This window comes from Exiguobacterium sp. s57 (genome assembly GCF_018617685.1).
GTDB classification, from domain to species: Bacteria; Bacillota; Bacilli; order Exiguobacteriales; family Exiguobacteriaceae; genus Exiguobacterium; species Exiguobacterium marinum.
Genome location: NZ_JACSKR010000001.1, coordinates 979390 through 1093047, shown reverse-complemented (window position 1 = coordinate 1093047; position 113658 = coordinate 979390). Strand labels below are relative to the sequence as shown.

123 protein-coding genes and 1 pseudogene (1 of these 124 only partly in view) are annotated in these 113658 nt (G+C 48.4%); 95 read left to right on the top strand and 29 right to left on the bottom strand.

The features are described 5' to 3' along the window. Positions 1-188: 188 nt before the first annotated feature. The 5 genes from KNO98_RS05600 to KNO98_RS05580 all read left to right on the top strand — a co-directional run bounded on the left by KNO98_RS05600 (position 189) and on the right by KNO98_RS05580 (position 3452). Positions 189-1319, top strand: coding sequence for a DNA alkylation repair protein (locus KNO98_RS05600; RefSeq protein WP_214699664.1), 1131 nt, complete (start codon positions 189-191; stop codon positions 1317-1319). Beyond that, on the top strand, positions 1316-1720 hold the full coding sequence (locus tag KNO98_RS05595; protein ID WP_214699662.1) for an ester cyclase: 405 nt from the start codon (positions 1316-1318) through the stop codon (positions 1718-1720). Before KNO98_RS05600 ends, KNO98_RS05595 begins: the two co-directional genes overlap by 4 nt. Before the next feature lie 126 nt (positions 1721-1846). Continuing rightward, positions 1847-2383 (top strand): GNAT family N-acetyltransferase, encoded by a 537-nt coding sequence (locus KNO98_RS05590; RefSeq protein ID WP_214699660.1) that lies wholly within the window; start codon positions 1847-1849, stop codon positions 2381-2383. Positions 2384-2393: 10 nt separating this feature from the next. Then, positions 2394-3011: a hypothetical protein gene (locus tag KNO98_RS05585; protein ID WP_214699658.1), complete on the top strand. Its 618-nt coding sequence runs from the start codon at positions 2394-2396 to the stop codon at positions 3009-3011. Beyond that, positions 3012-3452, top strand: a complete 441-nt coding sequence (locus tag KNO98_RS05580) for a hypothetical protein (RefSeq protein ID WP_214699656.1) — start codon at positions 3012-3014, stop codon at positions 3450-3452. Here KNO98_RS05580 and KNO98_RS05575 read toward each other — a convergent pair. Together KNO98_RS05575 and KNO98_RS05570 are read right to left on the bottom strand one after the other, a co-directional pair. After that, positions 3444-3971, bottom strand: coding sequence for an AAA family ATPase (locus KNO98_RS05575; protein WP_214699654.1), 528 nt, complete (start codon positions 3969-3971; stop codon positions 3444-3446). The genes KNO98_RS05580 and KNO98_RS05575 overlap by 9 nt on opposite strands. A 103-nt stretch (positions 3972-4074) precedes the next feature. Then, on the bottom strand, positions 4075-5019 hold the full coding sequence (locus KNO98_RS05570) for a DUF5692 family protein (RefSeq protein WP_214699652.1): 945 nt from the start codon (positions 5017-5019) through the stop codon (positions 4075-4077). 201 nt (positions 5020-5220) lie between these two features. Here KNO98_RS05570 and KNO98_RS05565 point away from each other — a divergent pair, with 201 nt between their 5' ends. The 13 genes from KNO98_RS05565 to KNO98_RS05505 all read left to right on the top strand — a co-directional run bounded on the left by KNO98_RS05565 (position 5221) and on the right by KNO98_RS05505 (position 13650). Next, positions 5221-5835: a TetR/AcrR family transcriptional regulator gene (locus KNO98_RS05565; protein WP_214699650.1), complete on the top strand. Its 615-nt coding sequence runs from the start codon at positions 5221-5223 to the stop codon at positions 5833-5835. A gap of 84 nt (positions 5836-5919) precedes the next feature. Further along, on the top strand, positions 5920-6927 hold the full coding sequence (locus KNO98_RS05560) for a tRNA dihydrouridine synthase (protein WP_371742757.1): 1008 nt from the start codon (positions 5920-5922) through the stop codon (positions 6925-6927). A gap of 139 nt (positions 6928-7066) precedes the next feature. After that, a complete protein-coding gene (locus KNO98_RS05555) occupies positions 7067-7237 on the top strand; it encodes a hypothetical protein (RefSeq protein WP_214699646.1) in 171 nt (56 codons plus the stop codon). 382 nt (positions 7238-7619) lie between these two features. Next, complete coding sequence (locus KNO98_RS05550) at positions 7620-7943, top strand: PadR family transcriptional regulator (RefSeq protein ID WP_026825347.1); 324 nt, start codon at positions 7620-7622, stop codon at positions 7941-7943. Further along, positions 7940-8476, top strand: a complete 537-nt coding sequence (locus tag KNO98_RS05545; protein ID WP_214699644.1) for a DUF2812 domain-containing protein — start codon at positions 7940-7942, stop codon at positions 8474-8476. The genes KNO98_RS05550 and KNO98_RS05545 overlap by 4 nt, the downstream gene beginning before the upstream one ends. A gap of 23 nt (positions 8477-8499) precedes the next feature. Next, complete coding sequence (locus KNO98_RS05540; RefSeq protein ID WP_214699642.1) at positions 8500-8670, top strand: hypothetical protein; 171 nt, start codon at positions 8500-8502, stop codon at positions 8668-8670. Between the two features lie 90 nt (positions 8671-8760). Further along, complete coding sequence (locus tag KNO98_RS05535) at positions 8761-9411, top strand: SIMPL domain-containing protein (RefSeq protein WP_214699640.1); 651 nt, start codon at positions 8761-8763, stop codon at positions 9409-9411. After that, positions 9408-9848, top strand: a complete 441-nt coding sequence (locus tag KNO98_RS05530; RefSeq protein WP_214699638.1) for a hypothetical protein — start codon at positions 9408-9410, stop codon at positions 9846-9848. Before KNO98_RS05535 ends, KNO98_RS05530 begins: the two co-directional genes overlap by 4 nt. 56 nt (positions 9849-9904) lie before the next feature. Next, positions 9905-10372 (top strand): flavodoxin family protein, encoded by a 468-nt coding sequence (locus KNO98_RS05525; protein ID WP_214699636.1) that lies wholly within the window; start codon positions 9905-9907, stop codon positions 10370-10372. A gap of 114 nt (positions 10373-10486) precedes the next feature. Continuing rightward, positions 10487-10885: a hypothetical protein gene (locus tag KNO98_RS05520; RefSeq protein WP_214699634.1), complete on the top strand. Its 399-nt coding sequence runs from the start codon at positions 10487-10489 to the stop codon at positions 10883-10885. 86 nt (positions 10886-10971) lie between these two features. Continuing rightward, positions 10972-12084, top strand: coding sequence for a M14 family metallopeptidase (locus tag KNO98_RS05515; RefSeq protein ID WP_214699632.1), 1113 nt, complete (start codon positions 10972-10974; stop codon positions 12082-12084). A 77-nt stretch (positions 12085-12161) separates the two neighbouring features. Continuing rightward, entirely contained in the window at positions 12162-12965 is an 804-nt protein-coding gene (locus KNO98_RS05510; protein WP_214699630.1) for an alpha/beta fold hydrolase, read from the top strand. Positions 12966-13221: 256 nt separating this feature from the next. Beyond that, the gene (locus tag KNO98_RS05505; protein WP_012727014.1) at positions 13222-13650 is read left to right on the top strand and encodes a CBS domain-containing protein; all 429 of its coding nucleotides are present in this window, start codon (positions 13222-13224) and stop codon (positions 13648-13650) included. A gap of 37 nt (positions 13651-13687) precedes the next feature. Here KNO98_RS05505 and KNO98_RS05500 read toward each other — a convergent pair whose 3' ends face one another. The 3 genes from KNO98_RS05500 to KNO98_RS05490 form a co-directional block, all read right to left on the bottom strand. Next, on the bottom strand, positions 13688-14797 hold the full coding sequence (locus tag KNO98_RS05500; protein WP_214699628.1) for a low temperature requirement protein A: 1110 nt from the start codon (positions 14795-14797) through the stop codon (positions 13688-13690). Positions 14798-14883: 86 nt separating this feature from the next. After that, positions 14884-15831 carry an LLM class oxidoreductase gene (locus KNO98_RS05495; RefSeq protein WP_214699626.1) on the bottom strand — a complete coding sequence of 316 codons (948 nt, stop codon included), beginning with the start codon at positions 15829-15831 and terminating at the stop codon, positions 14884-14886. Between the two features lie 10 nt (positions 15832-15841). Next, positions 15842-17044 carry an MFS transporter gene (locus tag KNO98_RS05490; protein WP_214699624.1) on the bottom strand — a complete coding sequence of 401 codons (1203 nt, stop codon included), beginning with the start codon at positions 17042-17044 and terminating at the stop codon, positions 15842-15844. A 263-nt stretch (positions 17045-17307) separates the two neighbouring features. Here KNO98_RS05490 and KNO98_RS05485 point away from each other — a divergent pair, with 263 nt between their 5' ends. The 4 genes from KNO98_RS05485 to KNO98_RS05470 all read left to right on the top strand — a co-directional run bounded on the left by KNO98_RS05485 (position 17308) and on the right by KNO98_RS05470 (position 20311). After that, complete coding sequence (locus KNO98_RS05485; RefSeq protein WP_214699623.1) at positions 17308-17634, top strand: winged helix-turn-helix transcriptional regulator; 327 nt, start codon at positions 17308-17310, stop codon at positions 17632-17634. A gap of 81 nt (positions 17635-17715) precedes the next feature. After that, entirely contained in the window at positions 17716-18219 is a 504-nt protein-coding gene (locus KNO98_RS05480) for a cupin domain-containing protein (RefSeq protein ID WP_214699621.1), read from the top strand. Further along, positions 18216-19109 (top strand): aldo/keto reductase, encoded by an 894-nt coding sequence (locus KNO98_RS05475; protein ID WP_305798370.1) that lies wholly within the window; start codon positions 18216-18218, stop codon positions 19107-19109. Before KNO98_RS05480 ends, KNO98_RS05475 begins: the two co-directional genes overlap by 4 nt. Positions 19110-19243: 134 nt before the next feature. After that, positions 19244-20311, top strand: a complete 1068-nt coding sequence (locus KNO98_RS05470) for a DUF389 domain-containing protein (RefSeq protein WP_214699619.1) — start codon at positions 19244-19246, stop codon at positions 20309-20311. A gap of 33 nt (positions 20312-20344) precedes the next feature. Here KNO98_RS05470 and KNO98_RS05465 read toward each other — a convergent pair whose 3' ends face one another. Then, the gene (locus KNO98_RS05465) at positions 20345-22039 is read right to left on the bottom strand and encodes a M3 family oligoendopeptidase (RefSeq protein ID WP_214699617.1); all 1695 of its coding nucleotides are present in this window, start codon (positions 22037-22039) and stop codon (positions 20345-20347) included. A gap of 208 nt (positions 22040-22247) precedes the next feature. Between KNO98_RS05465 and KNO98_RS05460 the strand changes: the two genes are divergently transcribed. Together KNO98_RS05460 and KNO98_RS05455 are read left to right on the top strand one after the other, a co-directional pair. Next, positions 22248-22748, top strand: coding sequence for a PTS sugar transporter subunit IIA (locus KNO98_RS05460; protein ID WP_026825358.1), 501 nt, complete (start codon positions 22248-22250; stop codon positions 22746-22748). Positions 22749-22839: 91 nt separating this feature from the next. Then, complete coding sequence (locus KNO98_RS05455) at positions 22840-23439, top strand: helix-turn-helix domain-containing protein (RefSeq protein WP_026825359.1); 600 nt, start codon at positions 22840-22842, stop codon at positions 23437-23439. Positions 23440-23508: 69 nt separating this feature from the next. Here the strand turns inward: KNO98_RS05455 and KNO98_RS05450 are convergent, their stop codons facing one another. From KNO98_RS05450 to KNO98_RS05440, 3 genes are all read right to left on the bottom strand, one after another. Continuing rightward, positions 23509-23934, bottom strand: coding sequence for a hypothetical protein (locus KNO98_RS05450; protein ID WP_026825360.1), 426 nt, complete (start codon positions 23932-23934; stop codon positions 23509-23511). A gap of 64 nt (positions 23935-23998) precedes the next feature. Further along, positions 23999-25192: an ABC transporter permease gene (locus KNO98_RS05445; protein WP_214699615.1), complete on the bottom strand. Its 1194-nt coding sequence runs from the start codon at positions 25190-25192 to the stop codon at positions 23999-24001. After that, complete coding sequence (locus KNO98_RS05440; RefSeq protein ID WP_214699613.1) at positions 25182-26072, bottom strand: ABC transporter ATP-binding protein; 891 nt, start codon at positions 26070-26072, stop codon at positions 25182-25184. Before KNO98_RS05440 ends, KNO98_RS05445 begins: the two co-directional genes overlap by 11 nt. 117 nt (positions 26073-26189) lie before the next feature. Between KNO98_RS05440 and KNO98_RS05435 the strand changes: the two genes are divergently transcribed. Continuing rightward, the gene (locus tag KNO98_RS05435; RefSeq protein ID WP_214699611.1) at positions 26190-27134 is read left to right on the top strand and encodes a VOC family protein; all 945 of its coding nucleotides are present in this window, start codon (positions 26190-26192) and stop codon (positions 27132-27134) included. Continuing rightward, positions 27131-27730 (top strand): alpha/beta hydrolase, encoded by a 600-nt coding sequence (locus KNO98_RS05430; RefSeq protein WP_026825364.1) that lies wholly within the window; start codon positions 27131-27133, stop codon positions 27728-27730. The genes KNO98_RS05435 and KNO98_RS05430 overlap by 4 nt, the downstream gene beginning before the upstream one ends. 5 nt (positions 27731-27735) lie before the next feature. Here the strand turns inward: KNO98_RS05430 and KNO98_RS05425 are convergent, their stop codons facing one another. Then, on the bottom strand, positions 27736-28224 hold the full coding sequence (locus KNO98_RS05425; RefSeq protein WP_214699609.1) for a hypothetical protein: 489 nt from the start codon (positions 28222-28224) through the stop codon (positions 27736-27738). A gap of 444 nt (positions 28225-28668) precedes the next feature. On the opposite strand from KNO98_RS05425, the gene KNO98_RS05420 reads away from it, so the two are divergent. The 6 genes from KNO98_RS05420 (at position 28669) to KNO98_RS05395 (ending at position 33184) form a co-directional block, all read left to right on the top strand. After that, complete coding sequence (locus tag KNO98_RS05420; RefSeq protein WP_214699607.1) at positions 28669-29031, top strand: hypothetical protein; 363 nt, start codon at positions 28669-28671, stop codon at positions 29029-29031. Between the two features lie 18 nt (positions 29032-29049). Further along, positions 29050-30105, top strand: a complete 1056-nt coding sequence (locus KNO98_RS05415; protein WP_214699605.1) for an acyltransferase family protein — start codon at positions 29050-29052, stop codon at positions 30103-30105. A gap of 75 nt (positions 30106-30180) precedes the next feature. After that, on the top strand, positions 30181-30516 hold the full coding sequence (locus KNO98_RS05410; protein ID WP_026825368.1) for an Asp23/Gls24 family envelope stress response protein: 336 nt from the start codon (positions 30181-30183) through the stop codon (positions 30514-30516). Between the two features lie 200 nt (positions 30517-30716). Then, positions 30717-31382 (top strand): beta-phosphoglucomutase, encoded by a 666-nt coding sequence (gene pgmB, locus KNO98_RS05405; protein WP_214699603.1) that lies wholly within the window; start codon positions 30717-30719, stop codon positions 31380-31382. A gap of 218 nt (positions 31383-31600) precedes the next feature. Beyond that, positions 31601-32008 (top strand): Rok-like winged helix domain-containing protein, encoded by a 408-nt coding sequence (locus KNO98_RS05400; RefSeq protein WP_026825370.1) that lies wholly within the window; start codon positions 31601-31603, stop codon positions 32006-32008. Positions 32009-32131: 123 nt separating this feature from the next. Then, positions 32132-33184 carry a glycosyltransferase family 4 protein gene (locus KNO98_RS05395; protein WP_214699601.1) on the top strand — a complete coding sequence of 351 codons (1053 nt, stop codon included), beginning with the start codon at positions 32132-32134 and terminating at the stop codon, positions 33182-33184. Positions 33185-33225: 41 nt separating this feature from the next. Here the strand turns inward: KNO98_RS05395 and KNO98_RS05390 are convergent, their stop codons facing one another. Continuing rightward, a complete protein-coding gene (locus KNO98_RS05390; RefSeq protein ID WP_214699599.1) occupies positions 33226-34233 on the bottom strand; it encodes an LCP family protein in 1008 nt (335 codons plus the stop codon). A 41-nt stretch (positions 34234-34274) separates the two neighbouring features. Then, the gene (locus KNO98_RS05385; protein ID WP_026825373.1) at positions 34275-34916 is read right to left on the bottom strand and encodes a YigZ family protein; all 642 of its coding nucleotides are present in this window, start codon (positions 34914-34916) and stop codon (positions 34275-34277) included. Between the two features lie 178 nt (positions 34917-35094). Between KNO98_RS05385 and KNO98_RS14810 the strand changes: the two genes are divergently transcribed. The 17 genes from KNO98_RS14810 (at position 35095) to KNO98_RS05300 (ending at position 49958) form a co-directional block, all read left to right on the top strand. Continuing rightward, complete coding sequence (locus KNO98_RS14810; protein ID WP_214699597.1) at positions 35095-36219, top strand: sensor histidine kinase; 1125 nt, start codon at positions 35095-35097, stop codon at positions 36217-36219. A gap of 22 nt (positions 36220-36241) precedes the next feature. Further along, on the top strand, positions 36242-36934 hold the full coding sequence (locus KNO98_RS05375) for a response regulator transcription factor (protein ID WP_305798369.1): 693 nt from the start codon (positions 36242-36244) through the stop codon (positions 36932-36934). A 95-nt stretch (positions 36935-37029) separates the two neighbouring features. Further along, positions 37030-37878, top strand: a complete 849-nt coding sequence (locus KNO98_RS05370) for a DegV family protein (protein ID WP_214699595.1) — start codon at positions 37030-37032, stop codon at positions 37876-37878. Between the two features lie 45 nt (positions 37879-37923). After that, positions 37924-38634: a trehalose operon repressor gene (gene treR / locus KNO98_RS05365; protein WP_026825377.1), complete on the top strand. Its 711-nt coding sequence runs from the start codon at positions 37924-37926 to the stop codon at positions 38632-38634. A 201-nt stretch (positions 38635-38835) separates the two neighbouring features. Beyond that, complete coding sequence (gene treP / locus KNO98_RS05360) at positions 38836-40284, top strand: PTS system trehalose-specific EIIBC component (RefSeq protein WP_214699593.1); 1449 nt, start codon at positions 38836-38838, stop codon at positions 40282-40284. A gap of 81 nt (positions 40285-40365) precedes the next feature. After that, entirely contained in the window at positions 40366-42000 is a 1635-nt protein-coding gene (treC, locus tag KNO98_RS05355; protein WP_214699591.1) for an alpha,alpha-phosphotrehalase, read from the top strand. 121 nt (positions 42001-42121) lie between these two features. Beyond that, positions 42122-43279: a helicase-related protein gene (locus tag KNO98_RS05350; RefSeq protein WP_214699590.1), complete on the top strand. Its 1158-nt coding sequence runs from the start codon at positions 42122-42124 to the stop codon at positions 43277-43279. After that, positions 43276-43944 carry a ComFC family protein gene (locus tag KNO98_RS05345; protein ID WP_214699588.1) on the top strand — a complete coding sequence of 223 codons (669 nt, stop codon included), beginning with the start codon at positions 43276-43278 and terminating at the stop codon, positions 43942-43944. The genes KNO98_RS05350 and KNO98_RS05345 overlap by 4 nt, the downstream gene beginning before the upstream one ends. 18 nt (positions 43945-43962) lie before the next feature. Next, positions 43963-44349 carry a flagellar protein gene (locus tag KNO98_RS05340; RefSeq protein ID WP_214699586.1) on the top strand — a complete coding sequence of 129 codons (387 nt, stop codon included), beginning with the start codon at positions 43963-43965 and terminating at the stop codon, positions 44347-44349. Between the two features lie 23 nt (positions 44350-44372). Beyond that, entirely contained in the window at positions 44373-44624 is a 252-nt protein-coding gene (locus KNO98_RS05335; RefSeq protein WP_214699584.1) for a flagellar biosynthesis anti-sigma factor FlgM, read from the top strand. A gap of 114 nt (positions 44625-44738) precedes the next feature. Next, complete coding sequence (flgN, locus tag KNO98_RS05330; protein WP_214699582.1) at positions 44739-45095, top strand: flagellar export chaperone FlgN; 357 nt, start codon at positions 44739-44741, stop codon at positions 45093-45095. 12 nt (positions 45096-45107) lie between these two features. Beyond that, a complete protein-coding gene (gene flgK / locus KNO98_RS05325) occupies positions 45108-46598 on the top strand; it encodes a flagellar hook-associated protein FlgK (RefSeq protein WP_214699580.1) in 1491 nt (496 codons plus the stop codon). 6 nt (positions 46599-46604) lie between these two features. After that, positions 46605-47546, top strand: coding sequence for a flagellar hook-associated protein FlgL (flgL, locus tag KNO98_RS05320; RefSeq protein ID WP_026825385.1), 942 nt, complete (start codon positions 46605-46607; stop codon positions 47544-47546). A 6-nt stretch (positions 47547-47552) separates the two neighbouring features. Then, on the top strand, positions 47553-48128 hold the full coding sequence (locus KNO98_RS05315) for a DUF6470 family protein (protein ID WP_026825386.1): 576 nt from the start codon (positions 47553-47555) through the stop codon (positions 48126-48128). A 15-nt stretch (positions 48129-48143) separates the two neighbouring features. Then, entirely contained in the window at positions 48144-48581 is a 438-nt protein-coding gene (gene fliW / locus KNO98_RS05310; protein WP_026825387.1) for a flagellar assembly protein FliW, read from the top strand. Then, entirely contained in the window at positions 48581-48808 is a 228-nt protein-coding gene (gene csrA, locus KNO98_RS05305; RefSeq protein ID WP_214699578.1) for a carbon storage regulator CsrA, read from the top strand. The genes fliW and csrA overlap by 1 nt, the downstream gene beginning before the upstream one ends. 94 nt (positions 48809-48902) lie before the next feature. Next, positions 48903-49958, top strand: a complete 1056-nt coding sequence (locus tag KNO98_RS05300; protein ID WP_214699576.1) for a GGDEF domain-containing protein — start codon at positions 48903-48905, stop codon at positions 49956-49958. Positions 49959-50014: 56 nt separating this feature from the next. Here the strand turns inward: KNO98_RS05300 and KNO98_RS05295 are convergent, their stop codons facing one another. After that, positions 50015-50929, bottom strand: coding sequence for a YitT family protein (locus tag KNO98_RS05295; protein WP_214699574.1), 915 nt, complete (start codon positions 50927-50929; stop codon positions 50015-50017). Between the two features lie 124 nt (positions 50930-51053). Between KNO98_RS05295 and KNO98_RS05290 the strand changes: the two genes are divergently transcribed. Further along, positions 51054-51341 carry a putative quinol monooxygenase gene (locus KNO98_RS05290; RefSeq protein ID WP_026825391.1) on the top strand — a complete coding sequence of 96 codons (288 nt, stop codon included), beginning with the start codon at positions 51054-51056 and terminating at the stop codon, positions 51339-51341. A 119-nt stretch (positions 51342-51460) separates the two neighbouring features. Here KNO98_RS05290 and KNO98_RS05285 read toward each other — a convergent pair whose 3' ends face one another. Continuing rightward, positions 51461-51958, bottom strand: a complete 498-nt coding sequence (locus tag KNO98_RS05285; protein WP_026825392.1) for a hypothetical protein — start codon at positions 51956-51958, stop codon at positions 51461-51463. Between the two features lie 156 nt (positions 51959-52114). Here KNO98_RS05285 and KNO98_RS05280 point away from each other — a divergent pair, with 156 nt between their 5' ends. From KNO98_RS05280 to fliT, 15 genes are all read left to right on the top strand, one after another. Then, positions 52115-52600 carry a hypothetical protein gene (locus KNO98_RS05280; RefSeq protein ID WP_214699572.1) on the top strand — a complete coding sequence of 162 codons (486 nt, stop codon included), beginning with the start codon at positions 52115-52117 and terminating at the stop codon, positions 52598-52600. Positions 52601-52855: 255 nt separating this feature from the next. Next, positions 52856-53683: a GNAT family N-acetyltransferase gene (locus tag KNO98_RS05275; RefSeq protein WP_214699570.1), complete on the top strand. Its 828-nt coding sequence runs from the start codon at positions 52856-52858 to the stop codon at positions 53681-53683. A gap of 10 nt (positions 53684-53693) precedes the next feature. After that, the gene (locus tag KNO98_RS05270; protein ID WP_214699568.1) at positions 53694-54017 is read left to right on the top strand and encodes a hypothetical protein; all 324 of its coding nucleotides are present in this window, start codon (positions 53694-53696) and stop codon (positions 54015-54017) included. Between the two features lie 122 nt (positions 54018-54139). Beyond that, the gene (locus KNO98_RS05265; RefSeq protein ID WP_214699567.1) at positions 54140-55432 is read left to right on the top strand and encodes a methyl-accepting chemotaxis protein; all 1293 of its coding nucleotides are present in this window, start codon (positions 54140-54142) and stop codon (positions 55430-55432) included. Positions 55433-55668: 236 nt separating this feature from the next. After that, positions 55669-56493: a flagellin N-terminal helical domain-containing protein gene (locus KNO98_RS05260; RefSeq protein ID WP_214699565.1), complete on the top strand. Its 825-nt coding sequence runs from the start codon at positions 55669-55671 to the stop codon at positions 56491-56493. Positions 56494-56637: 144 nt separating this feature from the next. Next, entirely contained in the window at positions 56638-58539 is a 1902-nt protein-coding gene (locus KNO98_RS05255; RefSeq protein ID WP_214699554.1) for a motility associated factor glycosyltransferase family protein, read from the top strand. Positions 58540-58598: 59 nt separating this feature from the next. Then, a complete protein-coding gene (pseB, locus tag KNO98_RS05250) occupies positions 58599-59564 on the top strand; it encodes a UDP-N-acetylglucosamine 4,6-dehydratase (inverting) (protein ID WP_214699553.1) in 966 nt (321 codons plus the stop codon). A gap of 41 nt (positions 59565-59605) precedes the next feature. Next, complete coding sequence (pseC, locus tag KNO98_RS05245) at positions 59606-60778, top strand: UDP-4-amino-4,6-dideoxy-N-acetyl-beta-L-altrosamine transaminase (RefSeq protein WP_214699546.1); 1173 nt, start codon at positions 59606-59608, stop codon at positions 60776-60778. Between the two features lie 3 nt (positions 60779-60781). Continuing rightward, positions 60782-61525 carry a cytidylyltransferase domain-containing protein gene (locus tag KNO98_RS05240; protein ID WP_251129953.1) on the top strand — a complete coding sequence of 248 codons (744 nt, stop codon included), beginning with the start codon at positions 60782-60784 and terminating at the stop codon, positions 61523-61525. A 12-nt stretch (positions 61526-61537) separates the two neighbouring features. Continuing rightward, positions 61538-62971, top strand: a complete 1434-nt coding sequence (locus KNO98_RS05235) for a bifunctional UDP-2,4-diacetamido-2,4,6-trideoxy-beta-L-altropyranose hydrolase/GNAT family N-acetyltransferase (RefSeq protein ID WP_214699544.1) — start codon at positions 61538-61540, stop codon at positions 62969-62971. Positions 62972-62983: 12 nt separating this feature from the next. Further along, complete coding sequence (gene pseI / locus KNO98_RS05230; RefSeq protein WP_214699542.1) at positions 62984-64003, top strand: pseudaminic acid synthase; 1020 nt, start codon at positions 62984-62986, stop codon at positions 64001-64003. Positions 64004-64131: 128 nt separating this feature from the next. Beyond that, complete coding sequence (locus KNO98_RS05225) at positions 64132-64488, top strand: flagellar protein FlaG (protein WP_214699540.1); 357 nt, start codon at positions 64132-64134, stop codon at positions 64486-64488. Positions 64489-64504: 16 nt separating this feature from the next. Beyond that, positions 64505-66154 (top strand): flagellar filament capping protein FliD, encoded by a 1650-nt coding sequence (gene fliD, locus KNO98_RS05220; protein ID WP_214699538.1) that lies wholly within the window; start codon positions 64505-64507, stop codon positions 66152-66154. A 14-nt stretch (positions 66155-66168) separates the two neighbouring features. Further along, positions 66169-66543, top strand: a complete 375-nt coding sequence (gene fliS, locus KNO98_RS05215) for a flagellar export chaperone FliS (RefSeq protein WP_214699536.1) — start codon at positions 66169-66171, stop codon at positions 66541-66543. Next, positions 66543-66893 (top strand): flagellar protein FliT, encoded by a 351-nt coding sequence (gene fliT / locus KNO98_RS05210; protein ID WP_251129951.1) that lies wholly within the window; start codon positions 66543-66545, stop codon positions 66891-66893. Before fliS ends, fliT begins: the two co-directional genes overlap by 1 nt. Positions 66894-66928: 35 nt before the next feature. Here fliT and KNO98_RS05205 read toward each other — a convergent pair whose 3' ends face one another. Next, complete coding sequence (locus KNO98_RS05205; protein WP_214699534.1) at positions 66929-67306, bottom strand: DUF3021 family protein; 378 nt, start codon at positions 67304-67306, stop codon at positions 66929-66931. 159 nt (positions 67307-67465) lie between these two features. Between KNO98_RS05205 and KNO98_RS05200 the strand changes: the two genes are divergently transcribed. Beyond that, positions 67466-67651, top strand: coding sequence for a hypothetical protein (locus tag KNO98_RS05200; protein ID WP_026825399.1), 186 nt, complete (start codon positions 67466-67468; stop codon positions 67649-67651). A gap of 187 nt (positions 67652-67838) precedes the next feature. Further along, a pseudogene (locus KNO98_RS05195) lies at positions 67839-68774 on the top strand (RNA-guided endonuclease TnpB family protein); the annotation flags it as partial. Positions 68775-68867: 93 nt separating this feature from the next. Here the strand turns inward: KNO98_RS05195 and KNO98_RS05190 are convergent. The 9 genes from KNO98_RS05190 to KNO98_RS05150 all read right to left on the bottom strand — a co-directional run bounded on the left by KNO98_RS05190 (position 68868) and on the right by KNO98_RS05150 (position 75886). Beyond that, entirely contained in the window at positions 68868-69368 is a 501-nt protein-coding gene (locus tag KNO98_RS05190) for a DUF1572 family protein (RefSeq protein ID WP_214699532.1), read from the bottom strand. Positions 69369-69426: 58 nt separating this feature from the next. After that, a complete protein-coding gene (locus KNO98_RS05185) occupies positions 69427-70746 on the bottom strand; it encodes an Ig-like domain-containing protein (RefSeq protein WP_214699530.1) in 1320 nt (439 codons plus the stop codon). A gap of 144 nt (positions 70747-70890) precedes the next feature. Further along, positions 70891-71556, bottom strand: coding sequence for a DUF2225 domain-containing protein (locus tag KNO98_RS05180; RefSeq protein ID WP_214699527.1), 666 nt, complete (start codon positions 71554-71556; stop codon positions 70891-70893). A 9-nt stretch (positions 71557-71565) separates the two neighbouring features. After that, positions 71566-72009, bottom strand: coding sequence for a YaaR family protein (locus tag KNO98_RS05175; protein ID WP_026825404.1), 444 nt, complete (start codon positions 72007-72009; stop codon positions 71566-71568). 24 nt (positions 72010-72033) lie between these two features. Then, positions 72034-72936, bottom strand: a complete 903-nt coding sequence (locus tag KNO98_RS05170) for a flagellin N-terminal helical domain-containing protein (RefSeq protein ID WP_214699525.1) — start codon at positions 72934-72936, stop codon at positions 72034-72036. Continuing rightward, a complete protein-coding gene (locus KNO98_RS05165; RefSeq protein ID WP_026825406.1) occupies positions 72920-73300 on the bottom strand; it encodes a flagellar protein FliS in 381 nt (126 codons plus the stop codon). The genes KNO98_RS05170 and KNO98_RS05165 overlap by 17 nt, the downstream gene beginning before the upstream one ends. After that, positions 73297-73587, bottom strand: a complete 291-nt coding sequence (locus tag KNO98_RS05160) for an EscU/YscU/HrcU family type III secretion system export apparatus switch protein (RefSeq protein WP_026825407.1) — start codon at positions 73585-73587, stop codon at positions 73297-73299. The genes KNO98_RS05165 and KNO98_RS05160 overlap by 4 nt, the downstream gene beginning before the upstream one ends. A gap of 9 nt (positions 73588-73596) precedes the next feature. Then, complete coding sequence (locus KNO98_RS05155) at positions 73597-75318, bottom strand: hypothetical protein (RefSeq protein ID WP_214699522.1); 1722 nt, start codon at positions 75316-75318, stop codon at positions 73597-73599. A gap of 73 nt (positions 75319-75391) precedes the next feature. After that, positions 75392-75886 carry a competence protein ComK gene (locus KNO98_RS05150; protein ID WP_026825409.1) on the bottom strand — a complete coding sequence of 165 codons (495 nt, stop codon included), beginning with the start codon at positions 75884-75886 and terminating at the stop codon, positions 75392-75394. A gap of 271 nt (positions 75887-76157) precedes the next feature. Here KNO98_RS05150 and cspD point away from each other — a divergent pair, with 271 nt between their 5' ends. The 13 genes from cspD (at position 76158) to KNO98_RS05085 (ending at position 91492) form a co-directional block, all read left to right on the top strand. Next, the gene (gene cspD, locus KNO98_RS05145) at positions 76158-76355 is read left to right on the top strand and encodes a cold-shock protein CspD (protein ID WP_026825410.1); all 198 of its coding nucleotides are present in this window, start codon (positions 76158-76160) and stop codon (positions 76353-76355) included. Positions 76356-76659: 304 nt separating this feature from the next. Beyond that, the gene (hpf, locus tag KNO98_RS05140; RefSeq protein ID WP_214699520.1) at positions 76660-77223 is read left to right on the top strand and encodes a ribosome hibernation-promoting factor, HPF/YfiA family; all 564 of its coding nucleotides are present in this window, start codon (positions 76660-76662) and stop codon (positions 77221-77223) included. A 139-nt stretch (positions 77224-77362) separates the two neighbouring features. Beyond that, positions 77363-79885 carry a preprotein translocase subunit SecA gene (gene secA, locus KNO98_RS05135; protein ID WP_026825412.1) on the top strand — a complete coding sequence of 841 codons (2523 nt, stop codon included), beginning with the start codon at positions 77363-77365 and terminating at the stop codon, positions 79883-79885. Positions 79886-79939: 54 nt separating this feature from the next. Then, complete coding sequence (gene prfB / locus KNO98_RS05130; RefSeq protein WP_026825413.1) at positions 79940-81040, top strand: peptide chain release factor 2; 1101 nt, start codon at positions 79940-79942, stop codon at positions 81038-81040. Positions 81041-81101: 61 nt separating this feature from the next. Then, positions 81102-81959, top strand: a complete 858-nt coding sequence (locus KNO98_RS05125; RefSeq protein WP_214699517.1) for a YitT family protein — start codon at positions 81102-81104, stop codon at positions 81957-81959. 108 nt (positions 81960-82067) lie between these two features. Continuing rightward, on the top strand, positions 82068-82403 hold the full coding sequence (cccB, locus tag KNO98_RS05120; RefSeq protein ID WP_026825415.1) for a cytochrome c551: 336 nt from the start codon (positions 82068-82070) through the stop codon (positions 82401-82403). Positions 82404-82517: 114 nt separating this feature from the next. Next, on the top strand, positions 82518-84122 hold the full coding sequence (locus KNO98_RS05115; RefSeq protein WP_214699514.1) for a BCCT family transporter: 1605 nt from the start codon (positions 82518-82520) through the stop codon (positions 84120-84122). A 196-nt stretch (positions 84123-84318) separates the two neighbouring features. After that, complete coding sequence (gene tnpB, locus KNO98_RS05110; RefSeq protein ID WP_214699512.1) at positions 84319-85491, top strand: IS200/IS605 family element RNA-guided endonuclease TnpB; 1173 nt, start codon at positions 84319-84321, stop codon at positions 85489-85491. Between the two features lie 379 nt (positions 85492-85870). Beyond that, positions 85871-86557: a cell division ATP-binding protein FtsE gene (gene ftsE, locus KNO98_RS05105; RefSeq protein ID WP_214699510.1), complete on the top strand. Its 687-nt coding sequence runs from the start codon at positions 85871-85873 to the stop codon at positions 86555-86557. Further along, entirely contained in the window at positions 86547-87449 is a 903-nt protein-coding gene (gene ftsX / locus KNO98_RS05100; RefSeq protein ID WP_026825418.1) for a permease-like cell division protein FtsX, read from the top strand. Before ftsE ends, ftsX begins: the two co-directional genes overlap by 11 nt. A gap of 23 nt (positions 87450-87472) precedes the next feature. Next, a complete protein-coding gene (locus tag KNO98_RS05095) occupies positions 87473-88804 on the top strand; it encodes a murein hydrolase activator EnvC family protein (RefSeq protein ID WP_214699507.1) in 1332 nt (443 codons plus the stop codon). Between the two features lie 101 nt (positions 88805-88905). Beyond that, positions 88906-90309: a S41 family peptidase gene (locus KNO98_RS05090; protein WP_214699505.1), complete on the top strand. Its 1404-nt coding sequence runs from the start codon at positions 88906-88908 to the stop codon at positions 90307-90309. 43 nt (positions 90310-90352) lie between these two features. Next, a complete protein-coding gene (locus KNO98_RS05085; RefSeq protein ID WP_214699502.1) occupies positions 90353-91492 on the top strand; it encodes a PDZ domain-containing protein in 1140 nt (379 codons plus the stop codon). A 65-nt stretch (positions 91493-91557) separates the two neighbouring features. On the opposite strand, the gene glpK is transcribed toward KNO98_RS05085, so the two are convergent. Both glpK and KNO98_RS05075 read right to left on the bottom strand, forming a co-directional pair. Then, a complete protein-coding gene (gene glpK / locus KNO98_RS05080; RefSeq protein ID WP_026825422.1) occupies positions 91558-93075 on the bottom strand; it encodes a glycerol kinase GlpK in 1518 nt (505 codons plus the stop codon). A 28-nt stretch (positions 93076-93103) separates the two neighbouring features. Continuing rightward, entirely contained in the window at positions 93104-93811 is a 708-nt protein-coding gene (locus KNO98_RS05075) for an MIP/aquaporin family protein (RefSeq protein ID WP_026825423.1), read from the bottom strand. A gap of 462 nt (positions 93812-94273) precedes the next feature. Between KNO98_RS05075 and uvrB the strand changes: the two genes are divergently transcribed. From uvrB to KNO98_RS05060, 3 genes are all read left to right on the top strand, one after another. After that, positions 94274-96244, top strand: coding sequence for an excinuclease ABC subunit UvrB (gene uvrB, locus KNO98_RS05070; RefSeq protein ID WP_214699499.1), 1971 nt, complete (start codon positions 94274-94276; stop codon positions 96242-96244). Beyond that, entirely contained in the window at positions 96245-99118 is a 2874-nt protein-coding gene (gene uvrA, locus KNO98_RS05065; RefSeq protein WP_214699497.1) for an excinuclease ABC subunit UvrA, read from the top strand. It begins immediately after the preceding gene. A gap of 65 nt (positions 99119-99183) precedes the next feature. Then, complete coding sequence (locus KNO98_RS05060) at positions 99184-100353, top strand: DUF4097 family beta strand repeat-containing protein (protein ID WP_026825426.1); 1170 nt, start codon at positions 99184-99186, stop codon at positions 100351-100353. 37 nt (positions 100354-100390) lie between these two features. Here the strand turns inward: KNO98_RS05060 and KNO98_RS05055 are convergent, their stop codons facing one another. Next, positions 100391-100747 (bottom strand): hypothetical protein, encoded by a 357-nt coding sequence (locus KNO98_RS05055; RefSeq protein WP_214699480.1) that lies wholly within the window; start codon positions 100745-100747, stop codon positions 100391-100393. Between the two features lie 147 nt (positions 100748-100894). On the opposite strand from KNO98_RS05055, the gene hprK reads away from it, so the two are divergent. From hprK to KNO98_RS04995, 12 genes are all read left to right on the top strand, one after another. Then, a complete protein-coding gene (gene hprK, locus KNO98_RS05050; RefSeq protein ID WP_026825428.1) occupies positions 100895-101830 on the top strand; it encodes an HPr(Ser) kinase/phosphatase in 936 nt (311 codons plus the stop codon). A 2-nt stretch (positions 101831-101832) separates the two neighbouring features. Next, positions 101833-102651, top strand: coding sequence for a prolipoprotein diacylglyceryl transferase (lgt, locus tag KNO98_RS05045; protein WP_214699473.1), 819 nt, complete (start codon positions 101833-101835; stop codon positions 102649-102651). Continuing rightward, positions 102651-103301, top strand: a complete 651-nt coding sequence (gene ppaX / locus KNO98_RS05040; RefSeq protein WP_214699470.1) for a pyrophosphatase PpaX — start codon at positions 102651-102653, stop codon at positions 103299-103301. The genes lgt and ppaX overlap by 1 nt, the downstream gene beginning before the upstream one ends. Then, a complete protein-coding gene (locus tag KNO98_RS05035; RefSeq protein ID WP_026825431.1) occupies positions 103294-103776 on the top strand; it encodes an acyltransferase in 483 nt (160 codons plus the stop codon). Before ppaX ends, KNO98_RS05035 begins: the two co-directional genes overlap by 8 nt. Positions 103777-104070: 294 nt before the next feature. Beyond that, positions 104071-105543: a tetratricopeptide repeat protein gene (locus tag KNO98_RS05030; protein WP_214699468.1), complete on the top strand. Its 1473-nt coding sequence runs from the start codon at positions 104071-104073 to the stop codon at positions 105541-105543. A gap of 68 nt (positions 105544-105611) precedes the next feature. Next, positions 105612-106565 (top strand): thioredoxin-disulfide reductase, encoded by a 954-nt coding sequence (trxB, locus tag KNO98_RS05025; RefSeq protein WP_026825433.1) that lies wholly within the window; start codon positions 105612-105614, stop codon positions 106563-106565. A gap of 120 nt (positions 106566-106685) precedes the next feature. Further along, positions 106686-107558, top strand: coding sequence for an RNase adapter RapZ (rapZ, locus tag KNO98_RS05020; protein WP_214699466.1), 873 nt, complete (start codon positions 106686-106688; stop codon positions 107556-107558). Between the two features lies 1 nt (position 107559). Then, positions 107560-108555, top strand: coding sequence for a gluconeogenesis factor YvcK family protein (locus KNO98_RS05015; protein WP_214699464.1), 996 nt, complete (start codon positions 107560-107562; stop codon positions 108553-108555). 34 nt (positions 108556-108589) lie between these two features. After that, on the top strand, positions 108590-109543 hold the full coding sequence (whiA, locus tag KNO98_RS05010) for a DNA-binding protein WhiA (protein WP_026825436.1): 954 nt from the start codon (positions 108590-108592) through the stop codon (positions 109541-109543). A gap of 86 nt (positions 109544-109629) precedes the next feature. After that, positions 109630-109866 (top strand): hypothetical protein, encoded by a 237-nt coding sequence (locus KNO98_RS05005; RefSeq protein WP_012726920.1) that lies wholly within the window; start codon positions 109630-109632, stop codon positions 109864-109866. A gap of 92 nt (positions 109867-109958) precedes the next feature. After that, on the top strand, positions 109959-110483 hold the full coding sequence (locus KNO98_RS05000; protein WP_026825437.1) for a DUF2179 domain-containing protein: 525 nt from the start codon (positions 109959-109961) through the stop codon (positions 110481-110483). Positions 110484-110572: 89 nt separating this feature from the next. Then, positions 110573-111016 (top strand): hypothetical protein, encoded by a 444-nt coding sequence (locus KNO98_RS04995; RefSeq protein WP_353047774.1) that lies wholly within the window; start codon positions 110573-110575, stop codon positions 111014-111016. A 56-nt stretch (positions 111017-111072) separates the two neighbouring features. Here the strand turns inward: KNO98_RS04995 and clpP are convergent, their stop codons facing one another. Both clpP and KNO98_RS04985 read right to left on the bottom strand, forming a co-directional pair. Further along, a complete protein-coding gene (clpP, locus tag KNO98_RS04990; protein WP_012726916.1) occupies positions 111073-111648 on the bottom strand; it encodes an ATP-dependent Clp endopeptidase proteolytic subunit ClpP in 576 nt (191 codons plus the stop codon). Positions 111649-111775: 127 nt separating this feature from the next. Then, on the bottom strand, positions 111776-113658 hold the 3' portion of the coding sequence (locus KNO98_RS04985; RefSeq protein WP_214699454.1) for a DEAD/DEAH box helicase. It continues 13 nt past the right edge of the window; 1883 of the gene's 1896 nt are visible here — the last part of the coding sequence; its start codon lies off the right edge, out of view; its stop codon occupies positions 111776-111778.

Here is a 113658-nt window from a genome sequence, read left to right as displayed (position 1 = left end):
TGGACGAACTTGTGTCACAACGAAACATCCCAGTGTCGTAAGAGGATGACAGAGAAAAATTTCCTTGGCAATATGAAATCGTGTAAAGAATACATGCGAAATCAATCAGTCTTTGGGGAATAGATTATATAGAAGATTTTGTGCTGTGATTCGAGATGAAGTGTCACGATAGTGAAGGAGAGGTCGTCATGGGTGACGCAGAAACGGGGTTCAAGCGATTCTACGATGCTCGATGTGCGTATGCCATAGCCGAAATGGTTGATCCGATTTATCCAATCGATGCAGATGACTATGCAGCAGAAGTACAACGTTTGGTCGGTCCCTTAGAACTAAAAGATCGCGTGTTTGTGCTTGCAGATGGTTTGCGAAAACGATTACCGGATGATTATCCATCAGCCATTCAAATCATCGTCCAATCGCTTAAACCAGAGATAGGTGAAGACGAAGGGATGTTCAACGCAGGGTGGTATTTGATGCCGATTGCGCGATTTGTTGAAGAGTTTGGTCTTGAATATCCAGGGTTGTCCTTAGATGCGCTAGAAGAAATCATAAAACGTCATACAGCGGAGTTTGCGATTCGCCCCTTCATCGAAAATCATTATGCGTTGACGATGGAAAAACTTCGGGAATGGGCAAAAAGTCCGAATGCTCATCTCAGACGTGCGGCATCAGAGTGCACACGTACTCGTTTGCCGTGGGGAACTAAGTTGACCATATTCATTGAAAACCCAAAACCGGTGCTGTCCATTCTTGAGCACTTGCGGTCTGATCCAAGTGATTATGTACGGAAGTCGGTCGGGAATAACTTAAACGATCTGTCGAAAGATTGGCCAGATGTCGTGATGGATGAAATCGAAAAGTGGCTATCGGAAAGTCCGACGATTGAAACGAAGGAAATCGCGAAACGGGCTTTGCGCAGTTTGCTCAAGAAGGGACATCAACGGGCCTTCACGTTAATCGGTGCGACAGGAGGAAACGTGATTGAAGTACTATCGTTTCAAATTTCACCTGAACAGATTCAAGTAGGAGAATCAATCAAGATGAACTTGGAATTGTTCAATCCGGATGACTTCATGCATCGTTTGACGATTGACTACGTGATTCATCACGTACGAAGTAAAGGACAAACAATTCCAAAAGTATTTCGGTTCACATCGATTCAATTAAATCCAAAAGAAGAACGGCTTTTTTCAAAAAATCACCGTGTTAAAGAAGTGACCGTTCGCGCGTATTATGCAGGACCACATCGCGTGGATGTTGTGGTGAATGGGATAGTAAAGGCATCCTCGTCATTTGACCTAAAGGGAGTGGACGTATGAATCGAGAAGAACAGATTCGTTTTGCGGCTCATCAAGTGATGGAGCTCGGAAAGGTGGAAGTCGTCCCCGAAGTGTTCGCTACAGAATATGTCGCGCACGCAGGGGAACGGACGTATAAAGGCCATGCATTCATTCGACGTTTTTCAAAACAGATGAAGACGGCGATTCCTGACGTCAAGGTGAAGCAGGTCGAGGTACTCGTTCAGACAGAAGATATCCTCACGTGGCAGCGTACGCTTGTCGGGACACATCAAGAAAACATGATGGGCATCCCTGCGAGCGGGAAACAGGTCAAATGGGTGGACATGGTCGTCTCCCGTTTTCAGGATGGATTGATTGTTGAGGAGTGGGTCGTCTCTGAACTGATGGGTGAGTTATTGGTGAAGCAATCTAAAAAATGATGACGTAGTGGGAAAGTACTTATGACACGACGAGCATAAGTGCTTTTTTGGTAGTTACTAAAGAAACAAAGAGTATGTCTGATATGATGAATGTATGATCGAAAAACATATAGTCGGGGGAATGACATGAATATTCAACAGATGATGGAGTTCGAGATCGGGGAGGCACTCGACAAACAGTTGACCGAGTTGCTCATGAAGTCTTTTGAGCCACTTTATCATGAACGAAGCTACTTCAAGCAGTTGCCGCATCTTCGATTGATTGCATGTGATGAGCAACAGCACGTCATCGGACAAGTCGGTTTAGACTTTCGTGTGATGAATATGAACGGGGAACCGATTCGCGTGCTCGGCATCATCGATTTATGTGTCCGGGAAGAAGTGCGGGGACGTGGGGTCGGACGAGCGCTGATGGAAGAAGTCATTGCCCTCGGGGAAGCGTACCCGATCGATTTTCTTCTTCTATTTGCTGATCGACCAGACCTCTACAAACGCATTGGATTTCACACGGTATCTAACGCATGCACGTGGCTTAAAATCAATGACGAGAATCAGACGACACGCGGGATTGGTGAGGCGTCGTTTGAAGAATTGATGATTCGTCAGGTGGGAAACAAACGATGGACCGAAGGAACACTCGATTTACTCGGATACTTATACTAGGGGGATAACAATGAATCTTGAACAAGTGACAGAAACGTATGAGACGTATGCACAAAAAATCGGAGACCGAAAACAAGTGTATGAAACGATTGCTGATACTTTTGACGTGAAGCGGGCGCTCTATCCGGGGAGTCACGTCGACGTCGCCCCTTCCCTCGTCATCCCTCACGTTATCTATGTCGACAGTTTCAAAGGGACGATCCGGTTCTTCAAGAAACTCGAAACGGTACAGGAGCTGATGGATCAACGAAAGGAATATGATGAGCCGTGTACGATTGAATTCTATGGTCAGGACTATACGTTCCCGCTCGACATCGAACCGGTCGATTTGATCATCTCGCAATATGCGGGGTTTGTCGGTCAGGCGACGAAACATTATTTGAAGCCGGGTGGCATCTTGCTCTGTAACGATAGTCATGGAGACGCGACATTAGCGCGATTCGATCAGACGTTCGAGCTGATTGGGGTCATGGGAAGTACAAATGAACTCATTCAGACGGGGCTCGACGATTATTTCCGATTGCGGAAAGGGAAAGACATGGATATCGCAGAAGTGAAGAAGTCGATGAAAGGTCCTAAGTATACGAAACAAGAGGAGAATTATGTGTTTCGGAAAAGGAGGGATTGAATGAAACAATATACGATTCGAACTCGTAACGTCCCCCTCTCCTTACATGATGCGGTCATCACAGAAGCGGCAGTGACCGGTTCGATGATACGTCTCGTATTTGCGGATGGAATCCGTGATTTGTTCAAGAAAGAACCTGTGTGGACAGGCCGCGCTACCGTGACGATTTCGAACGTGAATCGGGATTCTTCGTCACTTACACGCTTTGGTGAAACGACCTATTTGATGTGTCCAATCGAGCAACTCAGTCAGTTCGTTAAAAATGGACGTTTCGAGATTGTCGATGAGTTATATGGTTATCGCCAACTGTTGTTCCGGTGTATGTGGTTGACCGATACGACATGTGAGACGGTGGAGCTGAGTCTATTCCATTCAAGTGAGCTCGTCATCCGATGGGAAGACGAGCCGGTCGAAGCGATGTATGAATCTGAATCATTTTGAGGAAAGTGTGAGACCGACGCGATCGGCGACCGCTCGCGCAACATCCTGTTTTGATCGATGATCCGTTATAATTTTTTCTGCACGGATGTTAGATTCGAATGCGGATTGGCAGCGGTCGATCTGCGCTTTTCCCCAAGAATTGAACCATTCGAAGCGTTTATTCAGTCGCTTCACGAGCGTCTGTCGATTCGCTTCAAGGATGAGGTGACGTACGTCGACACCGTCTCGCTGAAGTCGACCGATGATTTCATCTACATACGTTGCGTCCACCAGTGTCATGGGAACGAGGATGACCCCATCGAAGGACGTGGCAATCTTCGACAGCATCCGATAGTTGAACTCACGCCATTCCGGATGGTGCTGAAAATCGGACTGTTGAAGACTTTTCGGCAATTGGTCCCGAATGAAAAAGCCGACCTGTTCCGGGTCATAGAGAAACGCGTTCGGCAACTGTTTCTCAAGTATCTTGGCACAGGTCGTCTTGCCCGAACCGAATGCGCCGTTAATCCACAAAATCATTGTCATCATCCTTTCGTGTTTATATTCTCTATGACTACAATGGAGTCCTACAAAAAACACCCCATAGCAGTGGAAACTAAATTCCACTTGCTATGGGGTGTTGTCATGCTGTCTTTGGATTAGGTGATTCTGTTTCGCGCAATGCATCGACTTGTTTATATTCTTCGGTATCGGTCCACATCTCATCTTTCAACGGATTGAGACGTCGTTTGACGATGCGTGACACCTGCATGACGGCGAGGACGACGTTTAGGGCGAGACTGATGATTGCGAGCGTCCAGTTCGCTGCCGGGTTATAGGAGACGCTGACGTTAAACGTACTACCGACCGCAAAGAAGTAAGGGAACGTCATGACCCACATCATCCAAATTGTGAGTGTCTGGGCTCTGTTTTGCATCCACGTCCCTTTCGCCCAAAGAAGGGCCGGAATCGTTGCGGCGATATTCAACGCGAATCCGGAATAGAACGCGTTGCCGGGTGCGCAAGAGTAAACATAGGAGATGTTCCAAATCCCGTATGCGATGATCCACAACTTCGTCTGGTCCGGCCAAATCATGTCCACTTTCTTACCGGACGTCGCAAAGATGCCGAACCATCCACAGATCAGGAGGACGTTCAAAATACCGGCGACGGCGTTCACGTAGTTCCAACCACCGGAGATATAGTACATGCCATCGACGACCCCTTCAAATCCCATGAATCCGACTTGAAATTCCCGGATGACCGCCTCGATGATATTGATAGCGAGAATGGCTGGAACGAGTACTAAATACCAAGGGTGCTTCTTATGGTAGTTCGTGAAGCGGATGACCATGTAGATGAGCGCGCCGGCGAGTGCCGAATACACCTTCACCCAATGGAACCACGACGTGATTTCGGAATCGACGACAAACAACCAGATTGGAGTCAGTGCGATCGGTAACGCCATGAACATAAGTTGACTTGTCCGTTTACCGGAACGGACGAACTCGTTCAACCCCATCAACAGTCCAAGAACGACGAACCACATGACGACGTTATACGAAGGTATCGATTCGAAGAAAAACATAATCTGACACTCCTTTCGAAAATGAGATGATCAGAAATAAATGCAATGGCTAAACATACCGAACGTTCGTTATGTTTATGTGAAAAGTGTAACAAATCGTTGTTAACGCTTTCAATAGAGGGCGTGAGCTCACATGGAAGTGTCGAAAGTTCGCCACATCATTATGGTATAATGAGCGATGAAAACAGAGGAGGGTGCGAGATGATGATGAACGAAGGAAGGTTGAAAATCTTACAAGCCGCGCGTGAAATCATCGTCGAACAGGGCATCAAAGGCACGACGCTCCGAGGGATTGCGGAGCGGGCCGGATTCAGTACGGGTGCGATTTATCATTACTACACGTCCAAAGAGGCGATTCTTTATGACGTGATGGACAAGGGACTTGGAGAAGTCAAACGCATCGAGACTGTCTCCCATGACGATCAAAAAGAAGCGGCGGTGATCATCCAGGAAATCTATGAAGGTATGCAGGAACGCCTTCAAAAAGATGCGGAGAGCCGACTTCAATTTTATCTCGCTCATGAAGCGATGATTGGAAATGAAGACATTCAACAGAAGTTCAAAGTGAAGTATGAAGATTGGATCACACGGATTGAGGCCATTTTTGTACGGGCTTACGGTATCGATCAAGGACCGATGACCCGGGCGGTCGCCACGTGGACGATGGCCGGGATCGATGGGATGGTCCTCCAGACCCTACTTCGGACGGGAACGATTGAACCGGAATATACGAATCGTGTGCTTCATTATTTATTGACCGAAGGGTTCCCGCACTTTTTTCAACTCATTCGTTCGAAAGAAACGGATTATGAGTAATGTCAGTTGATACAATCCGACGGACATAATAGAATAGATAAGTGATTTTGTTGGACTGTATGGATGAAAGGAACTGATTTTACGATGAAAGAAAACTTTTGGCGCGACCTTCCGCGTCCATTCTTTATACTTGCCCCGATGGAAGATGTGACCGATGTCGTCTTCCGCCACGTCGTCGCCCATGCCGGACGCCCGGACGTCTTCTTTACGGAATTCGCGAACTCGGACAGCTATTGCCATCCTGAAGGGAAAGGCAGCCTCCGTGGCCGTTTGACGTTCACCGAGGACGAGCAGCCGATGGTCGCCCACATTTGGGGAGACAATCCGGAATACTTCCGTCAAATGAGTATCGGGATGGCTGAGATGGGCTATAAAGGACTAGATATCAACATGGGTTGCCCGGTACCGAACGTCGCGAAACGCGGAAAAGGGAGCGGCCTCATTCTCCGTCCGGAAGTGGCAGCCGAACTCATTCAAGCAGCGAAAGCCGGTGGACTCCCGGTCAGCGTCAAGACGCGACTCGGCTACTCGAAGCTCGATGAGTGGCGTGACTGGTTGACGCATATCTTGAAACAAGACATCGCCAACTTGTCCATTCACTTACGGACACGCTCCGAGATGAGTAAAGTCGACGCGCACTGGGAAATAATCCCGGACATCGTGAAGCTACGAGACGAGATCGCACCGGATACGCTCATCACGATCAACGGGGACATCCTCGACCGTCAAATGGGACTCGAGCTCGTTGAAAAATACGGGGTCGATGGCGTCATGATCGGTCGCGGGATCTTCAAGAACCCGTTCGCATTCGAGAAAGAGCCACGCGAGCACTCGATGGAAGAACATCTCGATCTGTTGCGTCTGCAACTGGACCTTCAAGATAAATTCCAAGAAGACGTGCCACGTTCGATTTCGAACTTGCACCGTTTCTTCAAGATTTATGTCAAAGGATTCCGTGGGGCGAGCGAACTTCGCCATAACTTGATGGAAACGAAATCGACGGATGAGGTACGGGCGCTACTTGATGCCTTTGTCGAGAAATATCATGAAGAAGAGGCAGCGCTCACCGAGAAGGTCTCGACAGTCGAATAATTTTTGAGGGGATTCAGTTGTGCTGAACCCCTTTCTTGTGTGCAAAAAAGAAAAAGTAGGAAGGAATAGGGTGGGAAAAATGAAACGTTTAATGCGATCGATTCGTATGAAATGAATGGAAGGAAGAGGAGGGGTGAACATGAACGAATGGCGTGAATCAGCAGTCGGGCTTGGCCTTGTGTTTGGAACGGCTGGCGGGATAATCATCTCTTTGTTAGTCGATTTTCCGTTTATGTATGGCATTGTCATCGGTTCAATCATCGGATATGGGGTTGGTCTTTTCATCTCCATTCGTACGATGAAATCATAAAGCATAAGATAATCAAAGGTCAGGAGGTTTATATATGAGTGAATTCCAATTTATGACGAACAATCGGAGTGACCTCAAGTCTCAAAAAAAATTAGAACAACGTTATGCCAGAACGGGTCGATTGAAACAAGAAAATAATGAAGTAGGTCATTCAATGTTTGTGGGAAACAATGAAGTGCAGCACAGGGGGTCAGTACATACTGGGTCCTTGTTTTTCATGTTCCATCAGATGAGACACGATTCCCCGGGTTGTACAAATGATTGGACTAGATATAGAGAATGAATATATTTTGTCATGACTCTTGCCTTATAACCAGAAATAGGATATTTTTGATATATCGGATGGCGATATAACGAATAACGATACAAAGGAGCAGGATACGTGACGCAACAGTCAAGTACAGGCGCATTAACCGAGGCAGTCTATTATATATTACTCTCCCTGCAAGTCCCGAGGCACGGGTACGGCATAATGCAATTTGTCCAGGAACTGAGTCATGGGCGAGTTCAGCTCGCACCCGGTACATTATATGGGGCTCTTAGTAGTTTAGTCGAAAGAGGCTGGATTGAGGCACTCGAAGGAACAGGGAGGAAGAAAGAGTATGAGATCACGGAAACTGGTCGAGAGGCACTTCGGTCAGAATTAAGACGGCTAGAAGAACTAGTGCAACACGGACATGAATGGACGAAGGAGTTGGATACATGAAGACGAAAACGGTCTATCGCATATTTGTTGATTATGAGAAGGAAGAGAAGTGGCTCAATGAGATGGCTCAAACCGGATGGGCGCTCGAATCCTTTCGTTTGATGCGATATGTGTTCAAACAAGTTGAACCTGGGACGTTCACCTACCGAATCGAATTGTTGTCCAACTTACCTTCTCACCCCGAGTCGAAGGCGTATATGGCATTCTTAGATGAAGTTGGAGTCGAAGTGGTCGATACGTCGTATCGGTGGATCTTTTTACGAAAACGAACGAGTGACGGACCGTTCCAATTGTATTCGGATTTTGATTCGATGATTCAGCGAGAAAAACGAATCATCCAACTGTATGGCGCTGTGCTAGCCGCCAACTTTGTTGCTGTTGTAGCGAATCTTTCGAATCCGTTTGCACAATGGATCATCTTATTGAATGTAGTCGTCGTGGCGATGTTGGCCTATGCCGTCCAGCATCATACACGGAAAATGAGGACTCTAAAAGGTCTCAAAGCAATTGGAGAGATGAAGTCGTCAGATTGAGCGCATAGGTAAGGAGGAGCAAGATGGATTCACGAGAATGGAAAGACTGTATCATTTGTTTTGGATTGATTGCGGGGACGACGCTCGGTGTGATCCTCTCGTTCTTCTTCGGTGTTCAGTTGACGTACGGGATCGCGAGCGGAGCGATGCTAGGATATGTCGGAGGGATTGCTACATCGAGTTGGAAAAAATGACTATTTTGTAAAAAGGGAAATCTGAAGTGTGTACCGAATTGAAGTGTGTACCGAATTTCTGTATAACAAACGACAGAGGAGCGGATCAATATGGAACGAAAGATTACCGTAAAAGGGACGGGGAACGTCTCATCTCGACCGGATTTGATTGTGATTCACATGGATCTCGTCTCGAAAGCGCCACGATACGAAGATACGATGACCGAGGCAGCAAGTGCGGTGTCCCATCTTCAAAAAGCCATCACGCGTGCTGGTTTTGACAATACGGACCTCAAAACGAGTGACTTTTCGATCGATACGGAATACGAGAGCTATCGTGATCGGGATGAGAATTATCGGTCGCGGTTTGTCGGATATGTCTGTAAACAGAAGACGAAGCTCGAATTTGCGCTCGACACGTCTAAACTATCGGACGTCATCGAACAAATCAGTCAATCTCACGCAAATCCGACACTCTCCATTCGCTTCACGATGAAAGACCCGAATGCGATCGAGGATCAGCTATTGGTGAGTGCCGCGGAGAATGCGAGGAAACGAGCAGAGCTTCTTGCGAAAGGAGCAGGCGCCGAACTCGGAGACTTGCTTCAAATTGACTACACATGGGGAGAGATTCATCTGTTCTCGCCTACAAACGTCCTCTATAGTCAGGACGTCGTCTATTCGGAATCACGAATGCCTGAACTTGAGCCAGATGACATTGATGTCAGTGATTCGGCCACATTCGTTTGGAATCTCAAATGAGGCGACTGACTTTCTTGATTCTCGTTTCACTCTCGATTGCGCTGCCCGTATCCGCTCTCTCTTGGGCCTATACGTTTGTCGTGTTCGACCGAAACGCATATGAAGTGCTCGACACAACAATCGAAGTGGATGCGCTCGGTGACGTGATTGGTGAAGTGGAAACAACGGTCAACGACGAGACGGGACGATACTACGGGAATGCCTCGAACGGATATCCGATCGGGACAGCGTATCGTGAAGTCGACGGGGAGTCCGTGGAGGACGTCATCGCGGTCGAAGACGGTTCGGAATGGAAACGGGCGGAGTATCGATTCGAAGCACCGTACCATTCACGTGATTTTATCAAATTCTTCGGTTACGGCCTACTTGGGATGGGCATCATCATGATAAGTGCGACGCTCTTCAAGCGAAGTTCGCTGTACAAAAAAGAAGAATGAACGAACGTGGAAATGGGAAGGGTGATAAAGAGAAGTTCGGTAAAGGGGGATTCACCATGAACATTTTGATTATTTTTGACTCACTATATGGTCATACAGAGAAGATTGCCCATGCGATGCAGGAAGAACTGTCAAAGGGGCATGAAGCACGTATGGAACACATATTGAATATCGGATTGGGTGATCTCGCGCACATTGATCTCGTTGTGATCGGTTCACCGACGCATGGAGGGTATGAAACCGAGGACATTAAAGTGTTTTTAGACGGAATCTCAGACAATGCCCTACGAGGGAAGCAGACGGCTGCGTTTGATACGAGTGTCGTCAAAGAAAAACAAAATCCGATTCTCGGTAAAATCATCGACTGGTTCGGTCATGCGGTAAACCGCGTCGAAGGGGAAATGATTGAAAAAGGCGCAACGAACGTTCAAAAAGAATCGTTCTTGGTTGATGGGGAGACGGAGATGTTGAAAGAAGGCGAACTCGAACGCGCGAAAGCGTGGGCGCGAGAGTTGGTGAATTAATTAGTGATGCGCATTCCATTATCGGGATGCGTTTTTTTGATGGAATCGGACAAAAGATTTTAGAAAGCGGGTAAATATTAAGTATCTAAACCTACCGAAAAGGAGTTGGTTGTGATGAGAAAAATGGAACGTGATGTATTCGTCGGTTGGATTGTCGTCTTGTTAGTCATTTTGGTGCATTTCCTCATCACCATCTCTCTCGGAAATTCGTACTTTGCCGAGAATTCTTTGAATCGAATGATGTGGCTCTCGAGTTTTCCAGCATTTTTGATTACCTTCGTTGCAGCTTTTTTTCAAAAAACGAACACGATGATGTTGGCGGTTCGTCGGGGATTGCTATGGACCATTGAGTTGATTGTCGCTTTTACCGTTCTCGCTTGGGTGTTCCGTTCATTTGAAGGATTGTATGCGTATGCCGGTCTGTATTGGTTGTTCGGTGCCGTCCTGATTGCTCCTATTTTCTATCTGATGGCATTCCGCCGCCAACATTCGAAACGGATCCGCACACCTTGACAGTAGCGCTTCCTTCTGAAGGAAGCGTTTTTAGATTGCCGTAGGATGGGAATGGGTGTAGAGAGTATAGATTGGAGGAGAGTGTGATGAGCCAATATTTTTCATCATCCTATGAAGAATCACGAGAGAAATTTATGAATTTACTGTCAGAGGTGAAACGATTTTATCCGAAGGCAGAGCTGTTGACGCATTCGATTGGGGACGAAAGTATCGACGTCATTTTAGGGGAGCCGAAACGGGATCGTAAAACAATGCTCCTCATGACGATTGGAGAACATGGGATTGAAGGATATGCGGGTGCTGCGGTGACTCACCAATTCGTTCGGACGCAACTCTCACATGTACGACATGAGACGACCGGCATTTGTCTCATCCATGCCGTCAATCCGTGGGGAATGAAACACTTTCGGCGGGTCAATGAGCACAATGTTGACTTGAATCGAAATTACGTCATCGACCGTGAATCGATTCCGTACAACGTCAATCGTGAATATGAACTGATGCGCCATTTATTCGTTCCGGATGGGGTGATTGACGACTACCATGAAGCAAGGGAACAGATTTATTCATTCCTCGGTTCTGGAATCAAACTCGACGGATTCAAAGCGATGAGTGGGGCGAAAGGAATGGGGCAGTACCAATTCCCGAAAGGTGTCTATTATGGAGGAGATAAAGACGAGTCGTCAGCCACCTTCTTGAAAGGAATTCAACATGATTTGCTTGAACGCTACGGGAAAGTGGTGCATATGGACTGGCATACGGCACTCGGACCAACGAATGAGGTCACGATGGTCATCAGTAGGCGAGACGGACGAACTGAAAAAGAACTGAAACAGGCGTACGGTATCGACAACGTCAACGTGTATGATCCGGATAAGGTACTCGGAGACTCGACCAATCATTTTTACTATGTACGCGACACGGAATATCCGGACAAACAGCTCGTCTCGGCATTGTTTGAATTCGGTACGTTCGGGACTTCAACGAAAGCCTCCATTCGTGAATTTCTCACGATTATCTTAGAAAACCGGCTGTACTTTGAAGGGACGAAAGACCCTGAAGCACGTAACGGGATTCAAAATGAGTTCATGGCAATGTTTTATCCGGATGATCCGATCTGGCGGGAAGCCGTGTTGCGGGAAGGTGCGACAGCTATCGAAGGCTGTTTAAAAGGAGAGTCACTTTGGCGTGACGCATAGTAGGGTTTTTTGGAGTCGGAAACGGGAACAAGAAGGTTGTGAGTGTTTACGCTTAACATTGAAATAGTGGAGGGTTGATGATGGGATACATTACAGCACACGATGGCACGAATTTATATGTCGAAGACGTCGGTTCTGGGGAACCGATTGTTTTCTTACACGGTTGGCCAGCGAACAACAACATGTTCGAGTATCAGAAAAATGCACTCGTGGAGGCAGGATATCGCTATATCGGGATTGACTTCAGAGGATACGGGAAGTCCGATGCCCCGGCAACGGGATATGATTATGAAACGATGGCGTCGGATGTGCACATGGTTGTTTACGGACTTGGCCTGAAAGATTTCACGCTCGTCGGGTTCTCGATGGGCGGGGCGATTGCGGTCCGATATGCGGCAGATTATAAAGAGGACGGTCTCAAAAAGTTAGTATTAGCTGGAGCCGCGGCGCCAATTTTCACACAACGTTCAGACTATCCATATGGAATGACGACCGATGAAGTCGATGCCTTGATTGAGGATACTCGAGCGGACCGACCGAAGATGCTTGAAGGATTCGGGGAAATCTTCTTCGAGAAAGAACATTCGAAACCGATGCAAAACTGGTTCCACCACCTTGCGCTCGTCGCGTCGAGCCATGGTACGATCGCCTCGGCACAGGCGTTACGTGACGAAGATCTACGCGATGCCCTGCCGAAGATTGATGTCGAAACGTTGATTATCCATGGGGTACATGACAAAATCTGTCCGTTCGCGTTCGCTGAACAGATGGAACAAGGCATTCCGAACGCACGAATCGAACGTTTCGAAGAGAGCGGACATGGTACCGTGCTCGACGAACGAGAGAAATTTAACGATACGCTACTACAGTTTGTTCAATAATTTTTGGCCTCCTAATGGGGGCCTTTTGTATGTTTCGATGGATAAGAAGCAACTAAAAAGGGTATAAATCAATTGGAGTTCCTTTCCAATTTTCTCAAATCATCTGAACATTGCTGTGACAAGAATCACGATGATTTTTTGTGTCGTTATGGAGAAAGGGGGATAAAAATACGACGGGATTGTTCGATTAGTTCAACCTGTCCTACCATTCATGGTACAATAACGGGGTGGATTAACAGATTGAGGAGAGATTTAAATGAACATCGCTTTCTTTTTATATCCGAAAGAAGACGTCAAATATTTGGACCCCGAATCAACGGTACGACAAGCGCTTGAAAAGATGAAACATCATCGATTCACGTCTGTCCCACTCGTTTCGGAGAACGGTTTTTATGCCGGGACGATGACAGAGGGGGATTTACTTTGGGCACTTGCAGAACAACTTCGCGGGGAAGAAGACTATGAAAAAGTGCTCCGGACACGTCTAAAAGATATCAAACAACGCGTTCGTTATAAGCCGGTCTCGATTACGGCGCAAATTGAAGAACTCGTCGATGCGATCACGGACCAAAACTTCGTGCCTGTCGTCGATGACGGAAAATATTTCATCGGCATCATCCGACGCCGTGACATCATCGAGTATTACTCGACAAAGTTGAAACAACTCGAGAATGAAGTCCGATAATGAACAAGCCAGAACCGACTCGCGGTTCTGGCTTGTTTTACGTTTCTTCCCGCTTTGTTTTTAAGAAAGGGAGTGGGGCGATGATTGAAATGTAGTAAATAAACGTAATGACGAGCAAGAGTATGACTGCCGGTAAATATGGTGCGATGAGTGGGATGACGAGCAGGACTGCAAGAAACGCGAGTCGCTTCCAAGATAGATTGAAAAATAGCCGATTGAAGTAAATGACACCATATCCAAACAGGACGATGGCGACATACAGCGTGATCCGATGTGCCAAATCGAGTGTCTGCATCGGATCGTGTATGATTGCAATCTTCACGACGGCGAGTAAAATGATGCCGAGAAACATCGAGAGGTGTGACCAATAGAATCCGGCCTTAGCTGTCTGATCTCGTTTATCCGTGTGCATGTTATAGAATCGATTTTCACGTTTTTCATCGTCTTTCACATAGGAGTACCAGAGTAGAACGGTTAGGGTGAGTGCTATAATCATCGTCAAGACGACATCGGACGTTAAATCCTCATCAATCGCGGCTCGACCGGTCGAAGCAATTGTTTCACCAAGGGCAATGACCAAGATGAGATAATGACGCTCAAGGAAGTGCCAGGATGACACTTCGAATTGACCTCTGTTTTTTTGTACGAGGGGTCCCAATACCGCCACAATCGCGACAATTCCCCATACAATCAGGCGCACATTGCCCTCGAACAGCGAAGCGACAAGGATGATGATGCTAAACGAGATATTATATGGAACGATGGCGAGCATAGCCTTTTTCGTATCGTCATTACTGTGAAGCAAGAACAATGTTGAATGTACTGCGACAATCACTAAAAAACCAAGTCCAAAAATAAATCCATCTTGATTGTATGCATTTGGGATCGCGACGGAAATCAACATGAAGCCAATCATTCCGAGCGTTATGAAGATTTGATGATTTCTTCTGGTCAGTTTGGTCGTATTCGTCAACCAAATATACCCTTCAAAGATATACCAAATGAGAGCCATGAGAACGAGAACCTCTAAAAACGTATGAATAGTGAGATGACGTTCAAGTTTTAAGGTGAGTTGTATGAACGTAAAAACAAAAACTAAATCAAAAAACAGTTCGATTTTTTCTACCTTTTCATGATGAGGGGGCATAGGAGAACTCCTTTTTCATAGATTCATTGTTATTTACCCGTCTGCTTCCCGAAAACACCCTTCATTTTGAAAAGGAAGGGCAAACATCAATCAAGTGGTGGAAAATGGGGCAACACATATTCTCCTAATTCATCCATCACTTCTTCAGCCGGGCGTTCTCCGTCGAAGAGGGCGAAGAAGAGGTGATTCACGCCGATGGCACGATACGCCTCGAGCAACTTGATCAAATGATTGCGGCCGAGTCGGAAACCGAGACGAATCGGTGTCGGTGGCTCGTCTGGGTCATGCGACAAATCAAGATGCATCGGCATCGAGAAAGGACGAAAGGCACGACCGTGTGTCTCACCACTTTCACGCCAAGCGTCAAGCACTTGTTTTTGTGCGAAAGGTGCCTGTGGGTAATACATCCACCCGTCTCCGTTCGCTCCGAGCCAGTCCATGTCTTGTTGTGCGAATCCAGTGATCATCGTCGGGATTCGTTTCTTCGGACGCGGCACGAGTGTAGCCTGTTTGACTTCCCCATAAGGTGAGTCGATTGTTGGGTAATTGTTATAAAGCGCCTGCTCCATGACACGAAGCGATTCTTTGAATTGGTCGCCGCGTGACTGGTGATCGACCCCGAGTCCTTTAAAGTCGGTACGACGGTCGCCTGACGAGATTCCGAGAATCAACCGTTCTGGGAACAACGCTTCGATCGTCGCGACTTCCTTCGCCGAACGAAGAGGATGGCGGAGCGGTAAGACGAGCGCGGACGTACCGAGCGCGATGTTTTTCGTTTGACCGAGTAAATGTGTCCCGTAGATCAACATGTCATAAATCTGACCGACGGCAGGGTCTAAGAAGTTCGGGTCTTTGAGTAGAACATCCCGTAACCAGAGCGCCGTGAAGCCGTAGTCGTCTGCCTTTTGAGCGAGTTCGACTTGACGTTCGAGTGTCGGGGTACGCATTTTGAAATTTTCTAAAGGGATGTGGAGGCCGAGCGTGAGCTCGCCCTCCCGATACATCCGGTTGTAGCTTTTATGGTTGTTGAACATAAGGTCCTCCTTAGTTTGCTTCCAAACGACGAGAGATGGCTGTCAAGATGACGGCGATGATGACCATGATGCCACCGACCCAAGGGGTATGCACAAGTCCGATTGAATCTGCGACGAGTCCACCGATTGTTGCGCCGAGGGCGATCCCGATGTTGAAGGCAGCGATGTTGAGCGCTGACGCGACATCGACAGCGGCAGGAACATATTTTTCAGCCAATTGTACGATATACAATTGAAGTCCAGGCACGTTCATGAAAGCGAGGAGACCCATCAAGACGATCGCGATGAGACCTGCCACTTTGAACGGAATCATGAACGACATGATGATCATGACGGCTGCGTGAACGATGAACATATAGAACAACGCTTTCGCCGGATTATCGTTTGCGAGCTTTCCGCCGACCGCGTTCCCGATGGCGACCGCGATTCCGTAAACGAGTAAGACGACACTGATCAAGCTCGGGCTAATTTTTGTCACGTCTTGCATGATGGGTGTCAAATACGTGAAGGCGACGAACGTTCCGCCGTAACCGAGTGCTGTGATCAAGAATCCGAGCATGAGACGACCGTTCGTGAGCAATTTCTTCATATCTGAGAACTTCGCTTGTGGTGACTGTTTCAAATCTTTTGGAATCAAGAAGAAGCTAGCGATGATCGAAACGACACCGAGTGCTGCGACGGCGAAGAAGGTGGCACGCCATCCGAACGCTTGACCGATGAAGGTACCGAGTGGGACACCTGTAACGGTCGCGACGGTTAAACCGGTGAACATGAGTGCGATGGCACTCGCTTTTTTATGTGGTGGTACGAGCTGTACAGCAATCGTTGCCCCGATTGAAAAGAAGACACCATGCGAGAATGCGGTGATAAATCGGGCGACGATCAAGAGTTCAAAGCTGGTCGAAATGGCTGAGACCAAGTTTCCGCCGATGAAGACGACCATGAGTGCCATGAGTAACGTTTTGCGGTTCATTCGGTTCGTGAGTGCTGTTAAAATCGGTGCACCGAGGGCGACGCCGATAGCGTATCCCGAGATAATGAGACCTGCGAGTGTGATGCCGATGTTTAAGTCACTTGCGATTGAGGCGAGCAGACCGACCGGGACGAACTCGGTCGTCCCGATGCCGAAGGCGCTGATTGCGAGGGCGAGTAACGCCAATCCCCCATTTTTAGGTGCCTGTTCTTCAACAGGTTGCGTGTACGGTTGATTCATGAGTAGTTCCTCCTAGTTGATGAAAAATGATGTGGAAGACGAGGGCCCTTCGTCTCCGGATAGCAAAGACATCTCACTTCCCTCTATTGTTCAGTACGGTCGAAAAAGTACCTTACCGTCTCAAAAGGAAGATACAAGCGAAATGAACTTGTATAGATTTGCTATAGTTGCTATCATAAGTGCATGAAAACAGTTTGAGAAGTACGTACTTTTTAGTGCGGTAGGCACCAAAAAGTGCCTATGGGAGAAATGGAGGGAATGATATGCCATATAATATTCCGGTCGAAGCGACACTTGACGTCATCGGTGGTAAATGGAAAGTCGTCATTATGTGTCATTTGATCAAGGATGAGCGTCGGACGAGTGAACTTCGTAAGCTCATGCCGAACATCACCCAAAAGATGCTCACCCAACAGTTGCGTGAGCTCGAAGCGGATGGGGTCGTCGTACGTACGGTATACGAGCAGGTCCCACCGAAAGTCATCTACTCGTTATCAGAGTACGGATGGTCACTCAAACCCATTTTAGACGCCATGTGCGCCTGGGGTGAGTGTCATATCGATCAGTCCGGAGAAGAGGTCATCTCATAACCTTTACGGTCGTCCATGATGGGCGACCGTTTTTTGTATAGTAAAGTCGGGTACAGGGACAGAGACAAGGAGGGAGTTAGGATGGACTTAGTGACCTTTATGTTTACAGATGACGGTTCCATTCCGAATCATCCGGATTATCCGGCGCTCTTGTATCGCGGTGTCTTTGATGACCCGAGCGGCATGCGAGAGACGTTCGCCCATAACGAATGGACGAACAGTTGGGTAAACGGGGTGTTCGACTATCATCACTATCACAGCAACTCGCATGAAGTGCTAGGCGTGGTACACGGTGAAGCGACCCTTCAACTCGGAGGAACGAACGGGGACCTCGTCCGCGTCAGTACGGGTGATGTCCTCATCTTGCCAGCAGGGACGGGACACCGCCGAATCGAGGCGAGCACAGACTTCCAAGTCGTCGGGGCATATCCGGACGGTCGCGACTATGACACGCTGACCGGGAAGACGGAAGAACGACCGGACAGCTTGAAGCGAATCGAACGAGTTGAGAAACCGACATTTGACCCTGTCTTCGGGACGACGGGTCCGTTACATGAAGCGTGGACAAAGGAGGAAATATCATGAATCAACGACTTCCACACTCTTTATTACTTGCAGCATTGAAACAGAATGTCGTCGAATTGAAAGACGGACGGGAGATGCGTACACTTGGACAAGGCACGTGGCGTATGGGGGAAGAGGCATCGAAGCACGACGCTGAGGTCGAAGCGCTCCGAACGGGGCTCGACTGTGGGCTCCATGTCATCGACACGGCAGAAATGTACGGAGAAGGGGAATCCGAGAAGTTAGTCGGTGAAGCCATTCAAGACCGACGCGAGGACGTCTTCCTCGTCTCGAAGGTGTATCCGTACAATGCGTATGGCGATAAACTCGTCAAAGCATGCGATGCGTCACTCGAACGACTCGGGACGGATTATCTCGATCTCTACTTACTTCACTGGCGAGGCGACGCCCCGCTTGAGGAAACGATTGCCGGGATGGAGCAGCTCAAGGCAGAGGGCAAGATTCGGGCGTGGGGTGTCTCGAACTTCGACGTCGAGGATATGAAAGAGCTTCTCGCATTGCCGAACGGTGACCATTGTGCGGTCAACCAAGTACTCTATCATCTCGGCAGCAGAGGGATTGAATATGACCTGCTTCCTTACATGAAGGAACAAGGCATCCCGGTCATGGCGTACGCCCCGCTCGCTGAAGGAAGTGACGTGAAAAAAGACGTCTTCGAAAATGAGGCGGTCAATCGAATCGCGGAGGCGTATAGTGCCTCGGTCGCGCAAATTTTACTTGCCTGGACGATTCGGAGCGGACATGTGATTGCGATCCCGAAAGCGGGACAGGCCAAGCACGTCGAGGAGAATGCCGCAGCGCTCTTGCTCGATTTGAATGAGGAAGATTTTGCGGCGTTCGATGAAGCTTTCCCACCACCGACGACAAAACAACCGTTAGATGTTATTTGACGATGTGAACTGGACCGATCAATGGTCCAGTTTTTCTTTTGTCGAAATCGATTGTCACGCACATGTTGCGGGTAAATAAAGGAAGGACTTGCTTGTGTAGAGGAGACTGATACGACAAGGGAGCTGAAAACAGAATGGAACAGACGTTTACCGCGGAAGAGTTCAAAGAGAAGATGTACTCGAATTTGAAAGTGCGGCCGAGTGATTCGGTTATTTTGATGTGCTCGATTTTTATCGCGTCTATCGGATTAAACATGAATTCGATCCCCATCATTATCGGGGCGATGTTGATTTCACCTCTCATGACGCCGATTTTAAGTATCGGTCTTGCCCTCTCACTTTATGATATGAAACTGCTACGGGCAGGGATACGTCTGCTTCTCGTTCAAGTCGCGGTCAGTCTGACGGTCGCTACAATCTATTTCGCGATTTCTCCCATCACGTATGCGAGTAATGAAATCATCGCACGGACCGAACCGACGATTTGGGATGTCATCATCGCATTTGCCGGAGGGACTGCAGGGATTATCGGGGCGCAAAAGAAAATGAGCAACAATATCGTCCCGGGTGTCGCCATTGCGACAGCGCTTATGCCCCCGCTTTGTACGGTCGGGTATTCGATTGCGACACGTAACCTTGATTATTTAATTGGTTCGAGCTATCTCTTTATCATCAACTGTTCGTTTATCGCGATCGCCACGTTCATCGGGGTCAAGTTCATGGGCATTTCACAGGAATTGACCAAGCAGGATGTAAACCATAAAAAGGTTAATCGTCTTTTGATCGGACTGTCCGTTCTAATCGTCCTGCCGAGTATTGCTTCCGCGACCACACTCGTACAGGACAGCATCATCCGGACCGGGATCAACAATTTTGTCGAGAACGAGTTCTCAGACGCCATTATCATCAGTCAGGACTACCAGGAAGATGATGATTTGCTTCTCGTGACGACGACCGGGGAGAGGTTAACCCAGGAAGAATTGGCGGATATCGAGTCGAGGTTACCTGACTATGGACTGCATGCGATTGAACTCTCGGTGACACAAGTGCCAGATTTGAACGGGTTGTCCGGAGAGAAGGTGGCCGAGCTGCTTCAAAAATATTTAGAAAGCCGCCTGCAACAGTTCAACTTGTTTGACAGTCGTCAAATCGATTTGGAAGACTTGCCGTTCGAACTGCAGAACGAAGTCAACCCAAACTAAAAGACCATCGATTGTTTTCGATGGTCTGACTCGTTAGTTCGCGAGCGGATGTTTCAAGAGATAGTCTTCGATTTGATCGATCGTTTCTTTCAACACGCCGTCTGAGAACGGAGACTTGAGACCAGCCAGTTCGACGAGCTCGAGGAACGAACGGCTGCCGCCTGCCTGACAAAGTGTGAGGTAATCGCTCCAAGCCGCTTCGCGGTCTTCATGCATGCGTACCCAGAACTGGAACGCACACACTTGCGCGAGCGTGTAGTCGATATAATAGAACGGGCTCTGGAAGATGTGACCTTGTTGGTGCCACCATGCGCCCGACTCGAGATAGTCGTTCGTCTCATAATCGCGGTGCGGGAGATAGACCTTCTCCAAATCGCGCCATGCTTGACGACGTTCGGCTGCTGTCATCTCCGGGTTGCGGTAAACGACGTGTTGGAACTCATCGACGAGCACGCCGTATGGAAGGAACGTCATGCTGCCGGCCAAGTGGTTAAACTTGTACTTGTCGACTTGGTCGCCGAAGAAGAGCTCCATCCATGGCCAACAGAAGAACTCCATCGACATCGAATGGATCTCACACGCCTCGTACGTCGGAAAGGCGTATTCTGGAGTCGTCAAATGACGGCTCTCATACACTTGGAAGGCGTGACCGACTTCATGCGTGAGGACGTCGATATCCCCGGCAGTTCCATTAAAGTTTGAGAAGATGAACGGAAGTCCTTCAGACGGTAAGTACGTGCAATAGCCACCGCCAGATTTACCTGGTTTCGCCGTCAAATCGAGGGCGCCGCGTTCCTGCATGTATTGGAAGAACTCGTCTGTCTCATTTGAGAGCTCACGGTACATCTTGTTCCCACCTTCGATGATGAACGACTCGTCCCCTTGCGGTGTCGCGTTACCGTCCGGGAAGACGAACGACTCATCGTAGTAATAGAGGTGGTCGACGCCGATTCGTTTCGCCTGTTTTTCTTTCAAAGCGGAAGCGAGCGGTACGATGACGTCACGAACTTGCTTGCGGAAGTTGTCGACCATCGACTCGTCATAGCCGACACGCTGCATCCGTGCATAGCCGAGCTCAACGAACGACGGGAAGCCAAGCGCGTGAGCGATTTCTGTACGCACACGTACGAGTTCGCCGTAAATGCGGTCGAGCTCGTCGCCGTTGTCTGAGAGATATGTATAGCGAGCGACGGATGCTGCTTTTCGGACATCGCGGTCTGGTGACTGGAGATACGGACCGAACTGTGACAGGTTGAGCGTCTTGCCGTCAAATTCGATTTGTGCCGCTGACATGACTTTTTGATAGGTCGTCGCGAGACGGTTCTCTTCTTGCAGTTTCGGGATGAGCGACTCCTCGAACGTCTCGAGCGCACGCTCGGCGAGAGAAAATAATTGACTACCCCATTCGGCTTCGAGTTCAGTGCGAAGCTCGTGGTTCGTCAAGACACGGTAGTACACTTGGATTTCTTTCTCGTAGACGGGAAGTGCATCGTCAAAGAAAGATTGTTCTTCCTCATAAAAAGTATCGCGTGTATCGACCGAGTGTCGGATCGCGACGAGTTGACTTTGTGTTTCAAAGTCATTACGTTCCTTGTTGATTTGGCGAATGAGTTCGTTCGCTTCTTCGAGTGTACTCGCTTGCTGTAATTCGGCAGAATAGTCCGACAATCTGCTGTTCAGAGCGTCCAAGTCGGGTCGTTCATATGACAATTTTGTGAAAGTCGTCATTGTAAGCGCCTCCATCGTGTGAAATTTTTACAAAGTGTAAAAAGGGCTTGCAAAAGCGATTGCACACTCGTATTCTTACGATGTGTAAAACGATTTCGCACTACCTTATTACCACTATACCGTTTATAAGGTAGGGATTGAAGTTTTAGCTTTTCGGGTATAAAAGGTAAGACTTCGATTCAATAGAACATGTTGGAGGGATTAAGCTATGGGATTCTTTAAAAAACTATTTGGTGGTAAAGAAGAACAACTCAACGCGGTTTCACCGCTTACAGGAAAGGTCATCGACATCACGAACGTACCGGACCAAGTATTCTCGCAAAAAATGATGGGTGACGGAATCGCAATCGAGCCGACAGAAGGTAAAGTCGTCTCACCGGTCAGCGGAACAATCGCAACAGTATTTCCGACGAAACACGCAATCGGTATCAATGCGGACAACGGTGCGGAGTACTTGATTCACATCGGTCTTGATACGGTAAACCTTAAAGGCGAAGGCTTCGAGACGCACGTCACAGAAGGACAATCTGTCAAAGCAGGTGACCCGCTCGTCACGTTCGACCTCGACTTCATCAAAGCGAACGCTCCATCAACAATTACTCCGGTCATCATCACGAACCATGACAGCTTCGGCGTGAACAAACTTGTCGCAGAAGGCGATACAGTGACAGCTGGATCTTCAGAAGTCGTAGAATTGACGAAGAAATAAGAAAACGATTGATCACTCGGGAGCTCATGCTTCCGAGTATTTTTTTGTGAATACGGGAATTATAATAAAAGAGAGGAAAGGGGGAAATGAGATGGATGGAAAAAATGCACCGTACCGAGGATATGGGGACCGGATTCGAATATTGCGAGAGCGGGCCGGGTTGTCGATTGAAACGCTTGCGGAACGAATCGGCGTGGCACCTTACTTTATTCGTCGCACTGAACTGAGTGAAGTGTATCCGACCATGCCTTACATAGAGGCGCTCGCAGAGACTTTACAGATTGATTCGAATTATTTGGCTCGTCACATTTGGACGGGCGAGTCGCTCAAAGTGTTAATGCGGGGAAAAGTGCCGGAACTTGAACAGATGAAGCTCGCCTATGAAGAGGCGATGCACGGCAAGTCCGTCGAAGAGATGCAACGGCAGCTCGAGGAGCGGATGCGCATCTTTGACTTGATGCATGAAGAAGAGTTGCAGCGGCTCTTCGAAGAAGACGAAGAGCCGACGTCTCACCATGCGCTTGAGGCACTAGTTGATGCGGTACTCGACCTTGGACGTTCTCATGATTCGATGCGCCACATCGTCCCATTCGCCAGATATGTAGAGCGACTCGTTCCCGAACAATTCTCGGACAACTCGTTCCAATACGCAGAGTACGGTGTCGTGGACAAATCCTATAAATTGCAATGATCGTAGGACATCTACAATTTTTGTGGCAACTAAAAAAGTGACCAGGACATTCCTGGTCACTTTTATGCATCAACGCATCGGACGCGCTTCGTAGCGTACTTTCGGACGTGTGCCGGCTAGTAAGAAACCGAGCACGATATTCAAGATTGTGAGCACCCATCCGACGTAACCGAATGTGTAGGCAAGACTCGCCAGCATCGTCTGCCAGTCGAGTAATGCTGCTGCGTCCCCGCGGAATGTGAAGCGGATGACGGTGAAGCCAATGAGTGTCGTTGCAGTAATCATGATGCCGATCCATGCGCCACCGAAGCGGGACGTCTGTGAACGTCTGCTGACCGGATACCAAAACGCGAGCGTTCCGATGAACGTACTGCCTGCATACGCAAGCAGGATTTGCCATAACGCATCCGCGTCTAAGAAAACGGTGTAACAGATGAACGTCGTGAGCGTCGTCATAAACGTAAAGATTAAGGCTGCGAGTAATCGTGATCGCATAGTTCGTTTTCCTCCTCATTTTGCACATTCTTTAGAGTAAACGAAAACGAATTTGCTGTAAACGTTATTGACGGTTTTGTAATATTTGTCGCCATTGTTTAATGGCGTTCGTACCGTAGAACAAGACACCGCCACGATAGAATTTCGAGCCGATCCACAATGTGACGCCGATTGTTCCAACCAGTAATCCGATGGAAAGCGCCACTTCCCAAACCGCCACATCGACGAGCATGACCCGAAGGAACATGAGCATCGGTGTGAAGAATGGGACGAACGAGAGGATTGTCACGATGGTCGCATCCGGGTTGTTCAACCCGAACATTGCGACGAGGAATGCCGCGACGAGGAGCATGATGACCGGCATGACCATCTGTTGTGACTCTTCGACTCGACTGACGAGTGAACCGAGGACGGCGAAAAGCGATGCGTATAACAAGTACCCGAGCAAGAAGAAGACGAGTAAATAGATGACGGCCCGTGCGTTCCCGGCGTTCTCGATGACGGTTGATGCCAGCTCACTGCCACTCGCACTCACATAACCGAATCCGAGGAAGATCCCGATTTGGATGAGGGCGAGCGTCCCGATGGCCGTCACTTTCGCAAGCATATGGGTGACCGGATGGGTCGTCGAGATGATGAGCTCCATGACACGTGACGACTTTTCTGTCGTCACCTCTGTCGCAATCATCGATCCATACGTGATGATGGAAATATAAAGGAGCATCAACATGACGTAGACGAGTGCAGAGGAAGAAAGAAGTTCGTCGGAGTTCTCACCACCGCGTCCGAGGTACGACTCGTCGAGTTGGATCGGTTCGCTGAGGGAAGCGATGACCGCGGGATCGACATCGGATGACTCAATTAGCTCCGCATTTCGCAACTGTTGCAACGACGTTTGCAAGAGGGCGGTGAATTCCTGCTCCGGACGTTCAGAGATGACGCGGGCATCATATCCGTCAACAAAGGCGACGACACCGTATTCTCCGTCATTAATACCGGCACGAGCCTCTTCCTCGGTGATGTCACTCGTGGCAACATCTTCATAACCGAGGGACTGCATCGTATCGACGAGTTCCGTGTTCTCCGAAACGACGAGAGCGCTCGCCTGCTCGGAGTCCTCAAACGTAGACATGATGCGGTCGATGTTCGTGAACGCGAAAATGAACAGGATCGTCAACGCCGTCGAGATGAGGAATGCCTTCGAACGGACTCTAGATTTGAGTGTGAACGCATAGAGCGGTCCAAAATTATGAAACATGCTGTCCGACCTCCTTAATAAAGATGTCATTGAGCGATACGGGCTGACGCATGAACGTCTTCACATTCGCTTGATGGCGGACGAGTGTCGATAGGACGGCGTCGCTGTCTTCGAATGAATGCAGACGAACTAAGTGACCGGACTTGTATGGTTCGATCGCTTCGACGACAGGAAGCGATTCAAGTACTCGAATCTGGTCTGTCTCGATGAAAAGGGCCGGCTCAGCGTAGCGCGACTTGATGGTCGGAACGTCGCCACTCACGACGGCACGTCCGCCTTTTAAGATGCCGACATGTTGACACAGTTCTTCGACATGCTCCATTCGATGGCTCGAGAAGACGATGGTCGTCCCGGCGTCACGCAATGCGAGCACCTCACGTTTCAGTATCTCGACGTTGACCGGGTCAAGTCCGCTGAACGGTTCGTCTAAGATGACGAGTTCAGGGTTATGGAGCAGGGCGGCCACGAGCTGAATCTTCTGCTGATTCCCTTTTGAGAGTTGTTCAACGCGCATCGTCTCATACTGGGGAATCTCGAGGCGTTCAAGCCACGACTTGACCGCACGTTTAGCCTCACTTCCACGCATGCCTTTTAAGCTAGCGAGAAAGACGAGCTGTTCGCGCACCTGTGACTTCGGATATAATCCTCGTTCTTCGGGCAAATAGCCGACGATGCGGTGGTCGACCGCTTTGCCGTTCCACGTGATATTTCCATCGGTAGGCTTCAAGATGTCGAGAATCATGCGGAACGTCGTCGTCTTGCCGGCACCGTTCGCACCAAGCAATCCAAACATTTCACCTTGTGGGACACGAAAGGTGAGACCGTCGACTGCTGTATAGTCACCGAACTCTTTCGTGACTCGTTCGATATGTAATGCCATGTTCATCTACCTCCTTAAGATGTCTCTTCTCTTATCGTACGCCACTATGAGCAAAAAGTTTCACTTTTTCTGGTCAATGATTTATCTTGAAATCAAGATAATAAAAGGAGGATGACAATGAACACGCAGTCTACAGGGATCCATCACATCTCATTGATGGTACAAGACCCGCAACGCACGCTTGATTTTTATGGAGAAGTCCTCGGTCTCCGCTTCGTGAAACAGACCGTCAACTTTGATGATCCAGGCACGTATCATCTCTATTTTGGGGATGAGGTCGGCACGCCCGGTACGGTCATCACGTTCTTCCCAATCTCAGGGTTAGGGAAAGGGCAGGTCGGGAGCGGACAGATCGGTGTGACGGCCTATCTCGTGCCGGCAGGAAGTTTACCGTTCTGGGAAGAAAGACTACAACAACACGGGATTGCGACCGTCGCCACAGAACGGTTTGATGAGGCGTCTCTGTTGTTCGAGGACCCGGATGGACTCGTCGTCGAGCTCGTCGCGAGACCAAGCTCGAAACAGACACGTTGGGTCGTCGAAGGAATCACAAAGGATGAGGCGATCGTCGGATTCGCCGGCGCGACGTTATTGTCAAAGGATCCGGACGAGACCGTTCGTCTGTTGATCGAACTGTTAGGTTTTGAACGGGTCGCAGAAGATGAGGAATGGGTCCGTCTGATCGGGTCAGCCGATTACGCGAACGTCATCGATGTGAAGAAGACGATTTTATCGAACGGGGTCCCAGGCACGGGAACGGTTCATCACATCGCTTGGCGTGTTGCGAACGGTGAACAGTATCCGACATGGCAAGATGCGATCTTTGACCTTGGGCTAAGACCGACCGAGGTGAAGGAACGTAACTATTTCCGCTCCGTCTATTTCCATGATGCCGGACGCATCCTGCACGAACTTGCGACGGACGTACCTGGATTCACTGTGGACGAGTCGATTGATTCACTCGGTGAGACGCTTCGTTTGCCATCATGGCTAGAAGAAAAACGGGACCACATCTCTCGTACATTGCCAACCATTAAACTACCGAAAGGAGAACGAATATGATTCATCAATTCATTCAAGGAACGAAAGAGACGACGCTCGTCTTGTTGCACGGAACAGGAGGAAGCGAGCAAGATTTGATCCCACTCGCGAAAGAATTGTCGACCGAGGCGAACATCTTGACGCTTCGAGGAGATGTCATTGAAAACGGGATGTCCCGTTTCTTCCGTCGTCACGCAGAAGGGGTGCTCGACTTAGAAGATTTAAAGAAGCAAACAGAGCGCTTCTTAAGCTTTTTGGACGAGGCAGCGACAAAATATGGGATTGACCGGGACAAGATGATTCCAATCGGCTATTCAAATGGAGCGAACTTGATTGGCTCGGCACTTTACCGAGCCCCGGCGTTTACCGCATCTCTTTTGTTCCATCCGATGGTATCGGACCGCTCGTTGACGCTCCCCGACTTGACAGGGAGGAACGTATTCATCTCAGCGGGAGAGCGTGACCCGATTTGTCCGAAGGCAGAAACAGAAGAGCTGACAACGACGCTCCGTAGCGCGGGAGCAGACGTCGAGCTCTTCTATCACTCGGGTGGACATGAACTTCGCATGGAAGAAGTCGAGGCGGCACGGACGTGGATTGCCACTTACCTCGACTAAGTCGTTCAAGCCATTTTTTTCGGTTTGTTCGGACGAGAGTAGACGACGAGGACACCTCGGTCAATCAAATAGGCGGCGAATAAACGTTTCGCTTCCTCAGCACGTACGGTTCGGTCGATTTGGATATACAATCGGCCGAGCTTTTTTTGTGAGGTGCGCGTGAGTAGCCAAATCGAATCGAGCGTATACTGCCAGCTTTGCAACGTGTCACCGCCGATGTATAAGTAGCGGTTTTGAGTGCGCTCGAGCAAATAATTGAGCCACCAGACGTCACGGACCAATTTGGCACAGACGCCGAGCACGAACGTGAGCCCGAGGAAAGCCATGCTAGACAATACAGGATGAATGGCAGAGAACCCATTACGGACCGATTCAAAGGCGACAATGAGTAAGCCGACGGAAAAGATGCTGACGAACCACCAGAACCCGAAATTAGAGAATGAACGTTTCGGATCGTGTACCATATGATGTCGATTCCGGATGATTGAAGCCATTCTCTCCACCTCCTTTATTAGAATATTCTGAATATTTAGTAACACCACTATACTATACTGTACCCAATCCCGTCTATTTGAATACGCATACAACATGTTGAATCTTGAGGATTTTTTGACGTTTCGGCTTGCATTCAGCGAATTGTGGGAATGATGACAGTGAAGACAAGAAAATTTTGTTGAAACGTAATTTCACTCTGCGTGGGAATCGATTATGATAGGTAAGGGAAATTTTGATGAGGTGATATGAAGTGAAGAAGATGAAGGTCGGAGAACTGAGAAATGAGTTGAAATCATTTACTCAAGAGGAACTGATTGAACTCGTCGTCAGTCTTTATAAACAACATGCCGAGGTGAAGACGACGTTGAATGGTTATTTCATTGAAGAATTTGAAGGGGATGTCATGAATCAGCTCAGACGTGACATCGTAAGTTTAGGAGAACGTGCCTCATACGGTTCAAACAATTTGCCACTCCTTAAAGAAAGGGGCTGCCATCGTCAAACAGGCAGAATATTTCAAGGAACCAGCCTTCACGGAAGGCGTACGGATTTTCTATTTGACTTATTTTAGCCCATACGTTGAACAGATGGGTGAGTTGCTAGAGGTGAGTGCCCCGAAAGAGCTCGAAGTCTATTTCAAAGAGTTTGATAAGCTACTTAAGCGAATGAAGGAAGATCCTTATACGCTCTATTTAATAAAAGATCAAGTTGACGAGTTGCTCAATGAGATCCCGATTCATGAACGTGAACAAATCCTTGTATTTTGGGAGCGTCAAAAAGCATGGACAAAAGAAAATATCGATTAGAGAACTAGAGGGAATGTTATGAGAAATTATTGGTATGACAATATTAAAGGTGTGCTCGTCCTGCTCGTCGTGTTCGGCCACTTATTGACCGATGTTCGCGGTGTTTACGATGACATCCTTCCAAAGTGGGTATATCTGTTCTTATATACGTTCCACATGCCGCTATTCATCATGCTCAGCGGTTACTTTTATCGAGAGAACCGTTATTTGCGTGTGATCCAGTTGTTTGTCGTCTATGTCATTTGGCAAGTCATTCTAGGGTCATGGTTCGCCTTCACAGAAGGGATTTCCATATTCTCGCTCGAGAATCCAGGACTGAATCTCTTGAAACCGTACTGGGCGCTCTGGTATTTGATGGCAATTATCTTCTGGTACATTATTACTCCGTACGTTACACAATTGAAAGGATACGTGTTGTACGCACTCTTGTTTGCGCTTCTTTTCGGGTTTCAAGCCGAGGCGACGGGCTACTTCGCATTAAGGAAAGTCATCATGTTCTATCCGTTCTTTTTAATCGGCAACTGGATGTCCGAACGAAATACGCTCAACTTCTTTGAATTGCCGAAACGGGCAGAGCAACGGAACCGTTACCGGATTGGTGGGGCAATCATATTTTTCACGCTTACGGTCGGGCTCTTGATCTCAATGCGTGTCCAACAATCCGATACGTTCTATCATATCGGGAATTTGTTCAAGTTCCGTTTCGCTTATGACACGGCCGTGCCTGAAGCGATGTGGGGTGGACCGTTCGCCTTTTTGATCGTCTACACGGTATCGTTACTCATGTCAATCAGTTTCGCACTCATCATTCCTGGTCGAAGACTCCCGATTTTCTCGCGTGCTGGACGATATAGCTTGTACGTGTATCTCGTTCACGTGTTCTTTGTTGTCGCTTGGAAAGCGTTCGTACCGGCAGGATTCATGCCGACATCTTGGCAACAATTACTCGTCTTGTTTGGAGTCGCTTTCGTGATGGTCCTTGTAATTATCAGTCCGCCGATGGTCCGTCTCTTGCGTCCCCTCGTCGAAATCGACGTGAAGCGGATACAGAATACGAAAGGTGTAAAAGGGTAAAGTCTTTTCTAAATGCTTCATTTCCGCTACACTTTATAGAGAAGAAACGAAATTAGAGTTAAGGAAGTGACCCTTATGCCGTATGAAAATGGAATGCACAGCACAGAAGGCGACGTGAACGTATCGCGTCACGTCGTTGAAATGATTGCCGCAGTCGCAGTTAAAGAAACGAAACACGTATCTTTCACACAAGAAGATACGAAGTTGTCAGAGCGTTCGCTCATGAAGCATGTGAAAGTGGACGAGTCAGAAGAAGGTATCACCATCAACTTGTCGCTTTATATCGCCTACGGGCAATCGATCATTAAGACGGTGACATCGGTTCAAGAGCGCATCACACAGGACATGGACACGATGCTTGCGATGACACCACGTTCCGTCAACGTGAAAGTCGTCGGGATTCAGCTGTAATCAGGAGAGGGGAGCCTTGAAGCTCTCCTCTTTTTTGATTTTTGCGAAATCGGTTGCATCAAGATAACGTTTTCATTTATAATAGAAATCGAACAAGTGCAACCGTTTGCATCATTGACCAAACGTGCAACGGGTACTTGTCAAGTTCCCTAAATGTAGTCTGACGACACAAGCATTTGAAGGAAAGGCGGAAAGCAAGTATGTCAACGATTGAAGCAGTTATTTTCGATTTAGATGGTGTCATTACTGACACGGCAGAGTACCATTACCTCGCTTGGAAGCAACTCGGAGAAGAACTCGGAATTCCTTTTGACCGCGAATTCAACGAAACACTCAAAGGAGTGAGTCGGACCGAGTCGCTTGAGCGGATTCTTACGCTCGGCGGGAAACAGGACGATTTTACACCGGAAGAGAAAGACGGACTCGCACAAAAGAAAAACGAGCATTACGTTGAACTCATTCAACATATCTCATCAGACGATCTTCTTCCTGGCATTGTTTCATTCCTCGATGAAATTAAAGAGGCGGGACTTAAAATCGGAATGGCTTCAGCTTCAAAGAATGCATTTGCGGTCGTTGACGCACTAGGTGTCCGTCATTACTTCGATCATATTGTCGATGCAGCAACTGTCGCCCAGTCGAAACCACACCCCGAAGTGTTTTTGAAGGCCGCTTCTGCCCTTGGCGTGAAACCCGAACTCGCCATTGGCGTTGAAGATGCGGCTGCCGGCGTAACTGCAATCAAAGCGGCAAATATGTTTGCTGTCGCCGTTGGAGAAGAATCGATGCTTGGTCATGCAGACCTCATCGTTACCTCTACTGACGAACTTTCACTCGAACGAATTCTCGAACGTGTTCGCGTGTAAATGACTACAATCATCTTCCGTGAGACGGCGACTGCCCCGAACAGTCGCCGTCTTTTTTTGAGTCAAAAGTCCTAAATAGACAATTTCGCCCAAAAAGTGATGACAAACACATTACAAATCCGTTACACTTTTATAGAAGATATAGAGGGATTATTAGGAATTATTGATTTAAAATAGGGAATTTCTCATTATAATTGGATGTAGAAGGGGATTTGTGTATGGAATCTACGAATGTCAACGAGCATATTTATCGAGAATTGATGGAAATCGAAGAATCATATCGTCAGTTACAGCGACGTGCTGAATATTTGATTGCAGAATTGAGTCGAGAACGAGAAGAAAAAGACTCAACGTCTGATGCGTCTAAACGCCTACGACCAAGACGTGTCAATCAACGATATCCTCTTGAAGTATATGTTCATCAAGTAACCGACCTTTTAAAGGAACGTCAAACGATGAGCGTGCGTGATATTCAGATGGAGCTTGAACTTCGCTACCGTCATCACATCAGCAATATTTACCAATTGATGGTGAAAATTGAAGGCGTGAATCCAGAGATCAAAAAGATCGGGCGCGGTCTTTATACATACGAACCAAAAGAAGAAGTTGCCGCGACACTTTCATAATGTACAGCCGATGGGGCACGCCCCATCGGCTTTTGTTGTAAACGGACTGATATCAAACCATCGATTCAAAATATGATATAATTCGCCAGAGTCTTATTTTTTTGAGAGAGGAACTGTCGGCCCATGTTATGGATTGCCATGTTGGTCAGTTTTGTGATGGCCATCTTGATTACACCGCTCGTTCGCCGATTCGCATTTTTTATAGGTGCGGTCGATCATCCGAACGCACGAAAAGTACATTTACGGACGATGCCACGTATCGGTGGTCTCGCGATTTTTATCGCATTCTTCATCGGCTATGCCTTGTTACTTCCGACAAGCCGCTATAACGACGCCATCTTGATCGGGGCCGTTGTCATTCTCCTTACAGGACTGATTGATGACCGGTTCCAGTTGTCGGCTCGCGTGAAGCTGATGGGGCAAATGATTGCGACGGTCATCGTCTTGAACTCGGGGATGCGCATCGAACTCGTCAATCTTCCGTTTGATCAGCAACTATATCTCGGGTCATGGAGTATTCCGGTCACGGTCCTTTGGTTGATTGGGATCACCAATGCGATCAACTTGATCGATGGGCTCGATGGGCTCGCCGCAGGTGTGTCGAGCATCGCCCTCGGAACGATTGCTGTATTGGCAATCATTCAAGGGAACGTCTACTTGACGATGATGGCATTGCTGCTACTTGCAAGTACGCTCGGTTTTCTCGTCCACAACTTTTATCCTGCTAAAATTTTTATGGGAGATACGGGAGCCTTATTTCTCGGATATATGCTCGCCGTCTTCTCACTCATCGGTTTTAAGAATGTAACCTTGTTCTCACTCGTCGTCCCGGTCTTGTTACTTGGGTTACCCATCTCGGATACGATTTTTGCGATTGTACGTCGACTCGTCCAAGGTCGACCGCCGATGTCACCGGATAAATCACATATGCACCACCAGTTGATCGACATGGGCTTCACGACACGTCAAGCTGTCTTGCTCATGTACGGAATGACCTTATTCTTTGGAATCTCGTCAATCTTGTTTGCCAAGACAACGATGCTTGGCGCCGTCATCACATTTATCGTAGTCTTGATTGTCATCGAATTGATTGTTGAATCGACAGAATTAATTCATCCCAATTATAAACCGATTATCCGCACGTCACGGCGACTACTTGGTCGCCCGAGAACATAAAACAACCATGAGTGGTCGCTTAGCGATACTCATGGTTGTTTTTAGTACGTCGTTGTCTCGGTCATGGAGTCGTCTGTTTCATCTGTTTCCGGTTCGTCTGCGGTGACAGGCATCCCCAGTTCGGTTTGGAGGAGGGCTTGTGCATCACGAAGGTCGGTGGGGTCGAGTTCATAATAATAGACACCGTTCAACGTCAAGTCGGTCCCTTCAAGCGTTTCACGATTGAAAGACTTGAGAGATTTTACATAAGGTTGGAGTTGCGAGGCTTCCGATAATGACATATTCGTTCGGATGTTCTCGCCGACTGCGTTCATGATCCGGTTCAACTTCGTGAAAGAGTTGATTGTCGTCGCCTCGTTGATGATGGCCTCAATCACTTGTTGCTGTCGACCGGCTCGGCCGATGTCACCGGCAGGATCTTGTTTTCGCATACGAGCGTATGCGAGTGCCTCTTTTCCGTTTAGGACTTGGACGCCCGGTTCTAACTCGACGTTTCCGGTCGCTTGTCCTGAAATCGGTATGAGTACGTCGATTTCAACACCGCCGACCGCATCGACCAAATCTTCGATGCCATCGAAGTTGATGGTCGCATAGTAGTCGATTGGGATGTCGAGCAAGTTCTCGACGGTCGAAATCGTCGCGTCGATACCACCGTAAGCGTAAGCGTGGTTAATCTTGTCTTTAAAAGGGCCATTGTCGTCGATGATGATATCGACGTACGAGTCACGAGGGATACTGACGAGCGTCACTTGGCGCGACTCTTTGTTGAACGTCGCCACCATCAAGGAGTCACTTCGTCCTTCCTCGAGCGAGGCGCCGCCATCGACCCCTGCTAGTAGGACGGAGAAGTGGTCTTTCGTCAAGTCAATGGTTTCTTCACGACGCTCTGACTTGTCGCCGCGCTCCAACTCCTTGTTCGTATTTTCGGCGGTTTCATTCGCTTTGAAGACAAAATACCCGAAAGCGGAACCACCGATTAGCAATACGACACCCAACACGATGAGGACGACTTTCCAAGGTGATTTTTTCTTGCGTGGGGGTGTGTCCATGTTGTTTCCTCATTTCAGTTGTTTCTTTTAGTATAGGTGTTTCAACGTTTGAAATCACGTTCGATGATGCGTTTATCGTTGGTTTGTAGCTTACCTTGACCATTTGTTATATCCGTCATCCAAGCGAGCGCCTTATCTGTCTCTTCCACGGGTACTGAGACATGAAACGTGACCAGGTCGGCGTAGACGATGTCATCGAGCAAGTATGTGGACTGTCTCAACTCATGTTCGACTTTGCCGATCCATGTATAGTCGACAGTGAGTGTCAATTGTTGCATCTGCAAGCGCTCGACGATTCCGATCACGTCTAACCCTTCGCTAACGGTCCCGCCATACGCCCGAATGAGACCGCCACCGCCTAACTTTATTCCGCCAAAGTATCGCGTGACGACGACGACTGTGTCTTTTAGATGTCGTTTACGCAATACTTCGAGCATCGGCAAGCCCGCTGTACCGCTCGGTTCACCATCGTCATTTGCTTTTTGATGCTCGTTCCTTTCACCGATGATGTAAGCTGAACAATTGTGGTTCGCATTCCAATGCTCTTTTTTGATGCTTTGAATGAACGCTTGGGCCTCTTCTTCGGATTCGACACGTTTGAAGTGAGCGATAAATTTTGATTTTTGGATAAGGACTTCGTATGTTCCACTTTGTTTTATAGTATAATTTGACTCAGTAGACATTTCTGAAAATTCTCCTTTCTATTTTTAAATATTTTTTTTAGAATTCAAGTAGGCACATACGCTTTACATAGCGAATGGGTTTATAGAAGATCTATCATTACCGCTGTAAACCTGATTTCAAACGACGATATATAAGGATAGATGAGGATTAACTACCGAACTATTAGGGGATGGCATCGTGAATCATATTACCGATCGGACAGCTTTAGAACATATCATAACAAATATGATTGAAACGGTGACGGAAAGTAAAGAGGAAATCGTCCGTATAACCGAAAGTTCAGCAACTGAATATTCAGCAATTCAAAATGAGTTGAAAGAATTGACGGATAAAATCGAGTTCTACATCGAGGAGTCCGATCGACTCGATAGACTCGTAAAAGCTGCAAAGTCAAAGCTCGTTCAAGTCAGCAAGAAGTTTCATATACATAGTGAGCAAGAAATACGCGATGCGTACGAACGAGCGAATCAAATGCAACTTGAACGGTTTCTCGTTCAAAAAGAAGAAATGGCGGCCCAGCAGCGTCGTAACGATTTAGAGCGCCGTTTACTCATCTTAGAGGACACGATTGAACGTGCCGAAAAATTGATCGGTCGTGTTAGCGTCGTCTTGAACTTTTTACGAGACGACCTGCAGCAAGAGTATTCGGACATGATGAAAAAACAAGAGATGGCCCTCGGTGTATTCGAAGCAGCCGAGCGCGAACGGCGCCATCTTGCCCGCGAGATGCACGACGGTCCAGCGCAATCGCTTGCCCATATTTTGATTCGTGCCGATTTGATCGAAAAGACGTTTGACAAACGAGGGAAAGACGAGGCATTTGCCGAATTACATGAACTGAAAAAGTTGATTCGTGGCGCACTCGTCGATGTCCGTCGCTTGATTTATGATTTACGTCCGATGTCACTTGATGATTTAGGCTTTTTGCCGACGCTCGAGCGCTATCTCCATCAAACAGAGGAGTATACGGCCATTAAGACGCGTCTCAACTATCGTGGGTCACGCGCACGTTTGCCTGAGAAGCTAGAAATCAACGTATTCCGTCTCGTGCAAGAAGCGGTACAAAATGCGATTAAGCATGCTAAGACGTCAGAGATTATCGTCAATGTCGAACAGGGGAACGATGTGATCCATCTTCATGTCCGTGACTATGGTATCGGGTTTGAACCGAGCACGATTGGCGAAGAATCATTTGGGATTGTCGGGATGCGCGAACGAATTGAATTGGTGAACGGGAGTATCACCATCGACTCGGAAGTCGGCAAGGGGACAGTTGTCCGAATGTCGATTCCGATTCCGTGAGAGAACAAGGGGGAAGACAAACATGGATTTGACACAGACACGCATAGCAATCGTGGATGATCACGAACTGTTCCGCGAGGGATTGAAGCGGATTTTTGATTTAGAGGATGAATTTGAGGTTGTCGCAGAAGGGCGGACGGGTCGCGAAGCCATTCGCATTGCAGGTGAGCAGAAACCGGAGATTCTGATTATGGATATCAATATGCCGGACATGAATGGGATCGAGGCGACGAAGCAACTCTCACTCCTTTCGCCGGAGACACGTGTCCTCATCCTCTCGATTCACGATGATGAGTCGTATATCACGCATGCGCTCGAAGCGGGCGCCTCTGGGTTCTTGCTAAAAGAAGTGGCATCGACAGAGCTGATTTCAGCGGTTCGTGCCGTCGCTCGGGATGGGGCTTATCTTCATCCGAAAGTGACGACGAACGTTTTAAAAGAGTACCGTCGTCTCTTACAATTCAAAGGAGAACAAGCGGGTCGTGGGGTCGAGAGTCGAACAGATGACCCTGTGTATCAACTGTTGTCACGTCGTGAGGTTGAGGTATTACACCTTCTCGCTGATGGCCGATCGAACCGGGATATCAGTGACATGCTCTTTATTAGTGAGAAGACGGTCAAAAACCACGTCTCCTCCGTCCTTCGTAAAATGGACGTGAACGACCGTACGCAAGCCGTCGTGGATGCGATTCGTCGGGGTTGGGTCGAGATTTGAGCGTCACCGATGCTTTACTTCGTTTTTGTGTTACAATATGGAATGGAATCCTAACATAATTGGAAAAATGAAACGACGTAAAGTGAGGATATAGTATGGGAAACATTGCGATTTTAACCGACAGTACCGCCTACTTGTCGGATGATTTTTTGGCGCGGCATGACGTCCATGTCGCACCACTCAGTGTCATCTTCGATGGCGCGTCGTACCGTGAGTCGGTCGATATGTCGACCGAGGCGTTTTATGAGCGTATCGAGGCGGGCAATTTACCGACGACGTCGCAGCCGGTCATCGGTGAGACGGTCGAGTTGATCGAGAACTTGTCGGATGATGTGACGGACGTGATCGCCATCACACTCTCGAGTGGCATTAGCGGAACGTATCAGGCGATGATTGCGATAAATAATATGGTAGATGTAACCGTTCATGCGTTTGATTCGGAGATCTCATGTATGCCGCAAGCGTTTCTTGTCGAAGAGGCATTGCACCTCCGTGACAATGGTGCGACACCGGAAGAAATCATCGCGCGACTCGAGACGGTTCGTGATTCGATTCGCGCATACTTTGTCGTAGATGACCTCGATCATTTACAGCGTGGTGGACGGTTGAGCGCGGCGCAAGCACTCGTCGGTTCGTTCTTACAAATCAAACCGGTTCTTCACTTTCAAGATAAATCAATCGTCCCGTTTGAAAAGATTCGGACGTATAAGAAAGCAGTACGACGAATCGAAGAAATGATGGATGAATCGATTGTCGGAGATGGCGAAGGATATTGCATCGGAATCATCCATGCCAATTGTCCGGAACGTCAGGCGGACGAAATCGCTTCGATGAAGCAGAAGTTCCCAAAAGCACACATCTCGGGAAGCCATTTCGGTCCTGTCATCGGGACGCACCTTGGACCTGGTGCAATCGGCATCACTTGGTATCGTCGCGAATGGTAATAGAGACGACCGTCTAAGGTCGTCTTTTTCAATGGAGGAGGGAATGTGATGGCGAAATATCGCCAAATATTTGAGCGTCTGGCAGAAGAAATGCGTAACGGCACGAGACCGGCAGACTCAAAACTCCCATCTGAGACAGAGTTGATGTATCAATTCGAAGCCAGTCGGGGGACAGTCCGTAAGGCACTCGATCTGTTGCAGGAGAACGGGTACGTAAGGAAGCATCATGGAAAAGGCGTATTCGTGTTGAAGCGGGATCAAATCGAGTTTCAATTCAACGGCATCGTCAGTTTCTCGGAAATATATGCAAGTATGTTAGGTCGTTCCATCCAAACCCACGTCGCCTCGTTCGAAGAGATGGAGGCCCCGCCCTGGCTCGCCGAACGAATGAACCTGACACCGGGGACTCACGTGTTTCGCATTGAACGGGTCCGAAACTTTGATGGGGAGAACGTGATCTTAGACATCAATTATTTTGTCAAAGACCTCGTTCCGGGATTGACAGAAGAGATTGCAGCCCGTTCCATTTATGGATACATCGAACGGGAACTCGATCAACAAATCAGTTATGCCAAACGGAAGATTGCGGCCGAGGACGTGACGGAACTTGACCGGGAGCGGCTCGACTTGCATGACTATGAATACGTCATCGTCATCACGAACGATACGTTCTTATATGAAGGGCAACAATTTGAATATACGGAGTCGCGCCACCGATTGGACAAGTTCCAGTTCAGTGACGTCGCCCGTCGGTAAACCTCTTTCGAATAGAAGGAGGTTTTTTGTTTGAACGAGTGCGAGCAAGGAAATTTTTTACATGAATATTTGTCGAATGACGTTCATCAAAACTTATATAGATAAGTTGTTGACTTAACTTATATAGATAAGTTATACTTTGTTTGTAATCATAAGTAACCGTTTTCATAAGCAGTTTTCAAACAAAGGAGGACAATGAACATGAAGGCAGATTATCGTCAAATTGCCGCTGATATTTTAGAAGCAATCGGTGGCAAAGATAATGTAGACAAGGCAGCTCACTGTGTGACACGTCTTCGTCTCTCCCTCAAAGACCAGTCGAAAGTCGATGAGGCACGTGTGAAAGAAATCGATCTCGTCAAAGGGGCGTTCGAGAACTCTGGCGTGTATCAAATCGTCATCGGAGCCGGTGATGTCGATCGCGTCTATGCTGAATTTATCAAGCTCGCCGGTCTTGAGGCGGCAACGGTCGCCGAGGTCAAATCTGCAGGTGGCAAGAAAATGAATCCGCTTCAAAAACTCGTCAAAGTCTTCTCTGACGTCTTTATGCCAATCATTCCAGCCATCATCGTAGCCGGTCTCCTCATGGGGATCAACAACCTACTCGCTTCAGAAGGTCTCTTCATCGACGGGCAGACGCTCATCGAGGCATATCCGAACTTACAAGGACTTTGGGATCTCATCAACATGATGGCGAATACGTCATTCGTCTTCTTACCGGCACTCGTCGGATGGTCGGCGACGAAACGATTCGGTGGTAGCGAAGTACTCGGGATCGTCATGGGTCTCTTGCTCGTTCACCCGGACCTCTTGAACGCATGGGGCTACGGGACAGCAGCACTTGAAGGCGAAGTACCAACGTTTGATATCCTAGGACTTTTCGAAATTGAGAAAGTCGGCTACCAAGGTCAAATCTTGCCGGTCCTCGCCGCTGCATATATTTTGAGTCAAATCGAGATGTTCTTGAAAAAACGTGTGCCGAACGCGATTCAGCTCTTGGTCGTTCCGATCACGACAATCGTCGTCACTGGATTCCTCGCACTCGCAATCGTTGGACCGATCACTCGTGGAATCGGTAACTTGATCGCAACAGGACTTGTCAACACGTTTGAAGCCGTACCGGTCGTCGGGGCACTCCTCTTCGGATTGTTCTACGCACCGCTCGTTGTCACAGGGATGCACCACTTATTCATCGCCATCGACCTTCAGTTGATCGCGGATACAGGCGGTACATTCATCTGGCCGATGATCGCCCTCTCAAACATCGCGCAAGGTTCTGCCGCATTCGCTATGTTCTTCGTTTACAAGCACAATGCGAAACAAAAGAGTATGGCATCGACTTCAGCGATCTCTGCATACTTCGGTATCACAGAGCCGGCCATGTTCGGGGTCAACTTGCCGAATAAATTCCCGTTCTACTCAGCGATGATCGGGTCGGCAATCGCGGCAATCTTCATCACATTGAATGACGTTCAAGCGATCGCCATCGGTGTTGGGGGACTCCCAGGATTCCTCTCGATCTTCACAGATAAAATCCTTCTCTTCATCGTCGGCATGTTCATCGCGATCATCGTACCGTTCGCGCTCACGTTCGTCTTGTCGAAACGCTACATGAAGAAGGGTGAAATCGAAGAAAATAAAGTCGCATAAGAAATGATTCGGGAGGGAGGGACGGCAGTTCTTCCCTCTTTCTTATTGAAATGAAAACTCTTACAAAAGGAGATGTCGTCTATGACACAGAAAAATTGGCGCAAATCAGTCGTCTATCAAATTTACCCGAAAAGCTTTTACAGTCCGGAAGGGAATGCGACAGGATCGATTAAAGGGGTGACGGCGAAGCTAGATTACTTGGCAGAGCTCGGCATCGAATACATTTGGATGACGCCTGTCTATCAGTCACCTCAACACGATAACGGCTATGACGTAAGTGATTACTATGCCGTTGACCCGTCGTACGGAACGATGGAAGACCTCGACGAACTGATCCGTGAGGCGGAGGCGCGGGGCATCGGCCTCATGATGGACATCGTCGTCAATCACTCGTCGACCGAACATGTTTGGTTCCAAAAATCATTGTCGGGAGACGAACGGTACCGAGACTATTATATTTGGCGCGATGAACCGACGAACTGGGAGTCGAAGTTCGGTGGGAACGCGTGGGAATATGATGAAAAGAGCGGACAATACTATCTCCACTTGTTCGATGTGACACAAGCTGACTTAAATTGGGAGAACGAACAGATGCGCGAGGACGTCTATGAGATGATGCGTTTTTGGCGCGAAAAAGGAATCAAAGGATTCCGTCTCGACGTTATCAACCTGATTTCAAAAGAGCAGGACTTCCCGGAAGACGAGTCGGATGGGCGGAAGTTCTATACGGACGGTCCACGCATCCATGAATATTTGAAAGAGATGAACCGTGAAGTGTTTGACGGTCATGACGTCATCACGGTCGGGGAGATGTCGTCGACGACGCTCGATCACTGCGTACGGTATTCAAACCCGGACGAGAACGAGCTCAGCATGACGTTCAGCTTCCACCACTTGAAAGTCGATTATCCGAACGGTGAGAAGTTCGTCGCCTCCCCGTTTGACTTCATTCAGTTGAAAGACATCATGTCGACATGGCAACGCGGTATGCACGGAAAAGGGTGGAACGCCATCTTCTGGTGTAACCACGACCAACCACGCGTCGTCAGCCGTTTCGGGAACGACACGAATCACCGTATCGAGAGTGCCAAAATGCTCGCTACGGTACTTCACGGACTCCAAGGGACGCCATACATCTATCAAGGAGAAGAGATCGGGATGACGAATCCTGGCTTTGACTCGCTTGACGAGTATCGGGACATCGAGACGCTCAATAACTATAAATTGAAGCGTGAGGAAGGCGTGTCACATGAAGACATGATGGCAGCCATCAAACAGAAGTCACGCGACAACTCGCGGACGCCGATGCAGTGGGATGCGACGACGTATGCCGGCTTCACGAATGGTACCCCGTGGATCAACGTGGCGCCGAACTATAAAGACGTGAACGTCGAAGCGGCATTACATGATAAAAACTCGGTATTCTACCACTACAAGAATTTGATTGCGTTACGAAAAGAACTTGACGTCTTGACGGACGGGGACTACACGCTCCTTACCCATGATTCGCTAGACGTTTGGGCATATACACGGAAGACCGACCGCGAGGAGCTCCTCGTTGTCGCAAACTTCTATGGAACCGAAACGACGTACACGATTCCAGAAGGGTTCGAGCGGGTGAACGTCGTCAGTCACAACTACGACGTGCCTGAGCTCGACGGGACGACGTTGTCTCTCCGCCCGTACGAGGCGATCATGTTCTACAAACAGAAATAACAGATAGGACCTGACTTTTTTGTCGGGTCCTATTTGTGTGAAGGAGATAAGTTGTGCTATATAAGTCGAGTCGCATTCACGTATCCATTTTGGTAACGTGAGGTCAAAAAGGAGTGCGGTTATGGGAGAAATCATCGTCGCATCATCGGGAAAACGGGCCATCCGCTTTGGCATTTGCCAACGCTGTCTCAGCACGAACGTCCGGACGTTCACCTGTCATCACGGATCGTGTGCCTATTGTCGAAATTGTCTTTATCTCGGGCGTGTCTGTCGTTGTGATTATCTAGAAGAACGAGACATCGCGACCCCGGCTGAAACGACCGAATTGACGATGCCGTTCGAGCTCGCCCCTGCCCAAACGCGTGTCGCTAGTCAACTGCTCACGTGGTGGGATGAACGAAAGACGGGACTCGTGCATGCGGTATGCGGGGCCGGGAAGACGGAGATGACGTTCCCGGTGATCGAGCGGGTCGTCAATGAAGGGAAGCGGGTATTGATCGTGTCACCTCGGCGGGACGTTGCCATTGAATGGGTAGAACGATTAGAACATGCGTTCACTGTCCCCGTCACGAGAAGATACGGGGGCGGGGAGAAAGCATCCATCGGAATGATCACCGTGGCGACCGCGCCGTTACTCATGAATCTACGTCACGTATTCGACTATGTGCTCGTCGATGAATCCGATGCCTTCCCGTTTGCCTTTGACGTGGCCTTGTGGAATACGATACGACGGGCCGGGAGAGGTGTCTTCTTGTTCATTACGGCGACCCCGACCATGTGGCAAAAGACATTTCCGACGATTCATCTCTCTCGGCGTTATCACGGGTTTGATTTGCCTGTCCCGACTCTCGTCAAGCAATCGGATGAACGCATTCTAGACTTTTGTCAGCGACATATATCCAAACCGCGTCTCTTGTTCGTCCCGACGAAGTCGGACCTCGAACGCTATGAAGCGCAGTTACGAGAAACGGGAGTGACATGCCGCACCGTATCCGCTGACACGGAGGAACGGCTCGAGACGCTCGATTGGCTTCAAGAGACGAAAGGTGTGGTCCTCGCGACCTCAATTTGGGAGCGGGGGATGACGGTGCGGGACGTGCAGGTCGCGGTGATTGAGAGCGAGCATCGGCTCTTTACGACACGCGGACTCATTCAAATGGCAGGACGGGCGGGGCGAAAACCGGACGCACCGACAGGAGAGGTCTGTTTCTTTTACGAGGAGCGCACCTTCCGTCAAGATCAAGCCATCCGGGCAATTAAGGAGGCGAATCGGCGATGAAGTGTCTTCTTTGTCACGAGCCGATGAAGGTCCCGTGGACGCCAGCTACACTTTGGCGGAAGGACTGGGTGTGCCCGGCTTGTGAGACGAAACTCACGCCGCTCGGGACAGGTTGCCCACGTTGCGGTCAACCGAATGAAAACGGTGAGACGTGTGCGGACTGTATCCGTTGGCTTGCGTTCGGATTAGATTTGACCGTTCGTTGTCTGTACGCATATGATGAGGCGGGGATTGACTGGCTGCACCGTTTCAAATTCAGCGGAGATGTCGTGATTGCGGCATCGGTGGCGCCGACATTACGCTCATTACGTACACCGGGTGTAACCTACGTTCCGATTCCGCTGAGTGAAGAGCGACTTCAGACGCGTCGTTTCAATCAGGCCGAGGTGCTCGCCCGATACATCGGTACGACGCGACAACTTCTCGAAAAATCAGAGGTTTCAAGTCAACGTGAACTCGGGAAAGAAGGAAGACGACACCGAACGAATCCTTTCACTGTATCGACTTCAGTGAAATGTGGGAAAATCATGCTTGTAGACGACGTCTATACGACGGGGACAACGCTTCATCAGGCGGCATTTTCGTTACGTCAGGCAGGTGCGACAGAAGTTTCTGCGATTTGCTTATTTCGGGCGCTAAACAAATCAAAATCGCGTCCGATATAAAGAGCAGAGGTGAAGCCAATGGATGCAGCAACTTGCCAAATGTGTGGACGCTTATTTATGAAACAGAGCCGTTCACCGTACTGTCCATCATGTAGTGAGGTTGACTTCCAAAACTTTTTGAAAGTCCGCGACTTCATTCGTGAGCCAGCCAACAAACAGACGACCATCGGAGCTCTCGTCGAAACGACAGGTGTATCTGAACTTGATATCACGCGATATATCCATGAAGGACGCTTGATTATCAAGAACAATCCGGCGCTTGCGATCCGCTGCGTTCGTTGTGGTCAACCGACGAACGAAGGGAAAGTTTGTTCGAACTGCCAGAGAGATATGCAGAAGGAACTATCCAGTCTACAGGATAGCTTGACGAAACAATCAAGTATCCGCATTTATCGTTTGGATTAACATCATGAAGAGGGGGAAGACGCATGCGCATCGATTCAGCCAAGTGGGTACACTTACCAAACACTTATGAAAAGAAAACGCAAGTCGAGCCGAAGCCCGCGCAATCAAGCCAAACGGACCAATTGTCAATTTCGGCGGAAGCTCGCGCCCGGTTTGAAGAACCGGTGAAACATCCGGACCGTCTCGCTAAAATCGATGCTTTGAAAGCGGAGATTGATGCAGGCACATATTCACGGGACGCGCGCGACATCGCTAAACGCTTTCTACAAGGATGAATGGAAGCGAGGTCCGTTTGAGGCCTTCGCACTGAATAACACGGCACGGAAGCTGACTAAATAAGGGGTACCCCTTTCTTTAGTCGGCTCTTTTTTTGAAAAAAGGAGAGACTCATGCTCACATTACATAAACGGTTACTCGAATTGGCTTACGCGAAAGAACAGCTTCTCATTCAAAATGACATGATGGCATTTAGCACGCTCGTCAAAGAAGAAGCGAAACTCGTCCGACAAATTTCACAAAAAGAAGCGGAACGACTTCAAGGGACGTATGAATTGGACGATGAAGAGATAGAGGAATTGAGACTGGTCTTGTTCGAGTTAAAGCGACAGAACGAATTGAACGCGACGCTGCTCGAACAATCCCTTCGTTATATTACTTGGCATCTGGATATGCTCATGCCGGAAGCAGATGATTTTACATACGGACAACAGGCGTTTGAAACACGCTCGTTTAGCCGTGACGTTTAAGGAGGAAGTGGAATGGGTTCAACATTTATGGGATTAGAGACGGCGCGCCGCAGTCTATCGACACACCAATGGGCGCTTCAGGCGACCGGGAATAACGTGGCGAACGCCTCAAACCCTGGCTATTCACGCCAACGGCTCACACTCGGGATGACCGAGCAGCTCTCGGTCAATTTCGGGGGGACGAAAGCCGGACAATTCGGGACCGGGGTACGCGGGGAGACACTCGCCCGGATTCGCGATCTTATGATTGACCAACAGTATCGTGACGAGTCGGTGAAGAACGCATTCTATGCGACGAAAGAAGCAGCATTCGGCCGGATGGAAGACATCATCAATGAACCGTCTGAGAATGGACTTGCATATGCGCTCGATAAATTTTGGTCGTCCCTTCAAGACTTGTCGGTCAACCCGGATGATACGGGTGCGCGAAGCGTGGTTCGGCAACGAGCATTGACGTTGGCACAGACATTTAACTATATGTCGTCTTCATTATCAAAAGTACAGGATGACTTAAAGACGGAAGCGGGGGTCGTCACGAAAAAAATCAACGACTTGTTGACAAAAATCGGTGACGTCAACCGTCAAATCGGAGACGCGGAGCCACTTGGTGTCTTACCGAACGAATTATATGACGAACGTGACCGCTATATGGATGAGTTGTCCCAATATATCGAGTTCGAGCGCGTACCGGTTGATTATTTGAACGGAGAGACACGCGGTAACTCGCAACGTGTTGCCGAAGGGCGAGTTGATATTCGCGTTAATATTGGTGGCACTGAAGTGAAACTTGTCGACGGTTTAACAAGTGGGGTCGGTAAGATTGAAGACATGACGCTAACGAATGCCGCTGGGGGAACATCTACGCTTACATTTAATGACTTGCCGAACGGGAAGTGGAAAGCACTTGTCGATATGTATGGTACGTCTACAGGCACAGAAGCCCACGATGGCTCCTTCACGAAAATGCTCGCAGATCTGGATGAAATGGCGAATGTTTTCGCTTCAGCATTTAATACGGCTCATGGCACAAATAAAGATGCAGACGGGGTTGCAGGTCGAACTGACTTTTTCGTAGGGATGACGAGCGCTTCGACGATTACTGTAAACGATGATTTCATGAAGAACTTAGATTTGATTGCCGCATCAAAAGATGGAAACATCGGGGACGGAAGTGGTGCTCTCGAACTTGCCCAATTAAAAGAAAACGCGCTCAGCTTTTCTGGTTCGGTTACGACCTCAACCTCGATCGGCAAGTACTATCAAAATGTCATCGGGAACATGGCGGTCGAAGCGAGTCAAAATGCGAACTTGGCAAAGAGCACATTCGCCCTCTTAAGTAGTTCAGATCAACGTCGTCAGTCGGTGAGCGCGGTCTCGCTCGACGAAGAGATGACGATGATGATCCAGTATCAACACGCTTATAACGCGGCGGCACGTAACATCACGGCCGTCGACGAGATGCTCGACAAAATCATTAACGGCATGGGTGTCGTAGGGAGGTAATGACTGATGCGTGTCACACAGACGATGCTCACACAGACGAACTTGAAGCATTTATCAAGTAGCTATAACACACTCGCTCGCGTCCAGGAACAACTCATCAGCGGGAAACGGATTCAAAAAGCATCAGAGGACCCGGTCGTCGCGATGCAAGGGATCCGGTACCGGACGGAGGTGCGTGAAGTCGATCAATTCCGCCGTAACGTCAGCGAGGCGACAAGTTGGATGGACTTGACGGACTCGACGCTAAACGAAGTGACGGAAGCCGTCAAACGGATTCGTGAATTGACGACGCAAGCCGCGAACGATACGTATGAATCTTCGCAACGCGCCATCATCAAGAGTGAGGTCGACCAATTGATTGAACATATCGGCTCCCTCGCGAATTCGAAAGCGGGCGAGAAGTATATTTATAACGGAACGAAAACAGACCAACCGTTGATCGATATCGATAATCTTAAAGCGTACCTTGCTGATTCGAGTGCTACAGCAGACGTGAATACGATTTATACGGACGTTGCGGGAGCCCCGACAACGACTGGGAAAATTGAATTCGAGGTGTCAAAAGGTATCAAAGTGCAAGTGAATATGCAACCGGAGACAATCTTTGGGAAAGAGCTTTTCGAAGGTCTTCACAAATTGACGACGATGTTGAATGATCCAGCGACAGGCGGCGCCGACCTGTCGGCGGAACTCGACACGCTCGACACACTCGGTCAGAGCTTAATCACAGAACGCGCCGAACTCGGTGCCCGGGCGAACCGTTTGGAACTTGTAGATAATCGCTTGCAGGATCATGAAATCATTGCAAAAACGATCATGTCCGACAACGAAGATATCGATGTGGAGAAAGTCATCATGGAACTGAAGTCACATGAGACGGTCCACCGTGCAGCACTCTCTGCAGGTGCCCGCATCATCCAACCGACGCTCCTCGACTTTCTCCGGTAAGCGATCATGAATCTCGCAAGACTTGAGATGCGGCAGACACATGCCGCAATCCAGATGACTTCTAATCGTCCCGTGCTCGAGATGCGTCAAGGGCGTGCTGATCTTTCTATCCAGCAAGGGAAAGCCGAGATGACGCAACAGACGATACCGGGGAAGCTCGAGGTCGATTCATCGGTGGCGAGAAGCGAGAGCAACTTGAAAGGTGCGCTTGAACTCGGGAAATATCTCGGTCAGATGGGAGAGCAAGGTGCCCGTGAGGCGATGGCGAACATCGCCCGGGACGGGGACCGTCTCATGCGCATCGAGAACGGGAATCCGATCCCATCGATGGCAGCGGAGAAAGTGAACGACCCATACCCGATCGTCGAGATGGGCTATATGCCGAAATCGATTGACCGTGTCAAGTTGACGTATACGCCGGCGGATGTGAAAATCGAGTGGAATATCACGCCACCCCAAATTGATGTATCCCTTACACCGACGGATATCTCGTTTACGCCATGGACGACGGACATCTCGCTCCGTCAACAGGCGTCACTCGAGATATGGCCAATCGGTGGGATGTATGATGAAACGCGTTGAAAGTGAGGACAATCCATGTTCATTGAAACAGATTACTTTGGCAAGGTTGAAATAAATGAAGCGGAGACGATCACGTTCGTCAGTGAGATTCCGGGATTCCCGGATTCGAAGACGTTCGTCTTGATTCCGTATGGTGAAGAGTTGCCGTTCTGGTCGCTTCAATCGATTGAGGAACAGGCTTGCGCGTTCGTCGTGACGAATCCGTTCTGGCATAAGTCGGACTATGCGTTCGAGTTGTCAGACGGTGCGAAAGACCAACTTGGAATCGAAGAAGCGGAACACGTATCGGTCTACTCCGTCGTCACGCTCCGTGAGCCGTTCGAGTCGTCGACGCTCAATTTGAAGGCACCGATCGTCATCGAGACGAAAGAACGTCGCGGGAAACAGGTCATTCTAGACGACGCCTTTCCGGCACGCTATCCGCTCGGCGGAACGAAAACGGAGGTGCGCTGATGCTCGTATTGAAACGGAAGCAAGGTGAGGCGATCCATATCGGGGACGATGTGACGCTCACGGTGCTCGCGATCGAAGGTGACCAAGTGAAGCTCGGCATCGATGCCCCGCGTCATATCGATATTCACCGTCATGAAGTGTACGTTCAAATGCAGGAAGAGAACGAGTCGGCAAGAAACAGCGCTAACTTGATGAAGCAAATGATTAACAAGCAGTCGGAAGCGTGAGCTTTCGACTTTTTTGATGAAATCGATAAGTGGTGAATGACATTTCTTGATGAGTTGGGATAGGATAGAAACGGGAAGGGAAGGAGGAGAATTGGTGGGAGCGGTTATTAATCAATTTGTCATCAACATTAGTCTCATCTTTTTATTCATGTCGCTTACATTCTATGTGATGCGGACGGTCTTGCCGATTCAACGAACTTCTCCATCATTTGTCCGATTTTGGTTCGGGGTGTCGAATGGACTGACGGCGATTCTCCTGACGATCAATGCCATCGAACTCGGTGAGGCACGTATTGACCTCCGCCTCATCCCGATTGCGCTATCAGCGACCTACGCTGGGCCATTCGGGGCGATTGTCACGCTCGGACTTATCTTTATCGGACGTATGACGATCCATGGGATGAGTGCTCCGTTCGTTGACGCCATTCTCATGTTTATCGTCTTTTTCTTATTTTCTTTAGTGGTGTCCCGCGTGCTCATTAATCGGGTGAAAGGATACGCCGTCTACATCGGATTTGGTGCGTTACTCGTTTTGATCCAGGTGACAGGTAGTGTCGGGACAGGTGTATTTTTTAACGTGTTTGTCCCTTACTTTCTCATGTTATCGCTTGGTGCCTGGCTCTGTTATTGGGCGGCGAAAAAGCTTGAGACCCATCTATGGATGTTCCTTTTACATACACACCGGGCGACCATTGATGAATTGACGGGACTGCCGAATCGGTACCGAACACTCGAACAGATGAATGACTTAGAGATGTCCGGCAAACCTTGGACGCTACTTGTCATCGATGTCGATCATTTTAAACAGTTGAATGATACATATGGGCATTTGGCCGGCGATGCGGCGCTTCGTCATATTGGGCAGACGTTAGAACGGAATTGCCCCCCGTCAGGATTTGTCGGAAGATACGGTGGAGAAGAGTTTTTGCTTGTGATTGAGGGAAGTGAGGATGCGAAAGAAGTGGCGGAAGAGCTTGTTCAGACCGTGCGTCACACGATGTTTGAATGTCAAGGAGAGGTCATTCCGATGACCATCTCGATTGGTGCAGCCATCGCAGGACATGAATCGAGTATGGTCGTGTTCGAACGTGCGGATGAAGCCTTGTATGTAGCGAAGCGAAGTGGTCGAAATCAGGTAAGGTTCGCCTAAAAAATCCCCTATAACCGTTGGCAAATCCTGTCCAGCGGTTATAGGGGATTTCACGTTTAGTGAATATTCTTTTTCTTGAACTGTCCGCCTCGGACGTCGTGAATGTTACCGATGGCAAGAAAAGCCTTCTCGTCATAGTCATCGAGGATATCTTTCAGCTTCGTCTCCTCGAGTCGGCTGATGACGGTGAAGACGACTTTCTTTCCGTCTCCGGTATAGGCACCTTCTCCATGCAGATACGTCACGCCCCGACCGAGCCGGTCCATAATCGCTTGGCCGATTTCTTCAGGTGCCGTCGTGATGATCCACGCCGCTTTCGACTGATCAATCCCTTCTAAGACGACATCGATTGTTTTAAAAGCGAAAAAATACGTGAGGAGCGAGTACATGGCCCGGTCCCAGCTGAAGACGAAACCGGCTGTCCCGAGAATGAAGATGTTGAAGAACATGACGATTTCACCGACCGAGAACGGTAAGCGGTTCGTAAAAGAAACGGCAAGAATCTCTGTCCCATCGAGTGAACCTCCTGCACGGATGACGAGCCCGATCCCGGCCCCGAGTAAAAAGCCACCGAAAACGGTCGATAATAAGAGGTCGTCGGTGAATGGCTTGATGTCATGAAGGACGATGGTGAAGGCCGACATGAGCAAGATTGCCGTCAATGTGACGACGGCGAATGTCTTCCCGATTTGTCGATACCCGAAATAGATGAACGGCAAGTTGAAGAGGACGAGCCAGATGGCGAGTTTCGTCTCGGTCAAATACGAGACGATAATTGAGACGCCGACGATCCCTCCGTCGATGATTTGGTTCGGAACGAGGAAGGCCTCCAAACCGACCGCGAAGACGAGGGAGCCGAGCAGTAAGAGGACGACTTTCGCAAACAGTTCGGATGCCTTGATCGGATTATGTTCGCGCCTTAAGCGCTGCACTTCCTCCGGTGTCGGGGAAGGCATGGGTGTACGCTGCATACGGGGTGCCCCCTTTCCATTTTCTTTAAGTATAGCAAACCTTCAAGGCATGTGAGCCGTCAAGGCAGGAAATCTGACATGGAAAGTGGAATGAGTCGATGCAAGAGAAAGGGGAAGATGGAGAATGTACGCACTGATTGGCAAGCTCGTCACGAAAGCGGGGCAACGCGACAGACTCGTGGCGATTTTATCGGAAGCAGCGCGTGAGATGGAGGCGACTTCGGACTGTGAATCGTATCGGGTCCACGTGTCGCTTGACGAGGCAGACACGGTTTTCGTATATGAAGTGTGGCGGAGTGAGGATGCGCATGCGGCATCGTTGTCGCTTGCTGAAGTGAGGGCGTATATCGACCAGGCGAAGCCAATCCTCGAGCGGATGGAGCGGATCGCCGCGCTCGAACTACGGTCATGACAGAGGGTGAATGACGAGACGGATGGCTGAAAGCTGTCCGTTTTTATTGTAAGGGGAATCAGCAATTCGAAAAGAGACATGAAAAATCCCCTCGTTCATTAGAAACGAGGGGATGGTCATCAACTTGTTGTCAAACTGCCTTTGACTTTATCGTAGAAGTCATCCATCATACCGGTACGGCTACCGAGTTGGCAGATGAGTTCAAGTGTTTCTTTATAAAATTTCTTGACGAGCCCTTTGTTTTTGACGCCGTCCATCGATGCGAGCGTCTGATCGAGATTCTCTAAAATCTCTTTGATTTGTGCGTCCGAGTCCGGTTTGACGACCGTCATGTTTTCGGGGATGCTGACGACCTTCTCTTGACCTTGGTGGCGGAACGATGCGCCGAAGCCGAGGTTCTCGATGAAGAGGTGCGGCATCACTTTTTGACCGAAGAAATGCTTGTGCCAGTCAGATGCTTTCATCGTGTCCATATCTTGCTTGAACGTAGATGCTGTCGAGACGTATTGTTTAAACAAATCCGTCATGAATTTCTCGATGACAGGGATTTGCAGGGCGAAGACGTTTTTCAGGAGTGCGTCGAGCTGGGCGCGCGTCAAAGTAGTTTCGTTAGACATGTCAGTTCCTCTTTTCTATAGTACGTTATTACCATCGTATGGGATTGGCGGACAGTCGTCAATGTAAGGGGAAACATTTTTTCAGAATATTTAATGAAAAGTCATCGACTTATGGGATAATCAAGTGAAGACATTAACAAGTAGGGAGTGGTTCTTGTGAACAAATCGATGAAGTGGGCGCTCGCGCTCGGTGTGACCGGTGCGTTGGTGGCGACGGTCGGTGTCGTCTCGTCCCGGGGGCGGACGGAGGACACGACTCAGACGATCCGTGACCGTGAGCTCGGTTACGAAATCATTTTGCCATTGAAGATTGTCTCGGCGATCGAGCGGGGTGACGTCTATATCGAGAAGGCACAAGACGTCGTTGACATCGGGGACACGAAGAGCTACGGCACGTTCGATTTATACTATAACGTCGAGGACGGGGACGACCAACTGTTGTTCCACCTGGACTTGATCGACCGCGAGTTGACAGAAGAGACGTTCGCGACAGAGGTCGGCTACGGCAACTACCTCGGGACGAACGATAAGACGTTCTTCTGGGTCGAACCGACCGAGGCCGTCCCGGGTGCCGAGGCACATACGGACGAGATCGCCGAGTTGATCGAGACCCTTCCTGAGCTAGAGTTTCGGACGTTATAAGGAACGGGTGGTCGTGTGCGAACGAGAGGAAGGGATTATACGGAGGGATTGATTGTAGCCATTCTGTTTATCGTCGTGATATATGTGTTTGATTTACCAAAACAAGAAAGCTTTTTCACCTTGGCTGTCGTCATCGTCATCTCGGTCATGATGCGAGAAGTGACGTATCTTTTTCAGAATGAGAGAAATCAGTGAAGGTCTGCTCGCTACGGCGGGCTTTTTCCTTTGTGCTACAATACAAATGAGGTGATATGAATGAATTGGACAGTAGAAGAAGTAAGACAGGCAGATGACGTCATGGTGTTAGAACAGACGGTCAACTCGAACGACAAGATTGATGTGAAAGTTGGTCATGAGTCGGTCGGACAGAACGACTATGCGGTATATGACGGAGAGACGCTCGTCGGCTATCTCATGCTCTTCCCGTATCTCCCGAACGAGTATGAGGTGAACGCGCTCGTCCATCCGGAATACCGGAAGCAAGGTGTCTTCACAGCACTTCTCGAGACGGCGAAACAAGACGCGAAATTGAACGGTTGCGAAGCGTTCACGTTCGTCATCGACCGGAATTCAGCGTCCGGGAAAGCGGTGCTCGATCACCTTCAGGCGGCGTACCAGTTCTCGGAATACAATCTCGTCTTGAAAAAGGCGGAGCTCTTCTTGAAGCCGGACGAGGTATCGCTACGTGAGGCGACAGCAGACGATCGTCCGCTCATCATCGCGACGCTCAGCGAGGCGTTCGGTGACCCGGTCGATGTGACGGAGAACATCTATCAGCAAATCGACACGCCAGATCGCGTGACGTACATTGGAGAAGTCGCAGGCAAACCGATCGGCATCATCCGTGCCCTGCTCACAGGGGATGACGCGGCAAGTATCCATGCGTTCGGGGTCAAAGCAGGTGAGCAAGGCAAAGGCTACGGCACGAAAATATTGAAACAGATGGTGCAACAACTGTTCCGCATGGGTCGGACGAAAGTCGAGCTCGATGTCGAGACGGAAAACAAGGCGGCGCTCGAGATTTATAAGCGTGCTGGTTTTGCGGAGAGTGGCGGCTATGAGTTTTACATGATCGAATTATGAGGTGAACCACATGGTAAAAAATCTAAAATGGCTCGGCGCGGCGTTTGAAGCATTTCTCGGAATCCCACTTCTCGGTGGTCTGTTTATCATCAGTATGGGGTACTCACCCCTCGGATTCATGTTCGTGTACCACGTGATCGTATTGATTCTGTCGTTCAGTCGATTGAATCGATTCTCGTACGGGGCGGCGGTCGGAATTGCGGCCTCGGTGCTTGGCTTTATCCCGTTTGTCGGGATGATGCTACACGGGGCGGCTGCCATCACGCTTGCGATTGATGCGGCGACGACACCACGACGTGTGATGCATGTCGAACGTGACGACGAAGCATTTTGACGAAACGTACTCCTTGACGGGGTACGTTTTTTCATTGACCAAACGTTCAACTGAAAACGCTATACATTCTTTGGAAATGAGACGATATAGTAAGTGATGAACACAATGAGGAGGAACAAACAGTGAAAGTATTTAAAAACTTTACGACGCAATTGCTCGCGTGGATTTTGGTCACATCCTTTATCACGGGCGGAGCGGTCGGCTACATCACCCTATTACTCTTGACGGAACTCGAGATGGAACAAGGTCAGGTCATGCTCGTCGGTACGGTCGCGGCGTTACTGATCTCGTCACTCGGCGGCATCGTCATCTACTTGATCGCCCGTCGACCACTGAAAGCGGTCGAAATGGCATCTGAAAAAGCCGTCGAAGTCGGAAACGGCGACTTGACGGTGCACTTCGCAGACGAGAAGACGACGGATCGTTCAGAAATGGGACGTTTACTCTTGTCGATGGACAACATGGTCGAACACCTTCGGGAACAAGGCACGAACATGCGTTACACGGCAGACCAATTGACTGGTTCGGCACAGGAAATTGCAGCTTCCGTTCAAGAAGGGAACGTTGCCGGCGAAAGTATTCGTTCTGCGATGGATTCGCTCAACAAAATGTTAGAAGACAACGTCAGTGCGACGTATAACTCGATGGACTTACTCGGAGCGGTCGCGCGTACGATGGAGAGTATCCGTCAAGAGATGTCGTCGGCGCTTGATTCGGCGAGCGAGATGCAACAAGAAGCGGAGAGCGGGAAAGGCCTCGCCTCGTCTTCCGTCAACGCGATGCATGCGATTGCTGGAAAAGTGGAGCAATCCTCGACACTTAACAGCCAGTTGACAGAAATGACGGGTGAGATTTCACGTATCACGGATGTCATCAGTGACATCTCGGCACAGACAAACTTGCTTGCCTTAAACGCATCGATCGAAGCGGCACGTGCCGGTGAGCATGGTCGTGGATTCGCAGTCGTTGCGGCAGAAGTGAAAAAGCTCGCGGAACAAACAGCGAACTCGACTCAAGAGATCACGGACCTCATCGTAGACGTGAAGCGTCTCGTTGGTGATACGTCATCGTCGATGGCGAACGTGAAAGCAGAAGTGGAGACAGGTGTCGGTTTAGTTGAACAAGCAGGCGGTGCGTTCGCGTCGATCCACAACTCGGCAAATGAAGTGTACAGCCATGTTCATTCGGTCGATTCTCTCCTCGATGAGTCACGTGGTCAAATTGATTCAGTTGTGACAAACTCGGCAGGCATTGTTGGAATGGTCGAAGAAGCATCGCGTTATGCGAATGAAGTGACATCAGCGGCGAGCCAGCAAGCGGCAAGTCTTGGTGAAGTGAACGGAGCGATGACAGAGCTCGTTCGCGTCGCAGAGAGTTTGCAGAATGAGACGGAACAGATGAAGGTGGAAGTGTAAGAAGGTTGAAAACGTCCCAATGATGGGGCGTTTTTCATTACATAAATATAAAATTTGAAGAAATCATAAAAAAAGTTGTAAAAAGACTAAACTGCCGAGCCTTCACTCCGATATAGAGTATGGAAACGATAAAACGTTCCAACAAATGTAAGGTGAGGGGCCGGCCTAAACCTTACATGCTCGGACAAACGGATTTGGAAGAGCGGAAAAACTCAAACCTATGGAGGGAAATTACAATGATTATCAACCACAACCTTAATGCTATGAACGCACACCGTAACATGTCGTTCAACACAACTAACTCTGGGAAGGCAATGGAGAAACTTTCTTCAGGTCTTCGCATCAACCGTGCAGGCGATGACGCTGCTGGTCTTGCAATCTCTGAAAAAATGCGTGGACAAATTCGCGGTCTTGATCAAGCGTCACGTAACGCACAAGACGGAATCTCACTCATCCAAACAGCTGAAGGTGCATTGAACGAAACGCACTCTATCCTTCAACGTATGCGTGAACTCGCAGTTCAATCGTCAAACGATACGAACACAAATGAAGATCGTGCTGAGCTTCAAAAAGAAGTGGCTGAATTAACAAGCGAAGTTTCACGTATTGCAAACAACACTGAGTTTAACACGAAGACATTGATGAGCGGTAGTCTCGCTGCTACTGGTTCTGGACTTAAGTTCCACATCGGTGCAAACGCTGCACAAAACATCGAGTTGACAATTGCTGATATGACAGCAACTGGACTTTCTATCGATGGAGTTGATATCTCGACTCAATCAGGTGCTGATGCTGCAATCACTACAGTTAACGATGCTATTGAGCTAGTTTCATCTGAGCGTGCGAAACTTGGGGCGACACAAAACCGTCTTGAGCACACAATCAACAACTTGAACGTTGGAGCTGAAAACCTTCAAGCTGCTGAATCACGTGTACGTGACGTAGATATGGCGAAAGAAATGATGAACTTCACGAAAAACAACATCTTGAACCAAGCTGCACAAGCAATGCTTGCTCAAGCGAACCAACAGCCACAAGCTGTACTTCAGTTGTTACGTTAAGATTCAATTAAAACCATATAAAAAGGGAAACAGACATAAAGTCTGTTTCCCTTTTTTTAAATAAATTTGTCAGTCTATCGATATTCATATATTGAAATTGTATACTATATACAGATGAACTTTTAAAACATAAAGGAGTGCCTTATGTCACAACTGCAAAACATCGTAAAAGAACTTCGGGACATCTCAAATCAACTTGTCCTCTTAGTTGAAAACGAAAAGTGGGATGTCCTCGATGAAATCGTGGGAATCATTCGACTATTTGGCGAAAATATTCACTCTAATGGAATTCGGACAGTGGAACATGTATCGGAGCTTCAAGCCATCAAGAAAGAGGATTTACAACTGTATGTCAATGTTGTCTATGATAATTTGCAATTATTAATTACAGAATATGAAGCATTAATAGAAGTAGAAAATCAGAATCAAATCGTCTTCCCGTTCCGCTATCATGAGAAAGAGATAGCTCTTATAAAGCAGAACGATAGTAGCCACTATTTTGTGAGTGAAACGTTTTTAGAGTTTGAGCGGTTGCAAGCCGAGATTGCTGATGACACGGAAGCTATTATCCTTTTAGGATATGGAAGTGGGATGTTTCATGCTGAGTTCATAAAACAATATCATGTCTTGACGATTGATCCCCTCAACTTACCATTAAATATTAAAAGTGATTCGGTCTTGTCTTTTCTTGATTCGCAAGACGATTATAAAACGTTATTGCAATCAAAGTTTCAATCGTTTATTGGTTTGAAAACGGAAGTTATCAAACATCCTCTTTATGAGGATACAAAAACGTTGCTTGAATTATTAAAATTGGTTCGAAACTATTTGAGCGAAAGTCGAATTGATTTAACGACACGTAAAGTGTACACAGAGAGCTGGTATCAAGAATCGTTTCAAAATGCGAGCTACCTAAACCGGCATTCAAATCGTCTTTTTAACATCGATTGTCTCAAACATAAATATAAAGGAAGCCATGCGCTGATGATTGCAGGGGGCCCTTCACTAGAAGAGGCAATCCCTTATCTTAAACAGGCTCAGCACGCTTACTATATCGTTGCGATTGGTCAGACAGTCAAAGTTCTTCTTGAGAATGAAATCCGACCGGACTTTGTCATATCGATTGACGCTGGAGAAGCTAACGCTCACTTTTTCAACGATATTGAAATTGATGTCCCACTTGTCTATTCGTTACAAGTGAATCATCAGATTCCACAACGAGCAAAGGGATTACTTGTCCCTTATGCTGATGCCAAGATTACACAAGATTTGCTATCCTATACAAAGACAGTTTTCAGTACGTACCCTACGGTGGCGTTAGCAGCGGTTGCATTTGCGAACTATTTGGGCTTTGATTCAATTGGATTGATCGGACAAGATTTAGCATTGCGAGAAGGTGAATATTATAGTGCTTCGGTCAAACAAGCTTCTTCAAACGATGGTCAGTTCACTAAAACGTTATATGACGTACCATTGAATAGTGGTGAGATGGGGAAAACCACACCAATCTTATTTGGTTTTTTAACTAGTTACCAAGCATTAATCAAGTCACAGCTCGGATTAAAAGAAAAACTAGTCAACTACGCGGAGAAAGGTGCTCGAATTGACGGAGTATCGTATCAATCCCTTGAAAGGCTCCACACCACACCGATTCAAAAACAGAAACTTGAACAAGTCAAAGAATCAGAATTGAATGTCCCGATTGAGCATGTACAACAATTACTTGATAGTGTGAGCGAACGATTGCAAATGCTTGAAAAACGATTGGGTCGCGCTATGAATCAAAAAGCGGTCACCATCGATGAGTTTGAAAAAATGCTACGGGATTGGGATGCGATGATTGAAGCGCCATCTTTCCGCACACATATCATGCCGCTTCAACTCGTCAATTTATTAATCATTCAAAATAAAATTAAATTCCATAATCGATATAATCGAACGAGTGCATTACGTCTTTCGATTTTGTCGCGAATGTTTGAGTCGATTCAAGAACTACAAACTCAACTTCACACGATAAAACAAGCGTATGCAGAAACCATTAAGTAACAAGTAGCGCCAATCATATATTTATTAGACATTGTGCATGAGAGAGGAAGTATATAAGCATGTTTACAAATCAGACAATTTTAGTCACGGGTGGTACAGGATCTTTTGGGAAAAAATTCATCTCCGCCGTATTAAAACAAAATGTAAAAAAGGTCATCGTATTTAGTCGGGATGAGTTAAAACAATATGAAATGGCACAAGAATTTACCGATTCCCGCATTCGTTTCTTCATTGGGGATGTTCGTGATAAAGAACGCCTTTATCGTGCATTTGATGGAGTGGATATTGTCATCCATGCCGCGGCGCTCAAGCATGTCGGAGCTTGCGAGTATAATCCATTCGAGGCCGTGAAAACAAATATTCATGGTGCTCAAAATATTATTGAAGCGGCTATTGATCGTGGTGTCAAAAAAGTTATCGCACTAAGTACGGATAAGGCTGCAAGTCCGATTAACTTGTATGGTGCAACTAAATTAGCATCAGATAAATTGTTTGTCGCTGGTAACTCATATGCCGGGGATAAAGACACACGATTTGCTGTCGTCCGATACGGTAATGTCGTCGGAAGCCGAGGCAGCGTTGTACCATTCTTCAAGAAGTTGAAGCAAGACGGAGCAACGGTCATTCCAGTGACCGATGATCGGATGACTCGCTTTTGGATCACATTAGACCAAGGTGTCCAGTTTGTTATCGATAGTTTGACACGTATGAACGGCGGAGAGATTTTTATTCCGAAAATTCCAAGTATGTCGATTCTTGATTTGGCTGAGGCGATTGCTCCGGAGTGCGATATCAAAATCGTGGGTATTCGTCCAGGTGAAAAATTGCATGAGGCGATGATTACGGAAGATGATGCGCGACACACGTTAGAGTATGACGATTATTTTGTCATTCAACCTGAGTTTCCTTGGTGGAGTGCAGAATATTCAAATGGCGGAAAATCATTACCAGAAGGGTTTACATACGTCAGTAATGTAAACAATCAGTGGTTATCGGTCGATGAATTAAGAGAGTTAGTGAAGTGAGGAAGACGGCGTAGTCATTTTTTGATGAGAGGGAGTTTAGATTGATTGATCAACCTGTAAGAAACACGTTTCTGCCTTATGGCAGACAATGGATCGATGAAGAAGATATTCAAGCTGTGGTCGATACGTTACGAGGTGACTTTTTAACAACTGGTCCTGCTGTTGATGAGTTTGAACAAGCGATCGCTCAGTATGTTGGATCTCGGTATGCTGTCTCCTTTTCTAATGGGACGGCCGCCCTACACGGTGCCTGCTTTGCAGCAGGAATTGGTGAAGGGGATGAAGTCATCACCACCCCGATGACTTTTGCAGCCAGTGCGAATTGTGTTCTTTATCAAAAAGGAACACCTGTATTTGCTGACATTGATCCAACGACGTATAATTTAGACCCGAATTCAATTGAGAAGGCTATCACTCCACGCACAAAAGCCATCATCCCTGTCCACTTTACAGGTCAACCTGCAGCGATGCAGGAGATTCATCGAATTGCCGAACAACATGACTTAGTCGTCATTGAAGATGCGGCTCATGCGTTAGGTGCCATCTATCAAGGGAAACGAATCGGTGCACTAAGTGATATGACGATGTTTAGTTTTCATCCTGTTAAACATATTACTTCTGGTGAAGGTGGCATCATCACGACAAATGATGAAGTGTACTATCGTAAATTATTAAGATTTCGGACCCATGGAATTACCAAAAGTGCTGAACAGTTAGTTGATCACCATGGTCCTTGGTACTACGAAATGCAGTTTTTGGGTTTCAATTATCGAATGACAGATATTCAAGCTGTCCTTGGAACAAGCCAATTGAAGAGGATTGAACGATTTATTGAGTTACGAAAACACTATGTTTCTTTATATAATGAGGCATTTCGCGAGTTATCTGAAATTACGATACCGCATCAAGATGAAAGTGGAGAGTCAAGCTGGCACTTATATATCATTCGCTTAAATCAAAACCGGTTAAGCGGTTCACGGAAAGAACTGTTTGAGGCCTTACTAAATGAAAACATTGGAGTCAACGTCCACTATATTCCTGTTCATTGGATGCCATATTATCAAGAGCTAGGGTATGAAAAAGGGATTTGTCCACACGCAGAAACGCTATACGAAGATATCATTACACTCCCTCTATTTCCTGCGATGACTGAGGAAGATGTGTACGATGTGATCGATGCGGTGAAAAAAGTGTTAAAACGATATGGGAAGTGAAAAATGGCTATGAAAACGGTGGCGATTATTCAAGCACGGATGGGCTCAACGAGGCTTCCTGGGAAAGTACTGATGAAACTGCAAGGCCGCGCGGTGCTTGACCATGTTATTACTCGAGTAAAACAAGCAAAATTAATTGATGAAATCATCGTCGCGACGACAACGTTGAGTGAAGACGATGTATTGTCGGAGGAAGCAAAGCGATATGGTGTTCGTGTTTATCGAGGAAGTTCAGATAATGTACTGAGTCGATACTACGAGGCAGCTATGGAAGCCGAAGCTGATGTGGTGATTCGAATCACTTCAGATTGTCCTTTGATAGACCCTTTCATTATCGATCATGTGATTCAACAATACCGCGACACAACAAACCATCTTGTGACAAATGTAGGGACTAATCCAAGTGAGCGAACGTTTCCAAGAGGTCTAGATGTAGAAGTGTTTTCATTTGAATCCCTCTTCGATGCTTATCATCATGCAACAAAAGATTATGAGCAGGAACATGTCACCCCGTTAATCTATGAACAGCATCAACATAATGTATCTTGTTACGACAATGAAACAAACTATTCTCAGCATCGGTGGACGTTGGATACACCTGAAGACTTGAAATTGATTTCTGAAATTTATAGTCGTCTTTATAAGGGAGAGCATGACTTTTATTTAGAAGACATTATTCGGCTATTTAAGGAAGATCCTCAATTAATTGAGATTAATAAGCATATTGAACAAAAAGTAATAAGATAAGAGGGACACATTATGAAAGTCATGATTTTTACGGAAGGTGGAATAAAAACGGGGTTTGGACATCTGACAAGGTGTATTGCTTTATATGATGAAGTGAAACGGAGAGGAATAGAAGTTGAGTTAATTGTTCAAAGTGATGTAGATTTGAGAAACTTGGTTGGGGACCGTCATTGTACAATCATCAATTGGTATACCATCGATTATTTGTATAGAGTCGTTCAATCTGATTTTTATTGTATCGTTGATTCATACATCGCTACGAGAGATTTATATCAAGTAATCGCTCAACGTTCAAAATCAGCTATCTTTTTAGATGATACAAATCGTATTCATTATCCTGATGGGATTGTAGTCCACCCTTCTCTAAGTACAAATGATGTACCCTCCGGAAGTTTAGCTGGACCAAAATATATCATTTTACGAGACGCGTTTCGAGAAGAGGTACGTCCTTTTATCCGGCAGGATGTAACCAATGTTTTGATTACTGTAGGTGGTACGTTACAACCTTCACTTATCCAATCCATTGTCCATCTCATTTGTTTTAATCATCCAGAAATTACTTTTCATATTTTAATTGGAGATAAGCATGACCCTATTCTTGAACGAGAACTATTGTCCGTGTCTAATATTATTCTGCATCGATATGTACCCAGCCATGAAATGAAACGATTGATGAGTTGTTCAGATTTAGTGATTACCGCTGCTGGACAAACCATCTATGAATTGATTATCTCGGGAGTACCATTTGTTCCAATAAAAATCGCTGAAAACCAAGGGCGAAACATGCTTGCGTTACGCAGTAGAAAATTAATTTCTTCAAATGTGACCTGGGGATCTTCAACGTTTGGTCAAGATTTACAGACTGAATTCAAAAATATGCTTCATATGCATACTCGAACTGAACAAACGATGAATTACGAGGGGTTGTTGGATGGAGACGGTCCTCTACGAATCGTGAATTCTTTACTTCGTAGTCAGGATTTCAATTTCTTTTTAAGAAAAGCAACGATTCAGGATTCTCAACAGATATTTGAGCTTTCAAATCAGGAATACGTTCGTAAATATTCAATTAATCAAAAACCGATATTATGGGAGACTCATAAAAATTGGTACCAACAAGTTTTGTCGTCGAAAAAACATCTTTTTTTTATTGTGACGAATCATTCGAATCAAGTGCTAGGTCAAATTCGATATGAACGAATAACTAATTATGCCGTTATTAGTATCAGCTTATCGGAAATGTTGATAGGGAAAAAAGTCAGTCAACCACTGATTCAGCAAAGCCTTATGATGATTCAACAAGAGTGGAAAGATATTCGTGAAATAACGGCCTATATTTCAAATGAAAATATTGCGTCCAAGAAGACGTTCGAAAGAGTAGGTTTTGAGATGAATGCACACGAAGAAGATAATAAACTACTCAAATACATATATATAATGGAATAAGGGTGACTCTTCATGAATCTTTCAAAACAAGTATTTATCATCGCGGAACTATCTGCTAACCATGGCAGTAGTATTGAAATCGCGAAACAGACAATGAAAGCAGCGAAAGAAGCAGGTGCTGATGCAATTAAAATTCAAACATATACACCTGACACGATTACAATCGATAGTCGTAAAGAGTACTTTCAACTAACACAAGGTACAATCTGGGATGGTCGCACACTTTATGACTTGTACCAAGAGGCCTATACACCGTGGGAATGGCATAAAGAGTTGATGGACTATGCAAAAGAGTTGGATATCATTTGTTTTTCAAGTCCTTTCGACCCTACTGCTGTGGATCTATTAGAAAGCTTACAGGTACCTGCGTACAAAATTGCTTCATTTGAAATCACTGATTTACCACTCATTGAGTATGTTGCCTCCAAGAACAAACCAATCATCATCTCAACTGGAATTGCAACGCTCCAAGAAATTGAAGATGCAGTATCCGTCTGTCGTAAAGTTGGAAACGAGCAAATCATACTATTGAAATGTACGTCAGCCTATCCAGCAAAAGTTGAGGATGCGAATCTCTTAACGATGCAAAATATGAAAGAGACTTTCGGTGTCGAGGTCGGATTGTCTGATCACACGCTAGGAATCACTGCCCCGATTGTCTCAGTTGCGCTAGGAGCGAAAGTGATTGAAAAGCATTTTATTTTAGATAAAACAATTGGTGGTCCAGATGCTAGTTTTTCCTTAGAGCCTCATGAGTTTAAAGCGATGGTAGATGCTGTTCGAGAAGCGGAACAAGCGTTAGGGCGAGTCGATTATCAATTAAACGAGAAAAAAGTGAACAATCGTGAGTTCGCACGTTCTTTATTTGTGGTGAAAGATATTCAAGCTGGGGAAGTCTTCACGACTGAACATGTAAGGTCAATTCGTCCGGGACATGGATTGGCTCCGAAACATATCGATTCCATTCTTGGTAAAGTGGCTAGGAAAGATATCGAGCGTGGAACGCCGATGAGTTGGGATTTGATTAAGTAAATAAAGTGATGGTCGAGGCGACGGGTTACGTCGCCTCTTTATTATGTGTGGGAAAGAAGAAACTTAAGGAAATAGTATTTTGACCGATATAAGAAATGAGACCATAACATGTGAGGGAGTAGAAGACTATGAATCCGACCATTTCTGAAGTCAGACTTCACTTGCCTTCTTCTGTATTACCGTATGAGCAGACTAAAAATGTGTTCGTTGAGGCCAATCAAGCTCAACTCGCCGATGAAGGTATTGTTATTCTTCCGACGCCTCAACACATTACAAAGTTAGAGGCAGCGGTCGAGAAGGCGAATCAAGTCCTTGAAAATCAACGTACCGGTTTGAAATTTATGAAACACGAAAAACTGAATGATTATTATATTCAAATCGTCGATGCGAACAATGAAGTGATCCGTGAGATTCCGAGTAAGAAATCAATGGATTTCTTTGCGGCGTTTATGGAGTTTAATCATTTATTCGACGAACGGATATAAAAAAAGGAGTGGGCATATGACATCACCAATTCGATTTGGCGGATTAGCCAGTGGGATCGATACCGATAGTATCATTAAACAAATGATGCAAGCAGAACGAATTCCAGTAGATCGTTTAGAACAAAAAAAACAAGTGACCGAATGGCGACGTGACTCTTATCGTGAAGTCAACCGCTCACTGTTAGCATTACGAAACAGCGCGGTCGATATGATGTTCAGTCGAAACTATTACGCTAAAACGGCTTCATCCTCTGATGAATCGCGTGTATCTGTCGTTGCGGGTCCATCAAGTGGAAATGCGTCGCTTACCATCAACTCAGCAACGTTAGCGACCTCAGCTTCTCATGTCGCAGTGGCAAATGGCGGAGGTATCACAAATAACACGGCAGTTTCTACACTCGGGTTAGAAGTGGGGATTCGGAAACAAACGTTAACTGCGGGAACAACTGAACTCACAGTGAAACCGTTACCGAATAATCCGCCAACTTTTACAGATAAAGATGGAAATGCGATTTCATTGGCTCATACGTACGATGCGGCGACTGGGAAAATTACTTTCGATAGTGGGGTGACGATCCCTGAAGGTGCACAAGTCGTGTATGAAGCCGGATATCAAGTTCGTTTCCGTAACGAAGACGGTGGAGCTTTACAGACAGTATACGTTGATGAGAATGCTAAGTTTAAAGATCTAGTCACTGCAATGAATGGCACGAAGACGGGAATTAGTACGTTCTTTGATGAAGCTTCAGGACAGATTTCATTAACACGTAAAAGCACGGGCGTGAAATCGATTATCGAATTTGAAGGCACTGCAGCTAAAACACTATTTGGTCTAAGTGGATCCGTAGCAGGAACGAATGCATCTGTGGATGTGAACGGCATTACGTTGACCCAAAGTTCGAACACATTCACGATTGATAACATGACCATTACATTGAAGTCCTCATTCAATGATGGAACAAAAGTGAACTTATCCGCTGCGACAGACACTCAAAAAATATTTGACGGAATCAAAGGATTCGTTGATAAATATAACGAGACTATCGACCTCATGAACAACAAGACACGGGAAGAACGATTCCGTTCGTTTTCACCATTGACTCAAGCTCAGCGTGATGAGTTATCTGAAGACGAAATCAAGAAGTGGGAAGAAAAAGCGATGAGCGGTATGCTCCGCGGTGATACGATTTTACGCGGAACCATGGACAATCTTCGGAGCAAGTGGTCGAGTGCTACAGCTGCATCGAATGACGTCGAGATGTCACGATTGTTCCAAATCGGTCTTTCGACTGGAGCGGATTTCACCAATGGTGGTAAAATCGAACTCAATGAAGAGAAGCTGAAAGCGGCTATCGAAAAAGATCCGGAGCAAGTATATCAGTTGTTTACAGATGCTGAAACTGGATTATTGCCACAAATCCGAGATGCTGCCAAAGATTCGCGCGATACGATTACACGAATCGCAGGAGCGGACGGTTCTGGCTCACAAACCCATTCGATGGGGAAAGAAATGACCGATATTGATTCGCGTATCAAGCGGTTAAATGATTTACTCATCGATAAAGAAAACGCCTATTACCGTCGTTTCACAGCGATGGAAACAGCGATGAACCAAGCGAATGCTCAAGCGGCATCGCTGTCACAGTTTTTAGGCGGAGGCATGTAAGAGGAGGAGTTTAAATGGTAGCCAATCCATATGCAGCATATCAAAACAGTGCGGTCACGACCGCGAATCCACAGGAACTGACGCTTATGCTTTATGACGGAGCGCTCAAGTTCATGCGCCTCGCCAAGCTTGCAATCGATCAGGGCAACCCTGACTTGAAGAACATCAACATCCAAAAGACGCAAGCGATCTTCCAAGAGCTTCGTCTCACACTGAATAAAAACATCGCTATCTCGGCGAATTTAGATTCACTCTATGAGTACATGTGGCGCCGTCTCGTCGATGCGAACGTCAAAAACGATACGACAATACTTGATGAGGTGCTCGACTTCACGACGGAACTCCGCGACACGTGGAAGGAAGCGATGAAACTCGCGAAGCAGTCATGATGCCGATTGATGAGATCATCTTAAAGACGCAACGCCTAAAAGAGTTGCTGGCGCAAGTCCCGGAAGAACCGACGTACGATTCATGGATTGAACAAATCCATGAGCTTTTGGACGACCGAGAAGAGTTGCTTGCGGCACACGGTCCTGACTTGGAGAAAGCCGACCAAACGGTCCTCAGGCAGCTTGTCGACGACAGTCAAAAGATTTCTCGTCTGATTGAAGCCGAACACCAGCGTCTCGGGATGACACTTGGGACAGCACGGATGGAACGGAAGACAGTCAAGTCGTACGTTGACCCATATGAGGACGTCGATTCTAACTTTTCCGGTCTATTCGACCAACAGACATAACAAAGCTCGAAGGCATGCGCCTTCGAGCTTTTGTGTTAAGAGGCTTTGACTTGGTGTCGCATCCGCATGATGAAATAAGAAGCCGTAAACAAGATGAGACCACTTACCGTAAAGTTTAAGTAGAGACGTGTAGCATCTTGAAGCGACGTGATTGGCTTAGCTCCATCGAACCAAAGGAGTGGTAGGATCGTCACGTGCATGACGCTCCAGTGAATGAAAATTTGCTTTTTGAACGACCACTGCCGGACTTCGTAAATGACACTTGTGAGCCCGAGAAAGAAAGCGACTCCTGCGTAGACAAGCATTCCGTGTACGCCGTCCATATTTCCTGACCATCCTTGGTAGAGCGCGAGGATCGCGAACGGAAGTGACCATAAGAGGCTTCGTACGAACCCTTTCTTTAATAATTGCATATGTACCATCCCTTCATTGAATCGTTGAGAATATATACGGACATCATGTAAAAAGGTTTCAGAGAAAAAGCGAGGATGAAATGACGTCTGTTTTCCGCTATAATCGGGTAAACATCAATGTAGCCGTTGCTTCTTTTCTGGAAAGAGGAGGGAAACGAGATGCGTGAGAAAGAGTCCAAACCGGTATCGTCACGGAAACGCCGTTATTTCGTCTATGGTCCAGAGGGAGCATACGATGAGTATGTGGAGCGTGACCCGAAGCTCGAGGCATACGTCGAGGATGACATGCCAATTGAGGAGCGTCCCGACCCATACGAGGAAGAAGAGCTGAAATCAAGAGGATAAGTGTATATGTCAAGGTCCAATTGTGGACCTTGTCTTTTATTTCGCCTGGAACTTTTTCTTAATACGGTACCGTTTGTCAATTCGTTATATTCGTCTTAACAAAAGTAGGCGAGAATTCTCCCTCCCACTCCACGGGTATCGGATGAGGAGAACACATCACGATCTTCGGAAGGGAGGAGGGGCGGACATGCTGAAAGGCTACACATACAGGCTCCACCCGACGCCTGCACAGGCCGAGTTCCTCATCAAGACGATCGGCTGCGCCCGGTTCATCTACAACAAGCTGCTCGAGGACCGCATCGCGATCCGCGAGGAGGCGAAGGCGGGGATCGGAACGAGACGGAAACCGGTGACACCCGCCTCCTACAAGCCCCTGTTCTCGTTCCTCGCCGAGGCGGACAGCCTCGCGCTCGCGAACGCGAAACTGAACCTCGACACGGCGTTCGCGAAGTTCTTCGCCGGGACGGGTGGCTTCCCGGTGTTCAAATCGAGACGGCGGTCGCGCGCCTCCTACACGACGAACAACCAGCATGGCACGATCCGCATCGAGGCGGGCAAGGTCCGGCTCGATGCGGATCGTGCGGTTCACCCAACATCGTCCGTTCGAGGGCGTCATCCGGTCGGCGACGGTCTCGATGACGAGGACGGGCAAGTTCTTCATCTCCATCCTCGTCGAACAGGACGATGAACCCTGGGTCCCAGCCGAGAACAAGGTCGGCATCGACCTCGGCCTAAAACACTTCGCCGTCATGACGAACGATAAGATGGTCTCCGAGAAGGTCGACAACCCCCGACTCCTCCGGAAGTCCGAGGCGAAGTCAGGAAGGAACAGCGCGCGCTGTCACGCAAAATGGCCGGGAGTCGGAACCGGGAGAAGACCAGGCTGATCTTCGCCAAGAGACATGAGAAGATCGCGAACCAACGCAAGGACTTCCTTCACAAGCTGTCGAGACGGATCGTTGACGAGAACCAAGTCATCGTCGTGGAGACATTGAAGTCGAAGGACATGATGAAGGATCACAAGGTAGCGAAGTCCATCGGGGATGTCAGTTGGTACGAGTTCGTCCGTCAACTCGAGTACAAATCAAACTTCTATGGACGGACGCTCATCAAGGCAGACCGTTGATGAGGTGAAACACCGGATTCAATATCGACAATTCCCGTTCAACGGTTCGTTCGAGCGACGTCTCCTCGAGCTTTCCCGATCAAAGACGTCTCACTTCCTTTGATGTGGTAGCGGGATCGACAACACGTCCCAGTCGCTTCCGGCAAATAGCTTCGACAGATAGACAATCTGCCCGACATGGTAGCCATAATGCGACACTTGACGTTCAATCGCATCGATCACGGAATGGGCTTCCCCTCGAATCATCACGTCCTTTCCTAAATCATCTGGTGTCAGATCGGCTAGGACGTCGTCTAACAACTGCCAGCGCTCGTCCCACACTTTCATGAGTTCTTCACGAGACAGTTGCTGGTCCTCGAACTCGGCGTCGCGATTACGGTCCGGTTTCTCGCCGTCCGTCGTCAAAAAATCGGTCCAACGTGACTTCATGTTATTCGCCATGTGCTGGATGATCAGGGCGAGGGAGAGTGTATCCGGTGCGAGTGTCTTGTGCAGGTCCTCGTCACTTACTTGGACGAGTGCGCGCTCGGCGAGTTGTTTCTGGCTTTTGAAGGTGGCGCGTACGGTATCGAGATATTTTGTTTCAAACATGAAAAAAACCTCCTTTTGAGTTCAATGGTTCTATACCCAATTGGAGGTTTCCTATGACTTATTTCGTTAATACTTTTGTCGTTTTGACGGTGCTGCCGTATTTGTTTTTGGAAGTCAGCTTAATGACCGTTCCAGCACGTTGCTTGGACACTTTGAACGAATAATTCCCTTTTGCGTCTGCTTTACGCGTATACGATTTTTTCCCGATCGTCATGACCACGCTTGCATACTTTTCCGTCTTACCGGTCACAGCTGTCGATTTGGTCGACACTTTGTTGACGGATAGGGCAGGGTGCAAGTGCGTCGAGTTGATTTGAAGGCGATATGATCCGCCGAGACGGTCGTAGCTGCTCTTCTCGAGCTTCACATAGTATGTCCCTTTTGCGAGAGACGTACTCTTCCGATAACGCTCCGCCTTGCTCAAACCGTCGTCTAAAATCGTGTTGCCTTTACTGTCGGTCAAGTTGAACGTACTCCATTCGTTTGTCGGGGCATATAGGTCAAAGGATACGCGACTCGACTTCGGTAGGACGAACTTGTAGTAGTCGACCGAGTCGTTCCAAGATAAAAATCCAATCTGCTGTTTGAAGAATGGGAATGCGCTCGCCGTACGTGGTGTATTGTTCGATTCCTTCTCTACATTTTTAGCTGCTTTGAATCCGGCACGAAGTTGGTACGCGCCACCGAACCCGTCGCTATACCCGTAATCACTTCCGATTCTCAAATAGTACGAGCCAGGCTCTAGGTCAGCTGGCAATTGTACCGTTTCTTCATAAATCGTGTCCGTATAGATGACCTTATTGCTTCGATTGATCAATTCGACAATAAGTACTTCACCCATGGAAGACTCGACCTGAAGATCAAGTGACCCTGCTGCTTTTAAGTCAATCTGATATACATCGATCGCGTCCTGACTCGAGATGAATCCCGTTTGCCATTTGTTCAGTGGAAGGAGGGCAGAAGAGCTGACTGCTTGGTTCGGCTCCATTTCATCGTTGTTCGCTGGTGTGAAACGGTTCGCTAGACGGTAAGGAAGCGGTTTTTCTTCCCATGCGGATTCGTTTTTGACAATGATGCGATACGTCCCCGCTTCAAGAGCCCCATTCAAGACATAACGTGTCGTCCCTAAATTGCCCGGCAGGCTTAGCTCCTTCCCGTTCCGTTCGACTCGAACGTCCAATAGGTTGTCCCCATACTCTAAATCCACTTCTACTTGTCCTGCACTCGGTAACGTCAACGTGTACTCCTCACTGAATGTCGGGGCAGATAAAACTCCTCTTATTTCTGCGTTGGGTCCAATCGTTTGCCCCCTCGCCAATACTGAAATCGGGAACAACACACCGAGTAGGACACCGAGCGCCAATAGCCATCGTTTCATCATCATTTCCTCCTTAAAAATAGATTCCACTTGCTATCATAATCGGATTGAATGACTAAAACTGATGATTTTCGTGTAGGAGGAGAATCGATTTTTGAGATTTGTCAGGTTCCATTCGACAAAAAAAGACCGCTTTCGCAGTCTTTATGTATGCTCCAACCGAAAATCTTCCCAATGCTCGCGGGCCTGATTCCGGATCCGCTCCGATACTTCCTTACTGCTGAGAAGGATCCCGTACCAGCGACGCGCATCTTCGTAGTTGTCGAGTGCGGCCGACAAATCGGCAATCCGTAGCATAAGTTGGTCGTACGGTAATCCGGTCCGGATCGGGTCCGTATACGCTTCCTGCACTTCGTTGTATTTATCGAGCGTTCGCTGCATCCATTCCTTCTCAGACGCCGTATCTTCAATCAATCGGTACATCCATACGATTCGCATCCCGAGCATGGCGACGACAGACGGTTTTTGTCCGCTCAATTGGGCCGTCATGACCGCGAACTTATACAATAGAATCACGTGTTCAGGTGTACGGTCACCTTTCAATACATCCGCATTTACTTGATTGTAATAATGTGTCTCGAGTGCTTCCCGGTTGTGTTTTCGCACTTTGTCGAACGAGTCATGGAAGACAAGATGACAGTGATCACAAACGGTCGGTTCGTACAAATACGGGTTCGGTCCGTCATACGTAGTGTATCCGTCCTTCTCGACTTCGAGCGGACGAATGTGACGCGACAAGACGCGGTTCGTCTTACTTTCCTGTAAACAATACGGACATTTGACTTTCTTCAAAAACAAATGTTCTGCCATTTCGACACCTCACACATAGACGTTGACGAGCAGTCCTCGAATCTCACCGACCTGGTCGAGAAGGGAGAGGCGAGAGGCTTCTCCCGAGATGACCTGATCCGTCAGCGCGAGGAGTTTTTGGTCGACTTGTTCGACGACCTTATAAATCTTCGCGCGGCCGCGGCGATTGAATCCGCGTTTGTCCTCGAGACGGAGTGCCGCGTCAACGGCCTCTTTCATAAAGTCTTTAATCAGCTGTTTGTATTCGGCGAGCGCCTCGACGGTCTGACTCTCGGCGAGCAGTTCTCCTTGTTCATGGATCGCGGCGATTTGACGCTGGAAGCGTTCATGTTCACGGTCTTCGCGCTTTTGACCGATCACATTTTGGAAGGAGACGCCAGGTTCGACTTCGGGACGCTTTGCCTTACTTGAGCCGAGGAGCGATTGCGTCTCCATGATGCGACGAATGTCCATATGGGCAACCGTCCTTTCTATAGGTTAGTTCAATAATTGTAACACGCCTTGCGGTAATGCGTTCGACTGGGCAATCATTGCCATGCCGGACTGGTTCAAGATGTTTAGACGAGCGAAGTCCATCATTTCACGGGCCATATCGGCATCACGGATTCGTGACTCAGACGCCGTCAAGTTCTCAGAACCGACGGCGACGACGCTGACGTTCGCCTCGAGACGGTTTTGGATGGCCCCAAGTTTTGAACGTTCGAGCGAGACCTTGTTGATGGCCGCATCAAATTTCGCGATTGCTTCTCCCGCTTTGTCTGGCGTCAACACGCTCAGCGCGTAGTATGTTTCCGACGCTGTCGCCTGATCATTGTCGTGATCGACGGCAGGAAGTTCCCCACCACCTGCTGTCGTCGTCGTGATGTCGAGCGCGTGCGCCCGCATGTCTTCGACGTTCAAGATGACGGCCTCGTTATTACCGGCACCGATTTGGAAGAATAACGTGTTCTTGCCTTCTTTGTATTCTCCGTTCATGATTTTCTTCGAGTTGAATTCGGTCGTTTCCGCGATGCGCGTCACTTCGGCAGTCAACGCGTTAATTTCTTCCTGGACAGCTTTCGCATCGTCCTCACTGAGCGTCCCGTTCGCCGCTTGGACAGACAGTTCGCGCATCCGTTGGAGAAGGGCGTGTGTCTCGTTCATCCCACCTTCAAGCGTCTGTGTGAGCGAGATGCTGTCGAGCGTGTTGCGTTCTGCCATCGAGAGCGAGTCGAGGCGCATCCGCATCTTCTCGGAGATGGCGAGACCTGCCGCATCGTCAGACGCTTTGTTGATCCGAATCCCACTCGAGAGACGATCCATCGTCTTTTTCATCGAGGCTTGGTTCAGAGAAAGGGATGAATAGGCTTTTAATGCTTGAACGTTATTGGTAATTTTCATAGCGGTTTCCTCCAGTCGGGGCAAGTTGGGTTTTAGCACGCTCCATCGCTTCGCTCCACGTTTGATCGAGATCGCTTGCGAGAGTATGTAGTTCGGCGATTTTTTGCTTGTCCTGATCGATGATCGCTTCGACACTGGCGTTCGCCATGTAGAGATAGATTTCATCGAGTTGTGCCGCGATGATCCCACCGCCGTCATGGAGTCCTTGATGGAGCTTGACTAACAGCTCACGGGCTTGACGAAGGTGGCGATTCCGTTCCGCGATCGTCGAGTCTTGGGCACGTTTGTAATGATAAACGAGCGCGTGTAACATCGCCTGCGTCAGTTCTTCAGGCCTCATTTCATATAGCTGGGTTGAATTCATCTTTGGTCTCCTTTGATTGAATCAAGTTCTTCTATTAACAACAACACTTCTGCCATCACGTCATATAACTGTGGTGGGATGGCGTCCCCTAAGTCAAGGTCGAGCAGATGTCCGAGCAAGGAATGGTCGTTCTCGACCGCCACGCCTCGGGCACGTGCTTCCTGTAAAATCTTTTCAGCGACGGCACCGGTCCCGCGGGCGACGACGACGGGCGCTTTGTCCGTCGACTCGTCATAGCGGACGACCGCGGCCGTCTTTCGTTTCGTCAAATCCATGCGTTGATACATCGGGACCTCCTAAATTCTAAAGTCATAACCGGTAGTCGGTGCCACCTTCGGTTCTTCGGTGACACGTTCGGCTTTCGTGAGCGGTTTGAACTGGGTCGTCACGCTCTTATATCCAATCGTCTCGAGCGTCTGTTCGATCTTTCCAAGAAGTGGACGGGCGATTTGCTCGACCGTCGCATCGTCGTGTTCGAGCGTGAGTCGGAGGTTCCGATCTTTCGCTTCAAGCTTGACGCCGATTTCTCCGAGGCGCGGTGTCTCTAATCGAATGTAGAGGACGCTATTCTCCCAGTCGACGACGTCTCCTGCTTCCCGGTTTTGGATATGGACATGGATGCCGGTGTCAATCTCTTGTACTTTAGCCGGTAGGGCGAACAAGAGCTGATGAAGCTGACCACCATCGAGGCGATTGAGCGTCTGTTGTACTTGGAAGAACGAGGCGAGTCGTTGTGCCTCGGGGTTCGTCGTTTCCGCTCGTACTGACAAAGCCGACGTCGGCGCATTAGAGGTCGTTTGAGCAAGTTGTTGGGCCTGGACGCGTTGCGTCACTTCCTGGACCTGTCGACCAGACAGCGTCGAGTCGAGTTTGAGCGGAGCAACGGAAGGGATTTCTCCGGCGCGTGTCGCCCCGTGCGGGATATATTCGATGCGCACTTGGTTCGGAGCGTATCGGAAGTCGTTCAACGTCGCCCGGACTTCTTTGACGAGTGTCGCACTTTCTTGTGGCTTAGTCGCAAGTAAAGATAAGGCGAGGTCGAGCTTGGCCGTCATGGTGACGAGCTGCTTCTCTTGAGTGATATCAGTATGAAGTAGGGCGTCCGTCTTTTGGACGAGTTGCGTCAAACGGGTCGATACGGTCTCGAGGGCAGGGCGTGCCGCATGCGGGTTCGTCTCAATCAACGCGGCGACTTGTCCGAGTTGTTTCGTCACCGTTGCCTGTTCGCTTCGGAAATTGTTCGTCACCGTCGCGAGATGGCTCGTCACTTCCTTCACCATGACCTGTCGTCCGTTGACGAGAGGGAGCGTCATCGGTTCAGAACGCTCCATCTTCGGCGGTGCAGGCAGGTCGCGGATGGTACGGTCGACCGTATCTGGTGTCGGTATGATGCGTTCGCTCACGGGACGTGATAGGTTGACGAGCTCGACGTACCGCTCTTTTTGCGGGTACGGGGCGTTCTGTGCCGGTGGTGTAAGCTGTTGTCTCGCTTCATTCAAGGAGAGGACAGCGATCTCCCGTGCCATTTCACGAGGGACGACTTGCGTGTTGAGCGTCTTCAAATGAAGGATGACGTCTCGCATGTCCCCTTTGAATGCCGTTTCGAGAAGGCGCACCGTATCCTCGTTCATCGGTAAGCGTCCGGTTTGTAGCAGGCGACTGACTGCGCTTCGCACTTCGGGTGGAAGGGAAGCGAGGAGCGTCTGGATCTTCGCGTCAAGCTTTGACGACGCGGAAGCAGGTGGCGCGGATTCAAGCGTTTCTTCCTTTTGGGGAATGACGGTCGCCATCAACATGCCATCCTGTTCGGCAAGCGTCACTTGGAACGGGTTCGTTTTTGGAAGCCCATCTTTGAATGTGACCTCGACTTCTTCACCGTTGATTTTGACGATTGCGGAGTCGGGGCCGGTCTGTTTGACGAGTTCGGCCTTATACGTCCGGTTCGTCTGAATGCCTGGTAAGACCGAACTGACAGCGGTCGCTTGGGCTTGAATTTGCATGTTTGTCACCTCGACCATAATATCGACCTCTTTTAAAAAAAATGAAGCGAACAATAGAAAAAAACCTCCCGTCTTTTCGACGGAAGGTGAGTCATGATTCGAGCACGGGGCCCGCATTCATTTGTTGGAACCGGGCGACGAGTTCGCCTGTCGCTTTCAGTTGGTTCCGAAGGACGTACGGTGTTGCGTTCGTTTGGATTTGATGTCCATTCGTGGTGAGGAGTAGCCCGTTTGGCTCTTCCTCGATGTTCAGTATGTCTCGAATATGGGACCAAGCATACCATTCACAATCGTCTCGCTTCGGAGACTTCGTCGGGAAGAAGACGAGTCCGGTTGTCGGTTCGATCACGACAGGGACTTTCCCTTTTACGCCGGCGACGCGTTTGGCGATGAAGATTCTTTCCTCGATCGAGCTGTTGTACTGGCGGCAAGATAGTTGCAACAACTGGTACGGCCGGAGCGGGGTTGAAATCTCGGTGCCATCCTCGAGAATGATCCGTGACTGCTTCATGATATCAAAGCAAGGGAGAATCGCCACGGTTCGCTTTGTGATGCGATATTTTTCCTCAGAATAGTAGGAGCGCATACGCTGCACCATCCTCCTCGTATTAGATTTTCAGGATCGGCTAAAGACAAACGGCACAAACCTAAATCATCCCTTCAATGATATATCACAAAAAATGTAAATTCAATAAGGCAATATGAAAAGTAGGGAAATATAATTCCAATGAAAGCCAAATAACGAAACGTTTACAATAATTTGAGAAATTGTTTGTCACGCTTCCAAGAAGGTGGTAAGATTAGCCGTAGAGGACAAACCTCTGTATTCTCCAATGGTGAAAGGAATGGATTTACACATGGTAGGTAAAGTAAAATGGTTTAACTCAGAAAAAGGTTTTGGATTCATCGAAGTTGAAGGCGGCAAAGACGTGTTCGTACACTTCTCAGCAATCCAATCTGAAGGTTACAAATCACTTGACGAAGGTCAAGAAGTAGAGTTTGAAATCGTTGATGGCGAGCGCGGCCCACAAGCGGCTAACGTTACAAAATTATAATTTCAGACCACGAAGCCAGTTCCCTTGGGAGCCGGCTTTTTATTTTGTCTATATAATTAAAAAAGGCGTTTAAAAATGAGTGGAATGGGTATTTTCTTTCTATACCTTTCGCTCGTTCTAGGAAATGTTACATTAGGAACAAAATTGTCATTATTTTCTGATGATAACGTTTTCAAATATAGCGATTTCGGGGTATAATATTAATGAGCCACCTGATTCCACTTTCTTTTTAGAAACGAAGCAGGAGATTCCGTCTCGTTTGACGAATCAATGGTTCAAGCGGTTATTTTAAGGAGGAGTTCAGATGATTTATAACATTCGCGGCGAAAACATTGAGGTCACACCAGCAATCAAAGACTATGTCGAGAAAAAGCTGGAGAAGTTGACTCGGTATTTCACAACTCCTACGGATGCACAGACGGCTTACGTCAACTTAAAAGTGTATAATGAGAAACAAAAAGTGGAAGTGACGATCCCGATGCCGAACTTGTTGCTCCGTGCCGAGGACATCAACCTCGACATGTATGCGGCAATCGACCTCGTCGTCGATAAATTGGAACGTCAAATCCGTAAACACAAAACGAAGCTCAACCGTAAAGGACGCGGAAAAGAAGGTGGCGTCGGCGAGTACTTCAAGTCCCTCGAAGGAATGGATGATGCATCGGCCGTCTACGATGAGGACGAGGCAGAACTCGAACTCGTACGGACGAAACGTTTCACATTGAAACCGATGGACACGGAAGAGGCGATTCTTCAAATGGACATGCTCGGTCACAGCTTCTTCGTCTTCTCTGACGCAGAAACGGGCAACACGAACGTCGTCTACCGTCGTAAAGATGGAAAGTACGGCTTGATCGAACCTGAATAATGAACTTGACCTTACACGACCCTCCGGCTTCGGGGGGTCGTTTCATTTTGCCTTTCCTTGAAAGGTGGCACCACTTCGGTTAAACTGTACATTAGGGAAAAAACATGCATTTTTTAGTGAATGCAGAGGAGATATGAGTATGGCGAACTTTTTGAAAGAGTTATTTGCTCCACAGAAACGAGTGTTGAAAAAAGCAGAGAAAGCGGCCGACTTGATCGAGTCGTTCGCCGAACCAACCAAAGCATTGTCAGACGAACAGCTTCAGGCGAAGACAGAAGAGTTCCGAGCCCGTCTCGATAAAGGCGAAACGCTCGACGACATCTTGCCAGAGGCGTTCGCAGTCTGTCGTGAGGCATCAGAGCGCGTGCTCGGGATGCGTCACTACCCGGTCCAACTTATCGGGGGCTATGTGCTCCATAACGGTGACATCGCCGAAATGAAAACAGGTGAAGGGAAGACGCTCGTCGCGACACTTCCTGTCTATTTGAATGCGCTCACGGGCCGTGGCGTACACGTCGTAACGGTCAACGAATATTTGGCAAAACGAGATAAAGAACTCATGGAACCGCTCTATTTCGCTCTCGGTCTTTCGGTCGGTCTCAACGTGTCGAACATGGACCGCGTCGAAAAACAAGCGGCTTACAATTGTGATATCACGTACTCGACGAACAACGAGCTCGGATTCGACTACCTCCGTGACAATATGGTCCTTTATAAGGAAGACCGTGTTCAACGTGAGCTCTATTATACGATTGTCGATGAAGTCGACTCGATTCTCGTCGATGAGGCGCGTACCCCGCTCATCATCTCGGGATCGGCACAAAAATCGACCGAGCTCTACACACGTGCGGATGCGTTTGTCCGTACATTGAAAGAAGAAGAGGATTACACGGTCGACGTGAAGACGAAATCAGTCCTCTTGACGGACCAAGGGGTCGACCTCGCCGAGAAGTTCTTCGGTATCGATAACCTGTTCGCCATCGAACACGTCGCGGTCAACCACCATGTTGGGCTCGCGCTTCGTGCGAATGCGGTCATGCACCACGATATCGACTATATGGTGCGTGACGGACAAGTCATGATCATCGACCAGTTCACAGGGCGTGTTATGGATGGACGCCGCTACTCGGAAGGTCTTCACCAAGCGATCGAGGCAAAAGAAGGCGTCGAGATTCAACGCGAATCGATGACGCTCGCAACAATCACGTATCAGAACTACTTCCGTATGTATGAGAAGCTTGCCGGGATGACCGGTACGGCGAAGACAGAGGAAGAGGAGTTTCGTAATATTTACAACATGCAAGTCGTGACGATCCCGACGAACAAACCGATTCTTCGCGACGATAAGTCGGACCTCATCTTCAAATCGATGGAAGGGAAGTTCAAAGCCGTCGTCGAAGAGATCTCTTCAGTTCACACGACAGGACAACCGATCCTTGTCGGTACGGTCGCCGTCGAGACTTCAGAATATTTGAGCAAGCTCTTGACGAAGAAGAAGATTCGTCACGATGTCTTGAATGCGAAAAACCACGCGCGTGAGGCAGAAATCATCGAGAATGCTGGTCAAAAAGGGTCGGTCACGATCGCGACGAACATGGCCGGTCGTGGTACGGATATCAAGCTCGGAGAAGGCGTCGTCGACCTCGGTGGTCTCTACATCATCGGGACAGAGCGTCACGAGTCACGCCGGATTGACAATCAGCTCCGTGGTCGTTCAGGTCGTCAAGGGGACCCGGGTAAATCCCAGTTCTACTTGTCACTCGAAGATGAGCTCATGCGTCGTTTCGGGACGGACAGCCTCCAAAGCATGATGGAACGACTCGGTATGGATGACACACAACCGATTGAGAGCCGCATGGTCTCAAAAGCGGTCGAATCGGCTCAGAAACGCGTCGAAGGAAACAACTACGATGCGCGTAAACAGCTTCTCGGTTACGATAACGTCATGGCCGACCAGCGGAAGGTCATGTACAAGGACCGTGCGAGCATTCTCGAGAACGAGTCGGTCACGGATATCGTCCGTTCGATGATGGCCCAGACGGTCGAACTCGGAGTCGGGCAATATACGCCGATCGAACTCGTACCGGAAGAGTGGAACATCGACGAGCTCGCGCACTGGTCAAACCAGACGCTCGCGCTTGAAAAACCGGTCGAAGGCAAAGACTTCTACGGAAAAGAACGGGAAGAAATCGTTGAACTCCTCATGGAACGTGTGAACGAGCAGTATGAAGCAAAACGTGAACTCGCACCACCTGAGCGCTTCAACGAGTTCGAAAAAATCATCGTACTCCGTGCCGTTGACTCGCACTGGATGTCCCATATCGATCATATGGATCAGTTGCGTCAAGGGATTCATCTCCGCGCTTACGGGCAGAACGATCCGCTCCGTGAGTACCAAGCGGAAGGGATTAGTATGTTTGACGCGATGAACGCGGCAATTTCAGAAGAAGTGACAGGCTTCGTGCTTCGTGCCGAAGTCGGGGACAACCTCCGACGTGAGAAAGTCGTCGAAGAGGAAGTTGCCGTCTCTGGAAAGGACGATGCACCAGTCAAGAAAAAACCGGTCCGTCGTTCGAAAGAAGAGAGCATCGGCCGGAACGATCCATGCTGGTGTGGCTCTGGTAAGAAGTTCAAGAACTGTCATGGTAGACAACAGGCTTAATTATTGAAGAGGCGGGTCCGCTCGCCTCTTTCCTACGGAAAGGTGAATCACACTATGGAAATTTCAGATATTCGGAACGAACTTGAGGCAATGGCGAAGCGCCTCGAAAATTATAGAGCTTCTCTCAACTTGACGGAGAAGGAAGCGCGCATCGCCGAGCTCGAGAATGAGATGACGTACCCTGACTTTTGGGACAACCAAGAGAAGGCACAGAAAGTCATCGATGAGTCAAACGGTCTCAAAGCGATGGTCGACAAATATCAAGACCTCGCAAGCAAACATGAGGACGGCGAAGTGACGCTTGAACTCATCAAGGAAGAGCCGGAAGCAGAGATGCAAGAAGAGCTCGGAGAAACGATTCAAGCGCTCAAAAAAGAGTTCGATGACTTCGAACTCGAAATCCTCTTGAACGGACCGTACGATGCGAACAATGCAATCCTTGAATTGCACCCGGGTGCGGGCGGTACTGAGTCACAAGACTGGGCATCGATGCTCCTTCGCATGTACCAACGTTTCGCCGATAAACAAGGCTGGAAAGTCGAGACGGTCGATTACCTTCCGGGTGAGGAAGCTGGTGTCAAATCTGTCACGCTTCGCATCATCGGACACAACGCTTACGGTTACTTGAAAGCGGAAAAAGGGATTCACCGTTTAGTCCGAATCTCTCCGTTTGACTCGTCGGGTCGTCGCCACACGTCGTTCGTTTCATGTGACGTCATGCCGGAGTTCGATGACGACATTGAGATCGAAGTACGGACAGAAGACCTCCGCGTTGACACGTACCGCGCGTCAGGTGCCGGTGGACAGCACATCAACACGACAGACTCGGCTGTCCGGATTACGCACGTGCCGACGGGCGTCGTTGTCTCGTGTCAGACCGAACGCTCACAAATCAAGAACCGTGAATCGGCGATGAAGATGTTGAAAGCGAAATTGTACCAACGCGAACTCGACGAGCAGCAACGCAAACTCGACGAAATCCGTGGCGAGAAGACGGATATCGGTTGGGGTAGCCAAATCCGTTCGTACGTCTTCCATCCGTATTCGATGGTCAAAGATCACCGGACGAACCACGAAGTCGGAAATACAAGTGGTGTCATGGACGGCGACGTCATGCCGTTCATCGATGCTTACCTTCGTAAAACAAATATGTGATGCATGTGGCTCAAAGACACCTGTCTTTGGGCCATGTTGTGTGTAAAGGAGAAATTCTTTAATGAAGCAAATCGTCAAAGACTATCTGTATTTGTTGACCGGTTCGATGTTCGTCGCCTCGGCCTTCAGCTTATTTCTATTGCCGAACAATTTGGCGTCAGGTGGGGTGAGTGGGATATCGGTTATCACGTATGAACTGTTCGGGATTTCACCGGGGGCATTTCAGCTCGTGGCGAACGTACTACTTCTCATCATTGGGTGGACCATCCTCGGTCTTGGATTCGGGGTGAAGTCGCTCGTCGGCTCCATCTTCTTACCGGGTGTCATTCTTTTCTATGAAGCGATCGATGCAGGGGCTGCCGTGAACGACACGCTCCTCGCCGCCATATTTGGCGGTGTCGGTGTTGGAGTCGGGCTAGGACTCATCTTCCGGGGACGTGCCTCGACAGGTGGAATGGACTTGATTGCGCAGATCTTACATAAGTTCACGCACATCCCGCTTTATTTATGTATCGCGCTCCTCGACGGCATGGTCGTCTTGACCGCCGCCCTCACGTTCTCGTTCTCGACCGGACTTTATGCACTGATCGCCCTATTCATCACGGTCAAGATGATCGACTTCGTCCAGCTCGGATTCACGCAGGACAAGATGGCCTATGTCATCTCGGAGAAGCGGGACTTCATCGTCCGTGCCGTCTTTGAGGAGCTCGATCGTGGAGCGACCGAGATTCAAGCAATCGGGGCTTATTCTCGTCTCGATCGTCCGATGCTCATGATCGTCGTCCGTCAGAGCGAGGTGAGTCGTCTGAAAGAAATCATTCGTCGGATTGACCCCGATGCGTTCCTCGTCTTCAGTGAGGCACATGAGGTGCTCGGACAAGGGTTCACGTCGGACAAACGCTATATCAACGTTCCATAAGTTGTGGAATCTTTGTGTACTTTTCGTGAGATTAGGTTAGAAAGTATACGTGAAAGGCTATAATGGTAAATGTAGGTCATTTCTACAACTTAGGAGGGGAACGTGGTTATGAAAAAATGGATGATGGCGATTGGCCTTGGTGCCATGCTGACACTCGGCGCATGTGGCGGCGGTGAAGAGGAAGATACGTCGAGCAACGGGGATTCGGGCTCGAACACGGCATCGGTTGACGCGGAAGCGGTGTACGCACAAAACTGTGCGGCATGTCACGGTGCGAACCTTGAAGGAATGAGTGGTCCGTCACTCGAGCAAGTCGGCGCTAATCTGTCGGCAGAAGATATTGAGAACGTCATTCGTAACGGTCAAGGTGCAATGCCTGCGAACGTCATTGAAAAAGACGAAGAAATCACGGCGGTTGCTGCTTGGCTCGCTGAAAAAAAATAAGATAGACACCACAGGAATAGCATTGACTATCCTGTGGTTTTTTTGATTAATTGTTGCAATTTTCTGTTTTATTGGTATGGTAATAAGAGATTACAGAAATGGAGTGATATGGTTTTGAGGACAAAATTAATAGACTGGCCAACATTTATTGGATCAGTGATCTTACTGTTAGCAGTGACGTTACCTCTTATTTTCTTCCCGGAAACAGGTAAGGCTTTAGTCGGGATGGCAAATGAGTATATGACATCAAACTTTGGAATATTATACTTAGCGCTTGGGCTTGGCGCATTCGGATTTTTGATCTACGTTGCCTTCAGTAAGAACGGGCACATTAAGTTGGGCGACGAAGATGAGGAACCTGAATTTAGTAACTTTTCATGGGCGGCGATGTTGTTCGCTGCTGGGATTGGGTCAAGTATTCTTTACTGGTCGGTGATTGAATGGGTTTACTATTACGAAGGACCACCGTTTGGTCTCACACCAGAATCGACAGAAGCCATTCAATGGTCGACGGCATATGGCATGTTTCACTGGGGACCGATTGCGTGGGCGATTTATGCGCTGCCTGCACTCCCGATTGCCTATTTCTATTATGTACGACGCATATCCGTGTTGAAGGTGAGTGAAGCGGTCCGTCCGATTCTCGGTGATCGTTCAGACGGTCCACTTGGAAAAGTGATTGATATTTTATTCATCTTTGGTCTTCTTGGAGGCGCAGGGACAACACTCGCCCTCGGTACGCCGATGATTGCCGAAGGAATCAGTGAATTGACGGGAATCCCTGTATCACTCGGGATGAAAGCAGTGATTATGCTAGTCTGTACGGTTATTTTTGCAGTTAGCTCTTATGCTGGATTGAATAAAGGAATCAAATTACTAAGTGACTTGAACATTTGGCTTGCATTAGGAATTTTAACATTTGTATTTGTATTTGGACCGACACGCTTTATCTTAGAGACAACATTCAACGGTGTTGGGATTGTTATGGATAATTTCTTCCGAATGGCGACGTGGATGGAGCCATTTGGTGATTTTGGTGGCTTTACTTCAACGGGATTCCCTGAGTCGTGGACTGTATTCTACTGGGCATGGTGGCTTGTCTATGCTCCATTCGTCGGATTATTCGTGGCACGGATCTCACGTGGTCGGACGATTCGTGGCATGATCATCGGAACGATGGTCTATGGGACGTTTGGGTGTGTACTGTTTTTCGGAGTTCTCGGAAATTATGGACTATACCTTCACCTAAGTGGAACATTCGATGTCATCTCATATATGGCTACTTACGGACCGGCCCCGACAATCATTGCGATTATTAGTCAATTGCCGTTTGGAAGTGCGGTAGTTGGGGTCTTCACTGTCCTCGCCATTATCTTCTTGGCGACGACGTTCGATTCTTCGTCATATATTTTGGCATCAGTCACTCAAAAGCATGTGGAAGATGAACCACTCGTATGGAATCGACTGTTTTGGGCATTCGCACTATCGATCATGCCTCTCACACTCATGTTCCTCGGGGGACTTGAAACTTTACAAACAGCAAGTATTGTCGGTGGTTTCCCCCTCATATTTATCATGATTTTACTCGGATGGTCGTTTATGCGTGTCTCAAGCAGCGACATCCGGGCGCAAGATGAATATGAGTCACCGACGATTCATATTCAGTACCGAAAGAAAAAGCGTACCCCGTTCGATGTATTGAAAGACAAGGCAGATTGATAGAAGAAAATATCTGTATAGTGAACCGCCCCATAGAAGTTGGACATGAACATCCAGCTTCTACGGGGTGTTTTTTATCTGAATTAGGCGAGAATACTCCCACTTCTAAACGTTAAGGACAGGGCTTGCGTGAAAGTGGGAGATGAATCGCCAGCCTCTCTTTCGGGTAAAATATCTTCAAAGGGGTGAACGTCACATGGTGAAGCACAAGGGCTATAAATTCCGGATCTATCCGACGAAGGAACAGGAGGTCCTGATCGCCAAGACGATCGGCTGTTCCCGGTTCGTGTTCAACCATTTCCTGTCGAAATGGGACGCGGCCTATGAAGCGAATGGCAAGGGACTGTCGTATGACGCCTGCTCGAAAGACCTTCCCATACTCAAGCAAGAATTCAGTTGGTTGACGGAAGTGGACAGCACGGCCGTCCAGAACAGTGTCAAACACCTGGTCGACGCGTATAAGAAGTTCTTCAGGAAGGAGGGAAATCATCCCTGTTTCAAGTCGAAGCGTAACCCCGTCCAATCCTATACGGCGAACATCCAGGGGAAGTCCCAGCTCCCCGAGGTCTCGATCGTCGGGAACACACTCAAACTCCCGAAGCTGAAATGGGTACGGTTCGCCAACTCGAGACAAGTCGAGGGTCGCATCCTGAACGCCACGATCCGACGCACAGCTTCGGACAAATACTTCGTCTCCCTTCTCGTAGAGCTGGAGATCGGTGAACTGCCGAAGACCGGCTCATCGGTCGGCGTCGACGTCGGATTGAAGAACTTCGCCATCCTATCAAACGGAGCCGTATACCAAAACGACCGTTATTTCCGTACGCTCGAGAAGAAGCTGGCACGGGAGCAGCGCAAGTTGTCCCGTCGTCAGCGTATCGCCCTGAACAAGAAAATGAGACTTTCCGAGGCGAAGAACTATCAGAAGCAGAAGCGTAAGGTCGCCCGCATCCATGAGAAGATCGCCAACAGACGCACCGACTTCCTGCACAAGGTGTCGACCGAGATCGTCAAAAACCACGACGTCATCGGCATCGAGACCCTTCAGGTGAAGAACATGCAGCAGGACCGCAAGTTGAGCAAGTCGATCTCCGAGGTCAGCTGGTCGGAATTCCATCGGATGCTCGAGTATAAGGCCGACTGGTACGGGAAGACCGTCGTGAAGGTGGGGAAGACCTTCGCCTCGAGCCAAGCGTGTTCGAGTTGCGGCCATCGACACAAAGACGTGAAGCATCTTGGTTTGCGTGAATGGACATGCCCGAATTGCGGGGTCCACCACGACCGCGATGTGAACGCAGGACTAAACCTCAGACAAGAAGCCGAACGCATGTTGGCTTCTTTAACCGTCGGGACGACGGGGCTAGCCTGATCAGGTTCCGACTGTCAGGTCGGATGACTCAGGAATCCTCCACCTCTAAGCGAAGCATAGGTGGGGGTAGTTCAACTGAATTTCATAATGGAGGTCAAATTGGTGCAATAGAATTTCATGACGACATTTTCCCACTGAACTCAATCGAACTGAAACAATCCTGTAATGGTGTTTTAAAAGTCGGATTGATATAATTGTAGTCGCTTCAACAATGCCCTAGATGATTTTTTGGCAAGGCGATAAACGAGAAATGACTCCTTGACAGAGAGGGGTATTTCCTGTAAAAAAGACTCTAGGCGAAATATACAGTAACTAAAACAAATGATTCCAATTCGTCATAGATGCATAAAAATATTTTAAAAAGGGTAGGGAATACGTTATGATATCGATGCAAAAAGTCAGTAAAGTATATCCAAACGGCGTCGTTGCCATGGATGACCTCGATTTAGAAATTCGCGACGGCGAGTTCCTTTATGTAGTCGGTCCTTCCGGTGCCGGAAAGTCGACATTCATGAAGATGATTTATCGCGAGGAGAAACCGACGGAAGGTCAATTATTGATTGACGGACTCGATGTCGGTAAAATCAAGGATCGTCATGTACCAAAGTTGCGCCGTCAACTCGGTGTCATCTTTCAGGACTTTAAATTACTTCCATCACTTACGGTGTATGAAAACGTTGCGTTCGCATTAGAAGTCGTTGGGGCTGACACGACGTCGATTCGTAAGCAAGTCATGGACGTGTTGAATCTTGTCGGATTGAAAAACAAGGCACGCAACTATCCAGATGAGCTTTCTGGTGGGGAGCAGCAACGGGTTTCGATTGCACGAGCGATTGTGAACAAACCGAAGCTGATTATCGCCGATGAGCCGACAGGGAACTTAGACCCGGAGACAGCATGGGGCATCATGGAAGTGTTTGAAGAAATTCACCGCCGTGGGGCAACAATTGTCATGGCGACACACAACCGTGACATCGTCGATAAGATTCGCCACCGTGTCATCGCGATTGAGAATGGAAGAGTCGTTCGCGATGAAGAGAAAGGAGCATATGGCTATGATGTTTAAGGCTGGATTGCGCCATTTGCGTGAAGGGTTCAAAGGAACGCTTCGAAATGGATGGATGTCGTTCGCGGCAATTAGTGCCGTGACGATCACCTTGTTACTTGTCGGTGTATTTGCACTCGTCATGTTCAATGTAAATGAAATCTCAGACAATGTAGAGAACGATGTCGAGATTCAAGTGTTCATCACCCGTACGGCGGATGAGAGCTCAGTCGAGAAACTCGGACAGAATATTGAACAGGTACCGGGTGTGTCGAAGGTTACGTTCAGTTCGAAAGAAGATGAATTGGCCAAGTTCCAAAACCAACTTGGGGACGATGCGGCTGCTTATGGCACGGTTGAAAAAGACAACCCGCTCCACGCCCGTTATATCGTCAAAGCCCAAGACCCAACAGAACTAGAGGAAGTTGCAAAATCGGTCGAATCATTCGATAACGTCGACGATGTGAAATACGGAAAAGACTACATTGATAAAATGTTCGCCTTCTTCAACGGGATTCGCATCGGTGGACTCGCGTTGATTGTCGGATTGACATTGATGGCGATGTTCTTGATCTCGAATACGATTAAAATGACAATTTTCTCACGTCGCCGCGAGATTGAGATCATGCGACTCGTCGGAGCGAAGAACAGCTTCATCCGCTGGCCATTTTTCATTGAAGGGTTGGTTCTCGGAATGCTTGGGGCTCTTGTCCCGATTCTTGTCATTTATTTCGGATATGACGTCGCATATAGTGCTTTACAACCATCGCTTGATCAATTGAATAGTGATATATTTAAGTTGATTGATCCATCGACGCTCACAGTCCAAGTATCGCTTGTCTTACTTGCACTCGGTGCGTTCATCGGGATCTGGGGATCGACGACATCGCTCGGTCGCTTCTTGAAAATCTAACTTAAATAAGGAGGAGTTGGCGGATGAAACGTTCGCTTGCGCTAGGGTTGTGTGTATCATTACTTGCCATGCCTGTCATGGCGACAGAGAAAGACACGTTAAAAGCTCGACAAGATCGATTGTCCAATGAGTTGGAGGAATCGAAAAATGCGCAGGCTGAAACGGATGCCGAGCTTGAGGTCACAGAGGCAGAGCGTGATGCTGTAAAGACAGAAATTCACGTCGTCGATGATCGGTTGAATGATTTAAGCGAACAAATCGCGATTCAACAACACGAAGTCGACACGACCCGTGGAGAGCTCGAGACGACCCGCCAACAACTTTCTGTTCAAGAAAAATACTTGGAAGACCAGAAGGAACTTTTAAACGAGCGTCTTCGTGTCTTGCAAGTACATGAAGATACGTCCTATCTACAAGTCATTTTTGAGTCCCGCTCTTTCGGCGATTTCGTGACACGGGTCATGACGGCCCGCACAATCGCTGAACAGGACCGGGAGCTCATACATAATTATATGAGTGAGATGGAACGCCTAGAGTCGCTTGAGTCGACACAACGTACCCAACTCTCGTTCATCAAGCAAAAAGAGCGTGAGCTCGTCATCACGAAGCAAGATCTCGACCGTACAGCCGAGAAAAAGCGTGATCTGTTGGTCGAACTGAACGAACAAGTCGAGCAACTCGAACTTGAGAAGATGACACGCAGTGAAGAACAGGCCGTCATGGCCGAACAGAATCGAATCATCAGCGAACAGCTCGAAGCGATTGCGATTGCTGAGCGAGAAGCCGCTGAGGCGGCCGAACGTGCCAAACAGGAAGCTGAAAAACGTGCTGCCGAAGAACGAGCAAGAGCCGAGGCGGAAGCGCGTGATTCAGAAGCGGAAGTGAAAGAAGCGCCTGAGGTGACGGTACCAGCTGAAACACCGACGAATGTTTCAACGTCGAACGGATTCGTCCGCCCTGTGTCAGGATATGTGTCGAGCCCGTTTGGTCCTCGAAACAATCCTTTGACAGGTGTCTCGGAGATTCATAAGGGAATCGACCTCGTCAATGCTTCAGGGACACCGATTGTTGCGAGTGCACCAGGTGTCGTCATCAAAGCGGCACCGGCGACCGGATATGGGAATGTCGTGTTTGTTTCACATGTCATGAATGGAGAGGTTTGGACGACCGTCTACGCTCATCTGAATGCAATCACGGTCGGTGCCGGACAACAGGTAGCGGCAGGACAGACAGTCGGGACGCTCGGTAACACGGGTTGGTCGACCGGACCGCATCTCCATTTTGAGTTACATCGAGGGAAATGGGCGCCGGGACAGCCGAATGCGATTGACCCAGCCCCGTATATTGGCTATTAATTCAAGCGGACGCGTCCCAAATATGTGGAACGCGTCCGCTTTTCCTTTCGTTTTTGCTATACTAATGAAAAGACTTACAAAGAGAAATGAGGGACCAACCCGTGAAAAATTCAACCGCAGGACTACTCGCTGGCACAACGTTCGTGGCTGGGGCCGGTGCAGGCCTTGCGACGATGGCATTTACAGACACTTCTCTTCCGATTCAAACGAATGCGGAAGGCTGGGATAAAGTCGATCAAGTACGTGATTTGATTGAGGCGCATTCGTTACAAGACATCTCAGAAGATGACTTATTGACAGGCGCGCTCGACGGTATGACCGCAGCACTGAACGATCCGTACTCTGACTTCTTAGACGCAGAAGAAACATCACAATTTACCGACTCGATTGAATCGAGTTTTGAAGGAATTGGCGCAACTTTGGAGAAGAAAGGAGAAGACATCTTAATTGTCGCTCCAATCAAAGGCGCTCCGGCCGAAGAAGCAGGACTTCGCCCGGGCGACATCATCACAGCGGTCGACGGTGAGTCGATTGAGGGGATGGATGTACAGGAAGCCGTCCAGCTGATTCGAGGAGAGAAAGGGACGACGGTCACGCTGACGATTCGCCGTGGCAGTCAGACGGCGGACTATGAAATCACACGTGACACGATTCCGATTGAGACCGTGTTCTCTGAAGTGAAAGAAATAGATGGTAAAAAGATTGGCTACCTTCAAGTTACTCAATTCTCAGAACCGACAGCCGATGAGTTTCTCGAGCAACTCGAGCAACTTGAAGCAGACGACATCGATAGCTTGATCATCGACGTTCGTGGAAATCCGGGGGGGCTCTTACCTGCCGTCATCGAGATGTCTGAAGGGTTCGTCCCGACATCGAAACCGGTCGTCCAAATCGAAAATGCGGACGGGGACCGTGACGCTCAAAATGGTCGTGCCCGTGAAGCAAAACCGTATGACCTCTTCGTCTTGACGGATGAAGGCTCTGCTTCGGCATCCGAGATTTTGACAGGTGCGATGAAAGAAGGGGCCGGTGCGACAATCATTGGCACGAAGACGTTCGGGAAAGGTGTCGTGCAGACGGCGTTCGATTTAGAAGACGGCAGTAACTTGAAGTTGACGACGAGCAAATGGCTCACACCGGACGGGAACTGGATCAACAAAAAAGGGATCGAGCCGGACATCGAAGTGAAGCAACCGGATTTCTTCAATGTAACCCGCGTGCTAACAGAAGAAGAGTCATTAAAAATCGGGGACTATGGCGACTCCGTGTCGAACTTGCACAATATTTTAACTGGAATCGGCTATGAGCCAGGCGGTCAACCCGGATATTACGGCGATACGATGGCAGAGGCCGTAAAAGCGTTCCAGGCAGACCAAAATCTCACGGCTTCAGGTACAGTCGATGAAGAGACAGCCTCGGCACTCGAATCGAAGCTACTCGAGGCGATTCAAGATGAGGAAAACGATGCTCAACTGAATCGAGCGCTAGAAGAAGCCGCAAAATAACGTTGTATGAAAGAAAGGGTTGGACCGCGTGGAAGTTGTACGAATGAGTGTTACGGCTTTATTGACGTTGTTAGGTAGTCCACTGTTTTGGGTGACGCTCGTCGCCATTACGTACATATCAATGACCCGAGTCAAACGGGAACGGGCCATGTTTCGTTCGAGACGCCGCTCACCAAAGTCGGAATGGAAGCATTTCATCTGGCCGAGTCTCCTGCTGGCGGTCCTCTCATCAACCGCAACGATTTTACTGGAGACGACCATCACATTTGAATGGGCAGTTTCGTTTACAATTCTTTACACGCTTGTCGTCTTGACGATGCATCCGCGATTCTTTAACCCAGTGTTGCCGCTCCTCATTATATTCGGTGTCGTCATGTTACGTGATATTGTCGCATATGGGGCATTCAGTGATTGGGTGAGAGAGCTTGCCCGAGTCGATTGGACGGTCTATGCATTGACGTTCGGGCTCGTCACACTCGCGGAAGCGATTCTCCTACGATGGGATGGACCAAAAGAGACGTCACCGACACTAATCTTGTCCAAACGTGGGCAGTTCATCGGAGGACACGTCGTCAAACGGGTTTGGTTTTTCCCGCTCGTTGTCTTTTTACCGCCGATGTTCGGTCTTGATTTGCCGATGATCCCAATCATTCTGCCGATTCCGATTGGGGTCAGTTTACTGTCGACCGGTGCCTTGCCGGGGACACTTCTCGCACGGTTGAGTAACTATCGTGCGATGCTCGCATTGATCGCCCTTATTTTGTTCGGTATATCCTATACGTGGGAGATTCCGTATATCGACTATGTATTGATTACACTATTCGTTCTCTATGAACTCGGATTACAGTGGATCAAACGAGAAAATCGTGGCACGACACCTGTCTTTATCAATGGCAATCGCGGGGCGGTCATCGTTGACACGCTCCCGAATTCACCGGGGGAAGCGATGCAACTCATCCCGGGTGAATCCATCTACAAAGTCAATGGAACAGTCATCACGGGAGGGCATAGTTTCTATGAGGCGCTCCAGCAACATAAACCTTATATTAAGCTCGAAGTGTTGAACTTGAACGGTGATATCCGATTCGTTCAACGGGCGATGTATGAGACCGATCCGCATGAACTTGGCATCTTGTTCGTCGGGGAACCGACGAGTCCGCGTGTCCGTCTTCGCAAACTGTGAGAGTATCCGTCAAGGGTACTCTTTTTTGTACTGAAAAAGGGCACCCTTGGGGATGCCCTTTTTTCTTATACGTCAAGTTTTGATGGTTTAAATGCTGTTGTTGCTTCGACAGCGTGTTGCCAACCTTTGTAGAGTGCCTCGCGGTGAGATTCGTCCATGTTCGGCTCGAATTTCTTGTCGAGTTTCCACTGCTCTTTGACTTCGGCTTGGTCTTTCCAGAATCCAACGGCAAGACCTGCCAAGTAGGCAGCACCGAGTGCAGTCGTTTCGCTCACTTCAGGACGTTCGACTGGAACGTCGAGAATGTCTGATTGGAACTGCATAAGGAAGTTGTTGCTGACGGCCCCGCCATCGACGCGGAGTGTCTTCAAGTTGATTCCTGAGTCGTTCTCCATCGCCGTGAGGACATCACGTGTCTGATAAGCGAGTGACTCGATTGTCGCACGGACGAACTGTTCTTTTTCCGTTCCTCGTGTGAGGCCGAAGATAGCGCCACGAACGTCAGAGTTCCAATAAGGTGCACCGAGTCCAACGAAGGCTGGTACGACGTAAACCCCCTCTGTCGACTCGATCCGTGTCGCGTATTGCTCCGAGTCTTTCGCTGATTTCAACATCCGCAATCCATCACGGAGCCATTGAATCGCAGAACCGGCAACGAAGATCGATCCTTCGAGTGCATACTCGACTTTACCGTTGTAGCCCCAAGCAATCGTCGTCAAGAGACCATGGTCTGATTTGACGGCTTCTTCCCCTGTGTTCATAAGCATGAAGCAACCCGTGCCGTACGTGTTTTTCCCTTCCCCTTTTTCGAAGCACGTCTGACCGAACAAGGCAGCCTGTTGGTCACCTGCGGCTCCGGCGATTGGTACTTCAAATCCAAAGAAGTGATACGGGATTGTGTTTGCGTAGACTTCACTTGAAGCTTTGACTTCAGGGAGCATCGACTTCGGTACCGTTAAGATGTCGAGTAATTCGTCATCCCACTTCTGTTCATAGATGTTGTACATAAGTGTACGGGACGCGTTCGAGTAGTCTGTCACGTGGGCCGTTCCACCTGAAAGTTTCCAGATGAGCCACGTGTCGATTGTACCGAAGAGAAGTTCTCCGTTCTCGGCTTTTTCACGTGCGCCTTCGACGTTGTCCAAAATCCACTTGACCTTTGTCCCAGAGAAGTAAGCATCGATGAGAAGGCCCGTCTTGTCACGCACCATATCAGAATGACCGGCTGCTTTTAGTTCTTCACAAATGTCAGCGGTTTGTCGTGATTGCCAAACAACTGCGTTATATACAGGGCGTCCTGTTTCTTTCTCCCAAACGACTGCTGTTTCACGTTGGTTCGTGATTCCGATTCCTGCGATCTCGTTCGGATCGATGTCTGCCGAACCAAATGCTTCCGCCATGACGGCGAGGACAGAACCCCAAATCTCATTGGCGTTATGTTCGACCCAGCCTGGTTTTGGGAAATACTGTTTAAATTCGCGTTGTGCGACCGTGACAATTTTTCCGTCATGGTCAAAGATGATTGCCCGTGAACTTGTCGTTCCTTGGTCTAGTGCTAAAATATAACGTTTTTCTTTCGCCATATGTGATTTCCTCCTTCAAAATATTGTGTTACGAGACGAGAAGGCCATAAATGAGTGCGGCGATAATCGCGCCGATAATTGGACCGACGACCGGGATCCATGAATATCCCCAATCTGACGAGCCTTTTCCTTTAATCGGAAGAAATGCGTGAGCGATACGCGGACCGAGGTCACGTGCCGGGTTAATTGCATACCCGGTCGTACCACCGAGCGAAAGACCGATCGATACGATCAAGAAGCCGACGATGAGCGGATTAAGTCCGTCCGCGAAGGTGTTTGCCCCGAATGACAATAGACCGAAGACAAGGACGAACGTTCCGATAATCTCACCAATCAAGTTGAAAGGTGTGCTTCGAATACCAGGAGCCGTCGAGAACGTCGCCAGTTTCAAACCTGGGTCGTCCGTTGCATCATAGTGCGGTTTATAGTGGATATAAACCAAACATGCCCCAATGATGGCTCCGATAAACTGAGCGAGGATGTAGAGTGGGACATCCGCCCATGGGAATTCGCCTGCTGTCGCGAGACCAATCGTGACGGCAGGGTTGATGTGTGCACCTCCGTAAATACCGGCTGCGTAGACCCCGACCATAACGGCGAGACCCCAACCCATTGTGATGACAATCCAGCCAGAGTTTTCCGCTTTGGAATGGCGGAGGACGACGCCGGCGACGACACCGTTACCGAGCAGAATCAATAGCATCGTACCAATAATTTCACTGACAAATGCTGACATGTGATACTCCCCTTTCTCCCTTATGCAATTTGACTTACCACTTCATTATATGCCCAAAATGTAAGCGTTTTAAAACAGCGTTTTTCAAAAATCATACTTTTTTCCTAAAAATGTTCACATTTACACCTGTAAACTTCATAAAAATGATGAGTAGAGAGCGGAACTAATAAGAAATAGATGATTCATCATGAAAACTGGGGGGATTTCAATTGAATAGGAATATGGTCCATTGTTTGGTCATTCGTCTCCTATGTTACAAAAGTAACCTTTACAAATTGAACAAATGGATCTTTCTGAACGATTTGAATGTTTCTTTTGAGACGGTTAAGGAAAAATATTAAGCGATGCACAAATGACGTTTCTTCTATAAAGACGTTCTCAGTAAAAGTTGAGAAGCGAATATTTGTTCGTGTATATGGTATAATCAAGACACTTATGAAATGAGAAGGTGAGGAGTATCTTATGGAATCAATTCCGTTTGCATTACAATCTGAATTTCAACCAGGAGGTGACCAACCTGAAGCGATTCGACAGCTTGTCGAAGGTTTGAATCGGGGTGAACGGTACCAGACGCTCCTCGGGGCGACCGGTACGGGGAAGACGTTCACCGTCTCGAATGTCATCCAGGAAGTGAAGAAACCGACACTCGTCCTCGCCCACAACAAGACGCTCGCCGGACAGCTCTACTCCGAGTTCAAAGAATTCTTCCCGAACAACGCCGTCGAATATTTCGTCAGCTATTACGATTACTATCAGCCAGAGGCGTACGTGCCTTCGACCGATACGTTTATCGAAAAAGATGCTTCGATTAACGATGAGATCGATAAACTTCGCCACTCGGCGACCTCGGCTCTGTTCGAGCGCGATGATGTCATCATCGTCGCTTCGGTATCGTGCATCTACGGTCTCGGTAACCCGGAAGAATATAACAGTCTCGTCTTGAGTCTTCGTGTCGGGAAAGAAATGGGGCGCGATCAAATGCTTCGCAAATTGATCGACATCCAATATGAACGGAACGACATCGACTTCCAACGGGGGCGGTTCCGTGTCCGTGGGGACGTCGTTGAAATCTTCCCGGCGTCACGTGATGAGCAGTGCTTGCGTGTCGAGTTTTTCGGGGACGAGATTGATCGGATTCGCGAGATGGACCCGCTTACCGGCGAAATCATCGCCGATCGCGAGCATGTATCGATTTTCCCAGCATCCCACTTCGTCACACGTGATGAAAAGTTACAAAAAGCGATCGTCAACATCGAGGCCGAACTCGAACAACAGCTTGAGAAGTTCCGTGAAGAAGGCAAGTTACTCGAGGCGCAACGTCTCGAGCAGCGGACGAACTACGATCTCGAGATGATGCGTGAGATGGGTTACTGTTCAGGCATCGAGAACTATTCGCGCCATTTGAACTTGACGGAGGCAGGCGCGACACCGTACACGCTCATCGATTACTTCCCGAAAGACTTCTTGCTCATCGCGGATGAGTCGCACGTGACGCTCCCGCAAGTGCGCGGGATGTATAACGGGGACCAAGCACGGAAACAAGTGCTCGTCGACCACGGTTTCCGTCTGCCGTCGGCGAAGGACAACCGGCCGCTCAAGTTCGACGAGTTCGAGAAGAAGTTGAGCCAGGCCATCTTCATCTCGGCGACACCGGGCCCGTATGAGCTCGAACATACGCCGGACATGATTGAACAGATTATCCGACCGACGGGTCTCCTCGACCCGACAATTGAGATTCATCCGATCAAAGGACAGATCGACTACTTGATGGATCAGATCCGCGAGCGCATCAAGCGAGAGGAACGTGTCCTCGTGACGACGCTCACGAAGAAAATGGCGGAAGACTTGTCTGATTACTTACGGGAGGCCGGAATCAAAGTTAACTATATGCACTCTGAGATCAAGACGCTCGAGCGGATTGAAATTATCCGTGACCTTCGTCTCGGAAAATACGACGTCCTCGTCGGAATCAACTTGCTGCGGGAAGGGCTAGACATCCCGGAAGTGAGTCTCGTCACGATTCTCGATGCCGACAAGGAAGGGTTCCTTCGTTCAGACCGGTCGCTTATCCAGACGATCGGACGGGCGGCCCGGAACTCGAACGGGCACGTCATCTTGTTCGCGGATAAGATGACCGACTCGATGACGCGCGCGATTGAAGAGACCGACCGTCGGCGAACGATTCAACAAGCTTACAATGAAGAACATGGCATCACCCCACAGACGATTCGAAAAGATGTCCGAGGGGTCATCCGAGCAACGGTCGAGGCCGAAGAAGAGGCGTTAGAGTCGCTCAGTACGATGAAGCCGGCGGAACGCGAGGCGGCAATTGCCAAGTTGGAAGAAGAAATGAAGCAAGCGGCGCGCGATCTCCAGTTCGAACGTGCGGCCGAATTGCGTGACTTAATCTTGGAGTTGAAGGTAGGGAATTAAATGGCTGAAAAGAAAAATGCGATTGTCATTAAAGGGGCACGCGTCAACAACTTGAAAAATATTGACATCGACATCCCACGTGACCAGCTCGTCGTCTTGACGGGCTTGTCCGGTTCCGGGAAGTCTTCGCTTGCGTTCGACACAATTTACGCTGAAGGACAACGACGTTACGTCGAGAGCTTGTCGGCGTATGCCCGTCAGTTTCTCGGTCAGATGGATAAGCCGGACGTCGATACGATTGAAGGACTCAGTCCGGCCATCTCAATCGACCAAAAGACGACGAGTCGTAACCCGAGGTCGACGGTCGGTACGGTGACGGAGATCTACGACTATCTCCGACTCTTATTCGCGCGAATCGGGAAGCCGGTCTGTCCTAACCACGGAATTGAAATTTCGAGTCAAACGATCTCTCAGATGGTCGATCAGGTGATGGAATTACCGGAACGGACGCGTCTTCAGATTTTGGCACCAATCGTATCGGGGCGTAAAGGAACGCATGTGAAAGTATTTGATTCGTTGAAAAAAGAAGGGTTCGTCCGTGTCCGTGTCAATGGAGAAACGATTGAATTGACAGATGAGATCGAGCTCGACAAAAATAAAAAACATTCAATTGAGGTCGTTGTCGACCGTCTCGTCGTCCGACCGGATGTCGAAGGCCGTCTTGCGGATTCACTTGAGACGGCGTTACGTCTCGCTGACGGACGTGTCATCATCGACAAGATGGATGGCACAGAACTTCTTTTTAGCGAACATCACGCTTGCCCGATCTGTGGTTTCTCAATCGGCGAGCTCGAACCCCGTATGTTCTCGTTTAACTCACCATTCGGCGCTTGCCCGACGTGTGATGGTCTCGGGACGAAACTAGACGTCGACCCAGAACTCGTCATCCCGGACCCGTCGAAGACGTTAAAAGAAGGGGCGATTGTCGCGTGGCAACCAACGAGTTCCCAGTACTATCCGCAGCTGCTTGCAGCGATGTGTGCACATTTTAATATCGATATGGACGTGCCGTTTGAGCGTCTGTCGAAGCGTGACCAAGAGCTCGTCTTGAACGGGTCAACTGAGGAATCCTTCCTCTTCCGCTACGAGAATGATTTTGGTCAAGTCCGGACGAACACGATTTTCTTTGAAGGGGTTCTTCGCAACATTGAGCGCCGTTACAGGGAGACGACATCCGATTACATTCGTGAGCAGATGGAAATGTATATGGCGACACATGCCTGTCCGACCTGTCACGGTTATCGTTTGAAAGAAGAGTCGCTCGCCGTCAAAATCATCGGCCAGCACGTCGGACAAGTGACGGAGAAGTCGGTCGTGAACGCACTTGCTTTCTTCGAAGGGCTAAATGAACAGTTGAGTGAGAAAGATATCGCAATCGCGCGTCTCATCTTGCAGGAGATTCGAGAACGGCTCAGCTTCTTGAATAACGTCGGTCTCGACTATTTGACACTCTCTCGTGCCGCGGGAACGCTCTCGGGTGGGGAAGCACAGCGGATTCGTCTCGCCACGCAAATCGGATCGCGCCTCACGGGTGTCCTATATGTTCTAGACGAGCCGTCAATCGGTCTCCATCAACGCGATAACGACCGCTTGATCGCCACGCTCAAACAGATGCGGGACATCGGCAACACGCTCATTGTCGTCGAGCACGACGAGGATACGATGATGGAAGCGGACTACTTGATTGACATCGGGCCAGGCGCCGGGGAGCATGGAGGACAGGTCATCGCTGCCGGTACACCGAAACAACTGATGAAAAATAAGAATTCGCTCACCGGGCAATATCTCGCCGGGAAGAAGTTCATCCCGCTTCCCGTTGAACGCAAGATACCGGACGAACGTTTCTTAAAGATTGTCAAGGCAGAAGAGAACAACTTAAAAGACGTCGACGTGTCGATTCCACTCGGGATGTTCGTCGCAGTGACGGGTGTCTCGGGCTCTGGTAAATCGACATTGATCAATGAGATTCTCTATAAATCGCTCGCCCACAATATGAACCGTGCCAAAGCGAAACCAGGGAAGCATAAGAAGATTGAAGGTCTCGAGCATATCGATAAAGTCATCGATATCGACCAATCCCCAATCGGTCGTACGCCACGTTCGAACCCTGCGACCTATACAGGTGTCTTCGATGACATTCGTGACGTATTTGCCTCAACGAACGAAGCGAAGATGCGTGGATATAAGAAGGGGCGTTTTAGCTTCAACGTCAAAGGCGGTCGCTGCGAAGCGTGTCGCGGAGACGGAATCATCAAAATCGAGATGCATTTCTTACCGGACGTGTACGTGCCGTGTGAAGTCTGTCACGGGAAACGCTACAATCGGGAGACGCTCGAAGTGAAGTATAAAGGGAAGACGATTGCGGACGTGCTCGATATGACGATTGAAGAGGGTCTTGAATTCTTTGACAAAATTCCGAAAATCAAACGGAAGATTCAGACGATCTTTGACGTCGGTCTCGGCTATATGAAACTTGGACAGCCGGCGACAGAACTTTCAGGTGGGGAAGCACAACGTGTCAAACTTGCATCAGAGCTCCATAAGCGTTCGACCGGGAAGACCATCTATATCTTGGATGAACCGACGACCGGACTTCATGTCGACGACATCGCCCGTTTGTTGAAAGTGTTGCAACGTCTCGTCGAGAACGGAGACACGGTGCTCGTCATCGAACATAACCTCGATGTCATCAAGTCGGCGGATTATTTGATCGACCTCGGACCAGAGGGCGGTGACGGTGGCGGCGAGATTGTCGCGACCGGCACACCGGAAGAAGTCGCTGAGGTCGCGGCTTCTTATACCGGCAAGTATTTGAAACCGGTCCTTGAACGTGATGCGGCCCGCGTGAAACCGAAAGCAGGAAAAAAGAAATAAGTATAGAAATGGTGAGAAACGGGAAGTTAATTGACGTGCAATCAAATTGAAGGGGGAAAACGAACGTGAAACAAGAAATGCGTGAACTGATTCTCCAGCAAGTGAAGGAAGGCAAGATGACGATTGAGGAGGGGATGACGCAACTCGAACGTCTCGAGCGACTCGAACCGGAACAAGTTCAAGCGCTTGAAGAACGACAGGATACGGAGAAGGTCGATGCGTACTCGGTCGAATCGCTTACGACGAAACTGACGTCTGCGATGGAAGGGCTCGTGACGAAACTTCGTGACAGTGACTTTACATTCAGCTCGAATTTCGGACCGGAAGTGACGTACTCGAAGTCGTTCCCGTTCACAGGCAGCGATATCTCACTTGATCTTTTCAACGCATCGGCGACGATTGTATCGTCTGATGCCGAAGACTGTGAACTGATTGTAACGGGACGTCCGCTTCGCCAACAAGATGCGGACAAGGCGCTCGAGCAGTTACAGTCGGCCGTCAAACATTCCGTCATCGGCGACCGTCTCGTCGTCTCGCTACGGGACAAGCTTGTCCGGGCCCATGTGGAATTGTACATCCCGCATCACCATTTTAACCATCTTCATGTCCAAACATTGAACGGGGAAGTCCGGGCCGATGGTCTCGACGTCGAGAACGTCCGTGTACAAACCGCGAACGGTCGCGTCGTGCTAAATGACGTGCATGCATCGGAACTACTGTTGAATACTGGCAACGGGACGGTCGAAATCGAAGGCGTAGAAGCGGAACTCGTTCATGTCCGTACCGGAAACGGTGCCGTCATTATCGGCGGGAAATACGACAAAGCTTCCCTTAAGACAGGGAACGGAAATATTCGTGCGGAACTGGCAACGGCTCGTCCGGCCAAGTTCGAACTCGCCTCGCTCGCCGGGAACATTCGACTCGTATTGCCACACGGTGTCGAGGTCGAAGGTGAACTAGAAACGAACTTCGGAGGTCTTCATTGCTTGCTCGATGAACTCGAGATTATCCGTGACCGCAAGGACGTCGCCCAACGTCGACTTGAATTCTTGTCTGGTCGAGGTCAAACACCTCGTATCGAAGTCGAAGCGGGAACACGTACCGGTACCATCGACTTAGAGCATGGTTCGGTGTATACACCATCGACATTTTTAGATGAAGAACAGACAGAGCCGGCTGACCCTGTCGATCCGGTCGACCCAGGCGATTTGAATAATCCGTTCCATCAACAATAAAAAAATCCCGAAGGCGCCGCCTTCGGGATTTTTTTGATTATAGATTCATTTCATACTCGATTTGTTGCCAATCCATCATCTGAGTATCATACAGCGCGAAGGCACTGACCGCGAAGACGATGAAGAGAACTGGCCCGGCAATCAAAAGGATGATTCCGAAGAGGCGCATCGACTTCGAACGAGTCCAGTAGAAGATGATGGCGACAATCATCGAGATGAGCGCACCCGATAAAAAGAATCCGATGATATTCAAGATGAACAAGAGTAAGACCGTCTCGTTTTTCGTCGCCGCATATTCTTTCCACATATCGATCAACGACTTGATGATATAGACGAGCGAACCAATCCCGATCACGATCGCAAACAAGATGGCAATACCAAATAATCCTTCCATTACTACACCTCCCATTATGCTTATACCCTTCCTACGAACACAATGTATGAAAGTTTCATCAATTTTTTGACACGTTGTTCATCACTTCTCTAACCTTTCATAGAAAGAGCTATGATACAATAATGAGCGTGAAAGGGGCAGATACTGATGCAAAATATCGTACGCACAGCTCAAGTCGTTGAGCGTTTTAAACTTCAAATTATTGCGGGAGAGGAAGGACTTCATCGTCCGGTCGCAACACCCGACCTAAGTCGACCAGGTCTCGTCCTTGCTGGTTACTATACGCACTATGCGAAAAACCGCCTGCAAGTATTAGGGAAGACGGAATTGACTTTTTATGCGAGCCTATCGGAAGAAAAGCGTCGTGAGCGCGCCAAAATTTTATGTACGGAACACACACCCGGTATTTTAATCACTCGAGGTTTCGATATTCCAAAAGAAATCGAGGAAGAAGCGGAAGCAGAAAACGTTCCACTTATGCGGACGAATGCGGTGACGACTTCAATCGAATCACAAATCACGAACTTCCTCGAGATGGAGCTCGCGCCGATGACGGCGATGCACGGGGTCCTCGTCGATATCTACGGCGTCGGTGTCCTCATCAAAGGGCAAAGTGGTGTCGGAAAATCCGAGACCGCGCTTGAACTCGTCAAACGGGGGCACCGTCTCGTCGCTGATGACTCGGTTGAGATTCGTCAAACCGGCGACCAACTCCTCGTCGGTTCAGCGCCTAAACTCATTCGTCATTTACTTGAGATTCGTGGGATTGGCATCATCGATGTCATGACGTTGTTCGGGGCCGGAGCGGTTCGGTCGCATAAAAAAATCAGTCTCATCGTCAATTTGGAGAACTGGGATCCGGGCAAAGTGTACGATCGTGTCGGACTGGACCACAACGTGATGAAAATCATCGATAGTGAAGTCCCGCTCCTGACGATCCCGGTTCGCCCAGGCCGAAACTTGGCGGTCATCATTGAAGTCGCGGCGATGAACTATCGTCTCCAAAACATGGGAATCAATACGGCTGAAGAGTTTGCGGAACGTCTTGCAAACGCGATTCAGGACACTGAAGGAGACTTGTGATCATGGTAGAACCGACATTTGATCGTGTAGCATTTGAGATTGGATCTCTGCCGATTTATTGGTATGGCATGATTATCGCCTTCGGGGCGATGCTCGGACTCGTTCTTGCTTTATATGAAGCGAAACGCATCAATTACGATTCGGAGCGACTTGTGGATGTCGTCATTTGGTCGATCCCGATCAGTATCATTTTTGCGCGTATTTATTACGTGACGTTCCAGTGGGATTATTACTCAGAAAACCTTGGGCAAATCATCGATATCCGTCAAGGCGGAATTGCCATCCACGGTGCCATCTTCGGGGCGCTCCTTGTCGTTATCGTATACTGTATGCGAAAATCGATGTCTTTTTGGAAAGTGACAGACATCTTGGCACCTTCCCTTCTTCTCGGGCAGGCTGTCGGACGCTGGGGGAACTTCATGAACCAAGAGGCACATGGTGGAGAGACGACGCGTAGCTTCTTACAAGACACGCTCATGTTGCCGGACTGGATTGTCAATCAAATGTATATCGATGGGGCTTACTATATTCCAACGTTCCTATATGAGAGTGTCTGGAGCATCATCGGGGTCATTCTCCTCGTCGTTTGGCGTATGGTCGGAAACCCACGACGTGGGTATATCTTCTTGTCCTACCTCGTCTGGTATTCGATCGGTCGCTACTACATCGAGGGACTCCGAACGGATAGTCTCATGTCAGGTGATTTGCGTGCGGCCCAAATGGTGTCCATCGCCTTGATCCTCTTCGGTATCGTCATGATGATTCTTCGCCGCAACGCGAAACGGTACAACGACCCATCAGAGAAAGGACTGTTTGATTAATGGATACGCTCTTATTTGACTTAGATGGAACGTTACTCGATACGAACCCGCTCATCATCGCGAGTTTCCGTCATACGTTCGAATACTATTTCCCAGAAAATACGTATCGGGATGAAGACATCTATCGATTCATCGGACCGACGCTTGAGAAGTCGTTCCGAGAACTCAACGAACCGGAATGGAAAGAGATGCAGGCGTTCTATCGAAGTTTTAATATCGCGATGCATGATCAACTTGTCGCAGAATATCCCGGTGTCATCGAGGGGTTATACCGCCTCCATGCGAAAGGCTATAAGATGGGGATCGTCACGTCGAAAGGGCGTCCTGTCGTCGAGCGGGGTCTTCAATTATTCAACATCGATCATTTGTTTGACGTCGTTGTGACGGCAGATGACGTTGAGAACGAAAAGCCTCACGCCGAACCGGTCGAGCGTGCGCTTCAGGCGCTCGATTCGTCGGCAGAACGCGCGGTCATGGTCGGCGATAACGATACCGACATTTTCAGCGGAAAGAACGCCGGGACGAAAACGGTCGCAGTCGGTTGGGCACTCAAAGGTCGTCCTTTCCTCGAATCGCTCGAGCCAGACGTCATCATTGATACGATGGAACATTTCGAGGCGTGGCTCGATGAGGTAAGCGTCCGTGCGTAAAACGAAGCGATTTCATATCGACGGACCGAATCCGCTTTGGCAGATGTATCGGACGATTCGTTTTTTACGTGTCTTCAAAAACACGGCGGTCGTGCTCGTCGGACGTTATTTTCCTTCAGTAAAGGCGAAGCGTTGGCTCTACCGGACATTTCTCGGCATGAACATAGGAGAGTATAGTGCACTTGCCCTCATGGTCACACCGGACGTCATGTTCCCGGAGAGGATCACGATTGGTCGCAACACGGTCATCGGGTTCAATTCGACGATTCTTTGTCATGAGTATCTCGTGGATGAGTATCGGATCGGGGACGTCGTCATCGGTGATGAGGTGTTGATCGGAGCGAATGTGACCATCTTGCCCGGTGTGACGATTGGAGACGGTGCTGTCGTTGGCGCTGGCGCGATTGTTCATCGCGACGTGTTGCCGGGTGAACGAGTCGTAGGGGCGAAACTACAATCGCTGACACATATTTGACACAATTTTTCGCAAAAAGTTTTCGTGCATGTTTTGTATAAGAAGATGAAAGAATACTTGAGCGGTATCACTTTTTTTTAAAGAGATACCGCTTTTTAATGGAAAAAAGTACAGAAATGAAAAAAATATATTTTCGCTCAAAAATAATTTTTGAACCTAGTAAAAAATATTCATTATAGAAGGAATATAGTCGCGATTTTTTTTAACTTTTTCAGTTGCCCTCGTTGTTCGAGTGAGGTATTCTTATCCCTGCAACTAAAAAAAGATTTAAAGATGATGTGGAGGATTTAGAATATGGAAGCGAACTATGAAGCAGTAATGACGCTACCCGAACCAGAATCTCCGCTCGCTGCGGAGCTCCACTACTATAGAGGTCGTCGTGCGTTACGTGAAGGTCGCCTAGATGAAGCGACTTTTTTCATGGCTGAAGCGACAGCGGCAGCCACGCATCGCGTCGACTATCATAAACAGTACGCAGAACTGTTGTTTGAAGTAGGGGAGATCTACCACGCTAATGACGTGTGGAAGCGAGTTTTAGAGCTCGACGAGACTGCGACAGAGGCGCTTTATCACTTAGCGAGTAACTGTGCCTATGTCTCTCAATATGAAGAAGCCGCAAATTATGCATCCGAATATCTCGATCGTGACGCGAAAGGTCACTACACGGAAGCGGTGCAATCCCTTCTTGAACTGATTGAGCTCGAACAAGAGCTCGAGGACGAGGAAGAAGATGAGTTGATTACGTGGCATACAGAAGCACAGCGTCAAATCGACAAAGGACGGTTATTTGCGGCAAAGGCGACACTCGAACGCCTGATCGGGAGATATCCAGAGTTTTGGCCGGCCTATAACAATTTATCGGTCGTCAGCTTTTATCTCGGTGATGATCAAGCGGCGTTCCGGACGCTCGAATATGTACTCGATCAAAATCCTGGCAACTTGCATGCGATTTTAAATACGATTCTCTTGCTTCATGAAGCAGGACACTCGGAAGCGGCGATCCACTTATCGACACCGCTCACACGTGTCCGTCCGCTCCATTACAACTTGCGTTATAAATTAGCGACGACACTCGCACTCGTCGGTCACTACGACCGTGCGTATGAAGAATTGCGCTTATTGAAGGACCACGGGTTTCGCGGTGACCCATTGTTCGGGCATTGGCTCAGCGTGTCTGCCTACAAGACAGGACGATTAGAAGAGGCAGCCACCTACTTGAACAATGAAGAGATGAAACGATTCGAAGAGAGACAGAGCTTCGATATTAGGGAAAACCTTGAGTTTCGTTCGGCGCTCGTCCAGGGATTGCGTCAAGAAAGCGATTTGGCTCGAGTCGAGATTATTCGTATTATCTCTAACCTTAAAGACGACGAGGCGTTCGAAGCGCTCGCGCTCACGAATGCGGTGACGGAGAACGAGACGGTCCGCGCGTTCGCGGAGATGTGCCGTGCCGACCTTTGTAGTCAATCGTTCAATGGAGACGAACGAATCAAACGTGCGTTTGACGCACTTGTCTTGGCTGAAGCACACGTTTCGGAAGCGGAACGGATGAGTCTTGAAGGTGACTTCTATGAACGTTTTGCCACACTTTTGTTGTTGGATGAACCATTCTTGGACGTAACGGCATCGGCCGCTGCGCTCGTCTGGATGTTTTATACAAAACGAGACGCGCTGATTCTCGAAGACTGTGCGAACGCCTTCCATCTTCCGGTCGATACGTTGACAGAGAAGGTACGTTCTTTCAAACGAACACTCGAACAAGCATAAAGATAGACGATACCCGTACAGGTTTCTTATACTAAAGGCAATCAATTTCTTGCAGAGGTGGAATAAACATGACAGAAGAAAAAATTTATGACGTCATTATCATCGGTGCCGGTCCTGCCGGAATGACTGCTGCGCTATATGCTTCACGTGCAAACCTTTCAACGCTTATGATCGAACGCGGAATTCCAGGTGGTCAGATGGCCAATACGGAAGACATCGAGAACTACCCGGGCTACGATAGCATCCTCGGTCCTGACTTATCGCAAAAAATGTTCGACCACTCGAAAGCGTTCGGTGCGGAGTATGCATATGGAGACGTGCAGCGCATCTCGGATGAAACAGAATATAAAGTCGTGCATGCGCACAACCGAGACTACAAAGCGCGTGCAATCATCCTCGCCTCTGGTGCTCAGTATAAGAAAATCGGCGTACCGGGTGAAGAAGAGCTCGGCGGCCGTGGTGTATCGTATTGTGCGGTATGTGATGGGGCATTCTTCAAAGGGAAAGATTTGTTCGTCATCGGTGGTGGCGACTCAGCCGTTGAGGAAGGTGTCTTCTTGACACGTTTCGCGAACAAGGTGACAATCGTTCACCGTCGCGACGAGCTCCGCGCTCAAAAGATTCTTCAAAAGCGTGCGTTCGACAATGAGAAAATCGATTTCATTTGGAACCATACGGTGAAAGAAATTACAGAGAAAGACGGGAAAGTCGGTGGGGTTCGTCTCGTCAACACGGTTGACGGGACAGAGACAGACCACGAAATCGACGGCGTCTTCATCTATATCGGTATGAACCCGATCACGGGGTTCGTCCAAGACCTCGGCATCACGAACGAGCAAGGTTACATCGTCACAAACGAAGCGATGGAAACGAACATTCCAGGAATCTTCGCTGCCGGTGACGTTCGTGAGAAAACACTCCGTCAAGTCGTCACGGCGACAAACGACGGGTCGATTGCCGCTCAAAATGCTCAACACTTCATCGAGGGACTCCTCGAATCGTTGCAAGAACAAAACGCATGATTCAAGAAGCTAGGACTGCGGGGAACCGCGGTCCTTCTCTTTTTTTCGGACGTTCGTTATACTAGATGGAAAGAGCTGCACACACGGCTCGGTTGTCAATTTTAAGGGGGCGTCAGCGAGATGGAAGATTTTAAAGGATTAGAAGAATTGATCATCATCAGTGGAATGAGCGGGGCAGGGAAGTCGGTCGCGATGAATAGTTTCGAGGACCTCGGCTATTTTTGTGTCGATAACTTACCGCCGGTTCTCTTGCCACAATTGATTGATGTCATCAGCTCGGTCCGGCCGAAAATCGCGGTCGCTATTGATACACGCACGAGAGATTTTATCGACAGCTTGTTCATCGTCATTGACGATTTAGAAAAGAAAAATGTACATCCACATCTATTGTACTTAGAGACAAGGGACGACGTGCTCGTTCGTCGCTATAAAGAGACACGACGTTCACATCCGCTCGCACCTGAAGATGCGCCACTCGTTGGGATCAAGATGGAGCGCGAACTGCTAGAAGGATTCCGTGACCGTGCTCATACGCTTTATGACACGAGTGATTTGAAGCCACAGATGTTGAAGGACCGCATCTTGCAACAATTTAATGAGGAACGGATTCCGTTCACGGTCAACTTCATGTCGTTTGGTTTCAAACATGGGGTGCCGCTCGATATCGACTTGTTATTCGATGTCCGTTTCATTACGAACCCGTTTTATATACCTGAGCTTCGACCGCTCACGGGTCAGACGACAGAAGTGCAGAATTACGTCATGTCACATCCGGAGGCACGAGCATTTTATAAAAAGTTGATTGACATGCTCGAGTTCCTCCTTCCGCAATATAAGCGCGAAGGAAAGACACAGATTGTCGTGGCGTTCGGTTGTACGGGCGGAAAACACCGATCGATCACATTTGCTGAGAAAGTATCGGAACACTTCGCCGAGCGATATAACGTGAAGACAGTCCACCGTGACCTCGCTCACGCGACGAAGGAGAAGTGACATGAGACGAGACCGGAAAGTAGTGGCCATCGGTGGAGGAACGGGATTGTCCACTCTCGTTCGTGGCTTGAAACATTATCCGCTCGACATCACGGCCATCGTCACGGTAGGTGACGACGGCGGGAGTTCGGGACGTCTACGCGATGAGTTTCATATGTTGCCTCCAGGGGACATTCGAAACGTCATCTTGGCATTATCGGAAGTCGAGCCATTAATGGATAAAATTTTGCAATACCGATTCGACACGGGCTATGGCTTAGAAGGGCACTCCCTCGGAAACTTGATGCTCACGGCGGCGACGCACATTTGTGAAGGCTCGTTTGTGAAAGCGATTGACGTCATGTCACAGCTCTTGAACGCACAAGGGAAGGTATTGCCGGTCACAGAGACGCTCATGACACTCGCGGCGGAGTTCGAAGACGGAACGATTGTCAAAGGGGAATCCAAAATCCCGCTCCAAGAGCAGCCGATTAAACGCCTGTTCTTACTCGAGGAAGGCATCAAGCCGGCACCCGGGGTCGTTGAGGCAATTGAAGAAGCAGACGTCATCGTCCTCGGTCCAGGAAGTCTCTATACGAGCATCATCCCGAACTTACTCATCCCGGCCGTACGGGAAGAAATCATCCGCTCGAAAGTCCCGGTCGTCTACATTTGTAACGTTATGACACAACCGGGGGAGACGAAAGGTTATGACGCGATGAAACATTTGAAAGTCGTCGAGTCGTATCTCGGGAAGGCATCAATTGACACGATTGTTGTTAATAACGAGCCGATTGCTGAAGACTATTTAGAGCGCTATCTTGAAGACGGATCAGAAGAAGTCCGTTTCGACCGGAAAAAGCTCCGACACTACGGGACGAACGTCCTCGCAGGGGATATCGTCGACTATAACCGCGATTATATCCGCCATGACTCTGATGCCATCGCCGGACTTGTCATGCAACGGGTGCTTCGGATTAAGAAACCTCGTTCGTTTCAGGAGTTGGAATTGAAATAAAGATTGTTTGAAAGATAGAAAGGAGGGGGACTCGATGAGCTTTGCATCAGATGTGAAGAAAGAACTCACCCAGCTCGAAGCGAACGATGCCGAGGCGAAAGCTGAATTGTCGGCACTCGTTCGGATGAATGGAGTCATCTCGCTTGCCCTAGGACGAGGTATGACCCTTGATGTCTCGACGGAGAACGCCTCGATTGCCCGGCGGATGTATTCATTGATGAAGCGGCTTTACGACCATCCGCTCGATTTGTTTGTACGGAAGAAAATGCGTCTGAAAAAGAACAACGTCTATATCGTCCGTGTATCACAACATGCAGAGACGATGCTTCGGGACCTCGAGATTCTCGGAGAGAATTATGAGATGATCCGGACACTGAACTCGGATATGACACGGGACGAGAACTTGGCACGTGCCTATTTACGTGGGGCGTTTCTTGCGGGTGGGTCGATCAACCATCCGAAGACGTCATCGTATCACCTCGAAGTGTATAGTTTGTATGAAAATCATAATCAGGCGCTACGTGATTTGGCGAACCGCTTTGATTTGAACGCAAAGACGCTCGAACGGAAAAAAGGACATATCCTTTACATGAAAGAGAGCGAGAAAATCTCAGATTTCCTCAAATTGATTGGCGCCACACGAGGGATGCTGGAATTTGAAGATGCACGCATCATCAAAGATATGCGTAACTCCGTCAACCGTCTCGTCAACTGTGAGACAGCGAACTTGAACAAGACGGTCGGTGCGGCATTGCGTCAGGTTGAGAATATCAAATTCTTAGAACGGACAGTCGGACTCGATGTCTTGCCGAAAAAACTGCGGGAGATCGCCGAACTGCGTGTCACGCATCAAGACGTCTCCTTGCAGGAGCTCGGGGAGATGCTCGAGTCCGGACCAATATCGAAGTCTGGAATCAACCATAGACTTCGTAAAATAGATCAAATTGCCGAGCGTGTGCGCAGCGGTGGCGAGATTGCATCTTCGTGATGCGGTTGCACCAAAACCATTCTTCCTATATAATAAGCAATTGTGTATAGGTTTTATGAAAAGCGAATTAAAGGAGCTTCATCATTATGTCGAATGAAAAGAAAAGATTATCGCTCACGATCGACGCTAAGCTCGATCAAGTCATCACAGAGCGTGCAAAAGAAATCGGGATTCCGAAAAGTGCACTCGTCACGTTTGCAACGAGCCTCTTCTTGAACCAGCTTCGTGCAGAAGAGTTGTTGAACGGAGATAAGAATGCAATCTACGAAGTCATTCGTAAAGACTACGAGTTGCTCACGAGCGTAAAGAATCTAGATAACTAAGTGAAAGGTTGACTTCGGTCAGCCTTTTTTAGTTGCATCTCTCCAGAAAATTTGGAATAGTTGAGGTACTGAATAAAGAGGAGGGCAAATGTATGGGACAAGCAAGTCAATTGCTACTTATTTTATTGTTACAATTAATCTTCGTGCCGGTTCTGACCCTTCGAACGATTATGCTTGTTAAAGGCAAAACAATGATTGCAGCGATGTTTGGTACGCTAGAAACATTAATTTATATCTTCGCGCTCGGTATTGTATTCCAGGATTTGACGACGCTCGGAATGATCGTCTATGCGGTCGGGTTCGGACTCGGGATTTTACTCGGTGGCTTCGTCGAACGGAAACTCGCAATCGGCTACAACATGATTCAAGTTCACACGAAAGAGTACCCGGCCGAGCTCATTCAACAGATGCGCGACAATGGATACGGTGTGACACATTACCAAGGTCAAGGACGTGACGGAATCCGTTATCGTCTTGACGTATTGGCGGCCCGGACACGGATGAAGGAACTTCGTGAACTTGTCGAGAAACATGAACCGAAGGCGTTTCTCGTCGCATTTGACCCGATTGATTTCAAAGGCGGCTATATGATGAAAGGGCTACGTCGCCCGAAATGACGCACGAGACTCACGTAAGTGGGTCTTTTTTTGTTGGAGTAGGAATTTTACTACGCGATAGGGAACTAGTGAGAGAAGGAGATGAGACCGTGAAGAGCAATCGACGTTTTTGGATTGTCTTATTATTCTTGCTTGTCGGTGTTGGCATCATCTATTTTGCCGTGACGCTGTTAGGCGACGGAGAAGACACCGTCAAACCACCACTCCCGACTGTCCGAGTCGGTTCGGTGACGGCGGAAGTAGAACAATCGACGTACTGTTGGGAGGCCGGAAATCAAGCGACATGCGCCGACTATGGTTTGCCGAAAGCGGATGACCTGCAACTGATTACGGTCAAACCGGGAGACCGAATCGACGTCGTCTATCATGCGGAACCGAAGGCATCGAGTTTTCATCGAATCGAGGACGGCGAACTCGTCCCGGCAGACGCAATCGTCCCGGAGGAGCCGGGCACCTATCTCTATGAAGTCGGCGGGGAATGGACGCAAGGCGATAGTCGGTACGTATTCGGCGTCAAGGTGTCCGAAAAGTGACAAAAACCATATTAAAAGACGTTTCCCGATAAAAATGGGAAACGTCTTTTGTATGATTAGCGTGTCATGACTTTGTCGATGAGACCGTAGTCTTTCGCTTGGTCAGCTGCCATGAAGTAGTCGCGCTCTGTGTCGCGTTCGATGACTTCAAGTGGCTGTCCAGTGTTTTCTGCCATGATTTGGTTCAACTTCTCACGCATTTTGATGATGCGTTCTGCGTGAATTTTAATGTCTGACGCTTGACCTTGTGTGCCACCGAGCGGTTGGTGAATCATAATCTCCGCGTTTGGCAATGCGAAGCGTTTACCTTTTTCACCGGCTTGGAGCAAGAAGGCACCCATCGATGCAGCCATTCCGATACAAATCGTCGACACGTTCGGCTTGATGAAGTTCATCGTGTCATAGATCGCCATACCTGCTGTAATCGAACCACCTGGGCTGTTGATGTAGAGCGAGATGTCCTTTTCTGGATCCTCAGCTGCGAGGAAGAGGAGCTGTGCGACGATGGAGTTCGCGACGTTGTCGTCAATCGCACTACCGAGAAGGATGATACGGTCTTTGAGCAAGCGTGAGTAGATGTCATACGCGCGCTCCCCACGGCCTGTTTGTTCGATAACTGTTGGAATTAACATTGAATCTGCCTCCTTTATGTAGGTTGTAATTTCATCATACCTGTATAGTCAATGTTGGTCAAACAGAAACCCTTTCTACCGGTTATTCCACGACCCACGATGTGTAAAACGTCTCAAGAAGTGATGGTTACCCATTTAGTTTTGGACGAGCCAATGTGATGACCCGACTAGATTCGAAATAACGTGTGAAACTAGATTCACCAGAATACGATAAGAACAGATATTCTTTAGCACGCGTCATCCCGATGTAAAGGAGAGAGACTTCACGCTCGACATCTTTTTCATATTTAAACGGCATATTGTCAACGTTGACGATAAACACTGCTTGAAAATCAAGTCCTTTACTGCTGTCAATCGTACTGATTTTTACGCACTTGTCATCTTTTGAGAAAGTGCGCTTTGATTCACTGTTTTCTGTGATCCAAAAGTGCTTGATCTCATAGTAATCTAACGCACGTTGCAACGCATCGACATAGTGCATCGACGAAAACTTCTGGACACGATAAAGAATCAGCATTTCAGAATAGGGGACTTTCTTCTCGTCATGTAACTTTTTGATTTGCCGAGCTACGAGATCTGCTTCTTTGAAGAAATGCTCGCATTTGATAATGGCTGGTTCAGGACCTCTTCTAAGCGTACTCTGAGGAGCGATGATTTCGCCATCTAATTCCTTCGTCACAACTTTATCTTTTAGAGAAGAATTGTATTGATAAAACGACCAGGCGAACGATACGATTTGAGATGTGTTCCGATAATTGATATTTAAAATTTTAGACCTTCCTCGGAAGTCGAGACCCGTGTCCTGTACATAGTTACGTTTCCGCTTATAGATGGATTGTGCGCGATCTTCAACAAGCAACAGAGATTTTGTTTCTGGGTTCAAGACTTCACTGGCGAGTTCGAGCCATTCGGGTTCAAAGTCTTGTCCCTCGTCAATCAAAATGGCATCGTACGAAGGAAGGATGATTTCTCGTTTTCTTAACTTCTCAAGTGTCGCTAAAATCCTTTTCTCAGAAATATGTAAATCGTTCTGCAACCAGGCATGGAAATTTCGTACTTCGATCAAATGGCTTTTACGTTTTACTAAAGGATCGAAATCGAACAAATCATCCGGTTCTAGCATCATTTGTTGCACCATCTGTTCGATAAAGCGAGCTAGCGAGATATTGTAACATAGGATTAAAATTTTCCATTCGGGATGCTGTTTAGATAACAGTTTAGCGCGACTGGCTAATATCAGTGTTTTCCCACTTCCTGCAACACCTCGAATTAATCGATTTTGATCGCCGAGTTGTTTAGCCAAGTTTTCTTGATGTAAATCCATCGCTCGAATGTTATGGAGCGACAATAAAAGTTGATCTTGATAAGGGGTGATTTTTTTAAACTCTGCGCTGATTCGGACTTCAGGAAACAGATGATAGCGAATCGAATCGATTTCTTCACCGGTCAATGGTTGCTTTAGGCGATAAGGAACGGTGAACATGTTTAGTATTTTTTCAATGAGTACCTCTTCAGAGAATTGCGGGTCATCGGGATTGATTTCATCACGCATAAGGGAAAAGCAAGGGTCAATCACTTGATATAATCCGTGACGGATACAATCATTTTGGGTCAAACGTGTAAAAATGACCCCGGACCCATATGGGAATTTTAAAGTCGTTGCATACTTTCCTTCGTGTTGAATCAGATTTTGATCTTTTCTTAGAACGTCAGTCAGTTTGAACATATTTTCCCGGGCCTGCAGAAACGGACTTTTTATTTTCTTTTGAGATCCGTTTGCCGGAGTGATAATCCATTCATCATGATTCAATTGATATAGGGTAGAGCGAGTATAATCTTTCACTTCTAAGACGATTAATCCTAAGTCCGGTCCGATGATGACGAAGTCCGGCCTGCGGCCATGTATATTCGGTTCGTAATAAACAATATAGTCGTCTGGTAGGTAATGCTTCAACGTACGAAAGACGAGTCGCTCACCTGCCGTAGCAGAAGAACGAATTGTTTCAGGAA

What these genes read in the sequence shown, in the direction of transcription:
- KNO98_RS05600 (WP_214699664.1), top strand. Translation starts at nt 189, where the DNA reads ATGGGTGACGCAGAAACGGGGTTCAAGCGATTCTACGATGCTCGATGT.
- KNO98_RS05595 (WP_214699662.1), top strand. Translation starts at nt 1,316, where the DNA reads ATGAATCGAGAAGAACAGATTCGTTTTGCGGCTCATCAAGTGATGGAG.
- KNO98_RS05590 (WP_214699660.1), top strand. Translation starts at nt 1,847, where the DNA reads ATGAATATTCAACAGATGATGGAGTTCGAGATCGGGGAGGCACTCGAC.
- KNO98_RS05585 (WP_214699658.1), top strand. Translation starts at nt 2,394, where the DNA reads ATGAATCTTGAACAAGTGACAGAAACGTATGAGACGTATGCACAAAAA.
- KNO98_RS05580 (WP_214699656.1), top strand. Translation starts at nt 3,012, where the DNA reads ATGAAACAATATACGATTCGAACTCGTAACGTCCCCCTCTCCTTACAT.
- KNO98_RS05575 (WP_214699654.1), bottom strand. Translation starts at nt 3,971, where the DNA reads ATGATTTTGTGGATTAACGGCGCATTCGGTTCGGGCAAGACGACCTGT.
- KNO98_RS05570 (WP_214699652.1), bottom strand. Translation starts at nt 5,019, where the DNA reads ATGTTTTTCTTCGAATCGATACCTTCGTATAACGTCGTCATGTGGTTC.
- KNO98_RS05565 (WP_214699650.1), top strand. Translation starts at nt 5,221, where the DNA reads ATGATGATGAACGAAGGAAGGTTGAAAATCTTACAAGCCGCGCGTGAA.
- KNO98_RS05560 (WP_371742757.1), top strand. Translation starts at nt 5,920, where the DNA reads ATGAAAGAAAACTTTTGGCGCGACCTTCCGCGTCCATTCTTTATACTT.
- KNO98_RS05555 (WP_214699646.1), top strand. Translation starts at nt 7,067, where the DNA reads ATGAACGAATGGCGTGAATCAGCAGTCGGGCTTGGCCTTGTGTTTGGA.
- KNO98_RS05545 (WP_214699644.1), top strand. Translation starts at nt 7,940, where the DNA reads ATGAAGACGAAAACGGTCTATCGCATATTTGTTGATTATGAGAAGGAA.
- KNO98_RS05540 (WP_214699642.1), top strand. Translation starts at nt 8,500, where the DNA reads ATGGATTCACGAGAATGGAAAGACTGTATCATTTGTTTTGGATTGATT.
- KNO98_RS05535 (WP_214699640.1), top strand. Translation starts at nt 8,761, where the DNA reads ATGGAACGAAAGATTACCGTAAAAGGGACGGGGAACGTCTCATCTCGA.
- KNO98_RS05530 (WP_214699638.1), top strand. Translation starts at nt 9,408, where the DNA reads ATGAGGCGACTGACTTTCTTGATTCTCGTTTCACTCTCGATTGCGCTG.
- KNO98_RS05525 (WP_214699636.1), top strand. Translation starts at nt 9,905, where the DNA reads ATGAACATTTTGATTATTTTTGACTCACTATATGGTCATACAGAGAAG.
- KNO98_RS05520 (WP_214699634.1), top strand. Translation starts at nt 10,487, where the DNA reads ATGAGAAAAATGGAACGTGATGTATTCGTCGGTTGGATTGTCGTCTTG.
- KNO98_RS05515 (WP_214699632.1), top strand. Translation starts at nt 10,972, where the DNA reads ATGAGCCAATATTTTTCATCATCCTATGAAGAATCACGAGAGAAATTT.
- KNO98_RS05510 (WP_214699630.1), top strand. Translation starts at nt 12,162, where the DNA reads ATGATGGGATACATTACAGCACACGATGGCACGAATTTATATGTCGAA.
- KNO98_RS05505 (WP_012727014.1), top strand. Translation starts at nt 13,222, where the DNA reads ATGAACATCGCTTTCTTTTTATATCCGAAAGAAGACGTCAAATATTTG.
- KNO98_RS05500 (WP_214699628.1), bottom strand. Translation starts at nt 14,797, where the DNA reads ATGCCCCCTCATCATGAAAAGGTAGAAAAAATCGAACTGTTTTTTGAT.
- KNO98_RS05495 (WP_214699626.1), bottom strand. Translation starts at nt 15,831, where the DNA reads ATGTTCAACAACCATAAAAGCTACAACCGGATGTATCGGGAGGGCGAG.
- KNO98_RS05490 (WP_214699624.1), bottom strand. Translation starts at nt 17,044, where the DNA reads ATGAATCAACCGTACACGCAACCTGTTGAAGAACAGGCACCTAAAAAT.
- KNO98_RS05485 (WP_214699623.1), top strand. Translation starts at nt 17,308, where the DNA reads ATGCCATATAATATTCCGGTCGAAGCGACACTTGACGTCATCGGTGGT.
- KNO98_RS05480 (WP_214699621.1), top strand. Translation starts at nt 17,716, where the DNA reads ATGGACTTAGTGACCTTTATGTTTACAGATGACGGTTCCATTCCGAAT.
- KNO98_RS05475 (WP_305798370.1), top strand. Translation starts at nt 18,216, where the DNA reads ATGAATCAACGACTTCCACACTCTTTATTACTTGCAGCATTGAAACAG.
- KNO98_RS05470 (WP_214699619.1), top strand. Translation starts at nt 19,244, where the DNA reads ATGGAACAGACGTTTACCGCGGAAGAGTTCAAAGAGAAGATGTACTCG.
- KNO98_RS05465 (WP_214699617.1), bottom strand. Translation starts at nt 22,039, where the DNA reads ATGACGACTTTCACAAAATTGTCATATGAACGACCCGACTTGGACGCT.
- KNO98_RS05460 (WP_026825358.1), top strand. Translation starts at nt 22,248, where the DNA reads ATGGGATTCTTTAAAAAACTATTTGGTGGTAAAGAAGAACAACTCAAC.
- KNO98_RS05455 (WP_026825359.1), top strand. Translation starts at nt 22,840, where the DNA reads ATGGATGGAAAAAATGCACCGTACCGAGGATATGGGGACCGGATTCGA.
- KNO98_RS05450 (WP_026825360.1), bottom strand. Translation starts at nt 23,934, where the DNA reads ATGCGATCACGATTACTCGCAGCCTTAATCTTTACGTTTATGACGACG.
- KNO98_RS05445 (WP_214699615.1), bottom strand. Translation starts at nt 25,192, where the DNA reads ATGTTTCATAATTTTGGACCGCTCTATGCGTTCACACTCAAATCTAGA.
- KNO98_RS05440 (WP_214699613.1), bottom strand. Translation starts at nt 26,072, where the DNA reads ATGGCATTACATATCGAACGAGTCACGAAAGAGTTCGGTGACTATACA.
- KNO98_RS05435 (WP_214699611.1), top strand. Translation starts at nt 26,190, where the DNA reads ATGAACACGCAGTCTACAGGGATCCATCACATCTCATTGATGGTACAA.
- KNO98_RS05430 (WP_026825364.1), top strand. Translation starts at nt 27,131, where the DNA reads ATGATTCATCAATTCATTCAAGGAACGAAAGAGACGACGCTCGTCTTG.
- KNO98_RS05425 (WP_214699609.1), bottom strand. Translation starts at nt 28,224, where the DNA reads ATGGCTTCAATCATCCGGAATCGACATCATATGGTACACGATCCGAAA.
- KNO98_RS05415 (WP_214699605.1), top strand. Translation starts at nt 29,050, where the DNA reads ATGAGAAATTATTGGTATGACAATATTAAAGGTGTGCTCGTCCTGCTC.
- KNO98_RS05410 (WP_026825368.1), top strand. Translation starts at nt 30,181, where the DNA reads ATGCCGTATGAAAATGGAATGCACAGCACAGAAGGCGACGTGAACGTA.
- pgmB (WP_214699603.1), top strand. Translation starts at nt 30,717, where the DNA reads ATGTCAACGATTGAAGCAGTTATTTTCGATTTAGATGGTGTCATTACT.
- KNO98_RS05400 (WP_026825370.1), top strand. Translation starts at nt 31,601, where the DNA reads ATGGAATCTACGAATGTCAACGAGCATATTTATCGAGAATTGATGGAA.
- KNO98_RS05395 (WP_214699601.1), top strand. Translation starts at nt 32,132, where the DNA reads ATGTTATGGATTGCCATGTTGGTCAGTTTTGTGATGGCCATCTTGATT.
- KNO98_RS05390 (WP_214699599.1), bottom strand. Translation starts at nt 34,233, where the DNA reads ATGGACACACCCCCACGCAAGAAAAAATCACCTTGGAAAGTCGTCCTC.
- KNO98_RS05385 (WP_026825373.1), bottom strand. Translation starts at nt 34,916, where the DNA reads ATGTCTACTGAGTCAAATTATACTATAAAACAAAGTGGAACATACGAA.
- KNO98_RS05375 (WP_305798369.1), top strand. Translation starts at nt 36,242, where the DNA reads ATGGATTTGACACAGACACGCATAGCAATCGTGGATGATCACGAACTG.
- KNO98_RS05370 (WP_214699595.1), top strand. Translation starts at nt 37,030, where the DNA reads ATGGGAAACATTGCGATTTTAACCGACAGTACCGCCTACTTGTCGGAT.
- treP (WP_214699593.1), top strand. Translation starts at nt 38,836, where the DNA reads ATGAAGGCAGATTATCGTCAAATTGCCGCTGATATTTTAGAAGCAATC.
- treC (WP_214699591.1), top strand. Translation starts at nt 40,366, where the DNA reads ATGACACAGAAAAATTGGCGCAAATCAGTCGTCTATCAAATTTACCCG.
- KNO98_RS05350 (WP_214699590.1), top strand. Translation starts at nt 42,122, where the DNA reads ATGGGAGAAATCATCGTCGCATCATCGGGAAAACGGGCCATCCGCTTT.
- KNO98_RS05345 (WP_214699588.1), top strand. Translation starts at nt 43,276, where the DNA reads ATGAAGTGTCTTCTTTGTCACGAGCCGATGAAGGTCCCGTGGACGCCA.
- KNO98_RS05340 (WP_214699586.1), top strand. Translation starts at nt 43,963, where the DNA reads ATGGATGCAGCAACTTGCCAAATGTGTGGACGCTTATTTATGAAACAG.
- KNO98_RS05335 (WP_214699584.1), top strand. Translation starts at nt 44,373, where the DNA reads ATGCGCATCGATTCAGCCAAGTGGGTACACTTACCAAACACTTATGAA.
- flgN (WP_214699582.1), top strand. Translation starts at nt 44,739, where the DNA reads ATGCTCACATTACATAAACGGTTACTCGAATTGGCTTACGCGAAAGAA.
- flgK (WP_214699580.1), top strand. Translation starts at nt 45,108, where the DNA reads ATGGGTTCAACATTTATGGGATTAGAGACGGCGCGCCGCAGTCTATCG.
- flgL (WP_026825385.1), top strand. Translation starts at nt 46,605, where the DNA reads ATGCGTGTCACACAGACGATGCTCACACAGACGAACTTGAAGCATTTA.
- KNO98_RS05315 (WP_026825386.1), top strand. Translation starts at nt 47,553, where the DNA reads ATGAATCTCGCAAGACTTGAGATGCGGCAGACACATGCCGCAATCCAG.
- fliW (WP_026825387.1), top strand. Translation starts at nt 48,144, where the DNA reads ATGTTCATTGAAACAGATTACTTTGGCAAGGTTGAAATAAATGAAGCG.
- csrA (WP_214699578.1), top strand. Translation starts at nt 48,581, where the DNA reads ATGCTCGTATTGAAACGGAAGCAAGGTGAGGCGATCCATATCGGGGAC.
- KNO98_RS05295 (WP_214699574.1), bottom strand. Translation starts at nt 50,929, where the DNA reads ATGCAGCGTACACCCATGCCTTCCCCGACACCGGAGGAAGTGCAGCGC.
- KNO98_RS05290 (WP_026825391.1), top strand. Translation starts at nt 51,054, where the DNA reads ATGTACGCACTGATTGGCAAGCTCGTCACGAAAGCGGGGCAACGCGAC.
- KNO98_RS05285 (WP_026825392.1), bottom strand. Translation starts at nt 51,958, where the DNA reads ATGTCTAACGAAACTACTTTGACGCGCGCCCAGCTCGACGCACTCCTG.
- KNO98_RS05275 (WP_214699570.1), top strand. Translation starts at nt 52,856, where the DNA reads ATGAATTGGACAGTAGAAGAAGTAAGACAGGCAGATGACGTCATGGTG.
- KNO98_RS05270 (WP_214699568.1), top strand. Translation starts at nt 53,694, where the DNA reads ATGGTAAAAAATCTAAAATGGCTCGGCGCGGCGTTTGAAGCATTTCTC.
- KNO98_RS05260 (WP_214699565.1), top strand. Translation starts at nt 55,669, where the DNA reads ATGATTATCAACCACAACCTTAATGCTATGAACGCACACCGTAACATG.
- KNO98_RS05255 (WP_214699554.1), top strand. Translation starts at nt 56,638, where the DNA reads ATGTCACAACTGCAAAACATCGTAAAAGAACTTCGGGACATCTCAAAT.
- pseB (WP_214699553.1), top strand. Translation starts at nt 58,599, where the DNA reads ATGTTTACAAATCAGACAATTTTAGTCACGGGTGGTACAGGATCTTTT.
- KNO98_RS05240 (WP_251129953.1), top strand. Translation starts at nt 60,782, where the DNA reads ATGGCTATGAAAACGGTGGCGATTATTCAAGCACGGATGGGCTCAACG.
- KNO98_RS05235 (WP_214699544.1), top strand. Translation starts at nt 61,538, where the DNA reads ATGAAAGTCATGATTTTTACGGAAGGTGGAATAAAAACGGGGTTTGGA.
- pseI (WP_214699542.1), top strand. Translation starts at nt 62,984, where the DNA reads ATGAATCTTTCAAAACAAGTATTTATCATCGCGGAACTATCTGCTAAC.
- KNO98_RS05225 (WP_214699540.1), top strand. Translation starts at nt 64,132, where the DNA reads ATGAATCCGACCATTTCTGAAGTCAGACTTCACTTGCCTTCTTCTGTA.
- fliD (WP_214699538.1), top strand. Translation starts at nt 64,505, where the DNA reads ATGACATCACCAATTCGATTTGGCGGATTAGCCAGTGGGATCGATACC.
- fliS (WP_214699536.1), top strand. Translation starts at nt 66,169, where the DNA reads ATGGTAGCCAATCCATATGCAGCATATCAAAACAGTGCGGTCACGACC.
- fliT (WP_251129951.1), top strand. Translation starts at nt 66,543, where the DNA reads ATGCCGATTGATGAGATCATCTTAAAGACGCAACGCCTAAAAGAGTTG.
- KNO98_RS05205 (WP_214699534.1), bottom strand. Translation starts at nt 67,306, where the DNA reads ATGCAATTATTAAAGAAAGGGTTCGTACGAAGCCTCTTATGGTCACTT.
- KNO98_RS05200 (WP_026825399.1), top strand. Translation starts at nt 67,466, where the DNA reads ATGCGTGAGAAAGAGTCCAAACCGGTATCGTCACGGAAACGCCGTTAT.
- KNO98_RS05190 (WP_214699532.1), bottom strand. Translation starts at nt 69,368, where the DNA reads ATGTTTGAAACAAAATATCTCGATACCGTACGCGCCACCTTCAAAAGC.
- KNO98_RS05185 (WP_214699530.1), bottom strand. Translation starts at nt 70,746, where the DNA reads ATGAAACGATGGCTATTGGCGCTCGGTGTCCTACTCGGTGTGTTGTTC.
- KNO98_RS05180 (WP_214699527.1), bottom strand. Translation starts at nt 71,556, where the DNA reads ATGGCAGAACATTTGTTTTTGAAGAAAGTCAAATGTCCGTATTGTTTA.
- KNO98_RS05175 (WP_026825404.1), bottom strand. Translation starts at nt 72,009, where the DNA reads ATGGACATTCGTCGCATCATGGAGACGCAATCGCTCCTCGGCTCAAGT.
- KNO98_RS05170 (WP_214699525.1), bottom strand. Translation starts at nt 72,936, where the DNA reads ATGAAAATTACCAATAACGTTCAAGCATTAAAAGCCTATTCATCCCTT.
- KNO98_RS05165 (WP_026825406.1), bottom strand. Translation starts at nt 73,300, where the DNA reads ATGAATTCAACCCAGCTATATGAAATGAGGCCTGAAGAACTGACGCAG.
- KNO98_RS05160 (WP_026825407.1), bottom strand. Translation starts at nt 73,587, where the DNA reads ATGTATCAACGCATGGATTTGACGAAACGAAAGACGGCCGCGGTCGTC.
- KNO98_RS05155 (WP_214699522.1), bottom strand. Translation starts at nt 75,318, where the DNA reads ATGGTCGAGGTGACAAACATGCAAATTCAAGCCCAAGCGACCGCTGTC.
- KNO98_RS05150 (WP_026825409.1), bottom strand. Translation starts at nt 75,886, where the DNA reads ATGCGCTCCTACTATTCTGAGGAAAAATATCGCATCACAAAGCGAACC.
- cspD (WP_026825410.1), top strand. Translation starts at nt 76,158, where the DNA reads ATGGTAGGTAAAGTAAAATGGTTTAACTCAGAAAAAGGTTTTGGATTC.
- hpf (WP_214699520.1), top strand. Translation starts at nt 76,660, where the DNA reads ATGATTTATAACATTCGCGGCGAAAACATTGAGGTCACACCAGCAATC.
- secA (WP_026825412.1), top strand. Translation starts at nt 77,363, where the DNA reads ATGGCGAACTTTTTGAAAGAGTTATTTGCTCCACAGAAACGAGTGTTG.
- prfB (WP_026825413.1), top strand. Translation starts at nt 79,940, where the DNA reads ATGGAAATTTCAGATATTCGGAACGAACTTGAGGCAATGGCGAAGCGC.
- KNO98_RS05125 (WP_214699517.1), top strand. Translation starts at nt 81,102, where the DNA reads ATGAAGCAAATCGTCAAAGACTATCTGTATTTGTTGACCGGTTCGATG.
- cccB (WP_026825415.1), top strand. Translation starts at nt 82,068, where the DNA reads ATGAAAAAATGGATGATGGCGATTGGCCTTGGTGCCATGCTGACACTC.
- tnpB (WP_214699512.1), top strand. Translation starts at nt 84,319, where the DNA reads ATGGTGAAGCACAAGGGCTATAAATTCCGGATCTATCCGACGAAGGAA.
- ftsE (WP_214699510.1), top strand. Translation starts at nt 85,871, where the DNA reads ATGATATCGATGCAAAAAGTCAGTAAAGTATATCCAAACGGCGTCGTT.
- ftsX (WP_026825418.1), top strand. Translation starts at nt 86,547, where the DNA reads ATGATGTTTAAGGCTGGATTGCGCCATTTGCGTGAAGGGTTCAAAGGA.
- KNO98_RS05095 (WP_214699507.1), top strand. Translation starts at nt 87,473, where the DNA reads ATGAAACGTTCGCTTGCGCTAGGGTTGTGTGTATCATTACTTGCCATG.
- KNO98_RS05085 (WP_214699502.1), top strand. Translation starts at nt 90,353, where the DNA reads ATGAGTGTTACGGCTTTATTGACGTTGTTAGGTAGTCCACTGTTTTGG.
- glpK (WP_026825422.1), bottom strand. Translation starts at nt 93,075, where the DNA reads ATGGCGAAAGAAAAACGTTATATTTTAGCACTAGACCAAGGAACGACA.
- KNO98_RS05075 (WP_026825423.1), bottom strand. Translation starts at nt 93,811, where the DNA reads ATGTCAGCATTTGTCAGTGAAATTATTGGTACGATGCTATTGATTCTG.
- uvrB (WP_214699499.1), top strand. Translation starts at nt 94,274, where the DNA reads ATGGAATCAATTCCGTTTGCATTACAATCTGAATTTCAACCAGGAGGT.
- uvrA (WP_214699497.1), top strand. Translation starts at nt 96,245, where the DNA reads ATGGCTGAAAAGAAAAATGCGATTGTCATTAAAGGGGCACGCGTCAAC.
- KNO98_RS05055 (WP_214699480.1), bottom strand. Translation starts at nt 100,747, where the DNA reads ATGGAAGGATTATTTGGTATTGCCATCTTGTTTGCGATCGTGATCGGG.
- hprK (WP_026825428.1), top strand. Translation starts at nt 100,895, where the DNA reads ATGCAAAATATCGTACGCACAGCTCAAGTCGTTGAGCGTTTTAAACTT.
- lgt (WP_214699473.1), top strand. Translation starts at nt 101,833, where the DNA reads ATGGTAGAACCGACATTTGATCGTGTAGCATTTGAGATTGGATCTCTG.
- ppaX (WP_214699470.1), top strand. Translation starts at nt 102,651, where the DNA reads ATGGATACGCTCTTATTTGACTTAGATGGAACGTTACTCGATACGAAC.
- KNO98_RS05030 (WP_214699468.1), top strand. Translation starts at nt 104,071, where the DNA reads ATGGAAGCGAACTATGAAGCAGTAATGACGCTACCCGAACCAGAATCT.
- trxB (WP_026825433.1), top strand. Translation starts at nt 105,612, where the DNA reads ATGACAGAAGAAAAAATTTATGACGTCATTATCATCGGTGCCGGTCCT.
- rapZ (WP_214699466.1), top strand. Translation starts at nt 106,686, where the DNA reads ATGGAAGATTTTAAAGGATTAGAAGAATTGATCATCATCAGTGGAATG.
- KNO98_RS05015 (WP_214699464.1), top strand. Translation starts at nt 107,560, where the DNA reads ATGAGACGAGACCGGAAAGTAGTGGCCATCGGTGGAGGAACGGGATTG.
- whiA (WP_026825436.1), top strand. Translation starts at nt 108,590, where the DNA reads ATGAGCTTTGCATCAGATGTGAAGAAAGAACTCACCCAGCTCGAAGCG.
- KNO98_RS05005 (WP_012726920.1), top strand. Translation starts at nt 109,630, where the DNA reads ATGTCGAATGAAAAGAAAAGATTATCGCTCACGATCGACGCTAAGCTC.
- KNO98_RS05000 (WP_026825437.1), top strand. Translation starts at nt 109,959, where the DNA reads ATGGGACAAGCAAGTCAATTGCTACTTATTTTATTGTTACAATTAATC.
- clpP (WP_012726916.1), bottom strand. Translation starts at nt 111,648, where the DNA reads ATGTTAATTCCAACAGTTATCGAACAAACAGGCCGTGGGGAGCGCGCG.